Raw genomic sequence first — 113,668 nt, 5'->3', positions numbered from 1 at the left:
GTCGCCGGAGCCGGGACGCAGCTGCGCTCGGAGCTCGAGGTCGACCTCGAGACGGTGCCGCGCGGCATCGGCCTGGCGCTCTACCGCATCGTGCAGGAGGCGACGACGAACGCGCTCCGGCACGGCCGGCCCGGCTCCCCGCTCGACATCGCCCTCCGCCGCGAGTCAGGCGACATCGTCCTGACGGTGCGCAACGCGCGCTGCGCCGATGCCGAGGCCGCCGCTCGCGTGCCGGGGGAGGGCCACGGCCTGGTCGGCATGCGCGAGCGCGCCGCACTCGTCGGCGGCGTGCTCCGCGCCGGCCCCGAGGGCGACGACTTCGTGGTCGACGCGCGCCTGCCCGCCCCCTCGTCCCCCGCCCTGACCGTCGCCTCTGGAGGCCACCCCGCATGACCGACACCATCCGCCTCGTCCTCGTCGACGACCAGGCGCTCTTCCGCGCCGGCATCCGCATGCTGCTGAGCTCGCAGCCGGACCTCGAGGTGGTCGGCGAGGCGTCCGACGGCGCGGAGGGCGCGGAGATCGTCGGCCGGCTGGCTCCGGACGTGGTGCTGATGGACATCCGGATGCCGGGCGTCGACGGCATCGAGTCGACGCGGCGGATCCTCGCCGACGCCGCGGAGAAGGGCGTGGAGCCGCCGCGCATCCTGGTGCTCACCACGTTCGACCTGGACGAGGCCGCCGCCCGCGCGATCCGCGCCGGGGCGAGCGGCTTCCTGCTCAAGGACACCGAGCCGGGCTTCCTGCTCGCCTCGGTCCGCACCGTGCACGCCGGCACCGCGGTAGTCGCCGCCTCGGCGACCCGCGAGCTCTTCGAGCACTTCGGCGCACCGGGCAGCGGCCGGGAGACTCCGGCCGCGTTCGGCACGCTGACCGACCGCGAGCGCGAGATCTTCCACCTCGCCGCCCGTGGCCTCAGCAACACCGAGATCGCGCGAGCCGAGTTCCTCAGCGAGGCGACCGTGAAGACGCACATCAGCCGGACCCTCGGCAAGCTCGGGCTGCGCGACCGGGTGCAGCTGGTCGTCTACGCCTACGAGAACGGGCTCGTGGCCTGAGGGCGACGTCCGCACCGCGGTGGTGCCGGTGGGTGCCGCGCCGCGGGGGCAGTGCTACCGTGGTCGCGTGCGCATCGGTCTGCTCCTTCTTAGCCGCCGCGACGAGATCTGATCCTCAGGCCCTCCTCGTCGCGGAGTCCGTCGTCGGCTGAATCAGACCCATCGTCACCACAGACCACCCGCGTGGTTCGATCCGCATCCGGATCCCCGCGAGACGAGAGACAGGCGCGTTCGCGCGCCGGGAGAGCACCCTCATGAAGAACACCCAGAAGCCGTCGTCGCTGCCGATCGGCAAGTACAAGCCGTTCCACGAGCAGATCGTCGTCGAGCTGCCCGACCGCACCTGGCCGGCGAAGCGCATCACCAATGCCCCGCGCTGGTGCGCCGTCGACCTGCGCGACGGCAACCAGGCGCTGATCGACCCGATGAGCCCCGAGCGCAAGCGGATCATGTTCGACCTGCTGGTGCGCATGGGCTACAAGGAGATCGAGGTCGGCTTCCCGAGCGCGAGCCAGACCGACTTCGACTTCGTCCGCAGCCTCATCGAGGAGGACGCGATCCCGGAGGACGTCACCATCCAGGTGCTGACCCAGGCGCGCGACCACCTGATCGAGCGCACCTACGAGTCGATCCGCGGGGCCCGCCAGGCGATCGTGCACCTCTACAACTCGACGAGCGTGCTGCAGCGCGAGGTCGTCTTCCGCAAGGACCGCCAGGGCATCATCGACATCGCCCTCGCCGGGGCGCGCAAGTGCCGCGAGATGGAGGCGTCGGTGCCCGGCACCGTCGTCTACTACGAGTACTCGCCCGAGAGCTACACCGGCACCGAGCTCGACTTCGCCCGCGAGATCTGCGACCGCGTGGTCGAGGTCTTCGAGCCGACCCCGGACCGCAAGGTCATCCTCAACCTGCCCGCCACGGTCGAGATGGCGACGCCGAACGTCTACGCGGACTCGATCGAGTGGATGTGCCGCAACCTGGCCCAGCGCGAGAACATCATCGTGTCGCTGCACCCGCACAACGACCGCGGGACCGCGGTCGCCGCGGCGGAGCTGGGCTACCTGGCCGGCGCCGACCGCATCGAGGGCTGCCTCTTCGGCAACGGCGAGCGCACCGGCAACGTCGACCTGGTCGCGCTGGGCGTGAACCTGTTCACCCAGGGCATCGACCCGCAGATCGACTTCAGCGACATGGACGGCATCAAGCGCACGGCCGAGTACTGCAACCAGCTGGCCGTGCCCGAGCGCAGCCCCTGGGCCGGCGACCTCGTCTTCACCGCGTTCAGCGGCTCGCACCAGGACGCCATCAAGAAGGGCTTCGAGGCGATGGAGGCCGAGGCCGAGCGCACCGGCGTCAGCCGTGACGAGCTGACCTGGGCTGTGCCGTACCTGCCGGTGGACCCGAAGGACCTCGGCCGCTCCTACGAGGCGGTCATCCGCGTCAACTCGCAGTCCGGCAAGGGCGGCGTCGCCTACCTGCTGAAGACCGACCACGCGCTGGACCTGCCGCGCCGCCTGCAGATCGAGTTCTCCGCCGTCGTGCAGGCCAAGACGGACGCCGAGGGCGGCGAGGTCACCAGCGAGCAGATCTGGACGATCTTCCAGGACGAGTACCTGCCCGCGCCCGCGCACCGCGCCGAGGACAAGTGGGGCCGCTTCGAGCTGACCCGCACGAGCACCTCGAGCGACCTGGGCGGCTCGATCGCGCTCGACGCCGTGCTGCGGGTCGGCGACGAGACGGTGACGGCGAGCGCGACCGGCAACGGCCCGATCAACGCCTTCGAGGCGGTGCTGGCGCAGCACGGCGTCGAGGTCCGCGTCTTCGACTACGTCGAGCACGCTCTCAGCGCCGGAGGCGACGCACTGGCCGCCTCCTACGTCGAGTGCTCGGTCAACGGCCGCACCCTGTGGGGCGTGGGCGTCGACGCCGACATCTCGACCGCGTCGCTCAAGGCGATCGTGTCGGCCGTCAACCGCGCCCTGCGCGAGGAGGCCCCGGACCGCGAACTGGCGACGGCCTCGGCCTGAGCCTCATCGGCTGGTCGAGTAGCCCGCGGAGCGGGCGTATCGAGACCGACGTCCATGCGGCGGTGGGTCTCGATACGCCGCGTGCCGCGGCTGCTCGACCAGCATGAGGACGCCGCGTGCCCCGGCTGCTCGACCAGTATGAGGACGCCGCGTGCCGCGGCTGCTCGTGAGGCCGTGGCGCAGTGCCGTCAGGCGCGGCCCTGCAGGATGAGGTTCCAGTAGACCCAGGGGAGCAGGTAGCGGTCGGCGAGGAAGGTGAGCCGGCGCTCCTTCGCGAGACCCTTCCAGAACGGGATGGTCGGCTTCGGGCGGTACCGGTCGTCGAACTCCGCGAAGACGACCGTCGAGCGCGAGACGACGAACGGGCAGACCGAGTAGCCGTTGTAGACCTGGGGGAGCGGCTTCCCCTTGCGCGCCGCGACGAGGTTCTTCGCCAGGGTCTTCGTCTGCTGCCGGAGCGCGCCGCCCGACTTGGAGTTCGTGGTCGCCGCGGCGTCGCCGAGCGCCCAGACCTCGGGGTGGCGCGGGTGGCGCAGCGTCAGAGGATCGACCTCGACGAAGCCGCCGACCTCCGCCTCCGCGGTCAGCCCGGTGTCCGCGAGCCAATCGGGTGCCGACTGCGGGGGCACCGCGTGCAGCACGTCGTAGGAGAGCGTCTCCCGCTGCTCGGTGCCGACCTGCCCCGCGTCGTGGTCGACGCCCAGCTGCGCGCCGCGGTGATCGTCCCCGGCGATGACCACGGTCCGCTGCTCGGCGTCGACGGAGACCAGCTCGCGGCTGTAGCGCACGTCGATGCCGTACTCCGCCACCTTGCGCTCGAGCTCCGCGTCGATGAGCGGCATGCCGAACATCGTGGGCGTCGGCACGACGAGCACGACGTGGATGTCGTCGAGCACGCCGATCTCGCGCCAGTAGTCGCACGCGAGGTACATCGGCTTCTGCGAGGCGCCCGAGCAGGTGCCGGGGCCGCTGGGCTGGGTGAAGACGACCGTGCCGGAGCGGACTCCGCGGAGCACGCTCGACGCCTTCCGCGCGTAGTCGAACTCGTAGTTCGAGACGCCGACCGGCGACGCCATCGCCTCTGCCAGCCCGGGCACCGCGTCCCAGTCCTTCTGGATGCCGGGGCAGACGACCAGATCGCCGTAGCCGACCTGCCGACCGGAGGCGAGGGTGACCGACTTCGCGGCGGGATCGATCGACTCGACGCGATCGCGGATCCAGGTCACTCCCTTCGGCGTCACCGAGCCCTGCGGCCGGGTCGCCTTCGAGGCGGGAGCGGTGCCGCCCGCGACGTGGGAGAACATCGGCTGGTAGAGGTGCGTCTCGCGCGGCTCGATCACCGCGACGTCGTCGACCCCGTAGCGGCGCAGTCGCCCCGCGACCGAGAGCCCCGCGTTCCCCCCGCCGATGATCAGCACGTCGTGTCGGTCGGTCGTGGTGCCTGCGGCAGTCATGCTGCCCACCCTAGGTCGGACCCCCGACACGGGCCCGGGCTTCCGCGGGCCGCTCCGACGTGCATCCGCTCTCAGCCGCGCTTGCGCCAGCCGAGGCGCGGCACCCGGCTCAGCGCCCGCTGCTCGGGCAGGCTCCAGCCGTAGCGCACCGCCAGCAGCCGGATGACCGCCGTGACGAGCACCGCGATCGGCGCCGCGTAGTCGATCACCATCTCGAACCGCAGCGCGACCACCAGCACCACCGTGCCGCCCGTCGCGGCGATCGCGTAGAGCGAGCCCACGTGCATCAGGGCGATCGGCCGGTTCAGCAGGATGTCGCGGATCACCGACCCGCCGACGGCCGAGACGGTCCCGACGAACACCGCGGGCACCTCCGGAACGCCGAGCGAGAGCGCCTTCGTCGTGCCGATCGCGCCGAAGAGGCCGATCGTCAGAGCGTCGAGCGCCGTGATCGTGCCGTCGACGCGGTTGAGCACGTGCTGCAGCAGCATCCCGAAGAGCGAGGCTGTCACCGCGACGATCAGGTAGGCGTTGGTGTGCAGCGCCACGAGCGGTGTCTGCAGCAGCAGGTCGCGCAGCACGCCGCCGCCGAGTCCCGTCGCCGTGCCGATGATCGTGACCCCGAGCAGGTCGATCCGCCGGTCGCGGAACTCGCCCGCGAACATCGCGCCCTGCAGGCAGCCGATCGCGATGGCGAGGAGGTCGGCCCAGGCGGGGATCTCGAAGAGGGAGGCTGCCACCGGGACATCGTTCCACGGGCGGGAGCGGGCGCGTGCCGGTCCACCGCGGGGTTGTCAGGGGTGGGGAGGATAATCGAGCACATGCCCACCTACCGTGACGAAGCCGTCGTGCTGCGCACCCACAAGCTGGGCGAGGCCGACCGCATCGTGACGCTGCTCTCGCGCAGCCACGGCAAGATCCGCGCGGTCGCGAAGGGCGTGCGCAAGACGGGCTCCAAGTTCGGCTCGCGGCTCGAGCCGTTCATGGTGGCCGACCTCCAGCTCTACGAGGGCCGGAGCCTCGACATCGTCACCCAGGCCGAGTCGCTCGGCGCCTACGGCGCGATCATCGCCGCCGACTACGACAGCTACACCGCGGCGAGCGCGATGGTCGAGACGGCCGACCGGCTCACCGACGCGGACGCCTCGCTGCAGCAGTACCTGCTGCTCGTCGGCGCCCTGCGCTCGCTCTCGAAGCACGAGCACGAGCCGGTGCTCACCCTCGACTCCTACCTGCTGCGCGCCCTCTCGATCGCCGGCTGGGCGCCGAGCTTCGAGGACTGCGCCCGCTGCGGTGCGCCCGGCCCGCACGGCGCGGTCGTCGTCCAGCTCGGCGGGGTCGTCTGCGAGGACTGCACGCCGCCCGGCGCCCCGCGGGTCGCCCCCGAGGTGGTCGTCCTCCTCGGCGCCCTGCTCACGGGAGACTGGGGGCACGCCGAGACGACGGAGCCCTCGACCCGCTCCCGAGCGAGCGGCGTGGTCGCCGCCTACACCCAGTGGCACCTCGAGCGCGGACTGAGATCTCTGGAGCACGTCACCCGATGAAGCCCTTCACCCACAAGGACGCCGTGGCGTTCCGCCCCCTCGACTGGACCGGCGTGCACCCGCCGGAGCTGCCGCGCAAGGCCGTCCCCGAGCACGTCGCGATCGTGATGGACGGCAACGGCCGCTGGGCCAACTCCCGTGGGCTGACGCGGGTGGAGGGCCACAAGCGCGGCGAGGCGTCGCTGCTCGACGTGGTCGCGGGAGCGATCCAGATCGGCGTGAAGCACCTCAGCGTCTACGCCTTCTCGACCGAGAACTGGAAGCGCTCGCCCGACGAGGTGCGCTTCCTGATGGGCTTCAACCGCGACGTGCTGCACCGCCGCCGCGACCAGCTCAACGAGTGGGGCGTCCGCGTGCGCTGGGCCGGCCGGAAGCCCCGGCTCTGGGCGTCGGTCGTCAACGAGCTGCAGTACGCCGAGAAGCTGACCGCGGGCAACGACGTCCTCACGCTGACGATGTGCGTCAACTACGGCGGCCGCACCGAGATCGCCGACGCGGTGCAGCGGATCGCGGCCGAGGTCGCGGCCGGCCGGCTGAAGCCGTCCGGCATCACCGAGAAGACGATCGGCAAGGCGCTCTATCTGCCGGACATGCCGGACGTCGACCTCTTCGTGCGCTCCTCCGGCGAGCAGCGCACCAGCAACTTCCTGCTCTGGCAGAGCGCCTACGCCGAGATGGTCTTCCTCGACCGGCTCTGGCCCGACTTCACCCGCGAGGACCTCTGGGGCGCGATCGAGCACTACGCCGGCCGCACCCGCCGCTTCGGCGGCGCGGTCGACGTGCCGGGGGCGTCGGCATGACCGGGGGTGGGACCGTCCGCGTCGGACTCGTCGGCTACGGGCTCGCGGGCCGCGTCTTCCACGCTCCGTTCCTGGAGGCGGAACCGGACGTCGCGCTGGTCGCGATCTCGACGAGCGACCCCGAGCGAGCGGCGGCGGCGGCGGACGCGCATCCCGGCGCGCGGATCGTCGCCGGGCTCGACGAGGTGCTCGCTGAGCGGCCCGACCTGGTCGTCCTCGCGACACCGCCCTCCGTGCACCGCGAGCAGGCCGAGCAGGTGCTCGCCGCCGGAGTCGCGGTGGTGATCGACAAGCCGTTCGCGCCGAGCACGGCGGACGTCGACGCGATCCTCGCCGCGTCCGAGGCGGGCGGGGCGCCCGTCTTCGTCTTCCAGAACCGCCGGTGGGACGCCGACTTCCTCACCCTGCGCAGGCTCCTGGCGGAGGGCGCGCTCGGCGACGTGATCCGCTTCGAGTCGACCTTCGAGCGCTGGAGCGCCCCGAAGACCGGCCGCTGGCAGACGGCGATCGGGCCGGAGCAGGGCGGCGGCATCCTCTTCGATCTCGGCAGCCACCTCGTCGACCAGGCTCTGGTGCTCTTCGGCCCGGCCGTCGTCACCGCCGCGGAGACCCGCGTCGTGCACGAGGGCGGTGCGAGCGAGGACGACGCCTTCGTCTCGCTGCTCCACGAGTCCGGCGTGCGCTCGCACCTGACGATGAGCCGGGTCGCCCGCGCCTGCGCACCTCGCTTCCGGGTGCTCGGGACGCGCGCCGCCTTCTCGGTCGACGGCCTCGACCCGCAGGAGGGCGCGCTGCGCAGCGGCGGTGCGACTCCGCTGGACGAGGACTTCGGCGTCGTCCCCGCCGGCGCGGAGGGAGTGCTCGTCGACGAGCACGGGAGCGCGGCCGTCCCGAGCGAGCGCGGGCACTACGCCGCCTTCCTCGCCGGAGTCGCCCGCACGCTGCTCGACGGGGCCCCGTCGCCGGTCGACGTCCGCGAGGCGAGAGCCGTGGTCGCGCTGATCGAGCAGGCGCACGCCCTCGCGGCACGGTGACGCACGACGCGCCCGGAGCCGCCGCGAGGTTGGCGATCCGGGCGCCGAGGGGGATCCTCGGAGGGTGAGCACCGCACCTCCGGCCCCCGCCGATCTCCGAGCGCTGTTCCCCGGCGCCCGCGGCTATCACAACGCCTGCACGCTGGGGCTGCCGCCGCGCGCGACCGCCGACGCGCTGCGCGCCGATCTCGACGAGTGGTCCGCCGGCGAGAACACCGCCGCGGGCTACGGCGCCGTCGCCGAGCGCGCGCGCGCCGCCTTCGCCGACATCGCCGGAGTGCCGGTCGACCGGGTCGCGATCGGCTCGCAGACCTCGGCGATGGCGGCCGTCCTCGCGGCCTCGCTCCCGGACGGCGCGCACGTCCTCTGCATCGACGGAGACTTCTCCTCGATCGTCTTCCCCTTCCTCGCCCAGGCTCACCGCGGCGTCGTGGTGCGCTCCGTGCCGCTGGAGGCGCTGGCGGACTCGATCGAGGACGCCGACGACCTCGTCGTCTTCTCGGCCGTGCAGTCGAGCAGCGGGGCGCTCGCCGATCTGGATGCGGTCGTCGAGGCCGCCGCCCGACACGGTGTGCGCACGGCCTGCGACCTGACCCAGGCGGCGGGCGTGCTGCCGGTCGACGCCTCCCGCTTCGACGCGACCCTCACCCACGCCTACAAGTGGCTCTGCTCGCCGCGCGGTGTCGCCTTCCTCACCGTCTCGCCGGAGTACGCGGCCGAGCTGCTGCCGGTGCAGGCCGGCTGGTACTCGGGGGAGGACGTCTGGTCCTCCTGCTACGGACCGGCGATGCACCTGGCCGAGAACGCCCGCCGCTTCGACGTCTCGCCCGCCTGGCAGGCGTTCGTCGGGGCGGAGGCGTCGCTCGAGCTGTTCCGCTCCCTCGATCTCTCCGCCGTCTGGGCGCGCGCCTCCGGGCTGGGGGATCAGCTCTGCGAGCGCCTCGACCGGCCGCCGCAGCACCGGTCGATCGTCTCCTGGCCGGACGAAGACGGCGCCGACCTGGCGCGCCTGCAGGCCGCAGGGCTGCGCGTCTCGGGCCGCGGCGGGCGCCTGCGGGTCGCCTTCCACCTCTGGAACGACGAGTCCGACGTCGACGAGCTCGTCCGGGTCCTCCGGGAATAGCTCCCGGCGGCGGCGGTTGTCCTCGGAGTGAGCGAAGCGCAGACCCCCATCACCGTCGACATCTGGTCCGACATCGCGTGCCCCTGGTGCTATATCGGCAAGCGGAAGTTCGAGCGGGGGCTGGCGGCGTTCCGCGCCGCGAACCCCGACGCGCCCGAGGTCGCGGTCGAGTATCGCAGCTTCGAGCTGTCGCCGGAGACGCCGGAGGACTACCGCGGCGGCACGGCCGAGTTCCTCGCGCAGCACAAGGGCGTCCCGCTCGAGCAGGCGCAGCAGATGCTCGACTCGGTGACCGCGATCGCGGCGGGCGTCGACCTCGACTACCACTTCGAGTCGGTCGTGCACGTGAAGACCGTTCGGGCGCACCAGGCGCTGCACCACGCGAAGGCGAACGGGCTGCAGCTCGAGCTCAAGGAGCGGCTGCTCCGGGCCTACTTCGTCGAGGGGCGCGACCTCGCGGACTCCGACGTCCTGGCCGCCCTCTCAGCGGAGGTCGGCCTCGACGCCGACGAGGTGCGGCGCGCGCTCGACGAGCAGCGGCACCTCGCCGACGTGCAGTCCGACATCGCGCAGGCCCGCGAGTACGTGATCAACGGCGTGCCGTTCTTCGTGCTCGACGGCCGCTTCGGGGTCTCGGGCGCGCAGGAGCCGACCGCGTTCACCGAGGTGCTCGAGCACGTGCTGTCGCAGCGGGCGGTCGTCTCGTGACCGATCGAGCGCCGGTCGCGCCGTTCGAGATGCTCGGCGCCGCGGACGTGCCGATCTGCGAGGACGGGGTCTGCGCGGTGCCGGCGCCTGCCGCTCCCGCGATCAGCGAGCGGGCTCCTCGACCGTGATGTCGGCGACGGTCGCTCCGTAGGCGGCGATCAGCGCGTCCGCCTCGACGAAGGCGCTCCGGCCGCTCGTGCCTGCGCCCATCGCGATCCGGCGGCCGACGATCCGCTCGTCTGCGACGACGGGCCAGGCGGTGGTGGAGCCGATCGGCGTGATGGTGCCGCGGCGGTAGCCCGTCGCCTTCAGGGCCACCGACTCGTCCGGCAGCCGCAGCTTGTTCACGCCGACCACCGCGCGAAGCAGCGGCCAGGAGATCTGCCGCCCGCCGGGCACCAGCGCGAAGACGAAGCCGCCGTCGTGGCGCTTCACCACCAGCGACTTCACGATCGAGCCGGGCTCGATGCCCAGCAGCGCGGCCGCCTCGGCCAGGCTCCCGGCCTCCGGGCGGTCGACGATCTCGACGTCGAGTCCACGCTCACGCGCGTCCGCCTCGAACCGCGCCGGTCCGTCCTCCACGGTGCCGTTCTCCACGGTGTCGTTCTCCACGGTGCCGTTCTCCACAGTGCCGTTCCCGTCCATCCGTCCCCACCTCTCCGCTCGTTCGCCTTCCCCAACACAGGATCTGGGAGAATCGATACCGATGTCCTCCACTCTCATGGCCGCCCCGCCCGCGCGCACCGCGCCGGCGCTCCGGATCGGCCCCCTCGAACTCGACGCCCCCGTCGTCCTCGCGCCCATGGCCGGGATCACCAACACGGCGTTCCGCCGACTCTGCCGCGAGTTCGGGAACGGCCTGTACGTGAGCGAGATGATCACGTCCCGCGCGCTCGTCGAGCGCACCCCGGAGTCGATGCGCCTCATCCGCCACCACCCGAGCGAGAAGGTCCGCTCGATCCAGCTCTACGGGGTCGACCCGAAGACGGTCGCCGAGGCGGTCACCATGCTCGTCGCGGAGGACCGCGCCGACCACATCGACCTCAACTTCGGCTGCCCCGTCGCCAAGGTCACCCGCAAGGGCGGGGGAGCGGCCCTGCCGTGGAAGCTCCCGCTGTTCCGGCAGATCGTCGAGGGCGCGGTGCGGGCCGCGGGCGACGTCCCGCTGACCGTCAAGATGCGCAAGGGCATCGACTCCGACCACCTCACCTACCTCGAGGCCGGCCGGGCGGCGGAGGGCGCGGGAGTCGCCTCCATCGCGCTGCACGCGCGCACCGCCTCCGAGTTCTACAGCGGCCAGGCCGACTGGTCGGCGATCGCGACCCTCAAGCAGGCGATCTCGAGCGTCCCGGTGCTGGGCAACGGCGACATCTGGTCGGCCGAGGACGCGCTGCGGATGATGAGCGAGACGGGCTGCGACGGCGTCGTCGTCGGGCGCGGCTGCCTCGGCCGCCCGTGGCTCTTCGGCGACCTCGCCGCCGCGTTCGCCGGCTCGGACGAGCGCTTCACGCCCACCCTCGGCCAGGTCGCCACGGCCTTCCGCCGGCACGCCCAGCTGATCTGCGAGTTCTTCGAGAGCGAGGAGCGCGGCTGCCGCGACATCCGCAAGCACGTCGCCTGGTACTTCAAGGGCTACCCGGTCGGCGGCGACCTGCGCGCGCGGATGGCCTCCGTGGTCACCCTCGCCGAGCTCGACGAGCTGCTCGCCACCCTCGATCCCGACGTGCCGTACCCCGGCGAGGCGGCCGAGGGCCAGCGCGGCCGCGCCGGCTCGCCGAAGACGCCGTCGCTGCCCGACCGCTGGCTCGAGTCCCGCGAGCTGAACGCCGACCAGCGCGACGCCGTCTCGGCCGCCGAGATCCACCACAGCGGTGGATGATCGCGCGCTCTGGGGGTACTCGCTCGTCGACGTCGAGCGGTTCCTGCCGGAGGACCACAGCACCCGCCGCTCCGACTTCGCCCGCGATCGCGCCCGGCTCTTCCACTCCAGCTCGCTCCGCCGCCTCGCGGCGAAGACGCAGGTGCTCAGCCCGACCGCCGGTGTCGACTTCGCCCGCAACCGGCTGACCCACTCGCTCGAGGTCGCCCAGATCGGCCGCGAGCTCGCCACGAGCCTCGACCTCGACCCCGACGTCGTCGACACCGCCTGCCTCGCGCACGACATCGGCCACCCGCCCTTCGGGCACAACGGCGAGCGGGCCCTCAACACCTGGGCCGAGTCGATCGGCGGCTTCGAGGGCAACGCGCAGACCTTCCGGCTGCTCACCCGCCTCGAGCCGAAGGTCTTCGGCGGCGACGACCGCCCCTACGGCCTGAACCTCACGCGCTCGAGCCTCGACGCCAGCTGCAAGTACCCGTGGCCCGACACCCGCTCGGTCGCCGACCCGTCCGGCCGCGCCAAGTACGGCTTCTACGCCGACGACGAGCCCGCCTTCACCTGGATGCGCGAGGGCGCCCCCGAGGGAGTCCGCTGCATCGAGGCCGAGGTGATGGACCTCTCCGACGACATCGCCTACTCGGTCCACGACTTCGAGGACGCCGTGTTCTCCGGCTACATCGACGTCGCCGCGCTCGGCTCCCGCGTGGATCACGACGACCTCGTCGAGTCGATGCACTCCTGGGTCGGCGGCGAGATCGGCCACGACGAGCTCGTCGCCGCGTTCGACCGCCTCGACTCGCTCGACGTCTGGGTCGACTCCTGGGACGGCTCCCGCCGCGACCAGGCCCGGCTGAAGAACCTCACCAGCCAGCTCATCGGCCGCTTCGCCGCCTCCGCCACCGAGGCCACCCGGGACGCCTACTCCCACCCCGACCTCGTCCGCTTCGGCGGCCACGTCGTCGTCCCCCGCGAGCAGCAGGCCGAGATCGCCGTCCTCAAGGGCATCGTCGCCACCTTCGTGATGTCGCGGAACACCCGCCAGCCGATCTACGCCCAGCAGCGCGAGGTCCTCACCCGCCTCGCCGACACCCTCCTCGAGCGCGGCGCCGGCGCCCTCGACGCCGGCTTCGCCGAGGACTGGAACGCCGCCGGCACCGACGACGCCCGCCGCAGGGTCGTCGTCGACCAGGTCGCCAACCTCACCGACCAGAGCGCCCTGAGCTGGTTCGAGCGGCTGTGCCACTGACGTGAGCGGGTCGCGGCCCCGCTCACGTCGGACGCCGGTCCCTGCCCGGCGTCCGCGCGGTCGGCTCCTCGGGGTGGTGCGTTCCGCAGAGCGGGGCGCGAACGCCTAGCGCGATCCGCTGGCACGCGGATCACCCGTTCGGCTCCGCCGTGCCCGCGCGAAGGGCGGTCCTTGCTGGTCGCGTGCTTCGAACGACGAGGCCGCGAGTCTTCCTGCTTGCGGGTCGCGTGCTGCGCACGACGACATGAGCGGTCCCCTGGCCGTAGGCCGCCCTCGCATGCTGGTCGAGTAGGGCGCGGAGCGACCGTATCGAGACCGACGTGTGCGGAGGGCGGGTCTCGACACGCCGCGGTCCGCGGCTACTCGACCGGCATGCACGGCGCCGCGGTCCGCGGCAGCTCGATCGGCGGGCGGGGCGGAAACGGCGCACTCGGCCGAGGGGCGGGTGGCGGCGGATACGATGGGGGGCATGCCTCGGATTCGACAGACGGATGTCGAGGAGGTCAAGGCCAGGGTCAACATCGCGGACGTCGTCGGCGAGTACGTCACCCTGAAGTCGGCGGGCGTCGGTTCGCTGAAGGGGCTCTGCCCGTTCCACGACGAGCGCAGCCCGAGCTTCCACGTGCGCCCCCAGGCCGGCTTCTACCACTGCTTCGGCTGCCAGGAATCGGGCGACGTCTACAGCTTCGTCATGAAGATGGACCACACCTCCTTCAGCGAGACCGTCGAGCGGCTCGCCGGTCGCATCGGCTTCCCGCTGCAGTACGAGGAGGGCGGCGGCCAGGCCCCCGAGACCGGCGGACGCGCCCGCCTCATCGCCGCGAACAACGCCGCCGAGGAGTTCTTCCGCGAGCAGCTCGCCACCCCCGGCGCCGACGTCGGGCGCCGCTTCCTCGGCGAGCGCGGCTTCGACCGCGCGGCCGCCGACCGCTTCGGCGTCGGCTTCGCCCCCGACGGCTGGGACGGTCTGACCACCGCCCTCAAGCGACGCGGCTTCTCCGAGGAGGAGCTCACCACGGCGGGCCTCGTCAGCAGCAGCAACCGCGGCGGGGTCTACGACCGCTTCCGCGGCCGGCTCGTCTGGCCGATCCGCGACGTGACGGGTCAGACCGTCGGCTTCGGCGCGCGCCGCCTCCTCGAGGAGGACAAGGGCCCGAAGTACCTGAACACCCCCGAGTCGCCCGTCTACCACAAGTCGCAGGTGCTCTACGGGCTGGACCTGGCCAAGCGCGACATCTCCCGCGGTCACCGGGTCGTCGTCGTCGAGGGCTACACCGACGTGATGGCCTGCCACCTCGCGGGCGTCACCACGGCGGTCGCGACCTGCGGCACCTCCTTCGGCGTCGACCACATCAAGGTCCTTCGCCGGGTGCTCGGCGACGACAGCGGGGTCGGCGAGGTCGTCTTCACCTTCGACCCGGACGCCGCCGGCCAGAAGGCGGCCATGCGCGCGTTCCAGGAGGAGCACCGCTTCGCCGCGCAGACCTTCGTCGCCGTCGCGCCCGAGGGCCTGGACCCCTGCGACCTGCGGCTCAACCGCGGCGACGACGCCGTCCGCCGCCTCATCGACGACAAGAAGCCGATGTTCGAGTTCGTCATCCGGCAGCTGCTGGCCCGCTACGACCTCGACACGGTCGAGGGCCGGATCGCCGCCCTGCGCGCCGCCGCCCCGGTCGTCGCCGAGATCCGCGACCCGGCGCTGCGCCCCGGCTACTCGCGCGAGCTGGCCCGGATGCTCGGCCTGGACATGTCCGAGGTCAACTCGGCCGTCCGCTCCGCCGGCTCGCGCGCGCGCAACGCGCCGGGCGGGCGCGAGGAGCGCCCGCAGGAGGACGCCCCGGAGGCGCCGGCTGGCGCCAGGATCGCCGACCTCCCGGTCGACGTCGTCACGCGGATCGAGCGCGAGGCGCTGATGGCCATGCTGCAGCTGCCCCAGGTGATGGGGGAGGCGCTGCTCGCCCGGGCCGCGCACGCCGCGGTCACCAACGAGACCCTCCGCGTCGTCCGCGACGCCGTCGTCGCCAACCTCGAGCGCGCGCAGGACCGCGACTGGGTCGAGCACGTGGCGGCCGACGTTCCGGGGCCGTTCGCCTCGCTCGTGCACCAGCTCGCCGTGGCGCCCATCCCGGCGGCCGACGAGGCGGGCCTCGCCCGCTACTCGAAGGACGTCGCGATCTCGCTGATCGAGCGCGACCTGCTGCGCGAGATCGCGGAGCTGCGCGGCGCCCTGCAGCGCGCCTCGACCGATCCGGTGCTGTCCCGCGCCGTGCAGGTCCGCCTGGTCGAGCTGGAGCGCGAGAAGCGGGCCCTGCGCACCGAGTGACGGCGCCGCGAGCCTCGCGTGCCCTCGATGAGGGACGTGTTGCAGTCGTGTGAAGAAACGGCCGGACGGCTCCCGCCGGTTCGGAGAGCGCTTCCGCATGTGTTACCACTGAGGAACAGCAATGCGGGCGCTCAGCGTCGTGGCCCCCGTGCGCCCAGAGAACACCGTGCGCCTGAAGGACAGTGCGCCGGATCGACACCGCTCCGCACGGACCCCGTGCGAGACGGACTCTGCGCCGCGGGACCGCGTTCCACGCCGAGGTCCGCATCCGATTTCTGACAGGAAGAGGCAGACGGAGATGACATCCGGATTCACTCGCGGTTCGCGAGCACTCGGCACGGCAGCAGGCTTCGCCGCGGTCGCGCTCGTGCTGGCGGGCTGCTCCGCCGGCGGCGGGGACTCGACCGGCGGCGCCGCCGGCGGCACGCTCACCATCGGCACCACCGACAAGATCACCACGCTCGACCCCGCCGGTTCGTACGACAACGGCTCCTTCGCCGTGATGAACCAGGTGTTCCCGTTCCTGATGAACACCCCCTACGGCAGCCCGGACGTCGAGCCCGACATCGCCGAGTCGGCCGAGTTCACGGCGCCGACCGAGTACACGGTCACGCTCAAGGACGGCCTGAAGTGGGCCAACGGCCACGACCTGACCTCCTCGGACGTCAAGTTCTCCTTCGACCGCCAGGTCGCCATCGCGGCCGAGAACGGCCCGTCGTCGCTCCTCGCGAACCTCGACAGCGTCGCTGCGCCGGACGACACCACCGTCGTCTTCACGCTGAAGTCGGAGAACGACCAGACCTTCCCGCAGATCCTGTCGAGCCCCGCGGGCCCGATCGTGGACGAGGAGGTCTTCTCGGCCGACGCGCTGACCGCCGACGCGGACATCGTCTCTGGAGACGCCTTCGCCGGGCAGTACACGATCGCCAACTACGACGTGAACAACCTCATCCAGTACAAGGCCTACGACGACTACCAGGGCGTCCTCGGCGAGGCGAAGACCGGCACCGTCAACGTCAAGTACTACGCGGACAGCTCGAACCTCAAGCTGGACATCCAGGAGGGCAACATCGACGTCGCGTACCGGAGCCTCTCCGCGACCGACGTCGAGGACCTCCGCGGGAACGACGCCGTCAAGGTCGTCGACGGCCCCGGCGGCGAGATCCGCTACATCGTCTTCAACTTCGACACGCAGCCGTTCGGCGCGACGACCGCCGAGGCCGACGCGGCCAAGGCGCTCGCCGTCCGCCAGGCCGCGGCCGATCTGATCGACCGCCAGGAGATCGCCGACCAGGTCTACAAGGGCACCTACACCCCGCTGTACTCCTACGTCCCCCAGGGCCTCACCGGCGCGACCGAGTCCCTCAAGGGCCTCTACGGCGACGGCCAGGGCGGTGTCGACGCCGACAAGGCGGCCGCCACGCTCCAGGCCGCGGGCGTCACCACCCCGGTCACCCTCAACCTGCAGTACTCGAACGACCACTACGGTCCGTCCTCGGGCGACGAGTACGCGCTGATCAAGGACCAGCTCGAGTCGACCGGCCTGTTCACCGTCAACCTGCAGACGACCGAGTGGGTCCAGTACTCCAAGGACCGCTCGAGCGACGTCTACCCGGCGTACCAGCTCGGCTGGTTCCCGGACTACTCCGACGCCGACAACTACCTGTCGCCGTTCTTCATCAAGGAGAACTTCCTCGCGAACCACTTCGACGACGCCGACGTGCAGAGCCTGATCGCCGAGCAGGTCTCCACCACCGACGCCGATGCGCGCACCGCGCTGATCGAGGAGATCCAGGACAAGGTCGCGGCGCAGCTGTCGACCCTGCCCTACCTCCAGGGCTCGCAGGTCGCGATCGTCGGCAGCACCGTGAGCGGAGCCGAGGACACCCTCGACGCCTCGTTCAAGTTCCGCTACGCGGCGCTCAGCAAGGGCTGATCCACCCCTCCGGCCGGCGCCTCCCCACCCGGGAGGCGCCGGCCGTTCTCCACGAAAGGCATCACGTGACGACAGCCACGACGGCTGCGGCGACGGCGCCCACCCGGCGACCGCGCGGCTCCGGAGGAGGACTCGGGCGCTATCTGCTCGTCCGCTTCCTGCTCATCATCCCGACCGTCTTCATCCTCGTGACGATGGTGTTCCTGCTCATGCGCTCGACGGGCGACCCGATCACCGCGGCGCTGGGCGGTCGGCTCACCGCCGACCAGCTGGCCGAGCGCGTGGCCGCCGCCGGCTACGACCGCCCGCTGATCGTGCAGTACCTCGAGTACCTCGGCAACCTGCTGCGCGGCGACTTCGGCACCACCCTGAGCGACAACCGCCCGGTCACCGAGGTGCTGGTCACCTACGGCGCCGCGACCGTCGAGCTCGCCTTCTACGCCCTGATCGTGGCGTTCCTCGTCGGCATCCCGCTGGGGATGCTCGCCGCCTACCACCGCGACCGCACGCCCGACGCGGTCCTGCGCATCTTCGCGATCCTCTGCTACGCGACGCCCGTCTTCTTCGCGGGGCTGCTGCTCAAGCTCGTCTTCTCGGTCTGGCTGAAGTGGTTCCCGGTCGCCGGTCGCGCGACGACGAACACCGAGCTCTCACTGCAGTTCCTCGAGAACAAGACCGGCATCTACCTGATCGACGCGATCCAGACCGGCGACCCCGCCGCCGTCGCCGACGTGCTCTCGCACGCCGTGCTGCCGGCCGTCGCGCTCGGCCTGCTGACCGCCGGCATCTTCCTCCGCCTCGTGCGCACCAACGTGATCGGCACCCTCGGCACCGACTACGTCGATGCCGCCCGCTCGCGCGGAGTGAGCGAGTTCCGCCTGGTCCGCACGCACGCGTACCGCCCGGCGCTCATCCCGATCATCACCGTCATCGGCCTGCAGATCGCCCTGCTGCTGGGCGGCGCGGTGCTCACCGAGACGACCTTCGAGTGGAAGGGCCTCGGCTTCCAGCTGGCCGAGTACCTCCAGGCGCGCGACTTCGTCGCCGTGCAGGGCATCGTCGCCCTGCTGGCCGTGATCGTGGCGCTGACCAACTTCATCGTCGACGTCATCGCGGCGCTCATCGACCCGCGAGTGAGGTACTGACCCATGAGCACCACCCCTCCGGCGCGCCCGCGCCGCCGCCTCATCGACCGGCTGCCGGTCGTCCACCAGCTCCGGCAGAGCGTGGGCCTGCAGCGCGGGATGCTCGTCACCGGTCTCGTGATCACCGGCGTGTTCCTCCTCGTCGCGGCCCTCGCCCCGCTGATCGCCCCCTACGGCTACTCGCAGCTGCGCACCGGCACCGAGTCGTTCGGCGCGCAGCAGCCGCCGAGCGCGGAGCACCTGCTCGGCACCACCGTCGGCGGCTACGACGTGCTCTCGCGGGTGATCTGGGGCGCGCAGACGGCGTTCCTCGTCATCGTGGTCGCCGTCGTGCTGTCGATCTTCCTCGGCGTCTTCCTCGGTCTCGTCTCCGGCTACCTCGGCGGCTGGCTCGACCGCGTGCTCGTCGTGATCTGCGACGCGATCTACGCCTTCCCGACCCTGCTGCTCGCGATCGTGATGTCGATCGTGATCTCCGGCGGGCAGTCCAACCTCTGGTCGGGCATCTTCGCCGCCGCGGTCTCGATCACGGTCGTCTACATCCCGCAGTACTTCCGGGTGATCCGCGCCGAGACGGTGCGGATCAAGGGCGACGCCTTCGTCGAGTCGGCGAAGGTCATCGGAGCGTCGACCCCGCGGATCATGTTCAAGCACGTGCTGCGCAACGCCACCCGCACGCTGCCGCTGATCTTCACGCTCAACTCGTCCGAGGCGATCCTCACCCTCGCGGGACTGGGCTTCCTCGGCTTCGGCATCGAGCCGACCTCGGCCGCCGAGTGGGGCTACGACCTCAACAAGGCGCTGTCCGACGTGACCAGCGGCATCTGGTGGACCTCGGTCTTCCCGGGCCTGGCCATCGTCCTCGTCGTGCTCGGCATCACGCTGGTCGGCGAGAGCCTGAACGACCTCGCCGACCCGCGCCTGCGCGGTCGGCGCGCGGTGGCCGCCGGTTCCGGCGACGTCGCCGCGACGTCCGTCGTCCCGGGTGGCACCCTCCCCGCGGACGGCCTGGAGACGCCGGGACACGATCCCGTCGCCGGAGTGGAGAAGACCCGATGAGCGTCCAGCGACCCGCCGACGGCACCCGTTCCGCCGACTCGAGGCCGATCGTCGACATCCAGGACCTCGAGGTCGCCTTCGCGAGCGATCGCGGCGCGGTCCGCGCGGTCGCCGGCGTCAGCCTCCGGGTCGAGCGCGGCGAGGTGCTCGCCATCGTCGGCGAGTCCGGCAGCGGCAAGACAGTCACGGCCAAGTCGATCCTCGGGCTCCTGCCCGAGACGGCGACGGCCTCGGGCGTCATCCTGCTCTCGAAGAAGGACGGCAGCTCGTCGACCGACGTGGTCTCGGTGCCGAAGTCGCGCCTGCGCGAGCTCCGCGGCACCGACGTCGCCATGGTCTTCCAGGAGCCGGGCACCGCCCTGAACCCGGTCTTCACCGTCGGCTGGCAGATCGCGGAGGGCCTGCGCGCGCACGCCTCCGTCTCGCGCAAGGAGGCGCGTCAGCGCGCCATCGACGTGCTCCGCACCGTCGGCATCCCCGAGCCGGAGAAGCGGGTCGACTACTACCCGCACCAGTTCTCCGGCGGGCAGAAGCAGCGCGTCGTCATCGCGATGGCGCTCGTGCTCGACCCGGGGCTGATCGTCGCCGACGAGCCGACCACGGCCCTCGACGTGACCGTGCAGGCCGAGATCCTCGACCTGCTCCGCCGCTGCCGCGACGACTTCGGCACCTCGATCGTCCTGATCACCCACAACATGGGCGTCGTCGCCGACCTCGCCGATCGTGTCGCCGTGATGTACCAGGGCGAGCTGGTCGAGGAGGCGCCGGTCGCCGAGCTGTTCGCCGCGCCGAAGGCCGAGTACACCCGCACGCTGCTCGCCGCCGTGCCGCACGTGGGCCAGGGTGTCGCCCGGGCGAAGGAGCGCGCCATCGAGCGCGCCGGCGCCCCGGAGGCGGAGACGCTCGTCCTCGCCGAGGATCTGCGGATCCAGTACCCGGGCCGGCTCGGCCGCCCCGGCTTCGTCGCGGTCGACGGCGTCTCCTTCCGCATCCGTGCCGGGGAGGTGCTCGGCCTGGTCGGCGAGAGCGGCTCGGGGAAGACGACCATCGGCCGCGCGATCGCCGGGCTCACCCCCGTCACCGGCGGCTCATTGCGGGTGCTCGGCAAGGAGATGCGCGGCATCCGCGAGCGCGCCTTCCGCCCCGTCCGCGGCGACATCGGCTTCGTCTTCCAGGACCCGGCCTCGAGCTTCAACCCGCTGCTGACGATCGCCGAGTGCGTCGCCGAGCCGCTGATCGTGCACGGCCGAGCCCGCGACGCCGGCGCCGCCCGGAAGCGGGTCGACGAGCTGCTCGAGGCGGTTCAGCTGCCGCGCTCCTACGGCGACCGCTACCCGCACGAGCTCTCCGGCGGTCAGCGCCAGCGCGCCAGCCTGGCCCGCTCGCTCGCGCTCGAGCCGAAGCTGCTGATCGCCGACGAGCCGACCTCGGCGCTCGACGTCTCGGTGCAGGCGCGCGTGCTCGAGCTGTTCGCGGAGCTGCAGCGCGAGTTCGGCTTCGCCTCGCTCTTCATCAGCCACGACCTCGCCGTCGTCGACCTCCTCGCGGACCGGATCGCCGTGCTCTACCGCGGCGAGCTGGTCGAGGAAGGCACCGGCGAGGAGGTGCTGTCCGCGCCGAAGCACGCGTACACGCAGCGGCTGCTGGCCTCGCTGCCGGTGCCGGACCCGGGGGAGCAGGCCGAGCGCCGCGAGCTCCTGCGCAGCATCGTCGAGGCGGAGCGGACGGCGTGAGCCGAGCCGCCACCTCGGCGCCCATCGTCGTCGACGACCTGAGCGTCGAGTACCCGCCGCGGGGGATCAGCGGGCGCTGGACCGCCCTGCGCGGGGTCAGCCTCCGCGTCGAGCCCGGCGAGGTGCTCGGGATCCTCGGCGGCAGCGGCTCCGGCAAGTCGACGCTGGCGCGCGTCCTCGGCGGCGAGGGTCTCGACGGCCCGGCCGGCGCCGGCGCGCGGACGCGGCCGGTGATCATCGGCGGCGAGGCCACCGTCTCCGGCCACCGCCTCCGCGGCATGCCCGCCCGCGAGGTCAAGCGGTTCACCTTCGACGTCGCGCACCTCGCTCAGGACGCCGGAGCGGTGCTGCGCCCGGAGCTGACCGTCTCCGAGCTCATCGCCGAGCCGATCTTCCTCCGCGACCGGCACTACGACCCGAAGAGCGCGGCGGTGCGCGTGGCGACGCTGCTCGACTCCGTGCACCTGCCGCTGTTCCTGCTCGACCGCTTCCCCTACGAGCTCTCCAGCGGTCAGCGGCAGCGCGTCGCGATCGCCCGCGCGCTCGTGCTCGGTCCGAAGGTGCTGATCGCCGACGAGCCGACCTCGGGCATCGACGCGACCGTCCGCGAGTCGATCGTCGACCTGCTGACGGATCTCCGCCGGCAGGAGGGCTTCGCGGCGGTCGTCGTGAGCCACGACATCGACGTGCTCAGCCGGGCGACCGACCGGATCGCCGTGCTGGTCGAGGGCGAGGTGATCGCCTACGGCCCGCTGCTCGAGGTTCTGACCGAGTCGCGGCACCCCTACGTCCGTGAGCTCGGCGCCGCCTTCGCGGAGTTCGAGCGCTTCGACGCCACCCGTGCCGCGCGCACGGCGCCCGCGGAGGACGCCGGATGAGCGCGCCGCGCGTCGCCGTCCTGCCCCGGCCGAAGCCGGTCTTCGCCGACGCGATCGAGGCGGGCGGCGGCACCGTCGTCGGCGTCGAGGAGGCCGAGGCGCTGCTCTGGCTCTCCTACGGACGCACCGACGAGCTCGCCGCGGTCCTGGCGGAGCATCCGGGCATCCGCTGGGTGCAGCTGCCCTGGGCGGGCGTCGACGTCTTCGCGCCCGTGCTCCGCAGCACCGGGCATCGAGGCCTGCGCTGGACCAGCGCGAAAGGCGCCTACGCGGAACCGGTCGCCGAGCACGCCCTCGCCCTGACCCTCGCACTGCTGCGCTCGCTGCCCGAGCGCGCCCGGGCCGACTCCTGGGGAGCGAAGCGCGCCAGGACCCTGCACCGCGCGCGGGTCGTCGTCGTCGGCGCAGGCGGCATCGCCGTCGAGCTCCTGCGGCTGCTGAGCGTCTTCGACGCGCACGTCACCGTGGTGCGCCGGACCGATGCCGCCGTGGCCGGAGCCGACCGCACCGTCACCGCCGAGCAGCTGCCCGACGTGGTCGGCGACTCCGACGTCCTCGTGCTCGCGGCCGCCGCGACCGGCGGCACCGCCCGGCTGGTCGACGCCGAGCTGCTGCGGCGGCTGCCGGCCGAGGCCGTTCTGGTCAACGTCGCCCGGGGGAGCCTCGTCGACACCGACGCCCTCGTGACCGCCCTCGCGGAGGGGCGGCTCGCCGGCGCCGCGCTCGACGTGACGGATCCGGAGCCGCTGCCCGACGGGCATCCGCTCTGGAGCGAGCCTCGCTGCCTGATCACCCCGCACTCCGCCGACACCCCGGAGATGACGACGCCGCTGCTCGCCGCGCGGGTCCGCGCCAACGTCGCCGCGTTCGCCGCGGGCCGCGAGCTGCTCGGCGTCGTCGACCCGGCGCTCGGCTACTGATCCAGGATTTGGAGTTCGCGCAGACTTTGCTAAAGTAGTCACGCGCTGTTCGCCTCCGGGCGAGCGGATGATCCTCGATAGCTCAATTGGCAGAGCAATCGGCTGTTAACCGGTAGGTTCTTGGTTCGAGTCCAAGTCGGGGAGCGAAGGGCCTGGGACTCCACTCCTGGGCCCTTTTTCGTGCCCGCGAGTCGTTCCTCCGGGCCCGGTCTCCCTGCCGGGTTCCCGCGTCCCCACCGGTCCGCCGTGCTCTCTGCCACGACCCCGACCGGAGCCCCCATGCGCGACGACGTCCTCGACCTCCTCCGCCGCCGGCCCGACGTCGAGGCCCCCGATCTCGTCGCGGTCGACGCGAGCGACCGCCTCCTCCTCGACCTCGCCGCGGGGCACTCCCGGGTCGCCGTCGTCGGCGACGCCTTCGGAGCGCTGACGCTGGCCCTCGCCGCCGACGGCGTGGCGGTCTCCTCCGCCCAGGACTCGATCGTCGCGGAGCGCGCCCTCGCGGCCAATGCCGAGACGGTGCGCGCCACCGGCATCGAGCTCGCGCCCTTCACGATCGCCGACTCGATCGCCCAGGCGGTCGAGGGCGCCGAGATCGTGCTGCTGCGTCTTCCGCGCTCGCTCGACGCCCTGGCCGCCGTCGCGGCCGAGGTCGCACTCGCGAATCCCGCCGCGCAGCTCATCGGCGCCGGCCGGATCAAGCACATGTCGCTCGGCATGAACGAGGTGCTGGCACGCCGCTACGACAGGATCGACGTCAGCCTCGCGCGGCAGAAGTCGCGGGCGCTGCTCGCGAGCGAGGCGAAGGCGGACCAGCCCGCCGCCGCCGTCGCGGAGCGCCGCCGTCTCGCCGACCTCGGGCTCGAGGTCGTGGCGCTGCCGGGCGTCTTCGCCGGCGCGAAGCTCGACCTCGGCACGCGCGCGCTGCTCGCCGCGCTCGACCCGGCCGCCCTGCCCGGGGGAGTGGCGGTCGACCTCGGCTGCGGCTCCGGAGTCCTCGCCGCCTCCCTCGCCCGCGCCCGCCCGGACCTCGACGTCCTCGCCACCGACAGCTCCCTCGCGGCCGTCGAGTCCGCCGGTGCCACCGCCGAGGCGAACGGTCTGGGCGACCGCATCCGGCTGCTCCGCGACGACAACGCCTCCACGCTCGCCGACGGATCGGTCGACGTGGTGCTCTGCAACCCGCCGTTCCACTCCGACGGCGCGGTGACCGACCTCGTCGCGCGCCGGATGATCCAGGCCGCCGGCCGCATCCTCCGGCCCGGCGGGGAGCTCTGGACGGTCTTCAACTCGCACCTCGCGCACCCCGCCGAGCTGCGCCGTTCCGTCGGGCCGACCAAGATCATCGAGCGCAGCGCGAAGTTCACCGTCGCGCGGAGCCGCCGCGAGGGTTGACCGCGAGCCCGCGTCGCCCGGGCAACCGCAAGCCCCCGTCGCGCCTCCGGCTCCGACGCCCGCTCCCGGGTACCATCGCTCTCCGGCGTCCCCCGCGCCGTTCCCTGATGCCCCGGAGGCCGTCGTGCTCGAAGTCGTCCTCGTCCTCGCCCTGATCGTCGCGGCGGCGGCGATCGTGCTGTGGCGCCGCTCCGCCGCCGCCGAGCGCCGCGCGCTCGACAGCCGGGCCGAGGAGGCGGCGCGCGCCGTCGCCCTCGAGCTGTCCGTCCGGGAGCAGGAGGCGCGGCTGCGCATCGTCGGCGAGCTCGAGCAGCTCGCCGTCCGCGCCGCGTCGAAGGTGGTGGAGGAGGCCGAGAGCGTGCGGCTCACGATCGACCGCGACCCCGCCGCGGCCTCGCGCTCCGCGGGTCGGGCCGTCAGCGCCGCCGAGGCGTCGCTCGCCCAGCTGCGCCGCATCGCGACGGTCGCCGCGGTCGATCCGCGCGAGCTGCCCGCGGCAGGCGGGACGGCCTCCCTGATCGAAAGCGCCCGGGAGCGCGGCCTGGTCGTGCAGGAGGAGACCTTCGGCGAGCCGTTCCCGCTCCAGGACGGCGCGGACGTCGCCGTGATGCGCGTGCTCGAGTACGCCTTCGACGAGGCCCTCGAGTCCGGCGGCACCGGCACCGAGCTGCGGATCACCTCGCGCTGGACCGCCACCGGCCTGCGCGTCGAGGTCGACGACGACCGCGAGCGCCACGCCGGCGCCGAATCCGACGCGAGCGCCGTCGATGCGGATCTGCACGCCCTCACCGACCGCATCGACAGCCCCGCGCTCTCGGAGCTGCGCGAGCGGGCCGGCCTCTTCGGCGGCGACGTCGTCGAGAAGCGCACGCCCGGTGTCGGGCGCAGCGTCACCGCGTCCTTCCCGACCGTCCGCCACCACAACGGCGTGCACGGCGTCGACCTGGCCTAGGGCCTGCCTCGCCGCTCGGGCTCGGTCCTGCCCCGGCTCAGCTCTTCGCCGACTCAGTCCTCGAGGTGCTCGACGCCCGGGGTCCAGGACACGCCGGGCACGCCCCAGCCGCGCTTGCGGGTGATCTTCGCGACGGGCTTGGCGTACTCGTGCTCGAGGCGGTCCGTGTAGAGGACGCCGTCGAGGTGGTCGAACTCGTGCTGGAAGACGCGGGCGAACCAGCCCTCCGCCTCGATCTCGAACGGCGTGCCGTCGAGGTCGACCGCGCGCAGGATCGCGCGCTCGGAGCGCCGCAGCGGGAAGCGCTCGCCGGGGAAGGACAGGCAGCCCTCGGACTCGGTGTCCTCGTCGGCCTCGCCGAGCGGCGTCGGCGTGACGAAGAGCTCGGGGTTGATCGCGACGCCGCGGCGGGGCGTGCCGTCGTCGGCCTCGTAGTCGTAGACGAAGAGCCGCAGCGGCACGCCGACCTGCGGTCCGGCCAGGCCGACGCCGGGCGCCGTGTCCATGGTCTCGAACATGTCCGCGACGAGCGTGCGGAGCGCGTCGTCGAACTCGGTGACGGGGGCGGCGGGGGAGTGCAGGACGGGGTCGCCGGCGATGCGGATGGGGAGGACGGCCATGGGGATCAGGGTATCGCGGGCCCTGCGGACGGCCGTCCTGATCGTCATCCGCTCGTTAGCCGAGGTCCCCCGTGCGTCGGAGGATGCGCGGATCGATCGTGGGTAGGGTCGTGCCCATGCCCACTGACCTCGCCGACCTTCTGAACGACCCGGCGAAGTTCATCGGCATCCCGATCGCTCTGGTCGGGGCGGTCTTCCTCTCCCTCGGCGCTCAGTTCCAGCACCGCGGAGTCGTCAAGGTCGAGCGGTTCTCCAAGCGCTCCGGCTCGAGCGGGCTGAGCGGTGGGCAGCTGTTCGCGCTGCTCTCCCGGCCGTCCTGGGTGATCGGCACGCTGATGCTGGCGCTCGCGATCGTCTTCCAGCTCACCAGCCTCGGCTTCTCGCCGCTGATCGTCGTCCAGCCGCTCGGCGCCGTCGCCCTCGTCATCACGGCGATCGTCAACGCCCGGGTGAGCAAGGTCCGGCTGAACGCGTCCTCGATCCGGGCGATCATGCTCTGCGTCGGCGGCGTCGGGGTCTTCGTGCTGGTGGCCGCCTTCAACGCGGTCGACGAGTCGATCCGGACGTCGCAGCTGATCACGATCCTGGTGATCCTCGCGGTCGTGATGACGATCTTCGTCATCGCCTTCCGCGTCTTCCGCAAGAAGGCCCGGGCCATCTTCTACATCCTCGGCGCCGGCGTCGTCTACGGCTTCGTCGCCACCCTCGCCAAGGTCGTCCTCAACCGGATCAAGTTCGGCGAGTTCGACCCGCTGACCGTCGTCTGCATCGTGGCGCTCCTGGCCGCGACCGCGCTCGGCGGCTACTTCGTGCAGAACGCCTACGCGTCCGGGCCGCCCGACCTCGTCGTCGCCGGTCTCACCGTCGTCGACCCGCTCGTCGCCGTGGCGATCGGCATCATCGTCCTCGGCGAGGCGCAGTACGCCGCGCCGTGGGCGATCCCGCTCTTCATCGCGGCGGGAGTGGTCGCCATCTGGGGCGTCTTCCTCCTCGCGAAGCACCACCCGCAGGCCCGCTGAGCCGCCCGACGCGAGGCGCCGCAATCCCCGGATCCGGCGCTCTCCGCGCCTACACTGGGACCGCTTCGAGACGCCGTGCACCCGCCCGAACCCACGCCGATCGCTCCTTCCTCCGAGCGACACGACATCGTTAGGACCCACTCCGTGTCAGATCCCCGCGACGCGTCACGACCCGAGTCGTCGACCGGTGAGCCCGCCCCGGCGGACGCCGCCCGCCGCCCGCTGACCGTCGTGATCGGCTGCGACACCTTCGCCCCCGACGTCAACGGAGCCGCCAAGTTCGCCGAGCGCCTCGCCGCCGGCCTTCAGGCGCGCGGCCACGAGGTGCACGTCGTCGCGCCGTCGGCCGACGGCTGGAGCGGCACCCGCGTCGAGAGCCACGAGGGTCAGCGGATCATCGTGCACCGCCTCTTCAGCCTCCGCTGGTACCCGCACGACTGGCTGCGCTTCGCGCTGCCCTTCCGCATCCGCCAGAACAGCGCGCGGATCCTCGACGAGGTGAAGCCCGACGTCGTGCACTTCCAGTCGCACGTCATCGTCGGCCGCGGTCTGGGCCAGGAGGCGGCGAAGCGCGGCATCCGCATCATCGGCACGAACCACTTCATGCCCGAGAACATGCTCGAGTTCACGCTGCTGCCCAAGGCCGCCCAGGCGAAGGCCGTGGCGATGGCGTGGCGGGCCGCCCGCCGCACCTTCGGCCGCGCCGAGGCCGTGACCACGCCGACCCGCAAGGCCGCGCAGTTCCTCGAGAAGTACACCGGTCTGCAGGGCGTGCACGCCATCTCCTGCGGCATCGACGCCGACAACTACACGCCCGACTTCACCCCGCGCACCGCCAACCGCATCCTCTTCGTGGGGCGCGTCACCGGCGAGAAGCACATCGATGTCCTCCTCCGCGCGGTAGCGCTGCTCGATCCTTCGCTCGACGCGCAGCTCGAGATCGTCGGCGGCGGCGACCAGATGCGCAATCTGCAGCAGCTCGCCACCACCCTCGGCATCGCCGACCGCGTCCACTTCGCCGGCTACGTCTCCGACGCCGAGCTGAAGCAGGCGTACAGCCGCGCCACCGTCTTCGCGATGCCCTCCATCGCCGAGCTGCAGAGCATCGCGACCATGGAGGCGATGGCCTCGGCCCTCCCCGTGGTCGCCGCCGACGCGATGGCCCTCCCGCACCTCGTCCACGAGGGCGAGAACGGCCACCTCTTCGAGCCCGGCAACGCGCAGGCCCTCGCCGACGGCCTCACCGACGTCCTGACGGCCGAGCCCGAGCGCCTCGAGGCCCTCAAGCGCAGCTCGCTCCGCATCGTCGCCGCCCACGACATCAACCGCACGATCAGCACTTTCGAGAGCCTGTATCGTGGGGAGCCGGTGGCCGATCCGGCCGCCGACGCAGCGTCCGCTCCGGCAGGCCGAGCCGCCTCCTGACGGTCCGTCCCGCTCCCTCGGGTGCCGCGGGGCGTTAGCTCAGCCGGTCAGAGCAGCGGACTCATAATCCGTCGGTCACGGGTTCAAGTCCCGTACGCCCTACGTCCGTCTCTCGTTCCCCACTGCGGCGGAGACGTCCTCCGTCGTTCGTGGAGCCGCCGCGGAGGAGACGCCTCACGGTGTCGGAGCACTCGTCACGGCCTCCGCGATGACGTCGGCGAGCATCGTCGAGTACTGGATCGTGAGGTGGCTGGAGTCGGCGTGGACCGGCGTGGTGCCGACGAAGCCGGGACAGCGCTGGTGTGCGCAGAACCAGCCGAGAGTATCGACGTGCTCGGCGGGACTGCCCTCGAGGGCCCGCTTCTCCGCGGCGATCGTGGTGGCGAATTCGCGCGACGGCGAGGTCACGCAGTCCGCCGGTGAGGCGAAGGCCGTCGCGCACTCGCGCATCTGCTTCCCCTCGGGAGGAGAGGACAGCACGATCATCCTGTCGCTGCTCGAGGAGATGCCGTCGACGGTCCGGCGGAGGCCGGCGGCGAGCTCCTCGGCGTGCTCAGCGGGGGAGCCCGGCGACGTCATCCGGAGGATGGTCCCGTGGGACTGGGCGAGGATCGTCAGCTCCGGTGCGATCTCGGCCACCCGCTCCTGCCGCCACTCGTGGATCTCGTCGCACTCCGGGTAGGCGGCGCCGGTGCCGTGAGTCACGCTCACGAAGGAGGCGGGGCACTCTCCGCGGGTCAGCGGGTGGATGCGGTAGCCGAGCGGCTCGAGCGCGGCCTTGATGCCGGGCGACCAGGCGATGGCGAACGAGTCGCCGAGCACGACGACGTCCAGGCCCGTGTCGGTGGGGCCGCTCTCGCAATCGATGCTCTGCTGCGTCGTGGTGATGTCCAGGCAGTCCGGAGTCGTGACGGACGAGAACAGCGCCTCGGTGCTGAGATCGGCGATCGGCGGGTCGAACTCGGGGAAGGTCGTCGATGCCAGCGCCTGCTCGATCCGTCCCGTGAGCTCCGTCGCAGCGGTGACGGGCGCCGCTGGGCTCTCGGACGCGGCCGATGCGGTCGGCGTGAGCGGCCCCGGGGCGGCGCCCGCGGGCGGTGGCGGCGGCGGGGTGAGGGCGATCGAGACGGGGACGATCGTCGCGACGGCGAGGGCTGCGACGGCGCCGATCCTCAACCGAGGTCCGAAGACGCCCCACCAGGTGTGCCACGCCTGACGCCGTTCCCGCCGTCGTCCACCGGCCAGGAGAGGCGACGCCTGCGCGGGCTGCTCGATCAGGTGGTACGACGCGATCGACAGGACGAGGGCCGCGATCAGCGAGGACGCGACGAGGAGTGGCGACCCCGCGGGGAAGAAGGAGCCGGCGAAGACGACGGCGGGGAAGTGCCACAGGTAGAGCGAGTACGAGATGTCGCCGAGGAAGGTCGACACCCGGTTCGTCAGTGGCAGGAGGTGAGTCGCCTGGCTCCGCGTCCCGCTGTTGGCCGCGAGGACGAGGACGGTGGAGAGGACGGGCAGCAGCGCCCACGGGGCCGGGAACGGGAGCTCGTCGTCGATCAGGGCGAAGGAGACTCCGATGCCCGCCAGCCCGGTCCAGGCGAGGACCGGGCGCACGGCGGCAGGCAGGTGTGCGAGCCGGCCGGCGAGCACAGCGAGGATCGCGCCGGCGCCGAGCTCCCACGCCCGGCTGAGGGTCGAGAAGTAGGCGACGGTCGGGTTCGCCGTCGACTCCGTCATCGCCCAGGCGAAGGAGGCCACCGTGAGGAGGCCGATGACCACCCCGACCGCGGTCCGAGCGGCGGAGGCCGGGCGTCGCGCGACCGAGACCGTCAGCCAGAGGACGAGGAGCATCAGCCCCGGCCAGACCAGGTAGTACTGCTCCTCGACGGACAGCGACCAGAAGTGCTGAAGCGGGGAGACGGCGTCCCCGCTCCGGAAGTAGTCCGTCCCGATGGCGGCGAAGCGCCAGTTCGCGGTGACGAGGAAGGCGAAGAGCGAGTCGACTGCGACGCTCTCGAACTGGCGCGAGCCGTACAGGGCCGCGGCCGCGGCGAGGGTGGCGAGCAGGACGACGATCGCTGCCGGCACAATCCGCTTGATGCGCCGCGCGGAGAAGTCGAGGAGCGAGATGCGCCCCGAGCGCTCCCACTCGCGGAGGAGGAGCCCGGTGATCAGGAAGCCGGAGACGACGAAGAAGACGTCGACTCCGACGAATCCGCCCGACGGCCAGGCCAGGACGTGATCGAGGACCACCGCGACGACGGCGACGGCGCGCAGGCCCTGGATGTCGCGCCGACTGTGCGTTCCACCCGACGAGGTGCCCGCACCCGGACGTCCCGTGGTCTGCAGGACCGTGCTCTGCGACATCCGCACTCCCCTTCCGCGGTGCCTCGAGAGGAGGTCCCGCGGAAGCACCGGTGGAGTTTTGCACGCTCGCGCTGCGGGGCGTCGCGATGTCGTGCGGTGCGTGCTCCGGCTGGCGCCGACCGCCGCGCTCGGGAAGGACTCCGCCCCCGAGCTGATGATCGGTCGTCGGGGTCCGAGCCGGTGGAGCTGTGGGGTCAGGCGTCCGGGCGGGACTTCTTCAGGCGGGTCTTCGCGGCGCGCTCGGTGAGGACGGAGAGGTAGTCCTGGACCGGGCGGTCGGCGAGGGAGTCGAGCTCCTTCTGGACGGCCGACTCCACCTCGGCGGCGGGGCGGTCGGGGAAGCGGGTGCGCAGGCGCGCGGACACTTCGGAGACGATCTGGTCGAGGTTCACTTCAGCGGTCACGGGCGGATCTTCCTCCCTCCTGGTTAACGGACGGTGTTGTGCACACGTCGACCGCGCGGGCGCTAGCACGTCCGCCGCCCGGAAGCCCGTAGTGGCCGCTCCCCGCACGACGTGGTTCGCTGTTCTCGTGCCTGACCTCCCGATGTTCCCGCTCGGCTCCGTGCTGCTGCCGCACATGCCGCTCCCGCTCCGGCTGTTCGAGCCGCGGTACCTGCGGATGCTCGGCGACGTGCTCGAGGACGACACGCTCTCCTTCGGCGTCGTCCTGATCGAGCGCGGGCAGGAGGTGGGCGGCGGCGACCAGCGGTTCCCGATCGGCACGGTCGCGCGCATCCTCAACATCGACGGCGCCGAGTCGTTCGTCACCCTCGACAGCGTCGGCGAGAACCGCTTCGAGGTCGTCCGCTGGTACGAGGACGACCCGTACCCGAAGGCCGAGGTGCGCCCCGTGGCTCCGCTCGAGTGGGCGCCGGAGCACGAGGAGCTGCTGCGCTCCGCCGAATCGGCGGTGCGGACGGCGCTGGCGGTCGCGAGCGAGTTCGTCGAGCAGCGCTACGGCGCCGTCGTCGAGCTGGCCGAGGACCCGGCCGCGCACGCCTGGCAGCTCGCGGGAGTCGCTCCGGTCACCGAGCTCGACCGGCTCGCGTTCCTGCGCAGCACCTCGATGGTCGAGCTGCTGGAGGCCGTGCGCGAGCGCTCGTCCGAGGCGACGGAGTCGTTCCGCGCCGGCTGGGCCTGACCGACGGTCTCCGCTGACCGCTGGGGCACACCTCACTCCTCGAGCGCGACTCCGCGCTCGGCGGCCAGCTTCGCCAGGTCGTCGACGACGACGAGCGCCATCCGCACCGAGCGGTCGCGGCGGTACTCCTCGGCGTCCGCGTCGATCAGCGGCGCCCGATCGAGGGTCTCCTCGATCGACTGCGACAGCTCGCGCCAGGCGTCCTGCCGGGCGTCGTCGACGAGCGCGGCCAGGTACTGCTCGTCCCGCGCACGCTTGCGCAGGGAGTCCGCCACCGACAGCGAGAGCCGCTCGCGGTGGTCGAGGTTGTCGATGTCGGCCGAGCGGTAGTCGTGCACGTGGTCGGAGCGGCCGCCGACCAGGGTCGCGTCCGCGGCGATGGCGCGCAGGCGCTCGGCCGCGGCCTCCGACTCGTCCGCGAGCTTCTCCAGCTCGGCGGCGGCGATGACGGAGTAGTGCCGGACGTCGAAGGCGACGCCCTCGGCCAGGCCGTCCATCAGCACGCGGTTCTTCACGGCCATCCGGCTCGCGTACTGGGCGAGCAGCAGGCCCTCCTCCGCGGCCTCCTCGACCGAGACGGGCTCGCGCGACGGGTTCTCGTCAGGGTCGTACGGCTCCATCTTGAACCTGCGTCGACGGCGGAACCACACGCGCGTCACCTGCACCCTCGTCCGAGCGCCCCGCCCGCCGGAGCACCTCTTCGAGAGTACCGGTCGGGCGGGCGCGATGGTCGGCCGCTCAGGCGTCCCGCCAGTCGTCCTGCAGGAGGTGCGAGCCGGCCTGCGGGCCCATCTGCAGCATGCCGCCGTCGACGACGTAGGAGGATCCGGTGATGTAGGCGCCGGCGGGGGAGACGAGGAGGGCGATCACGGCCGCGATCTCGCGAGCGTCGCCGGAGCGGCCGAGCGGGATGCCCGGGCGGTCGATGCCGTGCGGATCCACGTCCTCCGCGTCGTTCATCGGGGTCGCGATCTCGCCGGGCGCGACGGCGTTGGCGGTGATCCCGTAGCTGCCGAGCTCGAGGGCGGCGACCTTCAGCAGTCCGCCGAGTCCGTGCTTGGCGGCGACGTAGGCGCCCGCGCCGACGCGGGGCTGGTGCTCGTGCACGCTGGTGACGCCGATCAGCCGGCCGCCGGTGCCCTGCTCGACCATGATCCGGGCGGCGCGCTGGAGGCCGACGAACGCTCCGTCGAGGTTCAGCGCCACGACCTCGCGCCAGCTGTCGAGGCTCTGCTCGAGGAAGGCCTCGCCGCCGCCGCCCCCGGCGTTGTTGACGAAGACGTCGAGCCCGCCGAGCCGCCGGGCCAGGTCGTCGATCACGTCGCCCACCGTGTCGAGCTCGGTCGCATCGAGACGGGCGACCTCGGCGCGGCGGCCGTGCGAGCGGACCTCCTCGGCGGTGTCCTGGGCGCCCTGCTCGTCGCTGTGCCAGGTGATGCCGACGTCCATGCCCGCCTCGGCGAGGGCGACAGCGGCGGCCCGGCCGATGCCGGAGTCCGAGGCCGTGACGACGGCGCGAGTGGGTCGGAAGTCGCGGGGTCCCTGGGTCATGACGTCTCCTGTTCCGAGGAGGCGCGGCGCCCCCTCGGTCCCGATCCCAGCACCAGGGCCCGGAGGGCGGGACCCGCTTGACACGCCGGTCGGCGGCGTCGTGGGCGTGGCGGATGCCCGGGCGGGCGCCCGGATCGAGTTGACTGTCCCGATGGACTCCCGACGCATCTCCGTCGTCGTCCCCGTCAAGGACGACGCCCGGCACCTCGAGCGGCTGCTCGCCCTCCTCGCCGAGCAGACCCTCGCCCCGTTCGAGATCGTCGTCGTCGACGACGGCAGCACCGACGACAGTGCCGACCTGGCGCGCGCGGCGGGTGCGCGGGTCATCGTGCACGGCGGCAGCGGCATCCCGGCCAGCACGGCCCACGGCTTCGACGAGGCGGAGGGCGACGTGCTCGCCCGGCTCGATGCGGACTCGCAGCCCGACCGGCACTGGCTCGCGAGGATCGCGGCCCACTTCGCCGATCCGAGCGTCGGAGCGGTGACGGGCCCAGGCCGCTTCGTCGAGCTCGGGCCGGTGGCGCGGACGCTCGCCCGCATCGTCTACATGGACGCGTACTTCGTGCTGATGGGCTCCGCGCTGGCCAACTGGCCGCTCTTCGGCTCGAACTGCGCCGTCCGCCGCTCGGCCTGGCAGGACATCGCGGGGGAGATGCACCGCGACGACCCGTACGTGCACGACGACGTCGAGATCAGCGTGCACCTGGGGCTGCGCCACCGGATCGTGTACGACCGCCACCTCGAGGTCGGCATCTCGGCGCGTCCCTTCGGCGCGGCGACCGACATGGTGCGGCGCCTCGATCGCGCGCTGCACACGCTCCGGCGGCACCCCGGACTCGGGGACCCGGTGCAGCGCTGGACCCACCGCACCCGGCGCGGGCACGTCGACCGGTTGCGGGCCCTCGCCGCCGCCCGCCGCTCTCCCCGTTAGGACTCCGCCGAGGTCGCGGCCGGAGCCTTCGTCGGCCGCGGGTCGTCCTTCGGCATCGCGCGGACCGCGAAGAGCATCCCGACCGCGAGGACCGTCAGCGCGATGCAGACGAAGCGGGTGCCGGCCGCGAGCCCCTCGGGCGTCGGATCGCCGCCGCCGGCCTGGGCGTTGACGATCGCGCCGAACACCGCGACGGCGATCGCACTGCCGATGTTGCGGGCGAAGAAGTTGGTCGACGACACGACGCCGCGCTCGTTCCACTCGACGCTCGCCTGCGCGCGGATGAGCGTCGGCGTCGCGACCAGGCCCATGCCGGCGCCGATCAGCACGCAGAAGCCCGCGATCTCCCAGAGGCTCGAGGAGGCGCCGAGGAGGATCGTCAGCCCGGTGCCGACCGTGACCAGCGCCGCCCCGAGGAAGGCCGTGCGCCGGAAGCCGATCCGCAGGTAGAGCCTGCCGGAGAGGCTCGCCGCCACCGGCCAGCCGATCGTCATCGCGGCGACCGCGAAGCCGGCGCCGAGGGCGGAGCTGCCGAGGACGCCCTGCGCGAAGGTCGGGAAGTAGGAGGTGACGCCGAGGGTGATCGCGCCGACCGTCACCGAGACGAGACTCGTCGAGAGCAGCACCCGCCGCGTGAGCACCCAGAGCGGCAGCACCGGCGCGACCGCCCTGCGCTCGATCGCGACGAAGCCGGCGAAGGCGAGCGCCGCGACGACGAAGACGCCGACACCCGCTGGGGAGAGCCACGGCCAGGCGCTGCCGCCCTCGAGCAGGCCGAGGATGAGCAGCGCCGTGCCGACGGCGAGCACCGACGCTCCGGCGAGATCGAGCGGGGTGCGCTCGCCGCGGGTGGTCTCGCGGAAGCTGCGGATCAGGAGGAAGGCGGCGAGCAGGCAGAGCGGGATGTTGACCAGGAAGATCCAGCGCCAGGCGCCCAGATCCGACAGCACACCGCCGAGGGTGGGGCCGACGACCGAGGAGATGCCCCAGACGCTCGCGAGGTAGCCCTGGGTCTTCGCCCGCTCGGCGACCGTGTAGATGTCGCCGGCGATCGTGATGCCCATCGGCTGGATCGCTCCGGCGCCGAGGCCCTGCAGGGCGCGGAAGGCGATCAGCGCGGGCATGCTCCAGGCCAGGCCGCAGAGCAGCGAGCCGACGAGGAAGAGGCCGATCCCGATCAGCATGATGGGCTTCCGGCCGATCACGTCGGAGAGCTTGCCGTAGAGGGGGACGGAGACCGCCTGCGCGAGCAGGTAGATCGAGAACAGCCAGGGGAACTGCTCGAAGCCGCCGAGGTCCGCGACGATCGAGGGCACCGCGGTGGAGAGGATGGTCGCGTCGAGGGCGACCAGCGCGGTCGAGATCATCAGCGCCAGGAGGATCGGACCGCGCTCGGAGCGCAGTCCGACGCTCGCGCGCGTGGGGGAGTCGGTCATTCCGCTCACGCTATTGCAGAGCCGGGCGATGGAACGGGGGCTCGACGCACTCGGTAGACTGGCCCTATGGAACTCGTGCTCTGGCTCGTCGTAGCCGCCATCGCCGGTGTCGGCCTCGTCTCCGGAGTCGCCGCTCTGATCGCCATGACGAAGGCGCCCTGGTCCGACAGCAAGTAGTGGGGTCCGGGTCGCGCCCGCCGGCCCTCACTCGTAGTACCGCACCACGCTCCAGCACGGATCCGCCGAGGCGACGACGTCGAGCACGAAGGCTCCGCCCGTCTCGAGATCGGTCGCCTGGAAGCGCCAGCCGCCGATGCTGACCGGCACGCCGCCGAACGTCGGCGGGAAGCCGTCGAGCGGCGCCCACCAGTCACTGGTGCGCGTCCAGACCGTCGGACGGTCGGTGACCCGGTAGCTGGCGCCACGCCACTCGAGGGCGACGGGCACCCCGTCGCCGTCGGTCGCGACCATCGCCGTCTCGTCGATCACCGCCATCGTGGGTGCTCCCGCCTGCTCCGCTCGACCCGTCGGACTCGACTGGCCGTTCGAACATGTGTTCGATAGTCTGCGAGTGTACGCCGCGGCGCCCGTGCTCGCCACGGCAGCGGACCGACCGGGCAGGAGGCGAGATGATCGAGTGGAGTCCCCTCCAGATGCTGCGCAGCAGCGGGCCCGACGAGTGGGTGATGGTCGACGCGATGCGGACGGGGCGGATCGGGCTGATCCGCCGGATCGAGACCGGCCCGTACCGCGAGAGCTGGTATCGGGCGGTCACGTGGGCCGCGGAGCCGAGCCGCCGCACGCTCGTGGGCTACTCGCGGTCGATGGACACGATCGCGGCGGCGCTCTGGGCGCATCAGCCTTTGACCGCGCAGGAGAAGCCGTTCCCGGGCTATCCCGCGTCGAAGCCGGCGCCCGAGCGCGCCCCGTGACGGCGGCCGCCGGGGCGCCCGTCCGAGCCGGGGCCGCCGCGGAGGAGAATGGCCGGATGCTCCTCGCGCTCACCGGTGGCCCCACGGGGGCGTGGCGGGCGATCGCGGCGGACGGCACGGGCACCGAGGTCGGCCGTGGACGCGGTCCGGTCGAGCTGGCCGCCTTCGTCCGCGAGCGCGAGGCGGAGCGGCCGCGCTGGGTCTGGGACGACACGGCGCGCTGGTACCCCGCGCTCCTGGCGGAGGGCGTGCACGTCGCGCGCTGCCACGACCTGCGCCTCGCCCGCGCCATCCTCCGCCGCTCGGAGCAGACGGCGCGCTCGCCGCTCGCGCGCGCGGCGCCCGATGCCTGGGACGCCGGAGCGGCCGCTCCGGTCGCGGGCGACACGCTGCTCGGCTTCGAGGAGGCTCCGGCCGCCACGGACGAGCTCGACCCGCTCGTCGAGCTCTCGCGGCAGGAGGAGGCGCTGACGGCGGCCGCCGAGGGCGGGCGCCTGCGGCTCCTGCTCGCCGCCGAGTCCGTCGGCGCGCTGATCGCCCGCGAGATCGCCGCAGCCGGGCTGCCGTGGCGCGCGGACATCCACGACCGGGTGCTCACCGACCTGCTCGGGCCGCGTCCGCACTTCGGCGGCCGGCCGGCCCGCCTCGAGGCGCTGGCCGACGACATCCGCCGCGAGCTGGGCGCTCCCGAGCTGAACCCCGACTCGCCGACGGAGCTCCTCCGCTCGCTCCGCCGGGCGGGCCTCGCGGTCGAGTCGACCCGCTCCTGGGAGCTGACGTCGATCGAGCACCCCGTGATCCCGCCGCTGCTGGAGTACAAGAAGCTCTCGCGCCTGCTGACCGCCAACGGCTGGGCCTGGCTCGACGCCTGGGTGCACGACGGCCGCTTCCGGCCCGAGTACGTCGTCGGCGGTGTCGTCACCGGACGCTGGGCGACCTCGGGCGGGGGAGCGCTGCAGCTCCCGCGGCAGATCCGCGCGGCGGTGACCGCCGATGCGGGCTGGACGCTCGTGGTCGCCGATGCGGCGCAGCTGGAGCCGCGCATCCTCGCCGCGCTGGCGGGCGACTCCGTGATGGCCGCCGCCGGCCGCGGCAAGGATCTCTACCAGGGCATCGTCGACGCGGGTGTCGTGCCGGACCGGCCGCGGGCCAAGGTCGCGATGCTCGGCGCGATGTACGGGGCGACCAGCGGCGAGGCCGGGCGCCTGCTCCCGCGGCTGGCCCGCGCGTATCCGCTGTCGGTCGCGCACGTCGAGGCGGCCGCCCGCGCCGGCGAGCGGGGCGAGCGGGTGTCGACCCGGCTCGGGCGCAGCTCGCCGCCCGGCGACGTCGACGCCGGTGGGCAGCGTGCTCGCGACTGGGGGCGCTTCACCCGCAACTTCGTCGTGCAGGGCACGGCCGCGGAGTGGGCGCTCTGCTGGATGGGAGAGCTGCGGGCCCGGCTGCGCGCGGAGGGCGCGCTCGCGCACCTCGTCTACTTCCTGCACGACGAGGTGATCGTGCACGCGCCGGCGGGCGAGGCGGAGCGGGTCGCCGCGATCGTGCGCGAGGCCGCCGCGCGCGCCGGGCGCGCGCTGTTCGGCGAGCAGGACGTCGACTTCCCGGTCACCGTCGCGGTCGTCGACGCCTACGACGAGGCGAAGTGACGGCGGAGCGACGAGTCGCTCAGTACCAGTGCGGGGAGCGGTTGTTCCACGCCGACCACGCCGCGCACGGCGAGCCGTAGCGGTCGGAGATGTACGCCAGACCCCAGTCGACTTGGGTGGCGGCGTTCGTCTGATAGTCGGCGCCGTAGGTCGCCATCTTGCTCGCGGGCAGGGCCTGCGGGATGCCGTAGGCGCCCGAGGAGCGGTTCAGCGCGTTCCAGCGCCAGCCCGACTCGCCGTTCCAGAGCGGGATCAGGCAGTTGTCGACCTGGTCCTGGCCCCAGCCGTGGACGCCCATGACGGACCGGGCGTAGTTCTGCGCCTGCGCGGGTGACATCCCGTCGGTGCGGCCGGCGTAGGTGCTGAGCGCGGCGATGGTCTTCGCGGAGCTGTCCTTGCCGGAGGCGTCGTCGTCGCCCAGCTCGACCGGGCCGCCGCCGCCCGTGGACGGCGCCGCGGGTGCGGGCGCGGCAGGCGCGGGGGCGGAGGGTGCGGACGGCGCCTTCGCGGCCTGCTGGCGACGGGCCTCGGCCTCGGCGGCGAGGCGGGAGAGGCGCTCCTGCTCCTCGAACGCGGCCTTCGCCTCCTGACCGGTGGCGAACTCCTCCTCGAGTGCGGCCGTGGTGTCTTGAGCGAGGCGAGCTGCTCGTAGAGACCGGAGCTGTACTGCTCCTGGTCGGCGACCTTCGCATCGGCGTCGGCCTGCGCGGCCTGCGCGGTCGCGAGCGCGTCCTGCGCGGCGCTGACGAGGGAGAGCCGCTCGGTGCGCGCCTGCTCGGCCTGGCCCGCGAGGGAGGCGGCGGCGTTCTCGGTGGTCTCGGCGTCGTCCTGGAGGCGGCTGGTCTGCAGCGTGAGCTGGCTCATGGTGCCCAGGCGGTAGAGCAGCTGGTCCGACTGCTCGCCGCCGACCAGGAGGTTGAGCGTGGCGTCGGTGCCGCCGTTGCGGTACAGCTGGGCGGCCAGGCGGCCGGCCTGCTCCTTCGCGGCGTCCGCATCGGCGCGGGCGGCGGTGGCGCGCTCCTCGAGCGCGGTCACGCGCTGGGTGGCCTCGTCGAGAGCGCTCTGCGCGGCGTCGGCCTCGGCGGCCCGGGAGATGGCGGCATCGGTGAGGGCGGCGGCCTGATCGCGCAGGTCGGCGAGGATCGCCGTGATGCGGTCGACCTCGGCGGCGGTCGCGCTCTCGCTCGACTTCGCGGCCTCGACGTCCGACCAGGACGGGTAGTCCGCCGGGTCGTAGGCGGAGGCCGCCATCGGGGCGGCGAGGGCGGCGCAGAGGACGAGGACCGTGCCCGCACCGGCTGCGACGAGCCGTCGGCGCGCGGAGGTGGACACGCGGAGGCCGAGAGGCGAACGGATCATACCCGCCAGCCTAGGCGACGGCGCCCGCGCCTGTCTCGTGCCGGCCGATCCTGTCGCCGGGCGGCTCCTCCGCGGCGGCGTCGTCCCGCGCCGCTGCCCTGCGGCCCCGCCGCGGGCGCTCGAGCGCGTAGCCGCGGACGGCGGCTCCGTCACCCGTTCCGGCGAGCTCCTCGCGGGCGGCCTCGAGCAGCCGGCGCAGCGCGTCGTCGCGCACCAGCACCGCGCGGGCGGCCAGGCGGCGCTGCAGGTGGTCGTCGAGCACCTCCTGCTCGTCGGGGAGCGTGCTTCCGTAGGCGTCGAGGACCGCGTCGAGATCGGCGTCGGACAGGCTCGAGGCCAGCAGGATCCGGTCGAGCACGTCGTCCCAGTCCTCCTCGGCGGACGCGCCGTCGCCGCTCAGCCAGGCGAGCGCCTCGGCGCGCCCTTCGTCGGTGAGGGCGTGCAGGGGGAGTCCGTCCTCCGTCGATCCCGCGCCGGCGACGAGGCCGCGCTCGCGGAGCCGGTCGAGGGTGGAGTAGATCTGGCCGACGTTGACCCGGCGACGGTGGGCCGCCCGGTCGAGCAGCTCGGCGTGGAGCTGCAGGCCGTAGGCGGGGCCGAGGGTGAGGAGAGCGAGCAGACCGTCGCGGACCGACACGGGGCTCCTCTCGAGCGGATCGCGGGCCCGGATGCGGGCGGCGCCGCGGTTCGGGCGGACGATCCCGAGTATAGGCAGGGGATCTCGGCGACCCGTCGGCGGCCGCGGCGAGGCGCCTTGTCGTGGCGCCGAGGGTCCTGCATAATCTGACCTGGTGGCTCGTCCACCGCACAAGAAGGCACTGCACGTCGCTCGTGGTCCAGGTCGTTGGGGAAGACGCACCAGGACGGACGGAGGACAGCGTGGTGACGCAACAGACTCGGGGTGTGCTCTTCGTGCACTCCGCCCCCCGCGCGCTCTGCCCCCATCTGGAATGGGGAGCGGGTCGCGCTCTCGGTCGTGCCGTGAACTTCACCTGGATCGAGCAGCCGGTGCAGCGCGGCGCCCAGCGTGCCGAGTACGCGTGGGAGGGCCCGGTCGGCACCGGTGCCGTCATCGCGTCCGCTCTGCGCGGCTGGGCCGACGTGCGCTACGAGGTGACCGAGGACCCGTCGCCCGGTGTCGACGGCGGCCGCTGGATGCACACGCCCGAGCTGGGCGTCTTCCACGCCCAGACCGACAGCGCCGGCAACACCGTCGTCCCCGAGGACCGCATCCGCTCCGCCATGGAGACCGCCGGCGCCGACCCCATCGAGCTGCACCGCGAGCTGCGCCTCGCCCTCGGCCAGGCCTGGGAGGACGAGCTCGAGCCGTTCCGCGCGGCCAGCGACTTCGGGCGGGTCATCTGGATGCACAGCGTCGGCTGAGCAGGCGGTGCCCATTTCTGCGCCGCTCCCCGCGCGGCGTTGCGCGGTCGGCTCGGGGAGGTGGTCGCGGTCCGCAGAGCGGGGTGCGAACGGCGGCGGCGATTCGCTGGTACGCGAATCGCCGGATACGCCTCGTGGGGCGCGGCGATACGGTGCGCGCAACTCTCTGAAGGGTGGGCACATCTTCGGCTCGTGAGACGCGCTTCTGCTCGTCGGAACATCGGGAGCCGGCTGCTGGTCCGCCGTGCTGGGGACGGTGGGTCTCGATACGCCCCTGCGGGGCTACTCGACCAGCATGGTTGAGTGCTGCCGGAGGTGTCCGACGGAGCGAGCCGCAGGCGATGCGGTCACTTCACCCGGAGTGCTGCAGCGAGTGTCCGGCAGAGCGAGCCGCAGGCGATGCGGCCCCGTTCCCGGAACTGCTGGCGAGGGCTCGCGGTGAACGACCACCCTCGCGGCACGAGGCGCATCCGGCGATCCGCGTTCCAGCGGATCGCCGTCGCCGCACCGCACCGGCCCTGCGGAACGCGACCCCGCCGGGAGCGGACGCGCCTGCGCCGCGCGAGGAGCGGCGCAGCCCGCGTTCCGCTCGGGGTGACGGGGCTACGCCCCGTTACACCGACCGGAACGCGGCAACAGCATTGTGCCCCCCGAACCCGAACGAGTTGGAGAGGGCGACGAGCGGCGCGGCTCCGAGGCTGCGCGGGCTGGTGACCACGTCGAGGGGGATCTGCGGGTCCTGCTCGGTGAGGTTGATGGTCGGCGGGGCGGTGCGCTCGTGCAGGGCGAGGACGGTGAAGATCGCCTCGAGGGCTCCGGTGCCGCCGAGGAGGTGGCCGGTGGAGGCCTTGGTGGCGGAGACGGCGATGTTCGGGAGGTGGTCGCCGAAGACGCGGGCGAGGGCGCGGTACTCGGCGATGTCGCCGACGGGGGTGCTGGTCGCGTGAGCGTTGACGTGGGTGACGTCGGTGCGCGCGGCGCCGGCCTGCTCGAGGGCCTCGATCATCGCGCGGGCGGCGGCGGAGCCCTCGGGATCGGGGGCGGTGATGTGGTACGAGTCGCTGGTGACGGCGCCGCCGGCGAGCTCGGCGTAGATGCGGGCGCCGCGGGCGAGGGCGTGCTCCTCGGTCTCGAGGACGAGGGTGGCGGCGCCTTCGCCGAGGACGAAGCCGTCGCGGGAGACGTCGTAGGGGCGGGAGGCGGTGGCCGGGTCGTCGTTGCGGCGGGAGAGGGCCTGCATCGACGCGAAGGCGGCGAGGGGGAGCGGGTGGACGACCGACTCAGTGCCGCCGGCGATGACGACGTCGGCGAGGCCGCGCTGGAGGTGCTCGTACGCGTTCGCGATCGCCTCGGTGCTGGAGGCGCAGGCGGAGACGTCGGTGCGGGCGTAGGCGCGGGACGGGATGGCCATGCTGATCGCGGCCGCCGCGGCGTTGGGCATGAGCATGGGGATGGTCATCGGGAGGACGCGGCGGGGGCCGCGCTCGCGGAGGGTGTCCCACGCGTCGATGAGGGTCCAGAGTCCGCCGATGCCGGTGGAGTAGTCGACGCCGACGCGCAGCGGGTCGACGTCGGTGATGCCGGAGTCGGCCCACGCCTCGCGGGCGGAGATGAGGGCGAACTGGCTGGAGGGGTCGAGGCGCTTGGCCTCGGGACGGGGGAGGACCTCCTCCGGACGCACCTTCGCCTGAGCGGCGAAGGTGACGGGGAGCTCGAGCTCGGTCACCCAGTCGGCCTGGATCGTGCTGACGCCGGACTCACCCGCGAGAAGGGCGCTCCAGGACTCGCGAGCGGTGCCGCCGAGGGGCGTGCTGGCTCCGATGCCGGTGACGACGATTTTCTTGGGACTCATGACGACGATCTCTGTTCCGTGACGGGTGGGTTCCGGGCGCACCCCGGCCGGGCTCAGGGCCCTGGCCGGGGTGTCCGCCTCGAGGACGGGGGGCGCGGGGCGCTGGTTACGCGGAGGCCTTGACGATGAAGGTGACCGCGTCGCCGACCGTCTTGAGGTTCTTGACCTCGTCGTCCGGGATCTTCACGTCGAACTTCTCCTCGGCGTTGACGACGATGGTCATCATCGAGATGGAGTCGATGTCGAGGTCGTCGGTGAACGACTTCTCCATCTCGACGGAATCGGTCGCGATGCCCGTCTCGTCGTTGACCAGTTCGGCCAGGCCGGCGAGGACTTCTTCGTTGGACAGTGCCATGGTTCTCTCCTTGAGGGGTGTTCGATCAGGGTGTTTCGACTCGGTGTTCGTCGAGATCGAGGTGTTCGTCGTGTGACCGTAGGTCAGTTTAGGGGTGGGCCTGCGCCCCCTAAGGGAGCACCACGACCTGCGCGCCGAAGACGAGTCCGGCGCCGAAGCCGATCTGCAGGGCGAGTCCGCCGCTGAGCTCGGGGTGCTCCTCGAGCAGGCGGTGGGTGGCCAGCGGGATGGAGGCGGCGGAGGTGTTGCCGGTCGTCTCGATGTCGCGGCCGATCGTCACGGTCTCGGGCAGCTTCAGCTGCTTCGCGAGCTCGTCGATGATGCGCATGTTCGCCTGGTGCGGGATGAAGGCGGCGAGGTCCTCGGGCGCGACGCCCGCCTCGGCCAGCGCCTGCTTGGCGACCTTGGCCATCTCCCAGACCGCCCAGCGGAACACGGACGGGCCGTCCTGGCGCAGCGTCGGCCACTCGGCGACGCCGTCGCGGTAGGCGGCGAGCGGGTTGTCCATGCCGACGGTGTCCCACTTCGAGCCGTCGGAGCCCCAGACGGTCTTCGAGATGCCGACGGTGTCGCTCGGGCCGACGATCGCGGCACCCGCGCCGTCGCCGAGGAGGAAGGAGATGCTGCGGTCGGTCGACTTCACGATCTCGGACAGCTTCTCGGCGCCGACGACGAGGACGTACTCGGCGAGTCCGGAGCGGACGAACGAGTCGGCCTGGGCGATGCCGTAGGTGTAGCCGGCGCAGGCCGCGGAGATGTCGTAGGCGGGGGCGGGGTTCGCGCCGATCCGGTCGGCGAGGAGCGCCGCGAGCGACGGAGTCTGCACCGTGTTGCTGATGGTCGAGACCAGCACGAGCCCGATCTGGTCGGCGCGGATCCCGGCCTTCTCGATGGCCTCGAGGGAGGCGGTGGTCGCGAGGTCGACGGCCTGGACCTCGGCCGAGGCGCGGCGGCGCTCGACGATGCCGGTGCGCTGGCGGATCCACTCGTCGGAGGAGTTGATCGGGCCGACGAGGTCGTCGTTGGGCACGACGAGGTCGCCGCGGGCGGCGCCGATGCCGAGGATGCGGGTGTACTGGCTGCCGCTGGACTGGCTGAGGGTAGGGGTCGTCATGGGTCTCTCCTGCTAGGCGGCGTGCTCGTCGATGAAGGCGCGGGCGGCGTCGAGGTCGTCGGGGGTCTTGATCGCGAGGGTCGGGAGTCCCTTGAGGCCGCGCTTGGCGAGGCCGACGAGGGCGCCCGCGGGAGCCAGCTCGATCAGGCCGGTGACGCCCGCCTCGGCGAAGGCCGCCATGCAGAGGTCCCAGCGGACGGGCGAGGCGACCTGGCCGACGAGCAGCTCGAGGAAGCGGGCGCCGGAGCCGACGACGGAGCCGTCGCGGTTCGTCCACAGGCGCAGCGTCGGGTCGGCGGGGGTGATCGAGGCGGCGACGCCGGCGAGGGAGTCGCGGGCCGGGGCCATGTAGCGGGTGTGGAACGCTCCGGCGACCTGCAGCGGCACGACGCGGGTGCCGCGGAGGGGCTCGTCCTTCAGCGCCTGCAGCGCGTCGACCGCGCCGGCGACGACGATCTGCCCGCCGCCGTTGTAGTTGGCCGGCTCGAGGCCGAGCTCGTCGAGGCGGGCGAGGAGGGCCTCCTCGTCGCCGCCGAGGACGGCGCTCATCGCGGTCGGCGCCGCGGCGGCCGCGGCGGCCATGGCGCGGGCGCGCTCCCGGACGAAGACGAGCGCGTCGGGCTCGGAGAGGACTCCGGCTCCGGCCGCGGCGGTGATCTCGCCGACCGAGTGGCCGGCGATGCCCGCGATGCGCTCGCGGCGGCCGCCCTCGAGCAGCGCGGCCAGGCTGACCAGCCCGGCGGAGACGATCAGCGGCTGGGCGACCGCGGTGTCCCGGATGGTGTCCGCGTCCGAGACGGTGCCGTGCGCGGCGAGGTCGATGCCGACCGCCTCCGAGTGCGCGGCGACCTGCTCGGCCACCGAGGGGACGGCGAGCCACGGCTCGAGGAATCCGGGGGTCTGGGAGCCCTGACCCGGGGCGACGACGACGATCACGCTTTCAGTCTTCCGATCCGCGCCGGTTCGTGCGGCGCAATGAGGTACTGACAAACCACAAAGAGCTTGTGGCGGTTCTACAACAGGGTGCGGGGAGGGTGCGGCTCACTTGCGGGTCGGACGGCGGCGGACCGCTCCGTCCGGATCGCTCATCGAGCCGAGGATGAGGGCCGACTGCAGGATGAGCGCCTCGCGAGCGCCCGTCGCGTCCCAGCCGATCACCTCCGCCACCCGCTTGAGGCGGTAGCGGACGGTGTTGGGGTGCACGAAGAGCTCGCGAGCCGTCGCCTCGAGCGAGCGGCCGTTGTCGAGGTACGCCCAGAGCGTGGTGAGCAGCTCGGTCGAGTGCTTCTGCAGCGGCTTGTAGATCTGGGTGATCAGGCTCTGCCGGGCGAGCGGATCGCCGGCGAGAGCGCGCTCGGGCAGCAGGTCGTCGGCGTTGACCGGCCGCGGGGCGTTGCGCCAGGAGCGCGCGACCGCGAAGCCGGCCAGGGCGGCGCGGGCGCTGCGCGAGGCCTCGACGAGCGTCGGCACCTCGTGGCCGAGGACCAGATGACCGGAGCCGAAGCCCGGCTCGAGCGCGTTCGCGATCTCGAGGAAGGCGACCGGCGGGCCGGTCTCCTCCGTCGCGTTCTCGCTCGGCTCGGCGCGGCCGATCACCAGCACGAGCCGGCTGCCCTGCACGCCGATCAGCACGTCGGCGCTCATGTGCCGGGCGGTGCGGCGGAGCTGGTCGACGTCGAGCATCTTCGGCGCGGTGCCCACGAGCACCGCGACCTCGCCGTGGCCGTGCCAGCCGAGGGCCGCGATGCGGCTGGGCAGCTCGTCGTCGGCCTCGCCCGTGAGGATCGAGTCGACGACGAGGGCCTCGAGGCGGGCGTCCCAGAGGCCGCGCGCCTCCGCCGCCCGGGCGTAGACGTCGGCCGCGGCGAAGGCGATCTCGCGCGAGTAGAGCAGGATCGCCTCGCGCAGGTCCTCGCCGCGATTGGTGATCCGCTCCTCGACGACCTCGACCGTGACCTTGATCAGCTGGAGCGTCTGGGTCAGCGAGACGGAGCGGAGCAGCTCGCGGGGAGCCGCTCCGAAGACGTCGGCGGCGATCCACGGCGTCGCCGAGGGGTCGTCGAACCAGGAGATGAACGAGGTGATGCCGGCCTGCGCGACCATGCCCACGGCGGAGCGGCGGCCCGGCGGCATGCTGCCGTACCAGGGCAGCGTGTCCTCGAGCTTCTTGATGGTCTGCGTGGACAGCTCGCCCGAGAGGGTCCGCAGCCACGCGAGGGTCTGCTCCTTCGTGCGCGGAGCGCCCGGCCGGGTGGCCGGACGCTCCGCCGAAGGGGCAGTGCCCCGCGTCGTCGACTGCTCGTCGTCGGAGGAGAGCACCGAGCCGTCCGTCAGCTCTCGCCGCCCGCGTTGCCGGTGGTGCCGGCGTTCACGTCGTGGAGGCTGTACTTCTGGATCGCCTGGGCGGCCAGCGAGGGGTCGACCTCGCCGCGCTTGGCGAGCAGCTGCAGCGTCCGCACGACGACCGACGGTCCGTCGATCTTGAAGTGGCGGCGCGCGGCGGCACGGGTGTCCGAGAAGCCGAAGTCGTCCGCTCCGAGCGTCGCGAAGTCGCCCGGGATGAACTGCCGCAGCTGGTCGGGGACCTGGTGCGAGAAGTCCGACACGGCGACGAAGGGGCCCTTCGCGTCGGCGAGCTTCTGCGTGACGTAGGGCACCTGCGCCTCGTCCTCGGGGTAGAGGAAGTTGTGATGCTCGGCCTTGATGCCGTCGCGCCGCAGCTCGTTCCACGAGGTGACCGACCAGACGTCGGCCGACACGCCCCAGTCCTCGGCGAGGAGCTTCTGCGCCTCGATCGCCCACGGCACGGCGACGCCGGACGCGAGCAGCTGGGCCTTCGGGCCGTCCCACTGACCCCAGGAGACGCGGTGGATGCCGCGGACGATGCCGTCCACATCCACGTCCTCGGGCTCCTTCGGGTGCACGATCGGCTCGTTGTAGACCGTCACGTAGTACATGACGTTCGGGTCCGGGTGCGTCCCGCCGTACATCCGCTCGAGACCGGACTGCACGATGTGCGCGATCTCGTAGCTGTACGCCGGGTCGTAGCTGACCACGGCCGGGTTGGTGGCGGCGAGGATCGGCGAGTGGCCGTCCGCGTGCTGGAGGCCCTCGCCGGTCAGCGTCGTGCGACCGGCGGTCGCCGCGATCATGAAGCCGCGGGCCATCATGTCGCCCGCCGCCCAGATCGCATCGGCCGTGCGCTGGAAGCCGAACATCGAGTAGAAGACGTAGACCGGGATGAGCGGCTCGCCCTGCGTCGAGTACGAGGTGCCGACCGCGGTGAACGCCGCGAGGGCGCCCGCCTCGTTGATGCCGACGTGCAGGATCTGACCCTGCGGGCTCTCCTTGTAGGCCAGGAGCAGCTCGCGGTCGACCGACGTGTAGTGCTGGCCGCGCGGGTTGTAGATCTTCGCGTTCGGGAAGAACGCGTCCATGCCGAAGGTTCGGGCCTCGTCGGGGATGATCGGGACGACGCGGTTGCCGAAGTCCTTGGAGCGCAGGATGTCCTTCAGGATGCGGACGAACGCCATGGTCGTGGCGATCTCCTGCGTCCCGGAGCCCTTCTTGCCGATCTTGTAGGCCGAGTCGTCCGGCAGCGAGAGCTGCGTGTACTTCGACCGGCGCTCGGGCAGGTAGCCGCCGAGCGCGCGGCGGCGCTCCTGCATGTACTCGATCGCCTCGTCGCCCTGACCGGGGTGGTAGTACGGCGGGAGGTAGGGGTTCTCCTCGAGCTGGGCGTCCGTGATCGGGATCCGCATGGTGTCGCGGAAGCCCTTCAGGTTGTCCAGGGTCATCTTCTTCATCTGGTGGGTCGCGTTGCGGCCCTCGAAGCTGCGGCCGAGACCGTAGCCCTTGATGGTGTGCGCGAGGATGACGGTCGGCTGGCCCTTGTGCTCCGTCGCGGCCTTCATGGCGGCGTAGATCTTGCGGTAGTCGTGGCCACCGCGGCGCAGGCCCCAGATCTGCTCGTCGCTGTAGTCCTCGACGAGCTTCTTCGCGCGCTCGTCGCGGCCGAAGAAGTTCTCGCGGACGTAGGCGCCGTCCTCGGTCTTGAAGGTCTGGAAGTCGCCGTCGGGCGTCTTGTTCATCAGGTCGAGCAGCGCGCCCTCGGTGTCGCGGGCGAGCAGGTCGTCCCACTCGCGGCCCCAGATGAGCTTGATGACGTTCCAGCCGGCGCCGCGGAAGAACGACTCCAGCTCCTGGACGATCTTGCCGTTGCCGCGGACCGGTCCGTCGAGGCGCTGCAGGTTGCAGTTGACGATGAAGTTGAGGTTGTCGAGGCCGTCGTTCGCGGCGACCTGGAGCTGACCGCGCGACTCGACCTCGTCCATCTCGCCGTCGCCGAGGAACGCCCAGACCTGCTGGTCGGAGGCGTCCTTGATGCCGCGGTTGGTGAGGTACTTGTTCGCCTGCGCCTGGTAGATCGCGTTGATCGGGCCGAGGCCCATCGAGACGGTCGGGAACTGCCAGAACTCCGGCATGAGGCGCGGGTGCGGGTAGCTGGAGAGCCCGCCGCCCTGGTGCGACTTCTCCTGGCGGAACCCGTCGAGCTGGTGCTCGCTCAGGCGTCCCTCGAGGAAGGCGCGCGCGTAGGGGCCGGGGGAGGCGTGGCCCTGGATGAAGATCTGGTCGCCGCCGCCCGGGTGGTCCTGGCCGCGGAAGAAGTGGTTGAAGCCGACCTCGTAGAGCGAGGCGCTCGACGCGTAGGTCGAGATGTGCCCGCCCACGCCGATGCCGGGGCGCTGCGCGCGGTGCACGAGGATGGCCGCGTTCCAGCGGATCCAGGCGCGGTAGCGGCGCTCGACGTCCTCGTCACCGGGGAAGTCGGGCTCGTTCTCGGCCGCGATGGTGTTGATGTAGTCCGTGGTCGGCACCATCGGAACGCCGAGGTGCAGCTCCTTGGAGCGCTTCAGGAGGCTGAGCATGACGTCGCGTCCGCGACCGGCACCCCGCTCCTCGACGAGCGCGTCCAGCGACTCGTTCCACTCCGACGTTTCCTCGGGATCCGAGTCGACGTGTCCGACGGAATACGGGTCCTGATCGTTAACAGTCACCCTCGACCTCTCTCTGGGGGCAGATCGTGCCCGAGACATCACTCTCATGAAGCGGTGCGGATCCGCGCGCAGGATCCTCGGATGACGAGGAGCGCGCGGGCACCCGTGCAAGCCTAGCGATTCCGGCCATGTGTGGCGATCCACGACGGATCCGCACAGGGCTCTGTGGGATTTCTCCAGCAGCAGCGCGTTCAGCGGCCCGGACGGCGGCCACGATCCCGACCACTGTTCGGCTCCTCCTTGGTGCACGGCCGGAGCGGGTCTAGCATTGCCCCTCGTGCTCGCGCGACATTCGCGCGCATGGAAGGACATCGTCCGATGGCTCTCGAGAAGCTCACGCTGGCTCCCGACTTCGAACTCGCGAACCAGTACGGCGAGCGCATCCAGCTCGGCGACTTCCACGGGCGGCGCAACGTCGCCCTCGTCTTCTTCCCCCTCGCCTTCTCCGGCACCTGCACCGGCGAGTTCTGCGCGCTGCGCGAGAACCTCTCGCTGTTCGAGCACGCGGACGTCGAGCTGATCGGCATCTCGGTCGACTCGAAGCACACCCTCCGCGCCTGGGGCGAGAAGCAGGGCTACGACTTCACGCTGCTCTCGGATTTCTGGCCGCACGGCGACGTCGCCAAGCAGTACGGCGTCTTCCTCGAGGGCAAGGGCTACGCCACGCGCGCGACCTTCCTCATCGACAAGGAGGGCGTCATCCGGGACACCTTCATCACGGCGCCCGGCGAGGCCCGCTCGATGGACGACTACCGCGCCGCGATCGACGCGCTCACTCCCGCCCACGCCTGACGCCCCGGCGCTCCTCCGCGAGATGCCACTTGTGACCGCCTTTCACGGCGTGTCGCGTGCACAAGTGGCATCTCGCGGAGTGCGGGCGCGCGTGCACACGACGAGGGTCAGCTCAGGATGTTGACGGCTCGGGAGATGACCAGGGCCAGCAGGACGAAGCCGGTGAAGCCCTCGAGGGCCATCAGGAGCTTGACCCGGCTGGAGAGCGGCATGGTGTCGGTGGGGCTGAACGCCATGGTGTTCGTCGTCGAGACGTAGAGGTAGTCGACGAAGCCCGGGCGCCAGTCGGCCTTCTCGGAGGAGCCGACCGCCACCTCGGCGACCGTGTCGCCGAAGGTGTCCTGGGGGAAGGCGAAGTCGGCGGGCGGCAGCTGCGAGCGCTCGAGCGTGCCGCGCGAGACGGGGCCGCCGCGGTCGAGCTCCCAGAAGATCAGCGCGTAGGCGACGACGTTGGTCACCCAGACCTGCAGAGCCGTGAGCAGGAGCAGCGGGCCGTCGGCGGACCCGTCGACGAGGTCGACCACGACCCGGACGACGTTGACCTGGTTCGCCGCGGCGAGGACGACCGCGAGGGTGATCGAGACTCCGCGCGACCAGCGGGTCTCGGTGTCGAAGCGGCGCGGGTTCACGACGAAGAGCGGGATCAGCAGCGCGAGCGTCAGGACCGCTGCGGCGATCCGGACGACCGAGGTGCTGGAGTCGTGCCCGACGAGGTTGAGCGCCACAGCGACGAGGATCGCGGCGGAGGCCGGCCAGCGGCTCTCGGCCCGGCGCCTCGCGCGCCCGTCGTCCGTGTCCGCCATGCGCCGAGAGTAGCGCTGCGAGCCGTGTCGTAGGATCGATCCGATCGTCCGCGGCCCGGCCGCGACGGGGGCCTTTAGCTCAGTTGGTAGAGCGCCACGTTTACACCGTGGATGTCATCGGTTCGAGCCCGGTAGGGCCCACCGAATCGACCTGTGATCAGCGTCATCGGGCTCAGGGCCACGAGTGGGAGCGCCCTCCGGACCTTCCTGCCGCGCTCTTCTCGTCGCACGCCCTCCGAGGCGTGTGCGGTCGCGTCGTGCCGGCCGCGGGCCCGACCAGACCGGTATGGTAGGCGCGTCGGCCTATCGGAAGGCATCGCTCATGCGGCTCATGCACGTCGTCGATCGTGCTGTGGAGGGTGACGGCGCCTACGGCCGTCTCGCCGCGCATCTTGCGGAGTGGCTGAATGATCCCCTGGTCCGCCTCGCACCTCTGGACCTCGCAACGAACGGAATGCGCGAGCTCGCTGCTGCGAGGACACCCGGCGGTGACCACCCTCGCCACGGAGACTGGGAGGTGAGCGAGGCAGGAGGAGACCGTGCGCTCAAGCTCGTCGTCTCTCAGGCCGTGGGCACGGGCCTCGAATCGTCCACCCGCGTCACGGTGAGCAGCATCAGCGGCGCTGTCCGTCTCCGAGTCGGGATCGGACGTGAGACGACGAATCAGCGTCTTGTCCCCGTCGGTACGACGGACATCTCTCAACCCGGCGCACTTCGCTTGCTCGATCAGGATGAGAATCTCACTCTCCGCGCGCGCGGCCGGCTCGTGAACCGGCGCTGCATCCCCGTGAAGACGGCGGCAGAAGCCGACGCCGTCGTCGACATCCTCACCAGTGAGGACCGCCTGCCCCTAGCTCTCGTCCATGCTCGCTCCACCGAACATCGCGAGGGGACTCTCGAGAAAGCTGCTGGGGCTCGTCCGGACAGTGACGGTGAATGTCGAGACTGCGCGGATCATCGGAGAGGCGCACGCGGACGCGCGCGTTCCCTTCGGTGGGCTCGCCATCACATGGCCCGGCCTGGAGGCGGCCTCTCCGACCGTCTCGGCGGAGCGATCGAACGCACGGGGCGCGGCTGAGGTGTGCCGCGATCTCACTCAGCGTCCAGGTGCTCCTGCTGCTCTCGGAGGGGGAGCGGACACGTCCTGGAGGCGAGTGCGGTCCGCAGCGGAGAAGGTGCGCCTGGTCGAGCTCTCCGATCAGGAGCGGCGTGCGCGCCGAGGCGGCGACGAAGACGGTGAGATCTCAGCACTCAAGCAACAGGTCGAAGCGCTCGAAGCCACGACAGCGGAACTGGAGACCATCGGCGAAGACGCACTCCGACAAGCTGACATCAGTGCGCGTGCTGCGCGCCAGCTCGAGGCAGAGCGCGACCAGGCTCGCGAGGAAGCAGAGATGTGGCAGAACTGTTATCGCGAACTGTCCGCCGGGAGATCGGTCCTCTCACCGGAGCCGGAGAATGCGTGGACCGCCGTTCCGAGGCTCGTGGCGAGGTCGAATCCCGACGCGACCTTCCTCGCGATCATGGATGCCGCCTCCGAGCACATCGTCTTCACCGATCGAGCTCGGAAGTCGTGGGAGGACATCGATTACCCCGATCCCGACGACATGACGGAGAAGCTCATCGCGCTCGCGCGGGCCGCCGTCGTCCTCTACGACGGCGAAGAGAAGAGCATTCCGCGACTGGATGATTGGCTGAAGGAGAACTTTGCGATCACTGTTGCACTCACGGACCAGACCATCACGAGATGGAGAAGGAAGGAGATGCGCTGGTTGAATCAGTTCGAGCACGAAGGCGCGACTCTGAACGCCACACCTCATGTCAAGGTCCGCGACGCAGTGAAGTTCAATGAGTGCGGACGTATCCATTTCGCCCTGGAGGCGGCCAAGGGACGGCTCGTCGTCCACCACGTCGGCGTCAAGACGTACGAGTGACGTTGCAGGGACCCTGGGTCAGCGGGACTGGCGGCGCTTGTAGGGCTTGGGCTGGCCCTTGACGACGGGGGCGCGGCCGGTGCCCTTCGAGGCCTTGGCCTTGCCGCCCGACTTGGGCGCCTCCTCCGGCTCGTCGCCGAGGGCGGCGAGCTCCTCGCGGGCCGAGGCGAGGCGCTGGCGGCCGGCGGCGGTGAGGGTCGTGGCGGCGGCACCGGGCTCGAAGAGCGGGCGGCCGAGGTCGAGCTCGACGGCGGCGACGGAGGAGTCGAGCTTCTTGCGGGAGATGCCGAGCTTCTCGGCGGCGCGCACGAAGTGGAGCTCCTCGGCGACGGCCACGAAGTGACGCAGCTGGCTGATCTTCATGAGGAACCTTTCGCGGCCGCTCGCTGCGACCGCCTCCACCCTAGGCGGACGCCGGGCTCGAGCGGACCGGCGCCGGCCTCACGCGGACGGCGTCAGCCGCTGGTCGCCGACCACTCCGAGCAGCCGCAGCGCCTCGGCGGAGGCGGGGGAGCCGGGGCGCGGCGTGAGCACCAGCAGCACCTGCGCCTGGTTCTCGGTGAAGAGCGCCTGGCAGTCGGCGTCGATCTCGCCGACCTCGGGGTGCCGCAGGGTCTTGTGGTCCTCGAAGCGGGCCGTGACCTCCTGCAGCTCCCAGTAGCGGCGGAACTCCTCGCTCCGGCCGAGCAGCGACGCGATGATCTGCGCGGCCAGCGGGTCGGCGTCGGGCGCGGCGGCGGCGAAGCGCAGCTGGGCGGTCTGCATCCGGCCCTGGTGCTCGTGCTCGCGCTCGGGGTAGCTCCGGCGGGCCTCGTCGGGGTGGGCGAACCAGCGGTGGATGCCGCTGCGGTCGAGGCCGGTCCAGCTCGAGTCGTCGCCGAACAGGGCGCGGGCGAGCCGGTTCTGCACGAGGGTCTCGGCGAGCTCCGTGATCACCAAGGCCGGGGTGTCGTCGAGGCGGTCGAGCACGCGGAGCAGCCCGGGGGAGACGTGCTCGTCGCGCCGGTGCCGAGCGGGCGGGGTCTGCCCGGCGAGCCGGAAGAGGTGGTCGCGCTCGTCGAGGTCCAGGCGCAGCCCGCGGGCGATCGCGGTGAGCATCTGATCGGACGGCTGCGGGCCGCGCTGCTGCTCGAGGCGGGACCAGTAGTCCGACGACATGCCGACGGCGGCGGCGATCTCCTCCCGGCGCAGGCCCGCGGTCCGGCGCCGCGCTCCGGGCGGCATCCCGACGTCGGACGGCTGCAGCCGCTCGCGTCGGCCACGGAGGAACTCGGCGAGCGCAGATCTGTCCATGCGCTCATCCTGCCGCTCCGCGCGCGTGGCGGACCAGGGAGCGCCGGTCCCTGGATCGTCCAGCCCTTCCGGCCCGCGTCGCGCCGGGAGACGGTGGAGTCCGGCCGGGCAGGACAGCCCGGGCAGACGAAGGAGACGACATGAAGACCACGGGCAGCACCATCCTGATCACCGGCGCGACCTCGGGCATCGGCCGCGGGCTCGCCGAGCGCTTCCTCGACGCGGGGAGCACGGTGATCCTGGGCGGACGCCGGCGCGAGCTGCTGGACGAGTTCACCGCGGCGCACCCCGGCTCGCACTCGGTCGTGATCGACGTCACCGACCCGGAGTCGATCGCCGCCGCGGTCGAGACGGTCACCCGGGAGCACCCCGCCCTCGACGTCGTCGTCACGATGGCGGGCATCATGCTGCCGGAGGATCTGCAGGACTCCGGGCACCTCGACACCGCTGCGGCGATCGTCGAGACGAATCTCCTGGGGACGATCCGCACGCTGACCGCCTTCACGCCCTGGATCTCCGCCAAGGAGGACGGGGTGCTGATGACGGTGTCCTCGGGCCTCGCGTTCGTGCCGCTGCCGGCGACGCCCACCTACAGCGCGACGAAGGCCGCCGTGCACTCGTACACGCAGAGCCTGCGGGCGCAACTCGCCTCGACGCCGGTCCAGGTGATCGAGCTGGTCCCGCCGGCCGTGCAGACGACGCTGATGGGGCAGCAGGACGACCCGAGCGCGATGCCTCTGGACGAGTTCCTCGACGAGACGATGCGGATCCTCGCGACGCAGCCCGAGGTCGAGGAGGTGCTCGTGGACCGCGTGCGCTTCCTCCGCGACGCCGAGGCCGAGGGGCGCCACGCCGACGTGCTGGCGCTGCTCAGCAGCCGGCACTGAGGCGGGATCGGGATCTCGCCGACGCCCGGCCGCCGTTCAGCGACTGTTCGCCGTCAGGCGTTGCGCTGGAGCGCTCTCACGCCTACCCTCACGGGCGTGGTCGGAACCCGAAGCCGCCCGCAGAGGAGGCCGATGTGGGCGCGCTCGTCTACAGCGGTGTCGCCTCGATCGACGGCTACACCGTCGACGAGACCGGGGATTTCAGCTGGGCCACGCCCCGCCCCGAGGTGCACCGCTTCATCAACGAGACCGAGATCGGAGTGGGCACGTACCTCTACGGCCACCGGATCTACGAGACCATGCGCGGCTGGGATGCGGGCTACGAGCTCGCCGAGCAGTTCGCGTTCATCAACGACTTCCAGGAGATGTGGCGGGCCGCGGACAAGGTCGTCTACTCGACGACGCTGCCCGAGGTCCGCACCCGGCGCACCCGGCTCGAGCGGTCGTTCGATCCGGCGGCCGTCGCGGCGGAGGCGCGCTCCAAGCCGCACGACGTCTCCGTCGGCGGCGCGACCCTCGGGGCGCAGGCGCTCCTCGCCGGCGTCGTCGACGAGATCCGCTGGTACGTCGCGCCGCTCGCGGTCGGCGGCGGGACGCCGTTCCTGCCCGGCGGCTTCCGGAGCCGTCTGGAGCTCCGGCAGCAGCGGAGCTTCGCGGACGGGACGGTCTTCCTCCGCTACGGCGTGAAGCCCTGAGGAGGAGCGACGCGGGCGCCGGTCAGGCGCCGGCGGGCCCGCCCGCGCCGACCAGCGCCGCGAGGCGTGCCGCGATCCGCGCGCCCTGCGCCCGTCCCGCCCGGGCGGCGGCGGGGCGGACCTCGGGGTCGAGCGAGTTCGGGCCGAACGCGGCGATCGACGCCTCGTCCGCGTAGACGACCTCCACCCGCGAGCCGGACAGGGCGTCGAGCTCGGCGGTGGGCAGCGTGCCGACGCCGGGGGAGCCGATGCCGGACATCGGCGTGATGACGACGACCCAGTCGGCACCCGCGGCGAGGTCGGCGTTGCTGCCGGAGCGCACGCCGCCGTCCATGAAGCGGACGCCGCCGATGCTGACCGGCGGCCAGACCCCGGGCACCGCGCAGCTGGCGGCGATGGCGTCGACCAGGCCGACGCCGCTCGTGCGGTCGAAGACCTCGAGCGCGCCGGTGGCGGTGTCGATCGCGGTGATGAGGAGGCGCTGCTCGGGCCAGTCGGCGTCGGCGACCCGCGCGGCGATGACGTCGCGGCGGGACTCCTCGGACAGGGTCGCGGTCTCGAGGGCGAGCGCGCCGATCCGGCGCCGGGCGTCCTCGGGCGAGGTCGCGCCCTCGATCGCGGCCGCGTACATCGCCTGCAGGCGCTCGACGTCGACGACGGCGCCGATCTCGGCGGACTCCTCGCGCAGCTGGGACGCGTACGCCTCGTCGAGGCCGACGGAGGTGCTCAGCTGCGAGGCGACCGCGGAGCCGGCCGAGGTGCCGATCAGGGTCGTGGAGGGGTCGAGGAGGAGGCGGGCCGCCTCGGGCGAGGCGTCGCTGAGGCCGCGGACGATGCCGAGCTCCCAGGCGATTCCGGCGAGGCCGCCTCCGGCGAGGACGAGGGCTCCGGGCATGGGTGGTCCTTTCGATGTGCGGTGAGGGGCGCTGCCAGCGTGGCCCCCGATGCTGGGAGGCGCCGGCCAGGGGACGGAGTCAGGCCCGGGCGGCGGCGAGCGCGTCGGCGGCCAGTCGCGTCGAGGTGTCCCGGTCGCGGAGCCAGAGCGATACCGAGTGGACCCGCAGTCCCGTGCCGTCGAGGGCGCCGACCGCCGCCGCGTCCTCCTCGCCGACCAGCCAGGCGTCGAGCAGTCCGCCGGCCGAGCGGGCGCCGTAGTGCCGCCCCACCGCCTCGGCCGACGTCTCGACACCGATCGCGGGGAGGCAGTGATCGGCCATGCCGCGCACCACCGCGCCGCCGATGACCGGCGAGACGCCCACGACCGGAGCCGAGGTGGTCCGCACGGCCTCCGCGATCCCGGGCACGCCGAGGATCGTGCCGATCGACACCACGGGGTTCGACGGGGCGATCAGGACGGCGTCGGTGTCGGCGATCGCCTCGAGCACGCCCGGGGCGGGGCGCGCCTCCTCGACGCCCTGCTGGACGAAGCGGCGGGCGGGCACCGAGGCGCGCAGCCGCACCCACCACTCCTCGAAGTGCAGCAGCCGGACGCCCTCGCCGGGCAGGTCGACCTCGACGTGGGTCTCGACGTCGGAGTCGGACATCGGCAGCAGGCGGACGCCGAGCGGCCAGCGCGCGGTGATCCGCTCGGTCGCCTCGGACAGGGTGAGCCCGTCTCGGAGCATCGAGGTGCGAGCGAGATGGGTGCCGATGTCGAGGTCGCCGAGGGTGAACCAGGGCCAGCCGACGCCGAACGCGGTGAGCTCGGCCGAGACGCGCTCGCTCTCGCCGGCCCGGCCCCAGCCGCGCTCGGTGTCGTTGACGCCGGCGAGCGCGTAGGTGAGGGAGTCGAGGTCGGGGCAGACCTTGAGGCCGGTCAGCCACATGTCGTCGCCGGTGTTGGCGACGACCGTGATCTCGGAGGGTCCGCCGCCGGCCGCCTCGAGATCGCGGAGGTGCTCGCGCACCGCGGAGGTGAAACGGGCGCCGCCGACGCCGCCGGCCAGGATCGTGATGCGCATCCCTCGACGCTACCGCGGACGGCGTCCGCCGCGGATTCCGAAGGGGCCGAGGCCTTAATGCCGCGGATCCGTGCCGGAAACACCCGGGAAACGTCGGAGGACGACGATGAACCCCTGTCCGGCGAACGGGCGGAGGCGGTCATTGCCTTCGGTCCTCGCGCGGACCACAGTGAGACCACGGCCCCTCGGCCCCGCCTCCCGCTCCGCGGGGATCCCGGCGGAGCCTCGACCGGGCCGACCGAAGCATGGAGGTACCGATGACCATCGTCCGCGCAGCGATCACCCAGACCACGTGGACCGGCGACAAGGAGTCGATGCTCGACAAGCACGAGCAGTTCGCCCGCGACGCCGCCGCCCAGGGAGCGCAGATCGTCTGCTTCCAGGAGCTGTTCTACGGCCCGTACTTCGGCATCACCGAGGACAAGAAGTACTACCGCTACGCCGAGCCGGCCGACGGCCCCATCGTGCAGCGCTTCGCCGCGCTGGCGAAGGAGCTCGGCACGGTGATGATCCTGCCGATCTACGAGGAGGACATCACCGGCGTCTACTACAACACCGCCGTGGTCGTCGACGCCGACGGCACGATCCTCGGCAAGTACCGCAAGCACCACATCCCGCACCTCGACCGCTTCTGGGAGAAGTTCTACTTCCGCCCCGGCAACCTGGGCTACCCGGTCTTCGACACCGCCGTCGGCAAGGTCGGGGTCTACATCTGCTACGACCGGCACTTCCCGGAGGGCTGGCGCGAGCTGGGACTGAACGGTGCGCACCTGGTGTTCAACCCGAACGCGACGAAGCCCGGTCTCTCGAACCGCCTGTGGGAGGTGGAGGGCCCGTGCGCCGCCGTGGCGAACGGCTACTTCGTGCTCCAGCCCAACCGGGTCGGCCGCGAGGACAACGAGTACGGCGAGCTGGCCGTCGACTTCTACGGCACGAGCCAGGTGATCGACCCGCGCGGGAACTTCGTCGGCGAGCGCGGCTCGGGCGACAGCGAGGAGATCCTGATCCGCGATCTCGACCTCGACATGGTGCAGCAGATGCGCGACGACTGGCAGTTCTACCGGGACCGCCGTCCGGACTCGTACACGAGCATCCCCAAGCCCTGACCGCCGGCCCGCCGCACCGCCCGATCCACCGAGGAGCATCGATGAAGACCCTCATCACGAACGGCACGGTCGTCAACGCGACCGGCACCGCTACCGCCGACGTCCTGATCGACGGCGAGACCATCGCCGCGGTCCTCGCGCCCGGCTCGACGCTGCTGGGCTTCGACCTCGCGGCGAACGTCGACCGCGTGATCGACGCGGGCGGCAAGTACGTCATCCCGGGCGGGATCGACGCTCACACGCACATGGAGATGCCCTTCGGCGGCACGTTCGCCTCGGACACGTTCGAGACCGGTACCCGGGCCGCGGCCTGGGGCGGGACGACGTCGATCGTCGACTTCGTGGTGCAGTACCCCGGCGAGAGCGTCGTCGACCGCTACCAGGCGTGGCAGGAGAAGGCGGCCGGGAACTGCGCGATCGACTACGGCTTCCACCAGATCCTCTCCGATGTGCAGGACTCGTCCCTGGTGGCGATGGACGAGCTGATGGCCGAGGGCGTGACCAGCTTCAAGCTGTTCATGGCCTACAAGGGCGTGTTCCTCTCGGACGACGGGCAGATCCTCCGGGCGTTCCAGAAGGGCGCCTCGAACGGAGCGATGATGATGATGCACGCCGAGAACGGCGCGATCATCGACGAGCTGGTGAAGCAGTCGCTCGCCGCCGGCAACACCTCGCCGTACTTCCACGGGACCTCGCGGCCGTGGCAGGCGGAGGAGGAGGCGACGCACCGGGCGATCATGATCGCCGATCTCACCGGCGCGCCGCTCTACGTGGTGCACGTGTCGGCGAAGCAGGCGGTCGAGCAGATCGCGCAGGCCCGCGACCGCGGGATGAACGTCTTCGGCGAGACCTGCCCGCAGTACCTCTACCTCTCGCTCGAGGAGCAGCTCGGTGCACCGGGCTTCGAGGGCGCGAAGTGGGTGTGCTCGACGCCGCTGCGCTCCAAGGCGGAGGGGCACCAGCACCACATGTGGCAGTCGCTGCGCACCAACGACATCCAGATGGTCTCCACCGACCACTGCCCGTTCTGCATGAAGGGCCAGAAGGACATGGGCGTCGGCGACTTCTCGAAGATCCCGAACGGCATCGGCTCGGTCGAGCACCGGATGGACCTGATCTACCAGGGCGTCGTGTCCGGGCAGATCTCGCTGCCGCGCTGGGTCGAGCTGACCTCGACGACTCCGGCGCGGATGTTCGGGATGTACGGGAAGAAGGGCGTCATCCAGCCCGGCGCCGACGGCGACGTCGTCGTCTACGACCCGAACGGGCACACCTCGATCGGCATCGGCGAGGGCCGCAGCCACCACATGAACATGGACTACTCCGCCTGGGAGGGCTTCGAGATCGACGGCCACGTCGACACGGTCATCTCCCGCGGCAAGGTCGTCGTCGACGACGGCTCGTACATCGGCTCGGCAGGCGACGGGAAGTACATCAAGCGGGGCTTGTCCCAGTACCTGATCTGAGTGCGGAGCATCGCTCCGCGCCCCGATCAGGAAAGGCGGCCAGCCCCGCGACCTCCGTCGCGGCCGCTCGGAAGACCACGCAACGCAACGGCGACCCTCAATGGGTCGCATGAGTACTCCGTCAGCACTAGCGCTCACGCTCGACCAGAAGGAAGCACCATGGACTTCGGAGTCGTCCTCCAGACCAACCCGCCCGCCTCGCGCACCGTCGCACTCGCCGTCCTCGCCGAGACCTACGGCTTCGACTACGCGTGGACGTTCGACTCGCACCTGCTCTGGCAGGAGCCGTACGTCATCTACTCGCAGATCCTCGAGAAGACCCACCGGATCACCGTCGGCCCGATGGTCACCAACCCGGCGACCCGCGACTGGACCGTGATCGCCTCGCTGCACGCGACGCTCAACGAGATGTACGGCAACCGCACCGTCTGCGGCATCGGCCGCGGCGACTCCGCCGTCCGCGTCACCGGCGGCGCTCCCACGACGCTGAAGACGCTGCGGGAGTCGATCCACGTCATCCGCGAGCTCGCCAACAGCCGCTCGGTCGAGTACAACGGCTCGACCCTGCAGTTCCCGTGGAGCCGCGGCTCCTCGCTGGAGATGTGGGTCGCCGCCTACGGGCCGCTCGCGCTCAAGCTGGCGGGGGAGACGGGCGACGGGTTCATCCTGCAGCTCGCCGACCTCGACATCGCGCGCTGGATGATCCAGACGGTGAAGGACGCGGCGGCGAACGTCGGCCGTGACCCGGAGTCTCTGCAGTTCTGCGTCGCGGCGCCGATGTACATCGGGACCGACCGCGCGCACATGTACGACCAGTGCCGCTGGTTCGGCGGGATGGTCGGCAACCACGTCGCCGACATCGTCGGCCGCTACGGGACGAGCGGCGCGGTGCCGCAGGCGCTGACCGACTACATCGCCGGGCGCGAGGGCTACGACTACAACGAGCACGGACGCGCCGGCAACTCGCACACCGCGTTCGTGCCCGACGAGATCGTCGAGCGCTTCTGCGTCCTCGGCACCGCCGCCGAGCACATCGCGAAGCTGACGGCGCTCGCCGAGATCGGCGTCACGCAGTTCGCCGGCTACCTCCAGCACGACAACAAGGAGGAGACGCTGCGCGTGTACGGCGAGCGCGTCATCCCGGCCCTCGGCCCGCACATCGTGGCCAAGGCATGAGGTCGCCGGCCGCGACGCGCGGGGTCCTGCTCGGCGCGGCCGGGCTGCTCCTGCTCGCGGTGCTCTGGGAGGCCTACAAGGCCCTCGGGCCGGAGACCGGCGTCGTCGTCGGCGGGGTCACCGTGCTCCCGCGCACCAGCGCCATCGCGATGCCGCACCTGTGGGAGATCGCGGGCCGGCTCCTGGAGCCGGTGACCGGCGCCCGCAACGCGCCGGTGCTCTGGCTCGCGGTGCTGCAGGCCAGCGCCTTCTCGCTGGGGGTCGCGGCCGTCGGCTGGGTCGTCGGCGTGGTGGTCGGTCTCCTGCTCGCCGTGCTGATGCAGCGCTTCCGCACGGCCGAGTCCGCCGTGCTGCCGTGGATCGTGCTGAGCCAGACGGTGCCGCTGATCGCGATCGCACCGCTGGTGCGCCGCTGGGGCTCGCAGCTCGAGCTCGGCGCGTTCACCTGGGAGAACTGGATGTCGGTGGCGCTGATCGCCTCCTACCTCGCCTTCTTCCCGGTCTCGATCGGCGCGCTGCGCGGTCTGAACGCGCCGTCGGCGCACCAGGTCGAGCTGATGCGCGTCTACGGCGTGGGCTGGTGGAAGACACTGCTGCGGCTGCGGCTGCCCGCGAGCGTTCCCTACCTGCTGCCGGCGCTCCGGCTCGGCGCCGTCAGCGCCGTGATCGGCACCGTCGTCGCCGAGGTCTCGATCGGCCTGCGCGGCGGCATCGGCCGCATGATCATCGAGTTCGCCTCCTCCGCCGGAGGAGACCCCGCCAAGCCCTGGGCGCCGATCCTGGGCGCGGTGCTGGTGGGCCTCGCGGCCGCCGGCGCCGTGGGCCTGATCGGCACCGCCCTCCGTCCGTTCCGCAGAGGGGAGCAGCCCGCATGAGCGCTGCCGAACCGGCCGTCGTCGTCGACTCCGTCACGAAGACGTTCACCACGAAGAAGAGCACGAGCGTCACCGCGCTCGACACCGTCTCGCTTGAGATCGCCGCGGGGGAGTTCGTCTCGCTGATCGGACCCTCCGGCTGCGGCAAGTCGACGCTCCTGCGTCTGATCGCCGACCTCGACGAGCCGACCTCCGGCACGATCTCGGTCTTCGGCAAGACGGCTCGGCGCGCCCGGCTCGACCAGGAGTACGGCATCGCCTTCCAGCAGGCGGGGCTGCTGCCCTGGCGCAGCATCCGCTCGAACATCGCGCTGCCGCTCGAGCTGCACGGCGTCGGCACTGCCGCGCGCCGATCGCGCGTCGACGAGCTGCTCGCGCTCGTGGGGCTCGGCGACTTCGCCGACTCCTACCCGGACCAGCTCTCCGGCGGGATGCAGCAGCGGGTGGCCATTGCGCGCGCCCTCGCCGAGAGCCCTCGGCTGCTGCTGATGGACGAGCCCTTCGGCGCCCTCGACGAGATGACGCGCGAGCGGATGCAGACCGAGCTGCTGCGCATCCGGAGCGAGACGGGGGCCGCCGTGGTCTTCGTGACGCACTCGATCCCGGAGGCGGTGTTCCTCTCCGACCGCGTCGTGGTGATGTCGCCGCGGCCCGGGCGGATCCGCGACGTGCTCCGGATCGCGCTGCCCGACTCCTCCGAGCGCGAGGCCGGCGTCCGCGAGGACGCGGCGTTCTTCGCCGACGTCGGGGCCGTCCGCGAGCTGCTGCACGGCGACGCCGCCGCCGTGCCGCGCGGGGTGGAGAACCGGTGAGCAGTCCCGCGCTCGCCCGGGCGGTCGTCGCCCCGCTCGTGCTCGGCGTCGCGGCGCTGCTGCTCTGGCAGGTCGGCGTCACCGCGCTCGACGTGCAGCCCTTCGTGCTGCCCTCGCCGCTCGCGATCGGGGCGGAGTTCGCGCAGAACGCCGGCTCGGTCCTGGCCGGGAGCCGGGTGACCGGCGGGAACGCCCTGATCGGGCTGATCGCCGGGGCCGTGCTCGCGGTGCTCGTCGCCGCGGTGTCGGCACTGGTGCGCGTCTTCGACGGGCTGACGGCGGCGATCGTCGCGGCCGCGGCCGTCGTGCCGATCGTGGCGCTCGCTCCGGTGCTCTACACGATGTTCGGCGCCAACGTCGAGACGGCCCGGCAGCTCGTGGCGGCGCTCGCGGTCTTCGTGCCGGTGTACGTCAACACGCTGCGCGGGCTGCGCCAGGCGGCGCCCGTCCATCGCGATCTGATGCGCGCCTACGCCGCCTCGCCGTGGCAGACGGCGCGGACGATCACGCTGCCCGGGGCGGTGCCGTTCTTCTTCACGGGGCTGCGGATCGCCTCCTCGCTCGCCGTGATCTCGGCGCTGGTCGCCGAGTACTTCGGCGGGCCGATCGGCGGGCTCGGCAAGTCGATCACCTCGGCGGCGTCGGGCAGCGACTACGCGCTCGCCTACGCCTACGTGCTCGGGGCCGTGCTGGTCGGTCTCGTCTTCTACTGCGTCACCGCGGGCCTCGAGGCGCTCGCGCTGCGGCGCAGCCATGCGCGCTGAGACGCGCCCTTCCACTCCCGCCGGCTCGCGTCGGCGGGTACTCCGGCACCACCCGAACGCACCACCTGCACCACCGCACTCGCATCACCTGCACTCGCTCCATCCGCTCCACCGCTCCATCCGCACCACGGCACTGACGGCCCGCCCGGGCCGCATCCCGCACCGCACCGCACCAGGAGGAACAGTGAACAGACGCACGCGCATCGCGATGACGACCACGGCGGGGCTCGCCGCCGTCGGACTCGCGCTCACCGGCTGCAGCGCATCCAGTGACACCGGCTCCGGAGCCTCGGGCGACTCGGGGGATCTCACCCCGGTCACCCTGCAGCTCCAGTGGGTCGCCCAGGCCCAGTTCGCCGGCTACTACGCCGCCGTCGACCAGGGCTACTACGAGGACGAGGGCCTCGATGTGACCATCGCCGAGGGCGGCGGCGACATCGTCCCGCAGGATGTCCTCGCCTCGGGAGACGCCGACTACGCGATCTCCTGGGTCCCGAAGGTCCTCGGCTCGATCGAGAACGGCGCGAACATCACCGACGTCGCGCAGATCTTCGAGCGCAGCGCCACCACGCAGATCTCGTTCAAGGACAAGGGCATCACCTCGCCGGCCGACCTCGCCGGCAAGCAGGTCGGCAGCTGGGGCTACGGCAACGAGTGGGAGCTCTTCGCCGGCATGCAGAAGGACGGGGTCGCGCTCAGCGACATCTCGCTCGTGCAGCAGCTCTTCGACATGAACGGCTTCCTCGCGGGCGACATCGACGCCGCGCAGGCGATGACCTACAACGAGTACGCGCAGGTCCTCGAGACCGTGAATCCGGACACGGGCGAGCTGTACACGCCGGACGACCTCAACGTGATCAGCTGGAACGACGTCGGCACCGCGATGCTGCAGGACGCGATCTGGGCCGACGCGGACAGGCTCTCGAGCGACGACGCCTACGCCGAGCAGACCGTCGCCTTCGTCAAGGCGTCGATCAAGGGCTGGATCTACGCGAAGGACAACCCGCAGGAGGCGGCGGACATCGTCACCGCGGCCGGCTCCACCCTCGGCACCAGCCACCAGCTCTGGATGACCAACGAGGTCAACAAGCTGATCTGGCCGTCGACCGACGGCGTCGGCATGATCGACGAGGCCGCCTGGGACCAGACGGTCGAGATCGCCAAGACGACGGAGAACGAGACCGGCGCGACCATCATCAGCGAGGACCCGCCGGAGACCGCCTACTCGAACGAGTACGTCGAGAAGGCGCTCGCCGAGCTCGCGGACGAGGGCGTCGACACCAGCGGTGCCGACTACGAGCCGATCGAGGTGACTCTGCAGGAGGGCGGCGCCTGACGCGTCTCCGTCATTCCTCAAAAGTTGCGGTAGTCGCTCCCGACTACCGCAACTTTTGCGTACGCGCCCGCAACTTCTGAGGAGTGAGGGCGTGGGGCGAGCGCGGGATCCGCCGGACCTCCGCCCGGGCGTGGCGCGGGGGACTAGGCTCGATCCTCGTGACTGCTTTCAAGAAGACGCCGTTCACCGTGAACGTGCGCGACATCGTGAACCGCCCGGGGGAGATGCGCGAGCACCGTCTCGACCTCGAGGCGCCCGAGGCCTTCGGCGAGGGCATCGTCGCCGTCCGCCAGGGCGCGCCGCTCGATCTCGACGTCCGGATCGAGTCGGTGCACGAGGGCATCCTGGCCAGCGTCCAGGTCTCCGCGGAGGCCGTCGGCGAGTGCAGCCGCTGCCTGACCGACATCTCCCTGCCTGTCGATGTCGAGTTCCAGGAACTTTTCGCGTACTCTTCTGACGAAGCTTTCGACTATGAGGTTCACGACGACCACGTGGATCTTGAACCTCTGGTCAGGGATGCGGTGGTGCTGTCGCTGCCGTTCCAGCCGGTGTGCCGGCCGGATTGTCCGGGCCTCGACCCTGTCACGGGGGAGCGGCTGGCCGAGTCCTCCGTGTCCGAGCCCGAGGCTCCGCGCGACTCCAGGTGGGCCGCGCTCGCCGGGTTGGGCGAGTCGGGGACCGGTGGGGCCGCTGCGCCCGGAGCTTCCGCAGACAGTGGTGCCGGCGCCGAGCCGCGCACCGAGACCGACCCGAACCAGTACTGATCAGCCCCGCCTGATCCGACCGAGCTAGAGAAGAGAGAATCATGGCTGTTCCCAAGAGGAAGAAGTCCCGCGCGAACACCCACGCTCGTCGTTCGCAGTGGAAGGCGGAGGTCCCGCCCCTGGTGAAGACCGTCGAGAACGGCAAGACCGTCTACAGCCTCCCGCACCGCGCCAAGGTCGTCGAGGACTCCGCGGGCACCGCGCTGTTCCTCGAGTACAAGGGCCGCAAGGTCGCGAACGTCTGATCCAGTCCCTTCGGCTCCGCGTCGCCCCGCGACACGAGCCGTGCGGTCCATGGTGAACCAGACCCCCGCAACACCCTCCAGCGACGACCGGTCGCGTCTGGAGGCCACGCTCGGCGTGAGCCTCGACGGTGAGCTCTTCGAGCTCGCCCTGACGCACCGGTCGTTCGCTTTCGAGCACGGCGGCATCCCGCACAACGAGCGCCTCGAGTTCCTCGGCGACTCGATCCTCGGGCAGGCCGTGACCGTGATGCTCTACACCGAGTACCCCGCGCTGAGCGAGGGCGACCTGGCGAAGCGCCGGGCGAGCCTCGTCTCGACCGTCGCGCTCGCCGAGATCGCCCGCGGCATCGGGCTCGGTGAGCACCTCCGCCTCGGTCGCGGCGAGGAGCTGACCGGCGGCCGCGACAAGTCGTCGATCCTCGCGGACACCGTCGAGGCGATCATCGGCGCGGTCTACCTCGGCACCGGGCCGGACGCCGCGCGCGACCTCGTGCTGCGGCTCATCGCTCCGCTGACCGCGGATCCGCTGCGCTTCGGCGTCTCGATGGACCCGAAGACGAGCCTGCAGGAGACGGCGGCCGAGCGCGGCGCACCCGCGCCCCGCTACGAGATCGCGGCGACCGGGCCGGACCACAGCAAGGTCTTCGTCGCCACCGTCATCGTCGGCGGGCTCGTTACCGCTCGCGGCGAGGGGACCAGCAAGAAGGCGGCCGAGATGGCCGCCGCGCTCGACGCGTGGACGCGGCTGTCCGCGACGGCTCCCGGTGAGCCGGTGGCGCCGGCGGCGCCCGCCGCGTCGATCGAGGACTGACCGTGCCCGAGCTGCCCGAGGTCGAGGTGGTGCGGGCCGGGCTCGCTCCCGCGGTCACCGGCTCGCTCGTCACGAGCGTCGAGATCGTCGACGAGCGCTCGCTCAAGCGCCACGTGCATCCGCTCGGCTCCTTCGAGGGGCTGCTGGTCGGGCGACGGCTCCGTGGCGCGGTGCGGCGCGGCAAGTTCCTCTGGCTGCCGGCGGGGCGCGACGAGGCGCTGCTCGTGCACCTCGGGATGAGCGGGCAGGTGCTGCTGCGGACGGCCGACGCGGCGCTCGCGAGGCTGACCCGGATCCGGATCGGCATCGAGCATCCCGAACACGGGGAGCTGGCCCTGCACTTCGTCGACCAGCGCATCTTCGGCTCGATGGCGATCGACTCGCTCGCCCCGACCGCGGACGGCGCGCCCGGTGGCTACGCCGGCGACGACGCCGTCGACGGCGACTGGCTGCGGGCCGTGCCCTCGCAGGTCGCGCACATCGCCCGCGATCCGCTCGATGCGTTCTTCGATCTCTCCGCGGTCCTCGCCGTGCTGGCGCGCCGCAACAGCGGCATCAAGCGCTCCCTGCTCGATCAGACGCTGGTCAGCGGGATCGGCAACATCTACGCGGACGAATCGCTGTGGGCGGCGGAGCTGCACCCGGAGACGCCGAGCTCGTCGCTGACCGAGCCGCGGATCCGGCGCCTCTTCGCCGAGGTGCGCTCGGTGCTCGAGCGGGCGCTGGCCGAGGGCGGCACCAGCTTCGACGCCCAGTACGTCAACGTGAACGGCGCCTCCGGCTACTTCTCGCACAGCCTGAACGCCTACGGGCAGACCGGCAAGCCGTGCCCGCGCTGCGGCGAGCCCATCGTCCGCGTGCCGTTCATGAACCGCTCGTCGCACCTCTGCCCGCACTGCCAGCGGGCGCCGCGCTGAGGGGCACTGAGGCTACTCCGATTTTCTTCGAATTGGTGCCGACTCGTCTTGCGTTCTGATGCTCCACTTCCGATAAAATCGGCCTGCTGGCGCTCCATCGTAGATCGGCGGCGACCCCCGTGAAGGTAACACAGACGCGACGGAGCCTCCCTTGAACATAACGGAACTGATAAGCAGCGTCTGCGCTGCACTCGGCTTCGAGGATGCCAAGCCGCTTGCGCAGGGCGGGCAAAAGATTGTTCTGGTAGGAACGTTGAGCGGCGCGCCTGCGGTAGCCAAAGTAGTACCGATCATTCCGGGCCCGAACGGCGACATCACCTTGAACCGGGCGCATCGTGAGGTTGAGCTGCTCTCCGCAGTCGAGTCGGATAGGGTTGTGAAAGTTTTGACCGACGCTGTGGAGGTTGGCGAGCCAACTGAAGCTATTTGCTGGGCTGAGCAGCTGCTCGACGGCAAGGATCTTCAACAGTGTTTTGCTGAGCGTTGGATTGAGGCTGAGGTTTGGTCATTGATCAGTGATATAGCCGAGGCTTTGGCTGCGTGCCATGAGCTTGAGGTTGTGCACCGCGACTTGTCTGCAGGTAATGTCCGAAAAACCAGTGATGGTAGGTTCGTCCTGATGGACCCTGGGCTAGCGCGGCACCTCGCGAAGACTGCAATCACGGGTGGCTTCCAGCCCGGAACTCCAGGATGGCGTTCGCCTGAACATGTTTTTGGGGGCGAGCCTGTGCCGGCGAGTGATATTTTCTCGTTGGGCATTTTGGCTTACTATGCTCTCACAGGAAAATTTCCAATTGATCCAAACGTAACGCAGCAGCAGTACGACATCGCCCTCACTGAAGAGCAAGCGCCGCCGATTGCCACTGTCGTTTCAGGGCTCTCAACAGATCTTTGCGAAGTTATTGACACTTGCCTTGATAGGCAGCCGGCGAGGCGTTATCTTGACGGTGCTGAGCTAGTCAAAGCCATTAAGAGCTTTAGGGGTGAGCGATGAGCGGTGTCCTGCTTCATGATGGACGTCGGATCGGCCACAAGAAATGGTGTATCGATGCCATAAGTCAAGGCCGCGCTGATGGCGTGATCATTACGCCGTTTTCGACACCGAGGGTCGCAGTGCCGCGACATCCGAGCGCCACCGATATGGTATCTGCGATTGGCGAAGTGTCGGGTGAGGTCCTGTTCGACCCAATGACGCATGCGGCGCTACTTCCGACGTCAAATAAGTGGGATTTCTACGATACCTGGGAACTATGGGGGCCGGGTGGCCGTAGCCTTGCAGGTCCTGCTCTTCAGCTTGCACACGTTGAAAAGGTCTTTGATCGCCAACGCCAGCTCGGAGCCCAGTTACTCGCGCCGACCTTGCAGCTAGATTCGCCTCTGACGAGCGATGCGCATACGGCGCGTGATTTAGCCCGCGTCGCACAGGGCCTTGAGCGTATGAGCGGGCAATCGTTGGTCGGTACTCGCTCTTTCTGGGCATCAGGCGCGCACCTCGATGCTTACGTTGGTACTCTCGCGGCGTTGCGTGCACCGCTCTGGGTGATAACCGTCGCCAATGATGTCGTGCTAGATCACGTGCCTGACCTTGAGAATACGCTTGCTTATGCAGGCCTATGTCGAACCGTTCATTCATTGTCCCTTCGCTCCCGGGTCGTGATCGCTTACAGTGACTTCTCGGGCTTACCAGGCGTAGCGGCAGGCGCGGACACTGTCGGAAGTGGTTGGGACCGAGCTCAAAGAACATTCGATCCTCTAGCCTTCCGAGTCGATTCAGATCCTGGTATTCGAATCCCGGCTTCCTACGTAACCCAGGGAGGGCTCTTGTCTATCCTGCGGCGCGACACCGCAGATGCCATAGAGCGATGGAATCCGGTTGAGGCGCTGCGCATTCGAGGCGCTGTGATGCCGCCGAGTGACCAGAGTCAGCGATTGCATCATCTAACGCAACTCCGGGCAGCGGTTTATGCGGTCGACGGCTTCGGTCGTGATCGAGGGGGTCGAGTTGACGCTCTTCGTGAACGGTACAGAGTTGCGCAAGTTGACTACGATCGTCTTATAACGGATTTGAGCCCGGTGATTCGCGAAGTTGATAAGACTGCTTGGGTCGTCAACCAGTCGACTGTTTTGGAGGCGTACGCATCGGCGGAGGGCTTATAGCAAGGTTATCTGCTGCACAAATCGCTCTGAAGCGGCTAGACGTAAACCAGGGTTAGGCTTTCCAATGCGAGGGCGGATGATCCACCTGCTTTTTGCTGCCAGGCCCAGGCCGAGCGTCGCGCAGCGAGACTTGGCATCCGCAAGATTTCGTGGTTCATTAAGTAGGACGACTGCGGCCGCGTCGCACCAAGTGGAATAACGAAGTGCTTGGCTGATTCCCTGGCGCCAGTTACTTACTTTCGCTTCTAGTGCGTAGGAGCGACCGACCGGACCCAGCCCTCTGGCCCGGCGGAATCCAGAACCGATTTGTTCGACATGGCCTTGTTGTGTAAGTGCTCGGAGTCTTCTCGTCAATTGAGACTCACTCATGCCTAATCTAGACGCCACATGCGGCATCGTTCGAGTCTGATTGGGGGACAGGGCTGCGACAATTGAACACTCTGTCTCGTTAATCAAGAAGGGCAGGCCGAGGCTGATTCGCTCTTGAACAGGATTCTGCCACGCAATCATTGCAACGGCGTCGGCGACGCCTCGACTCCCGGAGAATTCGCTGACCACGGCGAGGCCTTGATTCGCGTGAGGCAGGCGCATTGAAAGCGTCACCAAATCATCGTCGAGAAGTTTCTCCGCAATCGGCTCAAACCGACGCCCTGGTCGCCTAGGCCCAAGGAACAAACGGGGCGGATGCGAAGCTGGCACTTGCCAGGCGGTCGCAGCCGTGTGGGCAAACGACATGACGCAAGTCTACCCAGAGCGTCGTCCGATGTCGGCGCCTCGCCGCGATGCGTCGTTCCTCGTCGAGTCTGCATCGATCTGTGATTCTGGTAGCGCCTGCGGCTGGCGGCTTCAGCCGTCCCTAGTGCCCGATTTCGGTCCGTGAGTTGCTTGCGGCGCTGGTCGGTTCTCGCTGCCTTGCGAGCTTTTGGGTTTGCGGAGGCCGCAGTTTGCCGGATCGAGGACGGGACGGGTGTCGACGCCTAAAAGGTCAACTAGAACACTCCTGCAGCTACGACGCGTACAGCCGTAGCGTTGAGGTCAGACGCGCAAGCCGTACCCGCGTTGCGGCCAGCCGGCCGAGCGGGTGCCGATCGTCTGGGAGCCGTTCATGAACCGCTCGTCGCTCCTCTGCCCGCACTGCCAGCGGCCGCCGCGCTGAGCGTCGCGACCTATGGTTCGGTCGGCGCTCCCTCCGACGGAGGAGCCGCTGCAGAACATCAGCTGAGGTGGCAGGTCATCGCTGAGGGGCGATGAGCAGGACTCCTGACTGATGTTCTGCGTCGGCCCGCTCCGTTGGACGGGCGGGGCCGGGTCAGGCGGCGGCCTTCTCCTCCGCGGGGACGGCGTGCTTGACGTGGGCGACGAGGTGGCCGAGGAGCGAGGCGATCAGGGTGATCGCGGCGGCGATGGCGAGGCCGAGCCAGAGGCCGACGTTCAGGGCCAGGGCGCCGACTCCGGCGCCGGCGGCGATCAGGACGACGGCGGTGACGCGGCGGAACCAGGGCTGGCCCTTGCCGCCGCCGAGGCGGGAGTCGGCGGCGAGGCCGGTGATGGTCGAGGTGACGACGACGGTGGTGACGTCCTTGACCGCGATGTGGCGGGCGGTCGCGGCCTGGAGGCCCATCGCCAGGCCGAGCACGCCGGTGACGGTCAGGGCGAGCGGCTCCGGGTGCTCGGGGACGACGCCGAGGACGACGGCGAGCACGGCCATCAGCAGGCCGACGACGGTGAAGAGCCAGGACGAGCGGGTGGTCCAGCCGACCTTGACGGGGCGCAGGACGCGGCCGCCGACCGCGGCGCCGAGCATGAAGCCGGCGAGGGCGATGATCGGGCCGACGATGGGGAGGTCGTCGGCACCGGCGAGCGCCATGCCGAGGATGACCACGTTGCCGGTCATGTTGCCGGTGAAGACCCGGTCGAGGCCGAGGTAGCCGACGGCGTCGATGATGCCGGTCGAGAAGGTCAGGGCGAGCATGAGGCCGAGGTGGACGTTGTCGGTGCGCGTGCGCAGGCGTCGGAACACGGGGGTCCTGTCGTCGGAGGTGGTGCCGCGAGATGCCACTTGTGACCACCTCCACCGGCGTGTCGCGCGCACAAGTGGCATCTCGCGGGAGGGGAGAGGGGGAGGTGCGGGGCCGATCCTGCCATGGATGCGGCCGCGCGCTGGGACACGAGGGCGCAACACGGCGCCGCTACTGTCGGACGGAGCGCGGGGCGGACCTGCGCGGAGAGGCGGCCATGGTGCAGGACGTGCAGAATCGGGACGCGCAGGAGCGGCCGGCGCAGGAGCAGCCGGCGGGGTGGGCGGTCCAGCCCGGCGAGGGACTCCCCGAGGGGATCGAGTACCTTCCGGCGGGCTCCGGGTCGGTGCTGTGGGGGCGGCTGCCCTGCGCGAGCGATCGGGCGGTGCTCACCGTCGACTCAGGAGCTGAGGTCGTCATCGACACGCTGAGCCACGAGGGGGTCCTGGAGGACCAGGGCCGCGATCCCGTCGCGTTCTTCGGCGCGCACGGCGTCGCTGCTGACGGCGTGCTGCGCGACGCCGTCGAGCTGGCTGCCGGCGGCCCCTTCCGCGACACCGCCGTCGACGGGCCGCACGTGGTGACCGGCCCGATCGCAGTGCGCGGGGCGATGCCCGGCGATCTGCTGCGGATGACGCTGCTCGAGGCCGAGCCGCGCGTCCCGTACGGCGTGATCTCGAACCGGCACGGGCGCGGTGCCCTGCCGGGGGAGTACCCGCTGGCCGCGGGTCCGTTCAGCGCCTTCGCCCGGGTGGAGGCGGGCGAGGACGGGATCCGCCGGGGCGTGCTGCCGCTGACGCCCGGGGGTGAGCGCTCGGCGCGCTTCGAGCTGCACCCGTTCCTCGGGATCATGGGCGTCGCGGTGGCCGGCGACGAGCGACCGCACTCGGTGCCTCCGGGCGCGCACGGCGGCAACATCGACATCTCGCTGCTGACGGCCGGCACGAGCGTCTATCTGCCGGTGCAGGTGCCGGAGGCGCTCGCCTACGTCGGCGATCCGCACTTCGCCCAGGGCGACGGCGAGGTCGCGCTGACCGCGATGGAGGCGAGCCTGCGGGTGCGGGTGCGCTTCGAGGTGATCCCGCGGGCGGAGGCGCTCGCCGCGTTCGGCGAGATCGCCGGGCCGCTCGGCGAGACGGCCGAGTTCCTGGTGCCGACCGGGATGGACGAGGATCTCGACGTCGCGGTGCAGAACTGCGTGCGCGCGGCGATCGCGCTGCTCCAGGCCCGCTACGGGATGGACGCGAGCCTCGCCTACGCGTACCTCAGTGCCGCGACGGACTTCAACATCTCGCAGGTCGTCGACCTGGTGAAGGGCGTGCACGCCCGCGTGCGGACGGCGGACTTCGATGAGTGAGCCGCACGTCGGCGAGCCGCGCGTCACGACGCTGGAGGGGGAGCTGCCCGACGGGCTCGTCGACGCGGTGCTCGCCTACGAGGCCGCGCTGTCGACCGACGACGTTCCGGCGCTCGCCGACGCCTTCGTCCGCGAGCCGACGACCCTGCGGGGCGACGCCTCCGGGCTGCTCGTGGGGCACGAGGCGATCACCGGGTTCCGCGGGCGGCGGGGCGGGACGCCTGCGCGGGCGCTCGCCGAGCTGCACGTGCGGGCCCTCGGGGCGGACGACGCGCTGGTCGTGACGGTGAACCTGCCGTCGAAGGGCGGACGCGGGCTCGTCACGCAGCTGTGGACGCGCGACTCCGGAGTGTGGCGGGTGCGCGCGGCGCAGGTGCAGGCCCCGGTGCCGGCCCTCGACGTGCGCGTCTGGCGGGCGATCGGGGCTCCGCTCGTCCCCGCCTCGGCGTCGGGGCCGCTCGACGGGCTGGACGTGGCGGTGAAGGACCTCTTCGCGCTCGAGGGGCAGCGGATCGGCGCCGGGATCCCCGCGCGGCTGGCGGAGGCCTCCGTGGAGCGGGAGACCGCGCCCGCTGTCGCGATGCTGCTGGACGCGGGAGCCTCCGTCCGCGGGATCGCGCAGACCGACGAGTTCGCGTACAGCATCGCCGGGCGCAATTCCGGCTACGGGACGCCGCCGAACCCGGCGGTGCCGGGGGCGATCCCCGGCGGCTCCTCGAGCGGACCCGCCACCGCGGTCTCCCTCGGGCAGGCGTCGATCGGGCTGGCGACGGACACGGCGGGGTCGATCCGCGTGCCCGCGTCCTACCAGGGGCTCTGGGGGCTGCGGACGACGCACGGCGCGGTGCCGGTCGAGGGGCTGCTGCCGCTCGCGCCGAGCTTCGACACGGTGGGGTGGCTGACGCGGGACCTCGAGACGCTGCGGCGGGTGGCGCGCATCGCGCTGACCGCGCCCACGGGATCGCCGGCGAACGGGTTCGTCGTCGCCGACGCGCTGCTCGAGCGGGTCGACGCACCGGTCGCGGCCGCGTTCTCGGCGGCCGTCGACGGACTCGGGGCCGAGCGGATCGAGCTGCCGCCGGTGGCGGAGATGGTCGAGGCGTTCCGGACGGTGCAGGCCGCGGAGGCGTGGGCGTCGGACGGTGACTGGGTCACGGCGCATCCGGGCGTGCTGGCACCGGACGTGCAGGGCCGGTTCGACGCGGCGGCGCGGATCGACGCGGAGACCGAGGCGGCGGCGCGGGAGCGGGTCGCGGGGTTCCGCGAGCGGCTCGACGCGGCGCTCGGCGGACGGGTGCTGCTGCTGCCGTCGGCGTCGTCGGTCGCGCCGGCGCTCGACGCGTCGGCCGAGGTCATCGACGCGGCGCGGACGGCGACGCTCGGGCTGACCTGCCTCGCGGGGATCGGCGGGTACCCGGCGCTGTCGGTGCCGCGGCTGAGCGTCGACGGGCGGCCGGTGGGGCTGTGCCTGGTCGGGCCGCGCGGGGCGGATCTGGCGCTGCTGGAGCTGGCGGCGGAAGTGCTGAGGTAGGCGGGTCTCACGGAGCAGAGCACCGTGTCGATGGTGGGCCCCTGCGGGGCTGCTCGACCAGCGAAGGCTGCGGGCGGCTCTTCCCGGTGTCTCTTCCGGCGCCGAAACATGGGCGAAACGTCTGTTGCAGTACGCTCGGGAGTTGAAACAGGTTTTTCTCTGCCCGTCCGACTGCGAAGAAGGTGGCTCCCATTCCGACCGCGCCCGCGATCTCGACGTTCCTCCCCATCGACCCGCCGCCCCGGCTGCTGATGGGTCCCGGCCCGATCAACGCCGATCCGCGGGTCCTCCGCGCGATGTCGGCGCAGCTGGTGGGCCAGTACGACCCGTTCATGACCTCGATGATGAACGAGACGCAGGAGCTCTACCGCCGCGTCTTCGCCACCTCGAACGAGAAGACGATGCTCGTCGACGGCACCAGCCGCGCCGGCATCGAGGCGGCGCTCGTCTCGATGCTCGAGCCGGGTGACAGGGTGCTCGTGCCCGTCTTCGGCCGCTTCGGCCACCTCCTCCGCGAGATCGCCGAGCGCTGCGGCGCCGAGGTGCACGTGATCGAGGCGGAGTGGGGCCAGGTGTTCCCCGTCTCGGTGATCACCGAGGCGATCGAGCGCGTGCGGCCGAAGGTGCTCGCGGTCGTGCACGGCGACACGTCGACGACCATGGCGCAGCCGCTCGAGGAGCTCGGCGCGGTCTGCGAGAAGCACGGCGTGCTGTTCTACACCGACGTCACGGCGTCGCTCGCGGGCAATGCGTTCGGTGCCGACGAGCTCGGGCTCGACGCCGTCTCGGCCGGGCTGCAGAAGTGCCTCGGCGGGCCCTCCGGCTCCGCTCCCGTCACCTTCTCCGAGCGCGCCGTCGCCGTGATCGAGGCGCGCAAGAGCATCGAGGCCGGGATCCGCGACGAGGGCGACGCGGTCAGCGCGCACCCCGTCCGCTCCAACTACTTCGACCTCGGCATGGTCTTCGACTACTGGGGCCCGCGCCGGCTCAACCACCACACCGAGGCCACGACGATGCTCTACGGGGCGCGCGAGTGCGCCCGGCTGATCGTCGAGGAGGGCCTCGACACGACGATCGCGCGGCACGAGCTGCACGGTGCGGCGATGCTCGCCGGCGTGCAGGGGCTCGGCCTCCGCGTCTTCGGCGATCTCGCGCACAAGATGAACAACGTCGTCGCAGTGCACATCCCGGACGGCGTGAACGGCGACGCGGTGCGCGGCGCGATGCTGGAGGACTTCGGCATCGAGATCGGCACGTCCTTCGGACCGCTGCACGGCAAGGTCTGGCGGATCGGCACGATGGGCTACAACGCCCGCCAGGACACGGTGCTGACGACCCTCGCCGCACTCGAGGCGGTCCTGCGCCGCGCGGGCGCGTCCGTCGCTCCCGGCGGCGGCGTCGCGGGCGCCTACGACGTCTACGACTCCGCACGGGGAGGCGCGGCGTGAGCGTCGTCGACGCCGCCGCGATCATGGCGCGCTGCGACGAGCTCGCGGCGGTGTCGAGCACCCGCGGCGCGATCGAGCGCGTCTACCTCTCGCCCGAGCACGCCCGCGTCAACGCGATGGCGGCGCGCTGGATGGAGGACGCGGGGATGCGCACCTGGCAGGACGCGGCCGGCAACCAGTGCGGCCGCTACGAGGGCGCGACTCCCGGCCAGCCCGCGCTGCTGCTCGGCTCGCACCTGGACACGGTGCCGGACGCGGGGCGCTACGACGGGATCCTCGGCGTGATGCTCGCCATCGCCGTCGTCGCCCGGCTGAACGCCGCCGGCACCCGGCTGCCGTTCGCCGTCGAGGTCGTCGCGTTCGGCGACGAGGAGGGGACCCGCTTCGGCACGGCCCTGCTCGGCTCCCGCGCGGTCGCCGGCACCTGGGACGAGCACTGGTGGGAGCTGGAGGACGCGCACGGCACCACCCTCGTCGAGGCGTTCCACGAGTTCGGCCTCGACCCCTCGCGCATCTCGACCGCGGCGCGCGACGCGGCCGACGTGCTCGCCTACCTCGAGACGCACATCGAGCAGGGCCCGTACCTCGAGGAGGCCGACCGCGCCCTCGGCGTCGTCTCCTCCATCGCCGGTGCCCGCCGCTTCGCCCTGACCCTCACCGGCAAGGCCGGCCACGCGGGCGGCGTGCCGTTCGACCGCCGCCGCGACGCGCTGACCGGCGCTGCCGAGGCCGTGCTCGCCGTCGAGCGGATCGCCCGCGAGCACGGGGCGATCGCCACCGTCGGCCGCCTCGAGGCGTTCCCCGGCGCGGTCAACGTGATCCCCGGCCGGGTCGACTTCTCGCTCGACCTTCGGGCCGAGTTCGACGACGTCCGCGACACCGTCTGGAACGAGATCGAGCACGCGATGTCGGAGTCGGCCCGCCGCCGCCGGCTCGCGCTGACCGTCGAGGAGACGCACGGGGCGCCCGCCGTCGTCGCGGCCGACTGGCTGCAGGACGTGGTCCGCGCCGGCATCCGCGCGACCGGCGACGAGGAGCCGATGGTGCTGTTCTCCAAGGCCGGGCACGACGCGATGGCGATCGCCGACCTCACCGAGTACGCGATGCTCTTCGTCCGCTGCGAGGGCGGCGTCAGCCACCACCCCGAGGAGAACGTGACCGAGGCCGACGTGGCGACGGCACTGGACGCCTTCGAGGCGGCGGTGCACGCCTTCGCCGAGGCACGGGCGGGCCGGGTGTGACCCTGGTCTCCGCACCGAGCATCGGCCACCGGATCGACGCGGGCTACGCCTCGCTCTCGCGGCAGGAGCAGCGCGCGGCCGACTTCATCCTCGACCACCTCGGCGACCTCGCCAGCTACACGGCCACCGAGCTCGCGCAGCACAGCGGAGTCTCGAAGGCCACGGTCTCGCGGCTCTTCCGCCGCCTGGGCTTCTCCAATTCGCAGGAGGTGCGCGAGCACGCCCGCGCGCTGCGCAGCTCCGGGGTCCCCGTCGGCCCGGCCTCGGCCGGAGCCCCCGCCGACGCGCTCGCCGCGCACCTGGAGAGCGAGCACGCGAACCTCCGCCGGCTCGCGACGACCTTCGCGGACGGGCGGCTCGAGGAGTCGGTGCGGCTGCTCTCGGGCGCGCGCGAGGTCGTCGTGATCGGCCTGCGCAACAGCTACCCGGTCGCGCTGCACCTTCGCCAGCAGCTCGTCCAGGCGCGCGCCCGCGTGCGGGTCGCGCCGCAGCCCGGGCAGTCGCTCGGCGAGGAGATCGCCGGGCTCGGGGCGGAGGACGCGGTGGTGCTGGTCGGCTTCCGCCGGCGGCCCGCCGCCTTCGCCGCGGTCGTCGACGTGCTCGCCGCGCGCGGGGTGCCCGTCGTGCTGCTCGCCGATGCGCACGCCCGCCGCTTCGCGGATCGCTGCGCGGTGTGGCTGGAGTGCCCCGTCGACAGCGACGCCGCCTTCGACAGCTACGCTGCCGCGATGAGCGCGGTCGCCGTGCTGGCCGCCGGGGTGCTCGGCGCCGTGCCGCGGGAGTCGCGCGAGCGCATCGCGGGCATCAGCACGCTCTACGCCGAGCTGGCGGAGCTGGAGGAGCGGCCGTGAGCGCTGAGGCGGCCGAGCTGATCCGGGCGCATGCGCAGCACCCGGTCGGCCGCGACGAGGCGGTGCCGGCCGGGGTGCTCGGCCGGGCCGAGCTGCTGACCCCGACCTGCGGTGACCGGATCGAGGTCCGGGTCTCCGGAGACGCGGCGGCGCCGGCGATCAGCTGGAGCGGGCGCGGCTGCGAGGTGTCGCAGGGCTCCGCGTCGCTGCTCGCGGACGAGCTCGACGGGCTCGACCCGGCGAGCATCCGGCAGCGGGTGGTCGCCTTCCTCGACGCGATGGCGGCGCACGACGCGGTGTCCGGACGCGCGGCGGATCCTGACGGCTCGGCGGGCCATGCGCTCGGCGACGAGGCGGCGCTGCTGCTGGTCGCCGCGAACCCGGTGCGCTCGGTCTGCGCGACCCTCGCCTGGCGGGCCCTGCGCGACGCGCTCGACGAGAGCGGGCTCGCATGACCGCGTCAGCCGGGCCCGTCGCGGTCCGCCCCCGAGAAGAGATCGCCGCACTCCACCGCGAGTGCTCCGTGTCGCGCGAGGTAGTCGCGGGCGCCGGAGTCGCCGGTGAGCGTCGTCGCGAGCGGCCGCCAGTGCGCGCTGCCCAGCAGCACCGGGTGACCGGGGCGACCGCGGTACGTCGCGCGGGCGAGCACCGCGGGACCCACGGGGGAGTCGCGGAGCAGTCGCTCGCCGACCTCGGCCCGCTCGTCCGGCAGGTCGACGAGCGTCACCAGCGCGGCGTCGCCGATCGCCGCGGCCAGACCCGCTCGCAGGGAAGCGGACAGGCCCTCGGCCCAGTCCTCCGCGACGACGACTCCGATGCGCTCCGGTACCAGGCGTCGCGCCTCCTCGGCCTCGGCGCCGAGCACCACGAGGACGCTCCCGCAGCCGGCGCCCTCGAGTCTCGCCACGGCGCGCTCGACCCAGCTCACGCCCGCCGCATCACGTCGCAGCGCCTTCGGCCCGCCCGCGCGTCGGCCGGCGCCCGCGGCGAGCACCACTCCCACCACGTCCATCCGACCATCGTGCCGCACACCCCGGCCGACGAGGAGACCGCATGACCGACTCCACCCCCCTCCGCGACGCGCTCCTGGCCTGCCTCGCCGTCCCGCGCTGGGCCGACGGGGTCGCCGCCGGCGCGCCCTACGCCTCGACCGACGCCCTCGCGGCCGCGGCCGATGCGATCGCGCGCAGCCTCACCGCCGAGGAGGTGGAGGCGGCGCTGGCCGACCACCCGCGGATCGGCGAGCGGCACGCGGGCACCGGACGCTCCTCCGACTTCTCCGCCGCCGAGCAGGCGGCCAGCCTCTCGCCGGACGAGGCGCTGGCCGAGCGCCTGCTGGCCGGCAACCGGGCCTACGAGGAGCGGTTCGGACGGGTGTTCCTCATCCGGGCGGCCGGGCGGGACCGCGCCGAGATCGTCGCCGAGCTCGAGCGCCGGCTCGGCCACGACGACGAGACCGAGCGCGCGATCGTGGCCGATCAGCTGCGCGAGATCACGGTGCTGCGGGTGCGAGCGCTCGGACCGGAGACCGGCGCCGTCCTGGAGGCGGCCCGATGAGCGCGCACCGCAGCCACGTCACGACGCACGTCCTCGACGCCGTGCTCGGCCGCCCGGCGCAGGACGTGCCGGTCGCGCTCGAGGTGCGCGGCGCGTCCGGCTGGGAGCCGATCGCGACCGCGCGGACCGACGCCGACGGCCGCGTCGCCGAGTTCGGCCCGGCGGAGCTGCCCGCGGGCGTCTACCGCGTCGTCTTCGACACCGCCGCCTACTTCGAGCGCTCGGGCACGGAGTCGTTCTACCCCGAGGTCGTCGTCGCGTTCCGGCTCGAGGACACGGCCTCGCACTTCCACATCCCGCTGCTGCTCAGCCCGTTCGCCTACTCCACCTACCGGGGGAGCTGAGCGTGCAGCTCCGAGAGCTCCTGGACGCGCCGACGCTGCGGATCCGCGCGGTGCACACCACCGAGGAGGCGCTCGCGCGCGAGGTGAACTGGACGTTCACCACGGATCTGCTCGACCCCCGCCGCTACCTCGCCCGCGACCAGCTCGTGCTCACCGGCATGATGTGGCGGCGCACCGCGGAGGACAGCGAGACGTTCGTCGCGGCGGTCGCCTCCTCCGGCGCCGTCGCGCTGCTGGCGGGCGAGGGGCTGCTCGGCTTCGTTCCCGACGACCTGGTCGCGGCCTGCCGCGCGCACGGGGTCGCGCTGTTCGCCGTGCCGGCCGACGTCTCGTTCGCCTCGATCACCGCGCACCTCTCCAATGCGCTGGCGGGCGACCGGGTCGCGCGGCTGACCGCCGGGCTCGCCCGCCAGCGGCAGCTGCTGACGGAGGTCTACCGCGGGCAGCTCCTCGACGAGCTGATCGCCCGCACCTCGACCGAGCTCGGGCGGCCCGTGCGAGTGCTGACGGCGACCGGTCGCCCCGCCGCCGCCTCCGCGGAGCCGCTGAGCACCGACGAGGTCGACCGCGTCGTGCACGCCGCGCTCACGGCGCGGCGCACTCCGGTCACCGTGCCGGACGCGCACGGGGGCGTGCTGTCGGTCCTCGCCGTCGCCGGGGCGGAGGAGCACCGCGCGGCCTCGTGGTTCGTCGTCGTCGCGGGCGACTGGAACGAGTGGCACCCCTCGCTGCTCGATGCGATCACCGAGCTGACCGGTGTCGTCGGGCTGTACCGCCTGCAGCGCGAGGCGGCGCTGCTGGCCGACGCGGCGCTCGCCGACCGGCTGCTCGAGCTGATCGAGGAGGACAGCGAGCAGCCGGAGACGGCGGTCTACCTCCGGCAGCTGGGGTTGGGCGGTGTCGAGCGGTTCGCGGTGCTGGCGGCGGCGGTGGACGGCGGCGGCGAGCTGGCGCGCTCCGTGCTCACGGACGCGGTCGCGCACCTCGGCCGGGCCGTGGTCGGGCGCGACACGGACGGCGCGGTGGCGCTGATCCCGGTGGCGGACGAGGAGGCGCTGGCCGTGGTGACCGCGGCGCTGCGCCGAGCCGGAGCGGCGCTGGACGGCGCGGTGCTGCGGGTCGGAGTGAGCGCGCCGAGTCCGCTGCCCGCGCTCGGCGGGGCCCTGCGGTCGGCGCGGTACGCGCTGCGGCTGCCGTCCGCGCCCGGCGACGGCTCGCCGGTGCGGATCGGGACGGCGGGCGAGGTGACCTCGGCCGTTCAGCTGCTGAGCGCGGTGCCCGACCACCTCCGCGCGGTGTTCGTCGAGCTGGTGCTCGGGCGGCTGCTCGAGCACGACGCGCGCTACAACTCGCAGCTGGTCGCGACGCTCTCGGCGTTCCTCGACTGCGGCGGCTCGTGGGTGCGCGCGGCGGAGCAGACGCACCTGCACCTCAACACGGTGCGCTACCGCATCGCCCGCGTGGAGGAGCTGACCCAGCGCGACCTCTCGAACACGTCCGACCGCGCGGACCTGTTCCTGGCGCTGCGGCTGCGCTGAGCGTCCCTGCTTCATGCTGATCGAGTAGCGCGCGCAGCGCGCGTATCGAGATCCACGCACCGTTCTGACGGGTGGGTCTCGATACGCCCCTCCGGGGCTGCTCGACCAGCATGAAGGGGGAGCACTGCGGGGCTGCTCGACCAGCATGAGAAGGGGGCCCTGCGCGGCTAGTCGGTCAGCGCGGGGGCCGCGACCCGGCGGCCCTGCACGTGCACCGCGGCGATCGCGGGCTCGCGCAGGCCCAAGAGCAGCGCGAACAGCAGCTGCGCCGTCGCCTCGTCCGGGTCGTCGGCGCGGATCCCGTGCGCGAGGACCTCGGCGAGCGGCTCCCAGCGGTCGGGCTCGATGCGGAGGAGGTCCGCGTCCTTGCCGAGGTCGAAGTTGCCGAACCGGTCCTCCATGTCCAGGGCCCGCGCGCCCGCCAGCGTCGCGGTGAAGAGCAGCTGGGCCGGGTGCAGCGCGATCGACGCGTCACCCTCCTCCGACAGGTGCACCTTGAAGGCGTCGTTGGCCACCCGCGCGAGCAGCCACTCGTCGCCGGCGCCGATGTCGCTGCCGAGCGCGATCGTGACGCCCGCGGCCGCGGTGCGCCGCCACGGCATCGTGCCCGAGCCGAGGAACTGCTGCGAGGTCGGGCAGTGCGCGATCGAGGTGCCGGTCGCGGCCATCCGGTGCAGCTCGGCGTCCTGGCAGTGCACGGCGTGCGCGAGGATCGTGCGGCGACCGAGCAGGGACGAGCCGCCGCGCTGCGAGCCGGGCAGGAACAGCCCGTCGTAGGTGTCCAGGTAGCTGCGGGTGCCGAAGCTCGCGCGGACCGCCGCGATCTCGCCGTCGCCCGGCCGGTCGTTCTCGTTGAGGTGGCTGTGCACGTAGACCCCGCGGTCGCGGACCCCGTCGTAGAGCTCGCCCAGGCCCGCGAGCGTCGTCGGCGTCACCGAGAGCGAGAAGCGCGGGACGAGCGCGACCTGGAGCAGCGCCGTCGCGGGGTCGCCGGTGTCGACCGCGTGCCAGCGCTCGATCTCGTCCGCGACGAGCGCCAGGGCCTCGTCCTCGCCGGTCAGCAGCGCCGCGGCCGAGGGCGGCCCGACCGTCTGCAGACCGCGACCGGAGACCGTGCGCAGCCCCGCCGCCCGGCTCTGCTCGAACAGCGCGTCCTGCGCGTGCGGGAACGCCGAGCCGAAGACCATCGCCGCGGTCGTCCCGGCGCTCACCCGTCGCCGCGTGAAGGCCCGCGCGATACGGCCGGCGAACTCCTCGTCGGCGAGCCGCGACTCCGCCGGGAAGATCGCCGTGTCGAGCCACTCGAGCAGCTGCCCGCCGCCGAACGCGTCGGTCGAGAAGGTCTGCGGGAAGTGCAGGTGCGTGTCGACGAAGCCGGGCAGGAGGAACGCGCCCGCGTCGCCGGTGACCGGCCAGTGGGTGTAGTCGCGGGGGAGCGCGGCGTGCGGCCCGACCCAGAGGATCGTCCCGGCATCGCCGACGACGAGCGCGCCGTCCGGGATCGACACCAGCGCGGCCTCCGCCGTCTCGACGGTGGGCCGGCCGGCCACATGGAGGACGTGGCCGCGGTGCACGCCGCGCGGGCCGGCGCCCGGACCGGACCCTCCGCTCACACCAGTCCCGAGTAGGCGTACCAGGCGGGCCCGGCGTCCGGCGCGTCGTCGCGGGTGACGGCGGCCTGGATCAGCCCGTACGGCCGGTCAGCGGCGTGGTAGACCTCGTTGTCGTTCTCGACACCGAAGGGCGAGAGGTCGTAGAGGAAGTGGTGCTTGTTCGGGGCCGAGAGGCGCACCTCGACGATCTGCGGGAACTCCTCCAGCACCGCCTTGCCCATCTCGAAGAGCGTCTGCTGCAGGGCGAGCGAGTGCACGGTGGCGAAGCGGCTGATCATCAGCGCCTTCACTCCGGCGTAGACGGCCTCCCAGTCGCTCGCGGCGATCTCCTCGTCGCTGAGGGCGAAGCGCCACTTCGCGACCAGTGAGGTCGCCATCACGCGGTCCCGGGTCGGCGGGAGCACGGTGTACGGATCCGTGAGGAAGCCGTGGAACTCGGAGCCGGTGGACTTGAGGATGGTCAGGTCCTTGAAGCCGCCGGTGATCCAGACCTGCTGCGCGTCGCCGGTGCCCTCGACGGTGACGGAGGCGGTGCGCACCTCCTGGCCCTTGCGGACCCAGGTGTGGTCGTGCTCCGCGCCGTCGACCAGGACGCGCTCCCAGGCGAACTCCTCGATCTCGATGCGCGCACCGTGCACCGTCTCGGTGCCGTCGACGAAGTGCCGGGCCAGCTCGAGGCCGTACGCCTCGATCGAGCGCAGCCCCTTCTCCTTCGCGAAGGAGTAGGCGGTCTGCTTCTGCGTGTCCGTGGGGAGGACGGCGGACTGGTCTCCGGTCAGGTGCGCGGCCGCGAAGTCGCCGCGCAGGGCGGTCGAGACGTTGACGTCGTGGATCTCGTGCCGGGGGCTGTCGCGGTAGATCCGGACGACGCGGTTCTCGGCCTTCCCGTACTGGTGGTCTCCGAGGATGATCGACATGTCCGCTCCTGTTCGCGTTCGGTGGTTCGTGGGGCTCCGCGGGCGTCCGCGGTCGCGCGGCCGGGCGGTGCCCGTCTGCCAGGATGCCGCGCGCGACGATCCCGTCGCACCGGCGGAGCGCTCAGCGTCCGGCGCCCGCGTCACCCGAGTCTTGTGCGATCCGCCCGGAACCGCGCCCGGAACCGCGGGAGTTCACACGGCGGAAACGTGACCGGAACACGCGGCCCGGTCCCGTCGCTCCGACTCCGCTGCCGGTGACGGCTCAGGGCCGCTCGAGCAGCCGGCCGACCGGCGCCGCGGTGCCGCTCGCGACCCGGACCCCGCCGACCCAGGTCGCCGCAACGGCGCCGCGCAGCACGCGGCCGTCGTAGGCGGAGACCTTGTTCTTGTGCGAGAGCGTGTCGACGTCGACCGGCGACGCCGCCTCCGGATCGAACGCGACCAGGTCGGCGTCCGCGCCGGCGCGCAGCAGGCCCTTCTGCCCGAGGCCGGCGAAGGCGGCGGTGGCGGTCGACATCCAGGCGACGACCTGCTCCAGCGGGATCCCGCGCTCGCGCGCGCCCGTCCAGACCGCGCGGAAGCTCAGCTCGAGCCCGGAGATGCCGCCCCAGGCGAGGCCGAAGTCGCCGTCGTGCGCGAACTTGAGCGCGGCGGTGGCGGGGGAGTGATCGGAGGCGATCAGGTCGATCGTGCCGTCGAGCAGCCCCTTCCAGAGCAGCTCGCGGTTGCGCTCGTCCCGGATCGGCGGGCAGCACTTGAACTGCGTGCCGCCGTCGGGGATCGTCTCCGCGTCGAAGGTGAGGTAGTGCGGGCAGGTCTCCGCGGTGATCCTCAGGCCCTCCGCCTTCGCCTCGCGCAGCAGCGGCAGCGCCTCGGCGGAGGAGAGGTGCAGGATGTGCGCCCGCCCGCCCGTCTCGCGGACGGCCTGGATCACGCTCGCGATCGCCGAGTTCTCCGAGGCGGGCGGCCGGGAGTCGACGAAGGCGTCGTAGGAGGTGCCGCCGCTGTTCGCGCTCGCCTCGAGCTCGTCCGGGTCCTCGGCGTGCACGATCAGCAGGCCGTCGAAGGCGGAGATCTCGCGCATCGCCGCGAAGAGCTGCTCGGTGCTGAGGTGCGGGAACTCGTCGACGCCGCTCGGCGAGAGGAAGCACTTGAAGCCGAAGACGCCCGCGTCGTGCAGCGCGCGGAGGGTGCCGAGGTTCTCCGGGATCGCCCCGCCCCAGAAGCCGACGTCGACGAGCGCCTGCGGGCCGGCCGCCGCCTTCTTCGCCTCGAGGCCCGCGACGGTGGTGGTCGGCGGGATGGAGTTGAGGGGCATGTCGATGATCGTGGTGACTCCACCCGCGGCGGCCGCGCGGGTGGCGGAGGCGAAGCCCTCCCACTCGGTGCGGCCGGGCTCGTTCACGTGCACGTGCGTGTCGACGATCCCCGGCACCAGCACCTGGCCGGCCGGGAGAACGACCTCCTCGAGGGTCTTCCAGGGCGCGTCGATGTCGCCCACGGCGACGATGACTCCGCCCGCGACGGCGACGCTGGCGGGCCGCGTCCCGTTCTCGGTGAGGACGGCGGAGGAGCGGATCACGAGGTCGAGCGAGGGGGAGTCGTCGGGCATGGGTTCGACCATATACTCGGCATGTTTCCCGCGTGTGAGCGCCCGCCGGCCGCACGACCCCGCCGGCGCCGTCGCCTCCCGCCCGCCGACGTCGGAGGCCGCCGTGCTCGAACTCGCCGTTCCGCTCCTCGCGCGCGTCGAGGCGGGCGAGCGCGTGGCCGTGGTCACCGTCACCCACGTCTTCGGCTCGGCGCCCCGCGCCCTCGGCTCCTCGATGGCGGTCGACGCCGACGGCAGCGCGATCGGCTCGATCTCCGGCGGCTGCGTCGAGGCGCAGGCCTACGCACTCGCTCAGGAGGTGCTCGGCTCGGGCGGTTCGGGCTCGGAGCACTTCGGCTTCGACGACGAGGCGGCGTTCGCGGCCGGGCTCTCCTGCGGCGGTCAGCTGCGCGTCTTCGGCCACGTCGTCGACGCGAGCTCGGGGGCCGTGCTCGCCGAGCTGCGGGCCGCGCGGGCGGGCCGCCCGGCGGGTCTCGCGATGATCGTGGGCGGCCCCGACGAGCTCGTCGGCCTGGTGCTGACCGGCGCGACCCGCGCGCAGGACGTGGTGGGGCCGGCGCTGGACGAGGACACCGTCCGCCGGATCCTGGCCGAGCGGGCCGCACGCCTGGCCTCGGGCCGCTCGGCGACCGTGGAGATCGCCTGCCAGGGCACCGAGCTCGAGGTGACGTACGTCGTCAGTGCCGAGAAGCCGCGCCTGCTGATCTTCGGCGCCGTCGACTTCTCCGCGGCGCTCTGCGCGGCCGGGGCGCTGCTCGGCTACCGCGTGACGGTCTGCGACGCGCGCCCGGTGTTCGCGACGGCGGAGCGCTTCCCCGGCGCCGACGAGGTCGTGGTCGAGTGGCCGTCCGACTACCTCGCGGCGACGGAGGTGGACGAGCGCACGGTGATCGCGGTGCTCACCCACGACGAGAAGTTCGACGTGCCGCTGCTCGAGACGGCGCTCACTCTGCCCGCCGCCTACATCGGCGCGATGGGCTCGCGCCGCACCCACGAGCGCCGGCTGCGGCTGCTGCGCGAGGCCGGGGTGACGGAGGAGTCGCTCGCCCGCCTGCACTCGCCGATCGGCCTGGACATCGGCGCCTCGACACCGGAGGAGACGGCGGTGTCGATCCTGGCCGAGGTGCTGGCCGTGCGGGCGGGAGCGTCCGGGGCACCGCTGGCCGCCCGGACCGGTCCGATCCACGCCGCGCACTAGAGGCAGGCGCGCGGCCGGATGCGCTGAGGGGAGGACGCGTCCCGCACCGTGCAGCGGATCGTCCGGTGGAAACCGCCGCGAAACACCGCGCTGCCATGCTCGGAGGATGCAGCGCCACGTCATCACCGGAGCCCATGTCGCCACCGTCGACGCCGCGGGGACGGAGCATCCGGGCGGTCACGTGGTCGTCGACGACCGGCGGATCCTCGCGGTCGGCCCCGGCGAGCCGCCCGCGTGGGCCCTCGACGGCCGCGCACCGACCGGGTCGCCCTCGCCCGAGCCCGTCGTGCTCACCCGCGTCGACGGCCGCGGCCACCTGCTGACCCCGGGACTCGTCAACACCCACCACCACCTCTACCAGTGGCTGACCCGCGGCTGGGCGCAGGACTCGATCCTCTTCGACTGGCTCGTCGCGCTGTATCCCGCCTGGTCCCGGATCGACGCCGATCTCACCCGCTCGGCCTCGCTGGGCGCGATGGGGGTGCTCGCCCGCTCGGGCTGCAGCACCGTCGGCGACCACCACTACGTCTTCCCGCGCGGCTCCGGCGACATCGTCGGCGGGATCGTGGACGCCGCCTCGACCCTCGGGGTGCGCCTGCACGCGACGCGGGGCTCGATGGACCTCGGCGAGTCGCAGGGCGGGCTGCCGCCGGACTTCGCGGTCGAGACGACCGCCGCGGCACTCCAGGCCAGCGGCGAGGCCGTCGAGCGCTACCACGACGCCTCCTTCGACGCGATGGTCCGCGTCGCGATCGCCCCGTGCTCGCCGTTCTCGGTGACGCCGGACCTGCTGCGCGAGTCGGCGGTGCTCGCCCGGCAGCTCGGCGTGCGGCTGCACACCCACGGCTCCGAGACCGTCGAGGAGGACGCGTACACCCGCGAGGCCTTCGGGATGTCGCCGACCGACTACCTCGAGTCGCTCGGCTGGCTCGGCGACGACGTCTGGATGGCGCACGGCGTGCACCTGGACGACGACGCGATCGCGAAGTTCGCGGCCACGGGCACCGGAGTCGCGCACTGCCCGTCCTCGAACGCGCGGCTCGCCGCGGGCATCGCGCCGATCCCGCAGCTGCTGGCGGCCGGCGCTCCGGTCGGGCTCGGCGTGGACGGCGCGGCGTCGAACGAGTCCGGGCAGCTCGGCTCCGAGATCCGCGCGGCCGTGCTGATGAACCGGCTGCGCGCCGGTGCCGACCGGATGAGCGCGCGGCAGGCCCTCTCGATCGCGACGATCGGCGGCGCGCGCGTGCTCGGCCGCCAGGACGAGATCGGCTCGATCGAGGTGGGCAAGCTCGCGGACCTCGCGCTGTGGCGGATCGACGGGATCGAGCACGCCGGCATCGCCGACCCGGTCGCGGCCCTCGCGCTCGGCGCGCAGCCGCCGCTGACGCTGCTGCTCGTGAACGGGCGGCCCGTGGTCGCGGACGGCCACCTCGTCGCCGCGGACGAGGACGCGATCGCCCGCGAGGTCGCCGCCGCGAGCGCGGAGCTGGCGTCGCGCGTCTGACCCCTCGGCGGGGCGTGCTGATGGGCGCGGGTCTCGATACGCCGCTGCGCGGCTACTCGACCAGCATGGGTCGGCGCGGCCGCGTCCGCGGCCGGCGCGAGGCGCGTCCGGGGTCAGCCGGGAGGCGCGCCCGCGTCGACCGCCTGGACGGGCGGCGCGTCCGGGTGGAGCAGGCGCCAGACGCGGTCGCGGGAGAGGGGGAGCGCGTGCGGCCGGACGCCGACGGCGTCGCGGACGGCGTTGGCGAGCGCGGGCGCGACCGGGTTGTAGGGCGCCTCGCTCATCGACTTCGCGCCGAACGGACCGAGCTCGTCGGCCGTGTCCGCGAAGTGCACCTCGGTCGGCGGCACGTCCGCCATCTGCGGGATGTGGTAGTTCCGCAGGATCGCCGTGGTCACGGTGCCCTCGCCGTCGAGGATCACCTCCTCGTACAGCGCCGAGCCGATCGCCTGGGCGACTCCGCCCTCGACCTGCCCGCGGAGCTGCGCCGGATTGATCACGAAGCCCGCGTCCACCGCCTGCACCGACTGCAGGATCCGCACCTCGCCGGTCGGCGCGTGCACCGCGACGCGGAAGCCCTGCACGTTGAAGGCGAGCGAGCGCTGGGCGCCGTCCTCGCTGCCGGTCGCCGACACCGGTCCGCCGGCGGCCAGCACCAGGTCCGCATAGCTCACCCGCGTGCCGTCCGCGGCGAGGAGCCCCTCGTCGTCCGGCTCGAACTCGCTGCCGTCGTGCCCGGTCAGCCGCTTCGCGAGCGAGCGCAGGTCGGCCAGCAGCCGCAGCGCCGCGCTGTAGACGGCCTTGCCGGCGACGACCGTCCCCGCGCTGCCGAACGCGCCCGTGTCGTAGCGGGCCGCGGCGGTGTCCGACTGCCGGATCCGCACCCGGTCGGCGGACGCGCCGAACGCGCTCGCGACGAGCTGGGTGTGCACGGTCGTCGTCCCGTTGCCGAACTCGGCGGTGCCGACCCCGATCGTGAGCACGCCCTCGGCGTCGACCGACACCGTGGCCTCGGAGAAGTGCCCCCGCGGGGGCAGCGTCGCGATCATCGCCACCGCCATGCCGCGACCGGTGCTCCAGCCCGGTCCCTCGGGAGCGGTCGCGCCCGTCGCGCGGTCGAGAGCCGCCTCCGCGAGATCGAGGCACTGGTCCAGCCCGTAGGAGGCGAAGCCGATGTCGTCGCCCTCCACGTGCGTGACGACGAGCGGTTCGCCGGGCTTCACCGCGTTGATCCGCCGCAGCTCGAACGGGTCGATGCCCAGCTCGCGGGCGAGCTCGTCCATCGCCGACTCGATGCCGAAGATCACCTGGCCGAGGCCGTAGCCGCGGAACGCGCCCGAGGGCAGATTGTTCGTGTAGACCGCCTGCGCGTCGACGCGCTTGTTCGGCGCTGTGTAGGTCGCGACCGACTCCGACGTCCCGTGGAACATCACACCGGGGCCGTGGTTGCCGTACGCGCCGGTGTCCGAGAGCACATCGACGCTCAGCGCGGTCAGCCGCCCGTCGCGGCGCGCGCCGAGCGTCACGTCGACCCGCATCGGGTGCCGGCAGGGTGCCATCGTGAACTCGTCGGAGCGGGTGAACTCGAACTGCACCGGCCGCCCGGTCGCGAGCACGGCCAGCGCGACGACGTCCTCCGTGAGGATCTCCTGCTTGCCGCCGAAGCCGCCGCCGACCCGCGCCGTGAAGACGCGGACGCTCGAGGGCTCGCGGTCGAAGATCCGGGCGATCTCGTCGCGGACGAGGAACGGCACCTGGGTGGAGGTGCGCAGCACCAGCTCGTCGCCCTCGAGCCAGCCGATGGTGCCGTGGGTCTCGAGCGCGGTGTGCGCGACGCGGGAGGTCGTCCACCGGCCCCCGACCACGACGTCCGCCTCGGCGAGGCCGGCCGCCACGTCGCCGTACTCGCCGTGCAGCTCGGCGACCACGTTCGAGCCCGGGTCGGCGATGCGCGAGGCGATCGGGTCCTTGTCCCCGTGCAGGAGCGGGGCGCCGGGGGAGCGCGCCTCCTCAGGGTCGAAGACGGCCGGCAGCAGCTCGTACTCGACCTCGATCGCGCGGCAGGCGGCCTCGGCCACTCCGACCGACTCGGCGACGACGACAGCGACCCGCTGGCCGCGGAAGCGCACGACGGTGTCGAGCATCCGGGTGTCGTCCGGGTCGTCCAGCCGCGACTCGTGCCGCGCCGTGGAGTAGAGGATGTCCGGGACGTCGGCGGCGGTCAGCACGGCGACGACGCCGGGCATCGTCGCGGCGACGGCGGTGTCCATCGAGAGGATGCGGGCGTGCGCGTGCGGGCTCTGCAGCACCTTGAGGTGCAGCAGCCCGGGCACGGCGACGTCGAGCGTGTACGGCTCCTGGCCCGACACGATGCGCCGGCCGGCCGGGGCGCCGAGCGATCGGCCCACCCGGGAGTCGTCGGCCGAGGTGCGCCCGGTGCGGCGCACGGGGGTCAGGCCGGTGGGCGGCTCGCAGAGGTGCTCGGACACCGCCTCGCGGATCGGCCGGTAGCCGGTGCAGCGGCAGAGGTTCCCCTTCATCAGCCGGGGGAGGTCCTCCTCCCGCGCACCCTCGAGCGCGCTCGCGGTGACGACCATGCCCGCGGTGCAGAAGCCGCACTGGAAGGCGGCGTGGTCGACGAACGACTGCTGCACCGCGCCGGGCTCCTCCGGCGTGCCGAGTCCGGCGGCCGTGGTGACCTCGCGCCCCTCGATGCGGTGCGCCGGGTAGAGGCAGGAGTGGAAGGGCGTGCCGTCGACGAGCACCGAGCAGGCGCCGCAGTCGCCGGCGTCGCAGCCCTTCTTGACCTCGAAGTGCTCGTGGTCGCGCAGCAGGGTCCGCAGCACCTGGCCGGGGCGGGGCGACGCGTCGACCGGCTCGCCGTTGACGGTGAATCTCATGCGGCGCCTCCCGCGCTCGGGACCGGCGGGGCGGTCGTCTCCGGCTCGCCCGCTCCGCCCAGCTCGCCGCGGATCTCCTCGGCCAGCACGCCGACCACCGCGCGCCGCCAGTCGGCCGCGCCGTGCGGATCGGTGAACCACGTCGTGATGGTGCCGAGGGCGTCCTCGAGCGCGCGCGACGAGGGCAGCTCCGGCCACCGCAGCACCTCGGGCCGGATCGTCGCGGCCGTCACCGTGAGCACGAAGGCCCCGTCGGCGTCCACCCGGCCGATGACGAGCGCTCCGGAGCGCCCGAGCGGCGACAGCGCGATCTTGCGGTACGCCGTCCGCGCCTCGAGCGCCCGGCGCGGGAACTCGATCGAGCGGATCACGTCGCCGTGCCCGAGCGAGGTGGTCATGTTCCCGGTCACCAGCTCGGCCACCGGCACGAGAGCGTCGGAGCCGTCCGCGCGCCAGACGAGCGCCTCGGCGTCGAGCGCCGCGGCGAGGCTGATCATCGGCCCGGCCGGGAGTGCGTTGGCGATGTTGCCGCCGACGGTCGCGACGTTCCAGATCTTGAACGAGCCCAGCAGTGCCGTGCAGCACTGGAAGAAGAGCGGGTGCGACGGCCGACCGCCGTCCGGCATCGACGACAGCTCGGCGAGCGTGCAGGTCGCCGCGATCGAGAGGCCCTCGGCCGTCTCGCGGTACGGCTCCCAGCCGAAGCCCTGCAGGTCGAGCAGCTCGTCGAGGTGGTCGTGCGGGAGCGAGAACACCCAGGACCCGCCGCCGATCACCGCGGTGCGCGGACCCATCGCGGCCAGGTCGGCGCGCTCGCGGACGACGCGCACGTGCTGGATCGTGTTCAGGTCCATGCCGCGCCCTCCGCTCCGTGCGCCGACGGCGCGCTCCGTCCAGTGAACCCCAGACGTGTGACGCTCGTGTTTCCGAGCCCGCCGCGGCCGATCAGCCGAGCGACGCGACCCACTCCGAGCTGCCGTCGACGAACGACTGCTCCTTCCAGATCGGCACGGTCGCCTTGATGTCGTCGACCAGCGCCGCGCAGGCCTCGAAGGCCGCGGCGCGGTGGGCGGAGGCGACGGCGCAGGCGAGCGCGAGGTCGCCGACCACGAGGTCGCCGACGCGGTGCACCGCGGCGACGCGCACCTCCGGGAACCGCTCGGCGATCCGCCGGGCCGAGGCGAGCAGGGCGGCAGGCGCCTCGGGGTGCGCCTCGTAGGAGAGGCGCAGCACCCCGCGGCCCTCGTCGTGGTCGCGGACGATCCCGGCGAAGGTGACGACGGCGCCGTGGGTCGGCGACTCGACGGCGTGCTCGCACTCGTCGACGGTGACGGGGTCGCGGGCGATCCGGGCCAGGGCGACGGGATCAGCGGACATGGTCGCCCCCGCCCAGCTGGTCGAGCACGTGGCCGATGATCGGATCGAGCACCTCGATGCCGTCTCGGACGCCGCCGGGGGAGCCGGGCAGGTTCACGATGACGCTCCGGCCGCTGACTCCCGCGCGCCCGCGGCTGAGCACCGCGGTGGGCACATGGCCTGCCCCGCGCGCGCGGATCGCCTCGGCGAGTCCGGGCAGCTCGCGCTCGAGCAGCGGCGCGGTCTGCTCCGGAGTGACGTCGCTCGGTGCGACACCCGTGCCGCCGGTGGTGATCACGACGTCGATGCCGGCCGAGAGGGCGTCGGAGATCGCCTCGCCCACCGCGTCGCCGTCGGCGACGACGACCACGCGGCCGCTCCAGCCGCGGCTCTCGAACCAGGTCAGCAGCGCCGGACCGGTGCGGTCCTCGTAGACGCCCGAGGCGGCGCGGGTGGAGGCGACCACCGCGACCGCGGTGCGGGTCACGACCGGCTCCACGAGCCGCTCCTGCCGCCCTCTTTCGCCAGGACGCGGATCCCGGTGATGACGGCGCCGCGGTCGACGGCCTTGATCATGTCGTAGACGGTGAGCGCGGCGACGCTGACGGCGGTGAGCGCCTCCATCTCGACGCCGGTGCGGCCGCTCGTGCGCACGCGCGCCTCGATCCGGACCCGGTCGTCGCCGGGCTCGAGGTCGATGTCGACGCCGTCGAGCACCAGCGGGTGGCAGAGCGGGATCAGCGCGGAGGTGGCCTTGGCGCCCATGATCCCGGCGATGCGCGCGACGCCGAGCGCCTCGCCCTTGGGCAGCTCGCCCTGCGCGAGGAGGCGGACGACGTCGGGGGTCGTCTCGACGAACCCCTCCGCGACCGCGACCCGCGAGGTGACCTGCTTGCCGCCGACGTCGACCATGTGCACGGCGCCGTCGCCGCGGACGTGGGTCAGCTCGGTGCCGTCGGCCGTCCCGCCGCTTCCGGTCGTGTCCGTCGTGTCAGTCATCGATCCTCCAGATCTCGACCGTGTCTCCGGTCGCGGCGTGCTCGGTCCCGATCGGGACGTGGATCAGCACGGTCGATCGAGCGTAGGACGCGAGCAGGTGAGAGCTCGGACCGCCGACGGCGTGCACGAGCCCTTCGTCGTCGAGGGTGCCGCGCCGGATCTGGTGCAGGTGCCCGGGGGAGTCGAGCGGCGTGGCCAGCCGGGCGCGCAGCCGCGGGCGCTCGGCCGGCAGCCGGCCCGCGAGCGAGCGGAGCACGGGCCGCAGGAACAGCTCGAACGAGACCAGGGCGCTGACCGGGTTGCCCGGCAGCGAGACGATCGGCAGATGCAGGTCGTCGCGCACGCGGACCAGCCCGAGGCCCTGCGGTCCGCCGGGCTGCACCGCGACGTGGCCGAACTCGGAGCCCGCCGCCCCGAGCGCGTCGCGGACGACCTCGTAGGCCCCGGCGCTGACGCCGCCGACGGTGATCGCGAGGTCCACCTCGGCCGCGTGCGCATCGAGGAGCGCGAGGAGGTCCTCCGGCCGGTCGCTGCCGCACGGTACGACGACCGGCAGGCCGCCGGCCTCGCGGACCGCTTCGGCCAGCAGGGATCCGTTGGCGTCGTAGATCTGCGCGTCCTCGAGCTCGGAGCCGGCCGCGCGGATCTCGTGCCCGGTCGGCACGATCAGCACGCGGACGCGGGGGAGCACCTCGACCTCGGTCCGACCGAGCGAGGCGAGCAGACCGTAGTGCGCAGCGCGCAGAACGGTGCCGGCGGGCAGCGCGAGGTCGCCCTGCCTCGCGTCGCTGCCCCGGGCGCGGACGAAGGCCGCCGCGACGACGGGGCGCGAGAACGCCGCCTGGACGCCGGTGCTGCCGGGCGCGGGGAAGCGCGGCGGGTCGACGGTCTCGATCGCGACGACGGCGTCGGCGCCGGCGGGCAGCGGCGAGCCGGTCATGATCGGCACCGCGGTGCCCGCCTCGTGCCGGGGAGCGCGGTCGCCGGCCGGGATCGGCGCGGCGACCGGCAGCGAGACCGGGCTGTCGGCGCTCGCGCCGGCGAGGTCCGCCGCGCGCACCGCGAAGCCGTCCATCTGCGAGTTGTCGAAGCGCGGCAGATCCAGCGGAGCGTCGACCGAGCGCGCGAGCACCCGGCGGTCGTACGCACCCGGGTCAGCGGCGACCGCGGCCGGATCGAGCACCAGCGTCTCGCGGGCACCCCGGGTGGCCAGCGGCGAGAGCAACGCGCGCACGCGGGCGGCGTGCAGATCGATCGAGGTCATCGGGTCCTCTCGGAGGTCCTGGCCGGGGATGGCGTGCCTGAAGGGGCGCGGGCGTTCCTGACCGGCGGCAGGGACGTCTCCATCTTGCCCGCTCCCGCCCGGATCCGGCGCGTAGTCTGTCCGGATGAGCACAGCACTCGGGATCCCCGGCCTCCGGCCCCGTCAGCGCAGTGCCGTCCTCCCGGCCGAGCGGCCCGACACTCCGCTCCTGCTCGACACCTACGGGCGCGTCGCCGACGACCTGCGCATCTCGCTCACCGATCGCTGCAACCTCCGCTGCACCTACTGCATGCCGGCCGAGGGGCTGCCGTTCCAGCCGCCCGCCTCGCTGCTGAACCGCGAGGAGATCGTCCGCCTCGCCCGCATCGCCGTCGAGCAGTTCGGCGTCCGCCAGATCCGCTTCACCGGCGGCGAGCCGCTGCTGCGCAAGGACCTCGTCGACATCATCCGCGACGTCGCCGCGATCGAGCCCCGCCCCGAGATCTCGCTGACCACCAATGCGATCGGCCTCTCCGGCCGCGCACAGGCGCTCGCCGACGCGGGCCTGGACCGGGTGAACGTCTCGCTCGACTCCATCTGCGCCGAGACCTTCGCGAAGGTCACCCGCCGCCCCTTCCTCGACCGGGTCCTCGCCGGGATCGACGCGCTCGGCCCCGCGGGCCTGAAGCAGACCAAGATCAACGCGGTGCTGCTGCCCGGGATCAACGACCACGAGGCGCCCGAGCTGCTCGCCTGGGCGCTCGCCGGAGGGCACCAGCTCCGCTTCATCGAGCAGATGGCCCTCGACGCCGACCACGGCTGGGACCGCTCGACCATGATCACGGCGGCGATGATCCGCGACCTCCTCTCGGAGCGCTTCGTCCTCACGCCGAACGCCGCCCCGCGCGACGGCGCGCCCGCCGAGCTGTTCGACGTCCGCGCGATCGGCTCCGACGAGCTGCTCGGCACGGTCGGCATCATCGCCTCGGTCACCGAGGCCTTCTGCGGCGACTGCCGCCGCACCCGGCTCACTGCCGAGGGCGGCGTGCGCAGCTGCCTCTTCTCCAATGAGGAGACCGACCTGCTCGGCGCGATGCGCTCCGGTGCCGACGACCACCACGTCGCCCAGCTCTGGCGCGGCGCGATGTGGGCGAAGCCGGCCGGCCACGAGATGAACCGGGCCGGCTTCGTCCAGCCCGAGCGCACCATGAGCGCGATCGGCGGCTGAGCGTGCGCGTCCGCTACTTCGCCGCGGCGAAGGCCGCCCTCGGGCGCGCCTCCGACGAGCTCGACGGCGTGTCCGATCTGGCGGCCCTGGAGGCCGCGCTGGTCGCCGCCGTCCCGTCCGCCGCCGACGTCCTCGCGCGCTGCAGCTACCTGGTCGACGGCGTCTCGACGACGGACCGCGCCACTCCGCTGCCCGCGGGCGCCGCGGTCGACGTCCTGCCGCCCTTCGCCGGCGGCTGACCCGCCTTCCGTCCTCCGGGTCCCCGCCCGTTCCGCAGGTAGCCGTCCCGTCTGCAGGTGCTGGTCCGATCTGCAGGTGCCTGTCCGATCCGCAGGTGCCTGTCCGATCCGCCGGTGCCTGTCAGTTGTGCAGGCTCCTGTCTGTTGTGCAGGAGATCTCGGCTCCGGTCTGCCGCGACACGCGGCGGGACGGCACAGGGAACGCGGAAGACCTGCGAATCGAACCTCCGACCGGCGATCGGATCAGTGCCAGCCCGCGATCCCGCCGAGCAGCGAGTCCGACGCGATCCCCGCCGCCGCCGCGCGGTCGGCCGCGATCCGCGAGCGCACCCCCGACGCGCAGTGCAGCACCAGCGGCCCCCCGGGCAGCAGCGCCGGATCGAAGCGTGACATCGGCAGCCGCACCGCCCCGGGGATCGCGACGGTGCGGTCCTCGTCGTCCTCCCGGAGGTCGACGACGGTCGGCGGGGTCGATCCCGCGAGGCGCGCCCGCAGCTCGTCGGCGGTCACGGCTCCGGCGACCGCCGAGACGACGGCCACCGGCGGCACCGCGCGCGCCAGCGGCAGCTCGCTCCACGAGCCGTCCAGCGCGTCGTGCACCACGACCCGCCCGAACAGCGGCTCGCCGACGCCCGTGACGAGCTTCACCACCTCGCTCGCCATCGCCGAGCCGACCGCCGCGCAGAGCGAGCCGAGCACCCCGACCGTCGCGCAGCTGTCGGCCGCGTCCTCCGCTCCGGGATGCAGGGCGCGGAGGGTGACCCCGCCGCCGGGCGCGTCGGCCCAGAAGGTGGACAGCTGCCCGTCGAAGCCGAGCGCCGACCCCCAGACGTGCGGGATCCCGGCCCGGGTCGTCGCGTCGGAGGCGAGGTAGCGCGAGCCGAAGGTGTCGAAGCCGTCGACCACCACGTCCCAGCCCGCGACGAGCGCGTCGGCGTTCGCGCCGGTGAAGGAGACGGGGAAGGCCTGCACGTCGATGCCCGGGGACAGCCGCCGCGCGGTCGCCGCCGCGGACTCCGCCTTGGAGGAGCCGATCGACGACTCGTCGTGCGCCGTCTGCCGCGCCAGGTTGGAGGCCTCGACCACGTCGCCGTCGACGATCCCGAGGTGGCCGATCCCGGCCGCGGCGAGCGCCGTGATCACCGGGGAGCCGATGCCGCCCGCGCCGAGCACGAGCACCCGCGCGTTCCGCAGCCGCCGCTGCCCGAGCTCGCCGAGCGGCGAGAGCCGGATCTGCCGGGCGAAGCGCTCGCGCTCCGCGGCGGTGAGCGGCGGTCCGGGCTCCACGAGCGGGGTCACCGCGTCGCCTCCGTCGAGGTTCCCCGGCGCTCCGGCGCCCCGTGGTCGTCGAGCCGCCACTGGCCCTCCACCGCGATCGCGCGGAAGCCCACGGCCTCGTTGACGGCGAGCATCGGCCGGTTCTCCTCCGCGTTCCAGGTGTAGACGGCACGGCAGTCGGGGTCGGCCGCGGCCAGGTGCTCGAGCGCGTCGAGCTTGAGCAGCATCCCGAGGCGGTGCCCGCGGTGCGCCGGCTGCACGAGGGTCGCTCCCCACAATGCGGCGCGACCCGGGAGCACGTCGACGGTGCAGTAGCCGACCGGCTGCCCGTCCCGCAGCGCGACCGAGGTCAGCTCCACCCGCCCGCCGGCGGTCGCCGCGCGGTCGTGCGCCTCCAGCCGCTCGCGAGTCCAGGTCTCCTCGGGCACGGACAGCCCGGCCGTCGGCGCCTGCGCGGACATGCTCGCGCGCAGGGCGAGCATCCCGTCCACGAGCTCCTCGGGGGTCGCGCCGCTCCAGTGCCGCAGCTCGTAGCCGTCGGCGTGCGCCAGCGCGCCTCGGCGCCGGGACGCGGCCAGCACGACGTCGAGCGGCAGCCGCACCACGCTCACCCGCTCCACCTGCTCGAGCACCCAGCCGCGCGAGGCGAGCCAGCGCGCGCCGGGGTCATCGGCGGGCACGGAGCCGGCACCCGAGCGTGCGGTCAGTCGCGGCCCCGAGCGGTCGGCCCGGTGCGCTGTCCAGGTCTGCAGCACGGTCCGCCCGAGCGCGTGCGCCTCCGCCGTCAGCCGCTCGAGCAGGGCGGAGCCGACGCCGTGCCCGCGCTCGGCGTCGAGGACCGAGAACGCCAGCCAGGCCGCGTCGTCGCCCTCCTCGGTGCTCCAGTGCAGCTCACCGCTGCCGACGGCGCGGACACCGTCCGCCGTCACGAGCTCGGCGAGGAACGCGCGGCGCGGGTCTAACTCCTGCTGCCGCCACTCGCCGAGGTTCGTCTCGGCCGGGAAGCCGAGCTCGTCCGTCCCGGTGCCCTCGGCCTCGACGGCGTTGCCGATCGCGGTGAGGGTGACGAAGTCGTCCCAGCCCTCGGCGCCCGGGCGCTCGGGGATCGGCAGCTCGCGGATCCGGAGCGCGGGGTCGGTGGGGCTCGTCACCTCCCCAGTGTGCACGCCGCCGGGCCGCACCGCGCGGTTCCGCGGCACGACGGAGACCGTCGAGTACCGTAGGGAGCGTTTTCGAGCGGAGCGAGGCGGCCGGGTGTACCTGAAGAGCCTGACCCTCAAGGGGTTCAAGTCCTTCGCGCAGCCGACCACGTTCGCCTTCGAGCCCGGGGTCACCTGCGTGGTCGGGCCCAACGGCTCGGGCAAGAGCAACGTCGTCGACGCGCTCGCCTGGGTGATGGGGGAGCAGGGCGCGAAGACCCTCCGCGGCGGCAAGATGGAGGACGTCATCTTCGCCGGCACCTCCACCCGCGGCCCGCTCGGCCGCGCGGAGGTCGCGCTCACCATCGACAACACCGACGGCGCGCTGCCGATCGAGTACACCGAGGTGACGATCAAGCGCACCCTGTTCCGCAACGGCGGCAGCGAGTATGCGATCAACGGCCGCGCCTGCCGGCTCCTCGACGTGCAGGAGCTGCTGAGCGACTCCGGTCTCGGCCGCGAGATGCACGTGATCGTCGGCCAGGGCCAGCTCGACGCCGTCCTGCACGCGACCCCGGAGGAGCGCCGCGGCTTCATCGAGGAGGCGGCCGGCATCCTCAAGCACCGCCGCCGCAAGGAGAAGACCCTCCGCAAGCTCGACGGGATGCAGGCGAACCTCACCCGCCTCTCCGACCTCGCCGGCGAGATCCGCCGCCAGCTCAAGCCGCTCGGCCGCCAGGCGGAGGTCGCCCGGCAGGCGCAGACCATCGCCGCGGTCGTCCGCGACGCCCGCGCGCGCCTGCTCGCGGACGACGTCGTCACCCTCCGCACCGCGCTCGACGGCTTCGCGCGGACCGAGAGCGAGCGGCACAGCGAGCGGATCGTGCTGCAGGAGCGGCTCGAGCAGAGCACGCTGCGGACCGCCCGGATCGAGTCCGAGATGGTCGGCGACGCCGTCGACGACGCCCGGCGCACCACCTTCGAGCTGGAGTCCGTCCAGGAGCGGCTGCGCAATCTGGCGGCGCTCGCCGGGCAGCGCCTCGCCCTGCTCGAGGCGGAGTCGGAGCAGCCCGCGGTGCAGCCGCGCGTCACGGCACCCATGGTCGAGGAGGCGCGCGCCGAGCTGGAGCGCCTCCGCGTCGCCGTGCTCGACGCCGAGACCGCGTGGACCGACTCCCAGAAGGCGACGGTGCGCGCCCGCGGCGCCCTGGACACCGTCGACGAGGAGATCGCGGCGCAGTCGGCGCTGGTCTCCCGGCACGACCTCGAGCTGTCCAAGCTCACCGGCCAGGCCGACACCGCGGCCTCCCGCCTGGCGGCCGTCCGCGGCGAGGTGCTCCGTGCGCAGAACACCCTCGACTCCGCCGTGCAGCGCCGCGAGGCCGCTCAGCGCCAGCTCGACGCGCTGGAGGACGAGATCGGCGAGGCGGGCGGCGGCACCGACGGCACGCTCGACGAGGGCTACGAGCTCGCCCAGTCCGCCGTCTTCGAGGCCGAGGGCGAGATCGAGCGGCTCCGCGAGGAGCTGCACGCTCTCGAGCGCGAGCGCGACGGCCTCGCCGCCCGCCGCAGCGCCCTCTCGCTCGCCCTCGACGTCTCCGACGGCTCCGCCGAGCTGATCGCCACCCGCTTGGACGGGATCCGCGGCCGCGTCGCCGAGCGCATCCAGGTCCGCCCCGGCTACGAGGCGGCGATCGCGGCGGCCCTCGGCGCTGCCGCCGACTCCGTGCTCGCCGACTCGCAGCCGCAGGCCGAGGCCGCACTCGACGAGGCGATCCGCCGCGAGCTCGGCCGGGTCGAGCTGCTGATCGGCGACGCTGCCCGCCCCGCCCTCGCGATCGAGGTGCCGGAGGGAGCCGTTCGCGCCCGCGACCTGGTCACCGGACCCGACGGCGTCCTCGCCCTGCTCGAGCAGGTCGTCGTCGTCGACGACCTCGACGCCGCCCGCCGGCTCTGGCCCGCTCTGGCCGGCGGCGAGCACCCCGTCACCGTCGTCACCCGCGACGGCGCCTCGATCTCGGACGCCGTGCTCAGCGGCGGAGCGGGCGGGCAGCGCAGCCGCCTCGAGCTGGTCTCCGAGCGCGACGCGGCCGCGAGCCGGCTGGAGGAGATCGAGGGCCGGATCGATCGCCTCCGCTTCGACCTCGCCGAGCAGACCGGCGCCCTGCGCGCCGCCAAGGACCAGTCGCGCCTCGCCCTCGCGGCGCTGCGGGAGCACGACGCCGCCCGCGCCGCCCACACCGAGCGGCTCGGCCGGGTGCGCGCGCAGCTCGAGGGCGCCACCGCGGAGCTCGGCCGGAGCGAGAAGGCCCTGACCATCGCGACCGAGCGGGTCGGCGACGCCGAGGCCGCGGCGCAGAAGGCGAAGGGCGAGCTGGACGTCGCCCGGTCGCGCCCGCGCCCGGTGCTCGACGTCAGCGCCCGCGACGGCCTCCAGCGCGAGGTCGACGCGGCCCGCGAGCGCGAGATCGAGGCGCGCCTCGGCGTCGAGACCGCCAAGGAGCGCGTCCGGGCCGAGCAGTCCCGCGGCGAGTCGCTCGAGCGCCAGCTCGCGGCCGACCGCGCGGCCGCCGACGAGGCCGCCCGCCGCGCGGTGATCCGCCGCCGCCAGCACGACGCCGCGGCCGACGTGACCGGCGCGATCCCCGCCGTGCTCGCCTCCGTCGACCGCTCGGTGCAGCAGTCGCGCGCCGAGCTGCTCCGCGCCGAGACCGCGCGCTCGCAGCAGAACGAGGAGCTGCAGGCGCTGCGCCGCGAGGAGGGCGTGCTCCGCGACCGGCTGCAGAGCGTCACCGAGAGCGTGCACGGCCTCGAGCTGCAGATCTACGAGAAGCGCCTGCAGCTCACCGGGCTGCTCGAGCGCGCCGGCTCCGAGCTCGGCCTGGTGGAGGACGTGCTCGTCGCCGAGTACGGCCCCGAGGTCGCGGTCCCCGACGAGACCGACGCGGAGGCGCCCGCGCGCCCGTTCCTCCGAGACGAGCAGCGCCGCCGCCTGGACAAGGCCGAGAAGCAGCTCGGCCAGCTCGGCCGGGTGAACCCGCTCGCCCTCGAGGAGTTCGCGGCACTCGAGCAGCGGCACGTCTTCCTCACCGAGCAGCTGACCGACCTCACCAACACCCGGCGCGACCTGCTGACGATCATCGAGGAGCTCGACGAGACCATGCAGACGGTCTTCGCCTCGGCCTTCGACGACACCCAGGCCGCCTTCGCGGACGTCTTCCCGGTGCTCTTCCCCGGCGGCACCGGCAGCATCCGGCTCACCGATCCGGAGAACCTGCTCACCACCGGCATCGAGGTCGCGGTGCGCCCGGCCGGCAAGAAGATCGAGCGGCTGTCGCTGCTCTCGGGCGGGGAGCGCTCGCTCGCCGCGGTGGCCTTCATGGTCGCGATCTTCAAGTCGCGGCCGAGCCCGTTCTACATCATGGACGAGGTGGAGGCGGCGCTCGACGACGCGAACCTCGGCCGCCTGCTCAGCATCTTCCAGGACCTCCGGACGTCGAGTCAGCTGATCGTCATCACGCACCAGAAGCGCACGATGGAGATCGCCGACGCCCTCTACGGCGTCTCGATGCGCCAGGACGGGGTCTCCGCCGTGGTCGGTCAGCGCGTGGAGGCGCCGGCGGTCTGAGGAGCGATGCGCGGTCTGCGAGCACGCGGAGCTCAGCCCGGGCTGAGCGCCGCGCTACTCTGGGCCGCATGCGAGCAACCGTCCGGGATGTCGCCACTCGTGCCGGCGTGAGCCCGAAGACCGTCTCGAACGTCATCAACGGCGTCGTGTTCGTGAGGCCCGACACCCGGGAGCGCGTCGAGGCCGCCATCGCCGAGCTCCACTACGTGCCCAACCTCAGCGCGCGCGGTCTGCGCAACGGCCGCTCCGGTGCGATCGCCCTCGCGTTCCCCGACCTGACCACCGAGTACTCCGCCGCGATGCTCGACATGTTCGTGGAAGCCGCCCATGAGCGCGGGTGGTCGATCCAGATGGAGCAGACCGGCAGGCGGCCCGACCGCGAAGGGGAGCTGCTCTCGCGCGCGCGCGAGCACCTCATCGACGGCCTCGTCCTCAACCCGGTCAGCCTGAAGCTGAGCGCCATCGTCGGCACCGCCGAGCTGCCGCCGATCGTCGTGATCGGCGAGGTGGAGCAGGATCTCGTCGACAGGGTCGCCGTCGACAGCGTCGCCGCCGCTCGGGAGATGACCGAGCACCTCCTCGCGCGCGGCCATCGGCGCATCGCGGTCGTCGGAACGGACGGCCCCGACTCCGATCGGGCGTCGGCGCGAGCGCGGACGAAGGGCTACCGCGAGGCCCTGGCGGCCGCGGGTGTGCCGAACGACCCTGCCCTCGAGATCATGACGGAGGACTGGGTTCCGAGCGTGGCCGGGGAGGCGTTCGCCCGCGCGCTCGACGCGGGAGTCGAGATGGATGCCGTCTTCTGCTTCACCGACTCCATGGCGGTCGGAGTCCTGAGCATCCTCTTCGCGCGGCACATCCGGGTGCCGGAGCAGATCGCCGTCGCCGGCTTCGACGATGTGCGCGGCGGCCGCTTCGCGTCCCCGCCGCTGACCACGGTGTCCTTCGACAAGCGCGCCTTCGCCGAGACCACGCTGTCGGTGCTCGCGGAGCGGATCGCCGACCGGTCCCTCCCTCCGCGCCGGATCTTCATCCCGCACGAGATCATCGCGCGGGCGTCCACCGCGACGGACCGGGCACTCACGGACTGATTCTGCGAGGCGACTCGCTCACAGGTCTTGACTCCCCGTTACAACGATGTAACGCTGCTGTCCAAGCGCTACGACCGACTCGCTCGCGGGCCGTCGTGCACAGTTCTGTCACGGGCGCTGCCACACGACGAGGAGGTCGACATGGTGTCACCATTCACCCGACGGGCGTTTCTGGGCGGTTCTCTCGCCGCGGCGAGCACTCTCGCTCTCGCCGGCTGCGCGAGCAGTCCGATCGGAGCCGGGCTCTTCGGCAGCCCGCTCAACCCCGAGCAGCTCATCTTCTGGAGCCTCTTCGGCGGCGGCGACGGCACCCGGATGCAGGAGATGCAGGCGGGCTACGCGGACGCGAACGGCGGCCCCGGCTCGCTCCAGGCCACCGTCTTCGCGTGGGGCAACCCGTACTACTCCAAACTGACGCTCGCCACCGTGGGCAACAAGCCGCCGGACGTCGCGGTCGCGCACCTCACGCGGGCGAAGCCGCTGTACGACGGCGGGATCCTCGACCCGATCACGGAGGAGGACCTCGCCTCGGTCGGCATGTCCTCCGCCGACTTCAACCCGGCTTCCTGGGACGCCCAGAAGACGGACGGTAAGACCATCGCGATCCCGCTCGACACCCACCCGCTCGTGATGTTCTTCAACTCCGACATCTGCGGCCAGGCGGGACTCCTCGATTCGGACGGGAAGCTGAAGGACCTCACCGGCCTCGAGACGTTCGAATCCGCGCTCGACGCGATCGCGAAGGTCACCGGCGGCACGGCGATCACCTTCGGGAACGTCAACGAGACCGCGACTCCCTGGCGGGTGTTCTGGACGCTCTACAACCAGATCGACGGCGTGACACCGTTCCTCTCCGACAACGGAGCGACGATCTCGGTCGACGAGGACGCCTTCCTCCGGGTGACCACGACGATCCAGGACTGGGTGAGCAAGCGCTGGCTGAACACGGGACTCGACTACGCCGGTGCGCAGACGGCGATGTTCACGGGACAGTCCGGCATCTTCCTCCAGGGGGAGTGGGAGATCACCACGGCGCAGTCGATCGAGGGCCTCGCCTTCGGGATGGTGCCGGTTCCGCAGCTGTTCGATCGGCCGGCCGTGCAGGCCGACTCGCACACCTTCGTCCTGCCCCGCAAGGACCGCACTCCGGAGCAGCGCCTGCAGGCGATGGGCTTCATCAAGTCGATGCTCGACCAGGGCCAGACCTGGGCGATGGGCGGCCACGTGCCCGCGTACCTCCCGACCCTTCAGAGCGCCGAGTACAAGGCGCTCGAACCGCAAGCGGACTACTCGTCCGCGGCCGACTACGCCGTCTACGACGATCCGGCCTGGTACGGCGGATCAGGATCGACCTTCGAGGTCACCGTGGGCGCGCAGCTCGCCCTCGTCCAGCAGCTGTCGCTGTCGCCCGAGGGAGCCTTGAAGGCCATTCAGGATCAGCTCGCGATCTACACGAACACCCCCAGCCCCCTCTGACCCGCTCTTCACCGCTGACCCCTGGAGGTACAACGACGTGACCGCCGCACCTGCCCTCATCCGCCCCGCCCCGACATCGACGTCGAGTCGCGGCACCACCGGATCCCGCCGCACGCGCGGCGAGAGCCGGGGAGCCTGGCTCTTCATCGCTCCCTTCGGACTCTTCTACCTGGCCTTCCTCCTCGGGCCGGCCGTCTGGATGGTCGTCTCCAGCTTCTTCAACACCTCGACGGTGCGAACGGGTCTGGGCTCGTTCGCCGGCGTCGCGAACTACGTCGAGATGCTCTCGCGCGCCGACTTCTGGAGCGCGATGTGGCACACGCTCCAGTTCACGCTGTACACGGTGCCCCCGCTCGTGATCATCGCCTTCGTCTTCGCGATCCTCACCAACCGGGTCCGGCACGGCCAATGGTTCTTCCGCCTCGCGTTCTTCCTGCCGTACATCCTTCCGTCGGCGACCATCTCGCTGATCTGGCTGTTCATCTTCACGCCGGGCACGGGCCTGTGGGCGACTGCGCAGGGCTGGTTCGGCATCACCGGCGCGACCGGCGTGCTGGCGGACCCGAGCACCGCGATGATCGGCATCGCGATCGCCACCGTCTGGTGGACCCTCGGCTTCAACTTCGTCCTCTACCTCGCCGGACTCCAGGAGATCCCGCGCGAGCTGTACGAAGCCGCGGCCATCGACGGGGCGACGCCCTGGCAGCAGATCCACTTCATCACGCTGCCGCTGCTGAACCGCACCACGACGCTCGTGATCCTGCTGCAGATCATCGCGTCCCTGAAGATCTTCGATCAGGTCTACCTGATGACGTCCGGCGGCCCCGGCATCTCGACCCAGGTCGCACTCTCCCTCGTCACGAACGTCGGCTTCACCGACAACCGCCTGGGCGCGGCCTCCGCCGCGTCGGTCCTCCTCCTCATCGTCATCGTCGCCATCGCGCTGATCCGTCAGTACATCGACCGCGCCGCCACCCGAAAGGCGGCCTGATCATGGCCATCACCGACACTCCTCGTGCCACGAAGTCGCCGATCTCCGGTGCGGCACCCCTGGCCAGGCCGACCGCAGCCCGCGTGGGCACGGGCAACCGGACCTTCGGCATCGTCTCGGCCGTCGTGCTCGTCGTCTTCGCGATCATCTGGCTCATCCCGAGCCTGTTCGCGCTCAAGACGTCACTGACGGCCAACGGGGTGGCTGCGCTCGGCGCCCCGGCGATCATGAAAGACCTCAACCCCACCCTCTACTCGTACGCCACGCTCCTCCGAGCCGGTGACATCTGGAACTGGTACCTCGCCTCGGGCATCACGTCGGTCGTCACGGCCGTGCTGACCGTCCTCTTCGCCTCGATGGCGGCCTTCGCGCTGTCACGACTGAAGTTCCGCGGCTCCAACGTCGTGCTGCTGCTCATCCTGTTCGGGATCATGATCCCCGGCCAGGTGCTGATCATCCCGATCTTCCAGGAGCTCGGCGCTCTCAACCTGCTCAACACCTACTGGTCGGTGATCTTCCCGCAGGTCCCCGCTGCTATCGCGGTGTTCATCTTCAAGCAGTTCTTCGACGGGATCCCGAAGGAACTCGAGGAGGCCGCCCGCATCGACGGCGCCGGCCTGTGGAAGATCTACTGGTCGGTCATCATGCCGCTCTCGCGCCCCGTGATCGCGGCCGTCGTGATCCTCACGTTCGTCGGGGTGTGGAACAACCTCCTGCTGCCGCTGTTCGTGCTCTCGAACCCGAACCTGATGACCATCCCGGTCGGCCTCGCCACCGTGCAGGGCTCGTTCGGCCAGCGCTTCGCCGACATCCAGGCCGGCGCTCTGCTGGCGGCACTCCCGCTGATCGTCATGTACCTGGCGTTCCAGCGTCAGATCGTCGAAGGCGTCACCGGTTCGGGCCTCAAGGGCTGACCCCCGCGCCCCCGCCTCCGGGCGGGCACCCACTCTTCCCTCACACCGACGTCAGGAGCTCCATGCCCACGGCACACATCGTCATCGACCGCGACTTCACGATCGGCCCGGTGCCGCGTCGCCTGTTCGGCTCGTTCGTCGAGCACATGGGTCGCTGCGTCTACACCGGCATCTACGAGCCCGGCCACGAGCAGGCCGACGAGCGCGGCTTCCGCCGGGACGTCCTCGCACTCGTCAAGGAGCTCGGGCCCACCGTCGTCCGCTACCCGGGTGGCAACTTCGTCTCCGGGTACAACTGGGAGGACGGTGTCGGCCCCGCGGCCGAGCGTCCCCGGCGCCTCGACGGTGCCTGGCACACGGTGGAGAGCAACGCCTTCGGACTGCACGAGTTCGTCGATTGGTCGAAAGAGGCCGGCGTCGAGATCATGGAGGCCATCAACCTCGGCACCCGCGGCGTCGACGCGGCTCGCGAGCTCGTCGAGTACGCCAACCACCCCGGCGGCACCGCCCTGTCGGACCGCCGCATCGCCAACGGCGCCGCGGCTCCGTTCGACATCAAGCTCTGGTGCCTCGGCAACGAGCTCGACGGCCCGTGGCAGATCGGCCACAAGACGGCCGACGAGTACGGTCGGCTCGCTCAGGAGGCCGGCAAAGCGATGCGCTTCGTCGATCCGTCCATCGAGCTCGTGGCGGTCGGATCGTCCAACTCGGGGATGGCGACCTTCGGCTCGTGGGAGCACACCGTCCTCTCCCACGCCTACGACGAGGTCGACTACATGTCGATGCACGCCTACTACCAGGAGCACGACGGCGATGCGGCGTCGTTCCTCGCCTCCTCCGTCGACATGGACTACTTCATCGAGTCGGTCGTCGCGACCTGCGACGCCGTGCGGGCCAAGCGCAAGGCGAAGAAGTACATCGACCTCTCGTTCGACGAGTGGAACGTCTGGTACCAGTCGGGGCTCGACACCGACGACCAGCCGAGCGCCGTCTCGCAGTCGTGGCGCGAGCATCCCCGCCTCATCGAGGACACCTACAGCGTGACCGACGCCGTCGTCGTCGGCACCCTGCTCAATTCGCTGCTGCGTCACGGCGATCGCGTCTCGATCGCCAACCAGGCGCAGCTCGTCAATGTGATCGCGCCGATCCGCTCGGAGGAGAACGGGCCGGCCTGGAAGCAGACGATCTTCTGGCCGTTCGCCCGGATGGCGGCGCTCGCGCAGGGGCAGATCCTGCGCACGGCAGTGACCTGCGACAAGGTCGACGCGGGCACCTTCGGCGACGCCGACCAGGTCGACGTCTCGGCGACCTACGACGCCGATCGCGGCGTCATCGCGTTCTTCCTCGCCAACCGCGGACTCGACGACGCATCGGCCGTCTCGATCTCGCTGCGCGGCTTCACGGGCGGCCGGGTGCTGCGCGCTGAACTGCTGGAGGTGCCGTCGGGTGGCACGCGCCACACGGCGAACACGCTCGAGGCGCAGGACGCCGTCGGGCTCGTGCCGCTCGCGGGAGTGGTGGTCGACGGTTCGGTCGTGACACTGGCGCTGCCCGCGCTCTCGTGGGCGGTCGTGGAGGTGTCGGTGAGCGCGGCGTAGGGGAGGGGCCGGTGCTCTGGACGCGCGCGGACCCGCCCCGCGCCGCAGCTCGCCCCCCGCGCGCCGGTAGCCTGGGCGCATGGCAGAACGCAGCTCCTGGTCGCTCGGTCGCGCACTCCGCGGCCTGTTCGAGAAGCGCACGATCGACGAGCAGACCTGGGACGACCTCGAGACCGCCCTGATCACCGCCGACTTCGGGCCGGACATCACCGAGGAGATGGTCGAGGACCTCCGCGCGAAGGTCGACCGCTACAACACCACGGACCCGCGCGACCTCCAGCGGATGCTCCGCGAATCGCTCGAGGAGCGGCTCTCCAAGTACGACACGACCCTCAAGCTCAGCGAGCGCCCGGCGGTCATCCTCGTCGTCGGCGTCAACGGCGTCGGCAAGACCACGACCATCGGCAAGTTCGCGAAGTTCCTCCGCAACTTCGATCGGAGCGTCGTGGTCGGCGCCGCCGACACCTTCCGCGCCGCCGCGGTCGACCAGCTCGCCACCTGGGCGCAGCGCGCCGACGCGCAGATCGTCCGCCCGCAGCAGGAGCGCCAGGACCCTGCCTCCGTCGCCTACCAGACCGTCGAGTACGCGAAGACCCATGGCATCGAGATGGTCATCATCGACACCGCCGGGCGCCTGCACACCAAGGGCGGCCTGATGGACGAGCTCGGCAAGATCAAGCGCGTCGTCGAGAAGCAGGCGCCGATCTCCGAGATCCTGCTCGTCCTCGACGCGACCACCGGTCAGAACGGCCTGATGCAGGCCCAGGCCTTCATCGAGCACGCCGGCGTCACCGGCCTCGTCATCACCAAGCTCGACGGCTCGGCCAAGGGCGGCTTCGTCCTCGCCGTCCAGGAGAAGACCGGCATCCCCATCAAGCTCGTCGGCCAGGGCGAGGGCATCAACGACCTCACCGGCTTCACCCCCCACGTCTTCGCCGCCCAGCTCGTCGCCTGACCCGGGGAGCCCCCCCCTCCGCGAGATGCCACTTGTGCACGCGACACGCCGCGAAAAGCGAGCACAACTGGCATCTCGCGGGGTGAGTCAGAGGCGTCGGGTCCGGAGTGCCTCGGCCAAGGGCAGGAGCTCCTCGTCGAGGATCTCGACGATCAGCTCGGGCTGGATGCGGAAGTACTCGTGGATGATCACGTTGCGGAGCCCCGCGATGGCCGCCCAGGGAACGCCGTCGAACTCGGCCAGAGCAGAATCGGGGAGTGCGCGCACGGCCTCTCCGATCACGGCGAGATTGCGCAGGACCGCGTCCAGAGCCATCCCGGCCATCGCGGTGTCGGCGCCGCTGAGGTAGGGCCGGTACTCGATGCAGCGGTCGATCGCCGCGTGGATGTCGCAGAAGCGGTCCTCGGGCGACCTGGTCACAGGGGGACCATGTCGCGGTGCGCGGTCTCCGAGACAGGTCGGCGGAGCAGCGACTCCGTCACCACGTCCACCCGCACCCCGAGGATGCGGCTGATCTCCTCGCCGATCCCCGCGACCCGCAGCAGGGTGTTGCCCCTGCCCTTCTCGAGGTCGACGAACAGATCGATGTCGCTGTCCGGACGGGCATCGCCGCGAGCGACGGAGCCGAAGAGCCGCGGGTCGCGCGCTCCGTACCGGGCGAGGACCTCGTCCACTGCGGCGCGATGCGTCTCCAGCGCTCGGCGCAGGAGGACTGCTCGCGCCGTGGCCGTGGACATGCGTCCAGGATACGAGGCGGGGTCACCCACCGCTGCCCCTCCTTGCGAGATGCCACTTGTGCACGCGACACGCCGTGAAAAGCGTGCACAAGTGGCATCTCGCGAAGGAGGTCAGACCGCCTGGGAGAAGCCGAGCGCGGCGTCGGCCAGGTGGCGCAGGTGCTCGGGGACCGGCAGGCCCTTCGACTCCATCGAGCGGGCCCAGAGGCGGCCGGCGCGGTAGGAGGAGCGGACGAGCGGGCCGGACAGCACGCCGAGGAAGCCGATGTCCTCCGCCTCCTCCTTGATCGCGACGAACTCCTCCGGGTGCACCCAGCGGTCCACCGGCAGGTGCCGCGGAGTCGGGCGGAGGTACTGCGTGATCGTCACGATGTCGGTGCCCGCGTCGTGCAGGTCCTGCAGTGCCTGCGAGATCTCCTCGCGCTCCTCGCCCATGCCGAGGATGAGGTTCGACTTCGTGATCAGCCCCGCGTCGCGCCCCTGGGTCAGCACGTCGAGCGAGCGCTCGTAGCGGAAGGCCGGCCTGATCCGCTTGAAGATGCGCGGCACCGTCTCGACGTTGTGCGCGAAGACCTCGGGCCGGGCGTCGAACACCCGCCGCAGGTGCTCCGCTCGCCCGGTGAAGTCGGGCACCAGGATCTCCACGCCCGTCCCCGGCGCCTGAGCGTGGATCTGCCGGATGGTCTCGGCGTAGAGCCAGGAGCCCTCGTCCGGCAGGTCGTCGCGGGCCACCCCGGTGACGGTCGCGTAGCGCAGCTTCATCCGCGCCACCGACTCGCCGACCCGGCGCGGCTCGTCGGCGTCGTAATCGGCCGGCTTGCCGGTGTCGATCTGGCAGAAGTCGCAGCGCCGCGTGCACTGCGAGCCGCCGATCAGGAAGGTCGCCTCGCGGTCCTCCCAGCACTCGAAGATGTTCGGGCAGCCCGCCTCCTGGCAGACCGTGTGCAGCTCCTCGTCCTTCACCAGGGACTGCAGCTGCCGGTACTCCGGTCCCATCACGGCCTTCGTCTTGATCCACTCGGGCTTGCGCTCGATCGGCGTCTCGGCGTTGCGCACCTCGAGGCGCAGCAGCTTCCGGCCGCCGGTCTCGGCGCTCACGCGGCGACCCCCGCGACGACGTCGACGACCGCGAAGGCGGGTGCCGCCTCCCGGAACCGCGCCTCGACCCGGTCCCGCACCGACTCCATCGACGGCGCCTCGCCGCGCTCGCGCTCGACGGTGGTGACCCCGGCGTCGGCGATGCCGCACGCGATGACGCGGGAGTAGGGCTCCAGGCTGTTCGACACGTTCAGCGCGAAGCCGTGCATGGTCACGCCGTGCGCCACACGGATGCCGATCGCCGCGATCTTGTCGGCGCCGTCGCCGCGGCGGATCCAGACGCCCGAGCGTCCCTCGATCCGCACCCCGGCGACGCCGAGATCGTCGAGCACGTCGATCAGGACGCCCTCGAGCGAGCGGACGTAGGCGACCACGTCGACGGGCTCCCGCAGCCGCACGATCGGGTAGCCGACGAGCTGACCCGGGCCGTGCCAGGTGAGCCGGCCGCCCCGGTCGACGTCGACGACGGGGGAGCCGTCGACCGGCCGCTCGTGCGGCTCGGTGCGCTTGCCGGCGGTGTAGACGGACGCGTGCTCGCAGAGCACCAGCACGCCGGGCCGCGCTCCGGCGACCACCTCGCCGTGCAGCCGGCGCTGCAGCTCCCAGCCGTCGCGGTAGTCCAGGGGATCCGCGGCGTCGCCCGCGAGCAGTGTCTCGATCACGCGGCCACCCTATTCGACTTCCTGCACTCGGTACAGTTAATCGCGGCACGGCGTCGTCGCCCGACCCCCGGGAAGGCTCCGATAGAATTCCCGGCATCATGGCTACTTTCGGCACCCTCTCCGATCGACTCGTCGAGACCTTCAAGAACCTGCGCACGAAGGGCAAGCTCTCGGCCTCGGACGTCGACGGCACCGTCCGCGAGATCCGGCGCGCGCTGCTCGACGCCGACGTCGCGCTCGACGTCGTCAAGGCGTTCACCGGCAAGGTCCGCGAGCGCGCCCTCGGCGACGAGGTGAACAAGGCGCTGAATCCCGCGCAGCAGGTCGTGCAGATCGTCAACGAGGAGCTCGTCGCGATCCTCGGCGGCCAGTCGCGCCGCCTCGAGTTCGCCAAGCGCCCGCCGACGGTCATCATGCTCGCCGGCCTCCAGGGCGCGGGAAAGACGACCCTCGCCGGCAAGCTCGGCAAGTACCTCGGCAAGGACGGCCACACCCCGCTGCTCGTCGCGGCCGACCTCCAGCGCCCCAACGCCGTGCAGCAGCTGCAGGTCGTCGGCGAGCAGGCCGGCGTCGCGGTGTACGCCCCGGAGCCCGGCAACGGCGTCGGCAACCCGGTGAAGGTCGCGCAGAACGCGATCCGCTTCGCCACCGACAAGCAGTACGACACCGTCATCATCGACACCGCCGGTCGCCTCGGCGTCGACGCCGACATGATGAAGCAGGCCTCCGACATCCGCCGCGTGACGAACCCGGACGAGGTCCTCTTCGTCATCGACGCGATGATCGGCCAGGACGCGGTCGCCACCGCGAAGGCCTTCCAGGAGGGCGTCGACTTCACCGGCGTCGTCCTCTCCAAGCTCGACGGCGACGCCCGCGGCGGCGCGGCCCTGTCGGTCGCCTCGCTCACCGGCCGCCCGATCCTCTTCGCCTCCACCGGTGAGGGCCTCGACGACTTCGAGCAGTTCCACCCGGACCGCATGGCGAGCCGCATCCTCGACCTCGGTGACGTCCTCACGCTCATCGAGCAGGCGCAGAGCGCGTTCGACGAGGACGAGGCGCGCAAGATCGCCGAGAAGATCATGGGGGACACGTTCACCCTCGACGACTTCCTCGGCCAGATGCAGCAGCTGCGCAACATGGGCTCGATCAAGAAGATGATCGGCATGCTCCCCGGTGCCAAGGGCATGCGCGAGCAGCTCGACCAGTTCG

Annotated in this window: 105 protein-coding genes and 3 tRNA genes (2 of these 108 cut by a window edge); 67 read left to right on the top strand and 41 right to left on the bottom strand. The window is 72.1% G+C overall.

What is annotated here, in order from left to right:
- From HRK28_RS01860 to leuA, 3 genes are all read left to right on the top strand, one after another.
- On the top strand, positions 1-393 hold the end of the coding sequence (locus HRK28_RS01860) for a histidine kinase (protein ID WP_173250250.1). It extends 1,341 nt beyond the left edge of the window; the window shows 393 of its 1,734 coding nt (coding positions 1,342-1,734); the start codon falls outside the window, past its left edge; its stop codon occupies positions 391-393.
- On the top strand, positions 390-1,058 hold the full coding sequence (locus HRK28_RS01855; protein ID WP_160088643.1) for a response regulator transcription factor: 669 nt from the start codon (positions 390-392) through the stop codon (positions 1,056-1,058). Before HRK28_RS01860 ends, HRK28_RS01855 begins: the two co-directional genes overlap by 4 nt.
- Positions 1,059-1,312: 254 nt before the next feature.
- Positions 1,313-3,085, top strand: a complete 1,773-nt coding sequence (gene leuA / locus HRK28_RS01850) for a 2-isopropylmalate synthase (protein ID WP_160088645.1) — start codon at positions 1,313-1,315, stop codon at positions 3,083-3,085.
- A gap of 188 nt (positions 3,086-3,273) precedes the next feature.
- Here the strand turns inward: leuA and HRK28_RS01845 are convergent, their stop codons facing one another.
- Positions 3,274-4,539, bottom strand: coding sequence for an NAD(P)/FAD-dependent oxidoreductase (locus HRK28_RS01845; protein WP_173250249.1), 1,266 nt, complete (start codon positions 4,537-4,539; stop codon positions 3,274-3,276).
- Positions 4,540-4,610: 71 nt separating this feature from the next.
- Positions 4,611-5,279, bottom strand: coding sequence for a trimeric intracellular cation channel family protein (locus HRK28_RS01840; protein WP_367948321.1), 669 nt, complete (start codon positions 5,277-5,279; stop codon positions 4,611-4,613).
- Positions 5,280-5,360: 81 nt separating this feature from the next.
- Between HRK28_RS01840 and recO the strand changes: the two genes are divergently transcribed.
- The 5 genes from recO (at position 5,361) to HRK28_RS01815 (ending at position 9,748) form a co-directional block, all read left to right on the top strand.
- Positions 5,361-6,083, top strand: coding sequence for a DNA repair protein RecO (gene recO / locus HRK28_RS01835; protein ID WP_160088649.1), 723 nt, complete (start codon positions 5,361-5,363; stop codon positions 6,081-6,083).
- Entirely contained in the window at positions 6,080-6,883 is an 804-nt protein-coding gene (locus HRK28_RS01830; protein WP_160088651.1) for an isoprenyl transferase, read from the top strand. The genes recO and HRK28_RS01830 overlap by 4 nt, the downstream gene beginning before the upstream one ends.
- Positions 6,880-7,917, top strand: a complete 1,038-nt coding sequence (locus tag HRK28_RS01825; protein WP_173250248.1) for a Gfo/Idh/MocA family oxidoreductase — start codon at positions 6,880-6,882, stop codon at positions 7,915-7,917. The genes HRK28_RS01830 and HRK28_RS01825 overlap by 4 nt, the downstream gene beginning before the upstream one ends.
- 64 nt (positions 7,918-7,981) lie before the next feature.
- The gene (locus HRK28_RS01820; protein WP_173250247.1) at positions 7,982-9,040 is read left to right on the top strand and encodes an aminotransferase class V-fold PLP-dependent enzyme; all 1,059 of its coding nucleotides are present in this window, start codon (positions 7,982-7,984) and stop codon (positions 9,038-9,040) included.
- A 27-nt stretch (positions 9,041-9,067) separates the two neighbouring features.
- A complete protein-coding gene (locus HRK28_RS01815; protein ID WP_173250246.1) occupies positions 9,068-9,748 on the top strand; it encodes a DsbA family oxidoreductase in 681 nt (226 codons plus the stop codon).
- Positions 9,749-9,850: 102 nt separating this feature from the next.
- Here HRK28_RS01815 and HRK28_RS01810 read toward each other — a convergent pair whose 3' ends face one another.
- Positions 9,851-10,393, bottom strand: a complete 543-nt coding sequence (locus HRK28_RS01810) for an aminoacyl-tRNA deacylase (RefSeq protein ID WP_173250245.1) — start codon at positions 10,391-10,393, stop codon at positions 9,851-9,853.
- Positions 10,394-10,454: 61 nt separating this feature from the next.
- Here HRK28_RS01810 and dusB point away from each other — a divergent pair, with 61 nt between their 5' ends.
- The 12 genes from dusB to HRK28_RS01750 all read left to right on the top strand — a co-directional run bounded on the left by dusB (position 10,455) and on the right by HRK28_RS01750 (position 25,214).
- Positions 10,455-11,627 (top strand): tRNA dihydrouridine synthase DusB, encoded by a 1,173-nt coding sequence (gene dusB, locus HRK28_RS01805; RefSeq protein WP_173250244.1) that lies wholly within the window; start codon positions 10,455-10,457, stop codon positions 11,625-11,627.
- Positions 11,620-12,873 carry a deoxyguanosinetriphosphate triphosphohydrolase gene (locus HRK28_RS01800; protein ID WP_160088661.1) on the top strand — a complete coding sequence of 418 codons (1,254 nt, stop codon included), beginning with the start codon at positions 11,620-11,622 and terminating at the stop codon, positions 12,871-12,873. Before dusB ends, HRK28_RS01800 begins: the two co-directional genes overlap by 8 nt.
- Before the next feature lie 469 nt (positions 12,874-13,342).
- Entirely contained in the window at positions 13,343-15,196 is a 1,854-nt protein-coding gene (dnaG, locus tag HRK28_RS01795; RefSeq protein WP_160088663.1) for a DNA primase, read from the top strand.
- Between the two features lie 298 nt (positions 15,197-15,494).
- On the top strand, positions 15,495-17,132 hold the full coding sequence (locus HRK28_RS01790; protein WP_173250243.1) for an ABC transporter substrate-binding protein: 1,638 nt from the start codon (positions 15,495-15,497) through the stop codon (positions 17,130-17,132).
- A gap of 65 nt (positions 17,133-17,197) precedes the next feature.
- Positions 17,198-18,277 carry an ABC transporter permease gene (locus tag HRK28_RS01785; RefSeq protein ID WP_123445640.1) on the top strand — a complete coding sequence of 360 codons (1,080 nt, stop codon included), beginning with the start codon at positions 17,198-17,200 and terminating at the stop codon, positions 18,275-18,277.
- A 3-nt stretch (positions 18,278-18,280) separates the two neighbouring features.
- Positions 18,281-19,336, top strand: a complete 1,056-nt coding sequence (locus HRK28_RS01780; RefSeq protein ID WP_173250242.1) for an ABC transporter permease — start codon at positions 18,281-18,283, stop codon at positions 19,334-19,336.
- A complete protein-coding gene (locus HRK28_RS01775; protein WP_173250241.1) occupies positions 19,333-21,069 on the top strand; it encodes an ABC transporter ATP-binding protein in 1,737 nt (578 codons plus the stop codon). Before HRK28_RS01780 ends, HRK28_RS01775 begins: the two co-directional genes overlap by 4 nt.
- Positions 21,066-21,947, top strand: a complete 882-nt coding sequence (locus HRK28_RS01770; protein ID WP_367948320.1) for an ATP-binding cassette domain-containing protein — start codon at positions 21,066-21,068, stop codon at positions 21,945-21,947. The genes HRK28_RS01775 and HRK28_RS01770 overlap by 4 nt, the downstream gene beginning before the upstream one ends.
- Positions 21,944-22,867: an NAD(P)-dependent oxidoreductase gene (locus tag HRK28_RS01765; RefSeq protein ID WP_173250240.1), complete on the top strand. Its 924-nt coding sequence runs from the start codon at positions 21,944-21,946 to the stop codon at positions 22,865-22,867. Before HRK28_RS01770 ends, HRK28_RS01765 begins: the two co-directional genes overlap by 4 nt.
- A gap of 71 nt (positions 22,868-22,938) precedes the next feature.
- Positions 22,939-23,011: transfer RNA gene (locus HRK28_RS01760), tRNA-Asn, on the top strand.
- 135 nt (positions 23,012-23,146) lie between these two features.
- Positions 23,147-24,262, top strand: a complete 1,116-nt coding sequence (locus tag HRK28_RS01755; protein WP_173250239.1) for a class I SAM-dependent methyltransferase — start codon at positions 23,147-23,149, stop codon at positions 24,260-24,262.
- Positions 24,263-24,386: 124 nt separating this feature from the next.
- Positions 24,387-25,214, top strand: coding sequence for a hypothetical protein (locus tag HRK28_RS01750; RefSeq protein ID WP_173250238.1), 828 nt, complete (start codon positions 24,387-24,389; stop codon positions 25,212-25,214).
- A gap of 53 nt (positions 25,215-25,267) precedes the next feature.
- Here the strand turns inward: HRK28_RS01750 and def are convergent, their stop codons facing one another.
- Positions 25,268-25,834 (bottom strand): peptide deformylase, encoded by a 567-nt coding sequence (gene def, locus HRK28_RS01745; RefSeq protein ID WP_127886296.1) that lies wholly within the window; start codon positions 25,832-25,834, stop codon positions 25,268-25,270.
- A 116-nt stretch (positions 25,835-25,950) separates the two neighbouring features.
- On the opposite strand from def, the gene HRK28_RS01740 reads away from it, so the two are divergent.
- The 3 genes from HRK28_RS01740 to HRK28_RS01730 all read left to right on the top strand — a co-directional run bounded on the left by HRK28_RS01740 (position 25,951) and on the right by HRK28_RS01730 (position 28,380).
- Positions 25,951-26,853, top strand: coding sequence for a DMT family transporter (locus HRK28_RS01740; RefSeq protein WP_160088679.1), 903 nt, complete (start codon positions 25,951-25,953; stop codon positions 26,851-26,853).
- Positions 26,854-27,087: 234 nt separating this feature from the next.
- On the top strand, positions 27,088-28,278 hold the full coding sequence (locus HRK28_RS01735) for a glycosyltransferase (protein WP_173250955.1): 1,191 nt from the start codon (positions 27,088-27,090) through the stop codon (positions 28,276-28,278).
- Positions 28,279-28,306: 28 nt separating this feature from the next.
- Positions 28,307-28,380 (top strand) — tRNA-Ile (locus HRK28_RS01730).
- A gap of 72 nt (positions 28,381-28,452) precedes the next feature.
- Here the strand turns inward: HRK28_RS01730 and HRK28_RS01725 are convergent.
- Entirely contained in the window at positions 28,453-30,645 is a 2,193-nt protein-coding gene (locus HRK28_RS01725; protein WP_173250237.1) for an acyltransferase family protein, read from the bottom strand.
- Between the two features lie 194 nt (positions 30,646-30,839).
- The gene (locus tag HRK28_RS01720) at positions 30,840-31,049 is read right to left on the bottom strand and encodes a three-helix bundle dimerization domain-containing protein (RefSeq protein WP_173250236.1); all 210 of its coding nucleotides are present in this window, start codon (positions 31,047-31,049) and stop codon (positions 30,840-30,842) included.
- 127 nt (positions 31,050-31,176) lie between these two features.
- Between HRK28_RS01720 and HRK28_RS01715 the strand changes: the two genes are divergently transcribed.
- Positions 31,177-31,788 carry an LON peptidase substrate-binding domain-containing protein gene (locus tag HRK28_RS01715; RefSeq protein WP_160088777.1) on the top strand — a complete coding sequence of 204 codons (612 nt, stop codon included), beginning with the start codon at positions 31,177-31,179 and terminating at the stop codon, positions 31,786-31,788.
- Between the two features lie 32 nt (positions 31,789-31,820).
- Here HRK28_RS01715 and HRK28_RS01710 read toward each other — a convergent pair whose 3' ends face one another.
- Entirely contained in the window at positions 31,821-32,408 is a 588-nt protein-coding gene (locus tag HRK28_RS01710; RefSeq protein ID WP_160088779.1) for a hypothetical protein, read from the bottom strand.
- A gap of 118 nt (positions 32,409-32,526) precedes the next feature.
- A complete protein-coding gene (locus tag HRK28_RS01705; protein ID WP_173250235.1) occupies positions 32,527-33,339 on the bottom strand; it encodes an SDR family oxidoreductase in 813 nt (270 codons plus the stop codon).
- A 151-nt stretch (positions 33,340-33,490) separates the two neighbouring features.
- On the opposite strand from HRK28_RS01705, the gene HRK28_RS01700 reads away from it, so the two are divergent.
- Positions 33,491-34,270, top strand: coding sequence for a glycosyltransferase family 2 protein (locus HRK28_RS01700; protein ID WP_173250234.1), 780 nt, complete (start codon positions 33,491-33,493; stop codon positions 34,268-34,270).
- Here the strand turns inward: HRK28_RS01700 and HRK28_RS01695 are convergent.
- Together HRK28_RS01695 and HRK28_RS01690 are read right to left on the bottom strand one after the other, a co-directional pair.
- The gene (locus HRK28_RS01695; RefSeq protein ID WP_160088785.1) at positions 34,267-35,706 is read right to left on the bottom strand and encodes an MDR family MFS transporter; all 1,440 of its coding nucleotides are present in this window, start codon (positions 35,704-35,706) and stop codon (positions 34,267-34,269) included. The two genes, HRK28_RS01700 and HRK28_RS01695, sit on opposite strands and share 4 nt — an antisense overlap.
- Before the next feature lie 204 nt (positions 35,707-35,910).
- Entirely contained in the window at positions 35,911-36,201 is a 291-nt protein-coding gene (locus tag HRK28_RS01690; RefSeq protein WP_160088787.1) for a hypothetical protein, read from the bottom strand.
- A 134-nt stretch (positions 36,202-36,335) separates the two neighbouring features.
- Between HRK28_RS01690 and HRK28_RS01685 the strand changes: the two genes are divergently transcribed.
- Complete coding sequence (locus HRK28_RS01685; protein ID WP_160088789.1) at positions 36,336-36,638, top strand: hypothetical protein; 303 nt, start codon at positions 36,336-36,338, stop codon at positions 36,636-36,638.
- Positions 36,639-36,694: 56 nt separating this feature from the next.
- Positions 36,695-38,284: a bifunctional 3'-5' exonuclease/DNA polymerase gene (locus tag HRK28_RS01680; protein WP_160088791.1), complete on the top strand. Its 1,590-nt coding sequence runs from the start codon at positions 36,695-36,697 to the stop codon at positions 38,282-38,284.
- A 19-nt stretch (positions 38,285-38,303) separates the two neighbouring features.
- Here HRK28_RS01680 and HRK28_RS01675 read toward each other — a convergent pair whose 3' ends face one another.
- From HRK28_RS01675 to HRK28_RS01665, 3 genes are read right to left on the bottom strand one after another with little or no spacing between them, the layout of a single operon-like run.
- Complete coding sequence (locus tag HRK28_RS01675; protein WP_173250233.1) at positions 38,304-38,582, bottom strand: hypothetical protein; 279 nt, start codon at positions 38,580-38,582, stop codon at positions 38,304-38,306.
- On the bottom strand, positions 38,537-39,643 hold the full coding sequence (locus HRK28_RS01670; protein WP_173250232.1) for a hypothetical protein: 1,107 nt from the start codon (positions 39,641-39,643) through the stop codon (positions 38,537-38,539). Before HRK28_RS01670 ends, HRK28_RS01675 begins: the two co-directional genes overlap by 46 nt.
- Positions 39,644-39,653: 10 nt before the next feature.
- Positions 39,654-40,280 carry a PadR family transcriptional regulator gene (locus HRK28_RS01665; RefSeq protein WP_173250231.1) on the bottom strand — a complete coding sequence of 209 codons (627 nt, stop codon included), beginning with the start codon at positions 40,278-40,280 and terminating at the stop codon, positions 39,654-39,656.
- 242 nt (positions 40,281-40,522) lie between these two features.
- Here HRK28_RS01665 and HRK28_RS01660 point away from each other — a divergent pair, with 242 nt between their 5' ends.
- A complete protein-coding gene (locus HRK28_RS01660) occupies positions 40,523-41,026 on the top strand; it encodes a DUF3145 domain-containing protein (RefSeq protein WP_367948319.1) in 504 nt (167 codons plus the stop codon).
- A gap of 613 nt (positions 41,027-41,639) precedes the next feature.
- On the opposite strand, the gene HRK28_RS01655 is transcribed toward HRK28_RS01660, so the two are convergent.
- The 6 genes from HRK28_RS01655 to aceE all read right to left on the bottom strand — a co-directional run bounded on the left by HRK28_RS01655 (position 41,640) and on the right by aceE (position 49,404).
- Positions 41,640-42,878 (bottom strand): beta-ketoacyl synthase, encoded by a 1,239-nt coding sequence (locus HRK28_RS01655; RefSeq protein WP_160088797.1) that lies wholly within the window; start codon positions 42,876-42,878, stop codon positions 41,640-41,642.
- A 106-nt stretch (positions 42,879-42,984) separates the two neighbouring features.
- The gene (locus HRK28_RS01650; protein ID WP_123445660.1) at positions 42,985-43,233 is read right to left on the bottom strand and encodes an acyl carrier protein; all 249 of its coding nucleotides are present in this window, start codon (positions 43,231-43,233) and stop codon (positions 42,985-42,987) included.
- Positions 43,234-43,342: 109 nt separating this feature from the next.
- On the bottom strand, positions 43,343-44,347 hold the full coding sequence (locus tag HRK28_RS01645) for a beta-ketoacyl-ACP synthase III (RefSeq protein WP_160088798.1): 1,005 nt from the start codon (positions 44,345-44,347) through the stop codon (positions 43,343-43,345).
- A 12-nt stretch (positions 44,348-44,359) separates the two neighbouring features.
- Positions 44,360-45,283 (bottom strand): ACP S-malonyltransferase, encoded by a 924-nt coding sequence (locus HRK28_RS01640; protein ID WP_173250230.1) that lies wholly within the window; start codon positions 45,281-45,283, stop codon positions 44,360-44,362.
- A 105-nt stretch (positions 45,284-45,388) separates the two neighbouring features.
- Positions 45,389-46,555, bottom strand: a complete 1,167-nt coding sequence (locus HRK28_RS01635) for a CdaR family transcriptional regulator (RefSeq protein ID WP_173232301.1) — start codon at positions 46,553-46,555, stop codon at positions 45,389-45,391.
- A 122-nt stretch (positions 46,556-46,677) separates the two neighbouring features.
- Positions 46,678-49,404: a pyruvate dehydrogenase (acetyl-transferring), homodimeric type gene (gene aceE, locus HRK28_RS01630; RefSeq protein WP_160088804.1), complete on the bottom strand. Its 2,727-nt coding sequence runs from the start codon at positions 49,402-49,404 to the stop codon at positions 46,678-46,680.
- Between the two features lie 318 nt (positions 49,405-49,722).
- Between aceE and HRK28_RS01625 the strand changes: the two genes are divergently transcribed.
- On the top strand, positions 49,723-50,196 hold the full coding sequence (locus HRK28_RS01625) for a peroxiredoxin (RefSeq protein ID WP_127886307.1): 474 nt from the start codon (positions 49,723-49,725) through the stop codon (positions 50,194-50,196).
- Between the two features lie 107 nt (positions 50,197-50,303).
- Here HRK28_RS01625 and HRK28_RS01620 read toward each other — a convergent pair whose 3' ends face one another.
- Positions 50,304-50,999, bottom strand: coding sequence for a hypothetical protein (locus HRK28_RS01620; protein WP_160088806.1), 696 nt, complete (start codon positions 50,997-50,999; stop codon positions 50,304-50,306).
- A gap of 68 nt (positions 51,000-51,067) precedes the next feature.
- On the opposite strand from HRK28_RS01620, the gene HRK28_RS01615 reads away from it, so the two are divergent.
- Both HRK28_RS01615 and HRK28_RS01610 read left to right on the top strand, forming a co-directional pair.
- A tRNA-Val gene (locus HRK28_RS01615) sits at positions 51,068-51,140 on the top strand.
- Between the two features lie 722 nt (positions 51,141-51,862).
- Entirely contained in the window at positions 51,863-52,933 is a 1,071-nt protein-coding gene (locus HRK28_RS01610; RefSeq protein WP_173250229.1) for a hypothetical protein, read from the top strand.
- A gap of 18 nt (positions 52,934-52,951) precedes the next feature.
- On the opposite strand, the gene HRK28_RS01605 is transcribed toward HRK28_RS01610, so the two are convergent.
- Positions 52,952-53,296 carry a LysR family transcriptional regulator gene (locus HRK28_RS01605; protein ID WP_160088810.1) on the bottom strand — a complete coding sequence of 115 codons (345 nt, stop codon included), beginning with the start codon at positions 53,294-53,296 and terminating at the stop codon, positions 52,952-52,954.
- Between the two features lie 78 nt (positions 53,297-53,374).
- Positions 53,375-54,226 (bottom strand): helix-turn-helix transcriptional regulator, encoded by an 852-nt coding sequence (locus tag HRK28_RS01600; RefSeq protein WP_173250228.1) that lies wholly within the window; start codon positions 54,224-54,226, stop codon positions 53,375-53,377.
- A 140-nt stretch (positions 54,227-54,366) separates the two neighbouring features.
- Between HRK28_RS01600 and HRK28_RS01595 the strand changes: the two genes are divergently transcribed.
- Positions 54,367-55,113, top strand: a complete 747-nt coding sequence (locus HRK28_RS01595; RefSeq protein WP_160088814.1) for an SDR family oxidoreductase — start codon at positions 54,367-54,369, stop codon at positions 55,111-55,113.
- A gap of 134 nt (positions 55,114-55,247) precedes the next feature.
- Positions 55,248-55,808 carry a dihydrofolate reductase family protein gene (locus HRK28_RS01590; RefSeq protein WP_173250227.1) on the top strand — a complete coding sequence of 187 codons (561 nt, stop codon included), beginning with the start codon at positions 55,248-55,250 and terminating at the stop codon, positions 55,806-55,808.
- Between the two features lie 22 nt (positions 55,809-55,830).
- On the opposite strand, the gene HRK28_RS01585 is transcribed toward HRK28_RS01590, so the two are convergent.
- Both HRK28_RS01585 and cofD read right to left on the bottom strand, forming a co-directional pair.
- Positions 55,831-56,703, bottom strand: coding sequence for a patatin-like phospholipase family protein (locus tag HRK28_RS01585; RefSeq protein ID WP_173250226.1), 873 nt, complete (start codon positions 56,701-56,703; stop codon positions 55,831-55,833).
- Between the two features lie 79 nt (positions 56,704-56,782).
- On the bottom strand, positions 56,783-57,769 hold the full coding sequence (cofD, locus tag HRK28_RS01580; protein ID WP_173250225.1) for a 2-phospho-L-lactate transferase: 987 nt from the start codon (positions 57,767-57,769) through the stop codon (positions 56,783-56,785).
- 257 nt (positions 57,770-58,026) lie between these two features.
- Between cofD and HRK28_RS01575 the strand changes: the two genes are divergently transcribed.
- The 13 genes from HRK28_RS01575 (at position 58,027) to HRK28_RS01515 (ending at position 70,198) form a co-directional block, all read left to right on the top strand.
- Positions 58,027-58,875: a nitrilase-related carbon-nitrogen hydrolase gene (locus HRK28_RS01575; RefSeq protein WP_159985162.1), complete on the top strand. Its 849-nt coding sequence runs from the start codon at positions 58,027-58,029 to the stop codon at positions 58,873-58,875.
- Between the two features lie 41 nt (positions 58,876-58,916).
- The gene (gene hydA / locus HRK28_RS01570) at positions 58,917-60,341 is read left to right on the top strand and encodes a dihydropyrimidinase (RefSeq protein ID WP_173250224.1); all 1,425 of its coding nucleotides are present in this window, start codon (positions 58,917-58,919) and stop codon (positions 60,339-60,341) included.
- Between the two features lie 159 nt (positions 60,342-60,500).
- Positions 60,501-61,517: a TIGR03842 family LLM class F420-dependent oxidoreductase gene (locus tag HRK28_RS01565; RefSeq protein WP_173250223.1), complete on the top strand. Its 1,017-nt coding sequence runs from the start codon at positions 60,501-60,503 to the stop codon at positions 61,515-61,517.
- Positions 61,514-62,392 carry an ABC transporter permease gene (locus HRK28_RS01560; protein ID WP_173250222.1) on the top strand — a complete coding sequence of 293 codons (879 nt, stop codon included), beginning with the start codon at positions 61,514-61,516 and terminating at the stop codon, positions 62,390-62,392. The genes HRK28_RS01565 and HRK28_RS01560 overlap by 4 nt, the downstream gene beginning before the upstream one ends.
- A complete protein-coding gene (locus tag HRK28_RS01555; protein WP_160088826.1) occupies positions 62,389-63,204 on the top strand; it encodes an ABC transporter ATP-binding protein in 816 nt (271 codons plus the stop codon). The genes HRK28_RS01560 and HRK28_RS01555 overlap by 4 nt, the downstream gene beginning before the upstream one ends.
- The gene (locus HRK28_RS01550; protein ID WP_160088828.1) at positions 63,201-63,968 is read left to right on the top strand and encodes an ABC transporter permease; all 768 of its coding nucleotides are present in this window, start codon (positions 63,201-63,203) and stop codon (positions 63,966-63,968) included. The genes HRK28_RS01555 and HRK28_RS01550 overlap by 4 nt, the downstream gene beginning before the upstream one ends.
- 208 nt (positions 63,969-64,176) lie before the next feature.
- Positions 64,177-65,304: an ABC transporter substrate-binding protein gene (locus HRK28_RS01545; protein WP_160091295.1), complete on the top strand. Its 1,128-nt coding sequence runs from the start codon at positions 64,177-64,179 to the stop codon at positions 65,302-65,304.
- A 224-nt stretch (positions 65,305-65,528) separates the two neighbouring features.
- Positions 65,529-66,068 (top strand): DUF177 domain-containing protein, encoded by a 540-nt coding sequence (locus HRK28_RS01540; protein ID WP_160091296.1) that lies wholly within the window; start codon positions 65,529-65,531, stop codon positions 66,066-66,068.
- A 41-nt stretch (positions 66,069-66,109) separates the two neighbouring features.
- Positions 66,110-66,313: a 50S ribosomal protein L32 gene (gene rpmF, locus HRK28_RS01535; RefSeq protein ID WP_123445680.1), complete on the top strand. Its 204-nt coding sequence runs from the start codon at positions 66,110-66,112 to the stop codon at positions 66,311-66,313.
- 49 nt (positions 66,314-66,362) lie between these two features.
- Positions 66,363-67,124, top strand: a complete 762-nt coding sequence (rnc, locus tag HRK28_RS01530) for a ribonuclease III (protein WP_173250221.1) — start codon at positions 66,363-66,365, stop codon at positions 67,122-67,124.
- A 2-nt stretch (positions 67,125-67,126) separates the two neighbouring features.
- Entirely contained in the window at positions 67,127-68,041 is a 915-nt protein-coding gene (gene mutM, locus HRK28_RS01525) for a bifunctional DNA-formamidopyrimidine glycosylase/DNA-(apurinic or apyrimidinic site) lyase (protein ID WP_173250220.1), read from the top strand.
- A 151-nt stretch (positions 68,042-68,192) separates the two neighbouring features.
- The gene (locus HRK28_RS01520) at positions 68,193-69,035 is read left to right on the top strand and encodes a serine/threonine-protein kinase (protein ID WP_173250219.1); all 843 of its coding nucleotides are present in this window, start codon (positions 68,193-68,195) and stop codon (positions 69,033-69,035) included.
- Positions 69,032-70,198: a hypothetical protein gene (locus tag HRK28_RS01515; protein ID WP_173250218.1), complete on the top strand. Its 1,167-nt coding sequence runs from the start codon at positions 69,032-69,034 to the stop codon at positions 70,196-70,198. The genes HRK28_RS01520 and HRK28_RS01515 overlap by 4 nt, the downstream gene beginning before the upstream one ends.
- Before the next feature lie 1,309 nt (positions 70,199-71,507).
- On the opposite strand, the gene HRK28_RS01510 is transcribed toward HRK28_RS01515, so the two are convergent.
- Positions 71,508-72,218 (bottom strand): YoaK family protein, encoded by a 711-nt coding sequence (locus HRK28_RS01510; protein WP_367948318.1) that lies wholly within the window; start codon positions 72,216-72,218, stop codon positions 71,508-71,510.
- A gap of 215 nt (positions 72,219-72,433) precedes the next feature.
- Here HRK28_RS01510 and HRK28_RS01505 point away from each other — a divergent pair, with 215 nt between their 5' ends.
- The 6 genes from HRK28_RS01505 (at position 72,434) to HRK28_RS01480 (ending at position 79,099) form a co-directional block, all read left to right on the top strand.
- On the top strand, positions 72,434-73,573 hold the full coding sequence (locus HRK28_RS01505) for an acetamidase/formamidase family protein (protein ID WP_173250216.1): 1,140 nt from the start codon (positions 72,434-72,436) through the stop codon (positions 73,571-73,573).
- Positions 73,566-75,104, top strand: coding sequence for an AtzH-like domain-containing protein (locus HRK28_RS01500; RefSeq protein ID WP_173250215.1), 1,539 nt, complete (start codon positions 73,566-73,568; stop codon positions 75,102-75,104). Before HRK28_RS01505 ends, HRK28_RS01500 begins: the two co-directional genes overlap by 8 nt.
- 251 nt (positions 75,105-75,355) lie before the next feature.
- Positions 75,356-76,552 (top strand): alanine--glyoxylate aminotransferase family protein, encoded by a 1,197-nt coding sequence (locus HRK28_RS01495; RefSeq protein ID WP_173250954.1) that lies wholly within the window; start codon positions 75,356-75,358, stop codon positions 76,550-76,552.
- Positions 76,549-77,793, top strand: coding sequence for an allantoate amidohydrolase (locus HRK28_RS01490; protein WP_367948317.1), 1,245 nt, complete (start codon positions 76,549-76,551; stop codon positions 77,791-77,793). Before HRK28_RS01495 ends, HRK28_RS01490 begins: the two co-directional genes overlap by 4 nt.
- Positions 77,790-78,644 (top strand): MurR/RpiR family transcriptional regulator, encoded by an 855-nt coding sequence (locus HRK28_RS01485; RefSeq protein ID WP_244231830.1) that lies wholly within the window; start codon positions 77,790-77,792, stop codon positions 78,642-78,644. The genes HRK28_RS01490 and HRK28_RS01485 overlap by 4 nt, the downstream gene beginning before the upstream one ends.
- Positions 78,641-79,099 carry an iron-sulfur cluster assembly scaffold protein gene (locus HRK28_RS01480; RefSeq protein WP_173250214.1) on the top strand — a complete coding sequence of 153 codons (459 nt, stop codon included), beginning with the start codon at positions 78,641-78,643 and terminating at the stop codon, positions 79,097-79,099. Before HRK28_RS01485 ends, HRK28_RS01480 begins: the two co-directional genes overlap by 4 nt.
- A gap of 5 nt (positions 79,100-79,104) precedes the next feature.
- Here the strand turns inward: HRK28_RS01480 and HRK28_RS01475 are convergent, their stop codons facing one another.
- Positions 79,105-79,656 (bottom strand): NTP transferase domain-containing protein, encoded by a 552-nt coding sequence (locus HRK28_RS01475; RefSeq protein WP_173250213.1) that lies wholly within the window; start codon positions 79,654-79,656, stop codon positions 79,105-79,107.
- 41 nt (positions 79,657-79,697) lie between these two features.
- Between HRK28_RS01475 and uraD the strand changes: the two genes are divergently transcribed.
- The 3 genes from uraD to HRK28_RS01460 are packed head-to-tail and all read left to right on the top strand — an operon-like array spanning position 79,698 to position 82,083.
- Positions 79,698-80,201 (top strand): 2-oxo-4-hydroxy-4-carboxy-5-ureidoimidazoline decarboxylase, encoded by a 504-nt coding sequence (gene uraD, locus HRK28_RS01470; RefSeq protein WP_173250212.1) that lies wholly within the window; start codon positions 79,698-79,700, stop codon positions 80,199-80,201.
- Complete coding sequence (gene uraH / locus HRK28_RS01465; RefSeq protein ID WP_173250211.1) at positions 80,198-80,545, top strand: hydroxyisourate hydrolase; 348 nt, start codon at positions 80,198-80,200, stop codon at positions 80,543-80,545. The genes uraD and uraH overlap by 4 nt, the downstream gene beginning before the upstream one ends.
- Positions 80,546-80,547: 2 nt before the next feature.
- On the top strand, positions 80,548-82,083 hold the full coding sequence (locus tag HRK28_RS01460) for a helix-turn-helix domain-containing protein (protein WP_173250210.1): 1,536 nt from the start codon (positions 80,548-80,550) through the stop codon (positions 82,081-82,083).
- Positions 82,084-82,250: 167 nt separating this feature from the next.
- Here HRK28_RS01460 and HRK28_RS01455 read toward each other — a convergent pair whose 3' ends face one another.
- The 3 genes from HRK28_RS01455 to allB all read right to left on the bottom strand — a co-directional run bounded on the left by HRK28_RS01455 (position 82,251) and on the right by allB (position 86,225).
- A complete protein-coding gene (locus HRK28_RS01455) occupies positions 82,251-83,696 on the bottom strand; it encodes an amidohydrolase family protein (RefSeq protein WP_173250209.1) in 1,446 nt (481 codons plus the stop codon).
- On the bottom strand, positions 83,693-84,613 hold the full coding sequence (gene pucL, locus HRK28_RS01450) for a factor-independent urate hydroxylase (protein WP_127886323.1): 921 nt from the start codon (positions 84,611-84,613) through the stop codon (positions 83,693-83,695). The genes HRK28_RS01455 and pucL overlap by 4 nt, the downstream gene beginning before the upstream one ends.
- Positions 84,614-84,875: 262 nt before the next feature.
- Positions 84,876-86,225 (bottom strand): allantoinase AllB, encoded by a 1,350-nt coding sequence (allB, locus tag HRK28_RS01445; protein WP_173250208.1) that lies wholly within the window; start codon positions 86,223-86,225, stop codon positions 84,876-84,878.
- A 34-nt stretch (positions 86,226-86,259) separates the two neighbouring features.
- Here allB and HRK28_RS01440 point away from each other — a divergent pair, with 34 nt between their 5' ends.
- A complete protein-coding gene (locus tag HRK28_RS01440; RefSeq protein WP_367948316.1) occupies positions 86,260-87,423 on the top strand; it encodes an XdhC family protein in 1,164 nt (387 codons plus the stop codon).
- Positions 87,424-87,529: 106 nt separating this feature from the next.
- Complete coding sequence (locus HRK28_RS01435) at positions 87,530-88,927, top strand: 8-oxoguanine deaminase (RefSeq protein ID WP_173250206.1); 1,398 nt, start codon at positions 87,530-87,532, stop codon at positions 88,925-88,927.
- Between the two features lie 113 nt (positions 88,928-89,040).
- Here the strand turns inward: HRK28_RS01435 and HRK28_RS01430 are convergent, their stop codons facing one another.
- The 6 genes from HRK28_RS01430 to glp all read right to left on the bottom strand — a co-directional run bounded on the left by HRK28_RS01430 (position 89,041) and on the right by glp (position 95,446).
- Positions 89,041-91,827 carry a molybdopterin-dependent oxidoreductase gene (locus HRK28_RS01430; RefSeq protein ID WP_173250205.1) on the bottom strand — a complete coding sequence of 929 codons (2,787 nt, stop codon included), beginning with the start codon at positions 91,825-91,827 and terminating at the stop codon, positions 89,041-89,043.
- Entirely contained in the window at positions 91,824-92,681 is an 858-nt protein-coding gene (locus tag HRK28_RS01425) for an FAD binding domain-containing protein (RefSeq protein WP_173250204.1), read from the bottom strand. Before HRK28_RS01425 ends, HRK28_RS01430 begins: the two co-directional genes overlap by 4 nt.
- A 91-nt stretch (positions 92,682-92,772) precedes the next feature.
- Positions 92,773-93,204 carry a molybdenum cofactor biosynthesis protein MoaE gene (locus tag HRK28_RS01420; RefSeq protein ID WP_123703271.1) on the bottom strand — a complete coding sequence of 144 codons (432 nt, stop codon included), beginning with the start codon at positions 93,202-93,204 and terminating at the stop codon, positions 92,773-92,775.
- Positions 93,194-93,670 carry a molybdenum cofactor biosynthesis protein B gene (locus tag HRK28_RS01415; RefSeq protein ID WP_367948315.1) on the bottom strand — a complete coding sequence of 159 codons (477 nt, stop codon included), beginning with the start codon at positions 93,668-93,670 and terminating at the stop codon, positions 93,194-93,196. The genes HRK28_RS01420 and HRK28_RS01415 overlap by 11 nt, the downstream gene beginning before the upstream one ends.
- Positions 93,667-94,182: a cyclic pyranopterin monophosphate synthase MoaC gene (gene moaC, locus HRK28_RS01410; RefSeq protein ID WP_127886331.1), complete on the bottom strand. Its 516-nt coding sequence runs from the start codon at positions 94,180-94,182 to the stop codon at positions 93,667-93,669. Before moaC ends, HRK28_RS01415 begins: the two co-directional genes overlap by 4 nt.
- Positions 94,175-95,446, bottom strand: coding sequence for a gephyrin-like molybdotransferase Glp (gene glp / locus HRK28_RS01405; RefSeq protein WP_173250202.1), 1,272 nt, complete (start codon positions 95,444-95,446; stop codon positions 94,175-94,177). The genes moaC and glp overlap by 8 nt, the downstream gene beginning before the upstream one ends.
- Before the next feature lie 124 nt (positions 95,447-95,570).
- On the opposite strand from glp, the gene moaA reads away from it, so the two are divergent.
- Complete coding sequence (moaA, locus tag HRK28_RS01400) at positions 95,571-96,653, top strand: GTP 3',8-cyclase MoaA (protein WP_160088864.1); 1,083 nt, start codon at positions 95,571-95,573, stop codon at positions 96,651-96,653.
- Between the two features lie 2 nt (positions 96,654-96,655).
- Positions 96,656-96,892, top strand: coding sequence for a MoaD/ThiS family protein (locus tag HRK28_RS01395; protein ID WP_367948314.1), 237 nt, complete (start codon positions 96,656-96,658; stop codon positions 96,890-96,892).
- Positions 96,893-97,135: 243 nt separating this feature from the next.
- On the opposite strand, the gene HRK28_RS01390 is transcribed toward HRK28_RS01395, so the two are convergent.
- Together HRK28_RS01390 and HRK28_RS19870 are read right to left on the bottom strand one after the other, a co-directional pair.
- Positions 97,136-98,191 (bottom strand): HesA/MoeB/ThiF family protein, encoded by a 1,056-nt coding sequence (locus tag HRK28_RS01390; RefSeq protein ID WP_173250201.1) that lies wholly within the window; start codon positions 98,189-98,191, stop codon positions 97,136-97,138.
- Entirely contained in the window at positions 98,188-99,321 is a 1,134-nt protein-coding gene (locus tag HRK28_RS19870; RefSeq protein ID WP_173250200.1) for a GNAT family N-acetyltransferase, read from the bottom strand. The genes HRK28_RS01390 and HRK28_RS19870 overlap by 4 nt, the downstream gene beginning before the upstream one ends.
- A 103-nt stretch (positions 99,322-99,424) precedes the next feature.
- Here HRK28_RS19870 and smc point away from each other — a divergent pair, with 103 nt between their 5' ends.
- The 7 genes from smc to ftsY all read left to right on the top strand — a co-directional run bounded on the left by smc (position 99,425) and on the right by ftsY (position 109,962).
- Positions 99,425-102,937, top strand: coding sequence for a chromosome segregation protein SMC (smc, locus tag HRK28_RS01380; protein ID WP_173250199.1), 3,513 nt, complete (start codon positions 99,425-99,427; stop codon positions 102,935-102,937).
- A gap of 68 nt (positions 102,938-103,005) precedes the next feature.
- Entirely contained in the window at positions 103,006-104,028 is a 1,023-nt protein-coding gene (locus HRK28_RS01375) for a LacI family DNA-binding transcriptional regulator (protein ID WP_173250198.1), read from the top strand.
- 141 nt (positions 104,029-104,169) lie between these two features.
- Positions 104,170-105,504: an extracellular solute-binding protein gene (locus tag HRK28_RS01370; protein ID WP_173250197.1), complete on the top strand. Its 1,335-nt coding sequence runs from the start codon at positions 104,170-104,172 to the stop codon at positions 105,502-105,504.
- 37 nt (positions 105,505-105,541) lie between these two features.
- Positions 105,542-106,495, top strand: coding sequence for a carbohydrate ABC transporter permease (locus HRK28_RS01365; RefSeq protein WP_173250196.1), 954 nt, complete (start codon positions 105,542-105,544; stop codon positions 106,493-106,495).
- 2 nt (positions 106,496-106,497) lie between these two features.
- Positions 106,498-107,409 (top strand): carbohydrate ABC transporter permease, encoded by a 912-nt coding sequence (locus HRK28_RS01360; protein WP_173250195.1) that lies wholly within the window; start codon positions 106,498-106,500, stop codon positions 107,407-107,409.
- Between the two features lie 62 nt (positions 107,410-107,471).
- Positions 107,472-109,007 (top strand): alpha-N-arabinofuranosidase, encoded by a 1,536-nt coding sequence (locus HRK28_RS01355; RefSeq protein ID WP_173250194.1) that lies wholly within the window; start codon positions 107,472-107,474, stop codon positions 109,005-109,007.
- A gap of 79 nt (positions 109,008-109,086) precedes the next feature.
- On the top strand, positions 109,087-109,962 hold the full coding sequence (gene ftsY / locus HRK28_RS01350; protein ID WP_173250193.1) for a signal recognition particle-docking protein FtsY: 876 nt from the start codon (positions 109,087-109,089) through the stop codon (positions 109,960-109,962).
- 87 nt (positions 109,963-110,049) lie between these two features.
- Here ftsY and HRK28_RS01345 read toward each other — a convergent pair whose 3' ends face one another.
- The 4 genes from HRK28_RS01345 to lipB all read right to left on the bottom strand — a co-directional run bounded on the left by HRK28_RS01345 (position 110,050) and on the right by lipB (position 112,459).
- Positions 110,050-110,382: a HepT-like ribonuclease domain-containing protein gene (locus HRK28_RS01345; RefSeq protein WP_173250192.1), complete on the bottom strand. Its 333-nt coding sequence runs from the start codon at positions 110,380-110,382 to the stop codon at positions 110,050-110,052.
- Positions 110,379-110,699, bottom strand: coding sequence for a nucleotidyltransferase family protein (locus HRK28_RS01340; RefSeq protein ID WP_173250191.1), 321 nt, complete (start codon positions 110,697-110,699; stop codon positions 110,379-110,381). Before HRK28_RS01340 ends, HRK28_RS01345 begins: the two co-directional genes overlap by 4 nt.
- A 111-nt stretch (positions 110,700-110,810) precedes the next feature.
- Positions 110,811-111,797, bottom strand: coding sequence for a lipoyl synthase (gene lipA, locus HRK28_RS01335; protein ID WP_173250190.1), 987 nt, complete (start codon positions 111,795-111,797; stop codon positions 110,811-110,813).
- A complete protein-coding gene (lipB, locus tag HRK28_RS01330; protein ID WP_173250189.1) occupies positions 111,794-112,459 on the bottom strand; it encodes a lipoyl(octanoyl) transferase LipB in 666 nt (221 codons plus the stop codon). The genes lipA and lipB overlap by 4 nt, the downstream gene beginning before the upstream one ends.
- Positions 112,460-112,557: 98 nt before the next feature.
- On the opposite strand from lipB, the gene ffh reads away from it, so the two are divergent.
- Positions 112,558-113,668: the 5' portion of a signal recognition particle protein gene (gene ffh, locus HRK28_RS01325; protein WP_160088878.1), read on the top strand. It continues 446 nt past the right edge of the window; only the first 1,111 of its 1,557 coding nucleotides appear in the window; it begins with the start codon at positions 112,558-112,560; its stop codon lies beyond the right edge, outside the window.

It is taken from the genome of Rathayibacter sp. VKM Ac-2835, assembly GCF_013266705.1.
Classification (GTDB): Bacteria; Actinomycetota; Actinomycetes; order Actinomycetales; family Microbacteriaceae; genus Rathayibacter.
This window is presented reverse-complemented; position numbering and strand designations above follow the sequence as displayed.

Excerpts from the sequence above, each read along its gene's own strand:
- HRK28_RS01855 (WP_160088643.1), top strand. The coding sequence starts at position 390 with ATGACCGACACCATCCGCCTCGTCCTCGTCGACGACCAGGCGCTCTTC.
- leuA (WP_160088645.1), top strand. The coding sequence starts at position 1,313 with ATGAAGAACACCCAGAAGCCGTCGTCGCTGCCGATCGGCAAGTACAAG.
- HRK28_RS01845 (WP_173250249.1), bottom strand. The coding sequence starts at position 4,539 with ATGACTGCCGCAGGCACCACGACCGACCGACACGACGTGCTGATCATC.
- recO (WP_160088649.1), top strand. The coding sequence starts at position 5,361 with ATGCCCACCTACCGTGACGAAGCCGTCGTGCTGCGCACCCACAAGCTG.
- HRK28_RS01830 (WP_160088651.1), top strand. The coding sequence starts at position 6,080 with ATGAAGCCCTTCACCCACAAGGACGCCGTGGCGTTCCGCCCCCTCGAC.
- HRK28_RS01825 (WP_173250248.1), top strand. The coding sequence starts at position 6,880 with ATGACCGGGGGTGGGACCGTCCGCGTCGGACTCGTCGGCTACGGGCTC.
- HRK28_RS01810 (WP_173250245.1), bottom strand. The coding sequence starts at position 10,393 with ATGGACGGGAACGGCACTGTGGAGAACGGCACCGTGGAGAACGACACC.
- dusB (WP_173250244.1), top strand. The coding sequence starts at position 10,455 with ATGTCCTCCACTCTCATGGCCGCCCCGCCCGCGCGCACCGCGCCGGCG.
- dnaG (WP_160088663.1), top strand. The coding sequence starts at position 13,343 with ATGCCTCGGATTCGACAGACGGATGTCGAGGAGGTCAAGGCCAGGGTC.
- HRK28_RS01790 (WP_173250243.1), top strand. The coding sequence starts at position 15,495 with ATGACATCCGGATTCACTCGCGGTTCGCGAGCACTCGGCACGGCAGCA.
- HRK28_RS01780 (WP_173250242.1), top strand. The coding sequence starts at position 18,281 with ATGAGCACCACCCCTCCGGCGCGCCCGCGCCGCCGCCTCATCGACCGG.
- HRK28_RS01775 (WP_173250241.1), top strand. The coding sequence starts at position 19,333 with ATGAGCGTCCAGCGACCCGCCGACGGCACCCGTTCCGCCGACTCGAGG.
- HRK28_RS01765 (WP_173250240.1), top strand. The coding sequence starts at position 21,944 with ATGAGCGCGCCGCGCGTCGCCGTCCTGCCCCGGCCGAAGCCGGTCTTC.
- HRK28_RS01755 (WP_173250239.1), top strand. The coding sequence starts at position 23,147 with ATGCGCGACGACGTCCTCGACCTCCTCCGCCGCCGGCCCGACGTCGAG.
- def (WP_127886296.1), bottom strand. The coding sequence starts at position 25,834 with ATGGCCGTCCTCCCCATCCGCATCGCCGGCGACCCCGTCCTGCACTCC.
- HRK28_RS01740 (WP_160088679.1), top strand. The coding sequence starts at position 25,951 with ATGCCCACTGACCTCGCCGACCTTCTGAACGACCCGGCGAAGTTCATC.
- HRK28_RS01725 (WP_173250237.1), bottom strand. The coding sequence starts at position 30,645 with ATGTCGCAGAGCACGGTCCTGCAGACCACGGGACGTCCGGGTGCGGGC.
- HRK28_RS01710 (WP_160088779.1), bottom strand. The coding sequence starts at position 32,408 with ATGGAGCCGTACGACCCTGACGAGAACCCGTCGCGCGAGCCCGTCTCG.
- HRK28_RS01705 (WP_173250235.1), bottom strand. The coding sequence starts at position 33,339 with ATGACCCAGGGACCCCGCGACTTCCGACCCACTCGCGCCGTCGTCACG.
- HRK28_RS01700 (WP_173250234.1), top strand. The coding sequence starts at position 33,491 with ATGGACTCCCGACGCATCTCCGTCGTCGTCCCCGTCAAGGACGACGCC.
- HRK28_RS01695 (WP_160088785.1), bottom strand. The coding sequence starts at position 35,706 with ATGACCGACTCCCCCACGCGCGCGAGCGTCGGACTGCGCTCCGAGCGC.
- HRK28_RS01690 (WP_160088787.1), bottom strand. The coding sequence starts at position 36,201 with ATGGCGGTGATCGACGAGACGGCGATGGTCGCGACCGACGGCGACGGG.
- HRK28_RS01685 (WP_160088789.1), top strand. The coding sequence starts at position 36,336 with ATGATCGAGTGGAGTCCCCTCCAGATGCTGCGCAGCAGCGGGCCCGAC.
- HRK28_RS01680 (WP_160088791.1), top strand. The coding sequence starts at position 36,695 with ATGCTCCTCGCGCTCACCGGTGGCCCCACGGGGGCGTGGCGGGCGATC.
- HRK28_RS01675 (WP_173250233.1), bottom strand. The coding sequence starts at position 38,582 with ATGGGCGTCCACGGCTGGGGCCAGGACCAGGTCGACAACTGCCTGATC.
- HRK28_RS01670 (WP_173250232.1), bottom strand. The coding sequence starts at position 39,643 with ATGATCCGTTCGCCTCTCGGCCTCCGCGTGTCCACCTCCGCGCGCCGA.
- HRK28_RS01655 (WP_160088797.1), bottom strand. The coding sequence starts at position 42,878 with ATGAGTCCCAAGAAAATCGTCGTCACCGGCATCGGAGCCAGCACGCCC.
- HRK28_RS01650 (WP_123445660.1), bottom strand. The coding sequence starts at position 43,233 with ATGGCACTGTCCAACGAAGAAGTCCTCGCCGGCCTGGCCGAACTGGTC.
- HRK28_RS01645 (WP_160088798.1), bottom strand. The coding sequence starts at position 44,347 with ATGACGACCCCTACCCTCAGCCAGTCCAGCGGCAGCCAGTACACCCGC.
- HRK28_RS01625 (WP_127886307.1), top strand. The coding sequence starts at position 49,723 with ATGGCTCTCGAGAAGCTCACGCTGGCTCCCGACTTCGAACTCGCGAAC.
- HRK28_RS01620 (WP_160088806.1), bottom strand. The coding sequence starts at position 50,999 with ATGGCGGACACGGACGACGGGCGCGCGAGGCGCCGGGCCGAGAGCCGC.
- HRK28_RS01610 (WP_173250229.1), top strand. The coding sequence starts at position 51,863 with ATGCTCGCTCCACCGAACATCGCGAGGGGACTCTCGAGAAAGCTGCTG.
- HRK28_RS01605 (WP_160088810.1), bottom strand. The coding sequence starts at position 53,296 with ATGAAGATCAGCCAGCTGCGTCACTTCGTGGCCGTCGCCGAGGAGCTC.
- HRK28_RS01600 (WP_173250228.1), bottom strand. The coding sequence starts at position 54,226 with ATGGACAGATCTGCGCTCGCCGAGTTCCTCCGTGGCCGACGCGAGCGG.
- HRK28_RS01595 (WP_160088814.1), top strand. The coding sequence starts at position 54,367 with ATGAAGACCACGGGCAGCACCATCCTGATCACCGGCGCGACCTCGGGC.
- HRK28_RS01585 (WP_173250226.1), bottom strand. The coding sequence starts at position 56,703 with ATGCCCGGAGCCCTCGTCCTCGCCGGAGGCGGCCTCGCCGGAATCGCC.
- cofD (WP_173250225.1), bottom strand. The coding sequence starts at position 57,769 with ATGCGCATCACGATCCTGGCCGGCGGCGTCGGCGGCGCCCGTTTCACC.
- HRK28_RS01575 (WP_159985162.1), top strand. The coding sequence starts at position 58,027 with ATGACCATCGTCCGCGCAGCGATCACCCAGACCACGTGGACCGGCGAC.
- hydA (WP_173250224.1), top strand. The coding sequence starts at position 58,917 with ATGAAGACCCTCATCACGAACGGCACGGTCGTCAACGCGACCGGCACC.
- HRK28_RS01565 (WP_173250223.1), top strand. The coding sequence starts at position 60,501 with ATGGACTTCGGAGTCGTCCTCCAGACCAACCCGCCCGCCTCGCGCACC.
- HRK28_RS01560 (WP_173250222.1), top strand. The coding sequence starts at position 61,514 with ATGAGGTCGCCGGCCGCGACGCGCGGGGTCCTGCTCGGCGCGGCCGGG.
- HRK28_RS01555 (WP_160088826.1), top strand. The coding sequence starts at position 62,389 with ATGAGCGCTGCCGAACCGGCCGTCGTCGTCGACTCCGTCACGAAGACG.
- HRK28_RS01545 (WP_160091295.1), top strand. The coding sequence starts at position 64,177 with ATGACGACCACGGCGGGGCTCGCCGCCGTCGGACTCGCGCTCACCGGC.
- HRK28_RS01540 (WP_160091296.1), top strand. The coding sequence starts at position 65,529 with ATGCGCGAGCACCGTCTCGACCTCGAGGCGCCCGAGGCCTTCGGCGAG.
- rpmF (WP_123445680.1), top strand. The coding sequence starts at position 66,110 with ATGGCTGTTCCCAAGAGGAAGAAGTCCCGCGCGAACACCCACGCTCGT.
- rnc (WP_173250221.1), top strand. The coding sequence starts at position 66,363 with ATGGTGAACCAGACCCCCGCAACACCCTCCAGCGACGACCGGTCGCGT.
- HRK28_RS01515 (WP_173250218.1), top strand. The coding sequence starts at position 69,032 with ATGAGCGGTGTCCTGCTTCATGATGGACGTCGGATCGGCCACAAGAAA.
- HRK28_RS01505 (WP_173250216.1), top strand. The coding sequence starts at position 72,434 with ATGGTGCAGGACGTGCAGAATCGGGACGCGCAGGAGCGGCCGGCGCAG.
- HRK28_RS01500 (WP_173250215.1), top strand. The coding sequence starts at position 73,566 with ATGAGTGAGCCGCACGTCGGCGAGCCGCGCGTCACGACGCTGGAGGGG.
- HRK28_RS01495 (WP_173250954.1), top strand. The coding sequence starts at position 75,356 with ATGGGTCCCGGCCCGATCAACGCCGATCCGCGGGTCCTCCGCGCGATG.
- HRK28_RS01475 (WP_173250213.1), bottom strand. The coding sequence starts at position 79,656 with ATGGACGTGGTGGGAGTGGTGCTCGCCGCGGGCGCCGGCCGACGCGCG.
- uraD (WP_173250212.1), top strand. The coding sequence starts at position 79,698 with ATGACCGACTCCACCCCCCTCCGCGACGCGCTCCTGGCCTGCCTCGCC.
- uraH (WP_173250211.1), top strand. The coding sequence starts at position 80,198 with ATGAGCGCGCACCGCAGCCACGTCACGACGCACGTCCTCGACGCCGTG.
- pucL (WP_127886323.1), bottom strand. The coding sequence starts at position 84,613 with ATGTCGATCATCCTCGGAGACCACCAGTACGGGAAGGCCGAGAACCGC.
- allB (WP_173250208.1), bottom strand. The coding sequence starts at position 86,225 with ATGCCCGACGACTCCCCCTCGCTCGACCTCGTGATCCGCTCCTCCGCC.
- HRK28_RS01435 (WP_173250206.1), top strand. The coding sequence starts at position 87,530 with ATGCAGCGCCACGTCATCACCGGAGCCCATGTCGCCACCGTCGACGCC.
- HRK28_RS01430 (WP_173250205.1), bottom strand. The coding sequence starts at position 91,827 with ATGAGATTCACCGTCAACGGCGAGCCGGTCGACGCGTCGCCCCGCCCC.
- HRK28_RS01425 (WP_173250204.1), bottom strand. The coding sequence starts at position 92,681 with ATGGACCTGAACACGATCCAGCACGTGCGCGTCGTCCGCGAGCGCGCC.
- HRK28_RS01420 (WP_123703271.1), bottom strand. The coding sequence starts at position 93,204 with ATGTCCGCTGATCCCGTCGCCCTGGCCCGGATCGCCCGCGACCCCGTC.
- moaC (WP_127886331.1), bottom strand. The coding sequence starts at position 94,182 with ATGACTGACACGACGGACACGACCGGAAGCGGCGGGACGGCCGACGGC.
- glp (WP_173250202.1), bottom strand. The coding sequence starts at position 95,446 with ATGACCTCGATCGATCTGCACGCCGCCCGCGTGCGCGCGTTGCTCTCG.
- moaA (WP_160088864.1), top strand. The coding sequence starts at position 95,571 with ATGAGCACAGCACTCGGGATCCCCGGCCTCCGGCCCCGTCAGCGCAGT.
- HRK28_RS01375 (WP_173250198.1), top strand. The coding sequence starts at position 103,006 with ATGCGAGCAACCGTCCGGGATGTCGCCACTCGTGCCGGCGTGAGCCCG.
- HRK28_RS01370 (WP_173250197.1), top strand. The coding sequence starts at position 104,170 with ATGGTGTCACCATTCACCCGACGGGCGTTTCTGGGCGGTTCTCTCGCC.
- HRK28_RS01360 (WP_173250195.1), top strand. The coding sequence starts at position 106,498 with ATGGCCATCACCGACACTCCTCGTGCCACGAAGTCGCCGATCTCCGGT.
- HRK28_RS01355 (WP_173250194.1), top strand. The coding sequence starts at position 107,472 with ATGCCCACGGCACACATCGTCATCGACCGCGACTTCACGATCGGCCCG.
- ftsY (WP_173250193.1), top strand. The coding sequence starts at position 109,087 with ATGGCAGAACGCAGCTCCTGGTCGCTCGGTCGCGCACTCCGCGGCCTG.
- HRK28_RS01340 (WP_173250191.1), bottom strand. The coding sequence starts at position 110,699 with ATGTCCACGGCCACGGCGCGAGCAGTCCTCCTGCGCCGAGCGCTGGAG.